108 protein-coding genes and 6 pseudogenes (1 of these 114 running past the window's edge) are annotated in these 115343 nt (G+C 37.2%); 30 read left to right on the forward strand and 84 right to left on the reverse strand.

Features of this window, described 5'->3' with window-relative positions; all coding sequences use genetic code 11:
- The 8 genes and pseudogenes from GZ996_RS01355 to GZ996_RS01390 all read right to left on the reverse strand — a co-directional run.
- Positions 1 to 1019: pseudogene (locus GZ996_RS01355) on the reverse strand (phosphoketolase); the annotation flags it as partial.
- Between the two features lie 111 nt (positions 1020 to 1130).
- The gene (gene araA / locus GZ996_RS01360; protein ID WP_202913589.1) at positions 1131 to 2555 is read right to left on the reverse strand and encodes an L-arabinose isomerase; all 1425 of its coding nucleotides are present in this window, start codon (positions 2553 to 2555) and stop codon (positions 1131 to 1133) included.
- A 30-nt stretch (positions 2556 to 2585) separates the two neighbouring features.
- A complete protein-coding gene (locus tag GZ996_RS01365) occupies positions 2586 to 3281 on the reverse strand; it encodes an L-ribulose-5-phosphate 4-epimerase (RefSeq protein WP_162011164.1) in 696 nt (231 codons plus the stop codon).
- 8 nt (positions 3282 to 3289) lie between these two features.
- Positions 3290 to 4876, reverse strand: coding sequence for a xylulokinase (locus tag GZ996_RS01370; RefSeq protein WP_162011165.1), 1587 nt, complete (start codon positions 4874 to 4876; stop codon positions 3290 to 3292).
- A gap of 308 nt (positions 4877 to 5184) precedes the next feature.
- Complete coding sequence (locus GZ996_RS01375; RefSeq protein ID WP_156805860.1) at positions 5185 to 6252, reverse strand: GntR family transcriptional regulator; 1068 nt, start codon at positions 6250 to 6252, stop codon at positions 5185 to 5187.
- 129 nt (positions 6253 to 6381) lie between these two features.
- On the reverse strand, positions 6382 to 6873 hold the full coding sequence (locus GZ996_RS01380; RefSeq protein WP_162011166.1) for a phosphatase PAP2 family protein: 492 nt from the start codon (positions 6871 to 6873) through the stop codon (positions 6382 to 6384).
- 48 nt (positions 6874 to 6921) lie between these two features.
- Entirely contained in the window at positions 6922 to 7146 is a 225-nt protein-coding gene (locus GZ996_RS01385; RefSeq protein WP_156805858.1) for a DUF4649 family protein, read from the reverse strand.
- A gap of 13 nt (positions 7147 to 7159) precedes the next feature.
- The gene (locus tag GZ996_RS01390) at positions 7160 to 7513 is read right to left on the reverse strand and encodes a DUF2200 domain-containing protein (protein ID WP_156805857.1); all 354 of its coding nucleotides are present in this window, start codon (positions 7511 to 7513) and stop codon (positions 7160 to 7162) included.
- A 61-nt stretch (positions 7514 to 7574) separates the two neighbouring features.
- On the opposite strand from GZ996_RS01390, the gene GZ996_RS01395 reads away from it, so the two are divergent.
- Positions 7575 to 7913, forward strand: a complete 339-nt coding sequence (locus GZ996_RS01395) for an iron chaperone (protein ID WP_156805856.1) — start codon at positions 7575 to 7577, stop codon at positions 7911 to 7913.
- A 41-nt stretch (positions 7914 to 7954) separates the two neighbouring features.
- On the opposite strand, the gene GZ996_RS01400 is transcribed toward GZ996_RS01395, so the two are convergent.
- From GZ996_RS01400 to GZ996_RS01415, 4 genes are all read right to left on the reverse strand, one after another.
- Entirely contained in the window at positions 7955 to 8293 is a 339-nt protein-coding gene (locus tag GZ996_RS01400) for a thioredoxin family protein (protein WP_161980765.1), read from the reverse strand.
- A gap of 137 nt (positions 8294 to 8430) precedes the next feature.
- Positions 8431 to 10767, reverse strand: a complete 2337-nt coding sequence (locus GZ996_RS01405) for an endonuclease MutS2 (protein ID WP_162011167.1) — start codon at positions 10765 to 10767, stop codon at positions 8431 to 8433.
- A gap of 93 nt (positions 10768 to 10860) precedes the next feature.
- Entirely contained in the window at positions 10861 to 11403 is a 543-nt protein-coding gene (locus GZ996_RS01410; protein WP_156805853.1) for a CvpA family protein, read from the reverse strand.
- Positions 11400 to 11714, reverse strand: a complete 315-nt coding sequence (locus GZ996_RS01415) for a hypothetical protein (RefSeq protein ID WP_156805852.1) — start codon at positions 11712 to 11714, stop codon at positions 11400 to 11402. The genes GZ996_RS01410 and GZ996_RS01415 overlap by 4 nt, the downstream gene beginning before the upstream one ends.
- Positions 11715 to 11890: 176 nt before the next feature.
- On the opposite strand from GZ996_RS01415, the gene rnhC reads away from it, so the two are divergent.
- The 3 genes and pseudogenes from rnhC to recD2 form a co-directional block, all read left to right on the forward strand.
- Positions 11891 to 12787 carry a ribonuclease HIII gene (gene rnhC / locus GZ996_RS01420; RefSeq protein WP_162011168.1) on the forward strand — a complete coding sequence of 299 codons (897 nt, stop codon included), beginning with the start codon at positions 11891 to 11893 and terminating at the stop codon, positions 12785 to 12787.
- Positions 12788 to 12845: 58 nt separating this feature from the next.
- Positions 12846 to 13442, forward strand: coding sequence for a signal peptidase I (lepB, locus tag GZ996_RS01425; RefSeq protein ID WP_156805842.1), 597 nt, complete (start codon positions 12846 to 12848; stop codon positions 13440 to 13442).
- A gap of 86 nt (positions 13443 to 13528) precedes the next feature.
- Positions 13529 to 15740 (forward strand): annotated as a pseudogene (recD2, locus tag GZ996_RS01430) (SF1B family DNA helicase RecD2); the annotation flags it as partial.
- A gap of 846 nt (positions 15741 to 16586) precedes the next feature.
- Here recD2 and nrdG read toward each other — a convergent pair.
- The 6 genes from nrdG to GZ996_RS01455 all read right to left on the reverse strand — a co-directional run bounded on the left by nrdG (position 16587) and on the right by GZ996_RS01455 (position 22929).
- A complete protein-coding gene (gene nrdG, locus GZ996_RS01435) occupies positions 16587 to 17186 on the reverse strand; it encodes an anaerobic ribonucleoside-triphosphate reductase activating protein (RefSeq protein WP_156805865.1) in 600 nt (199 codons plus the stop codon).
- A gap of 154 nt (positions 17187 to 17340) precedes the next feature.
- Positions 17341 to 17838 carry a GNAT family N-acetyltransferase gene (locus tag GZ996_RS01440; protein ID WP_162011170.1) on the reverse strand — a complete coding sequence of 166 codons (498 nt, stop codon included), beginning with the start codon at positions 17836 to 17838 and terminating at the stop codon, positions 17341 to 17343.
- Positions 17810 to 18766 carry a Gfo/Idh/MocA family protein gene (locus tag GZ996_RS01445; protein ID WP_156805839.1) on the reverse strand — a complete coding sequence of 319 codons (957 nt, stop codon included), beginning with the start codon at positions 18764 to 18766 and terminating at the stop codon, positions 17810 to 17812. Before GZ996_RS01445 ends, GZ996_RS01440 begins: the two co-directional genes overlap by 29 nt.
- Before the next feature lie 62 nt (positions 18767 to 18828).
- Positions 18829 to 18960 (reverse strand): hypothetical protein, encoded by a 132-nt coding sequence (locus GZ996_RS12050; RefSeq protein WP_018377538.1) that lies wholly within the window; start codon positions 18958 to 18960, stop codon positions 18829 to 18831.
- Positions 18961 to 19028: 68 nt separating this feature from the next.
- A complete protein-coding gene (nrdD, locus tag GZ996_RS01450) occupies positions 19029 to 21200 on the reverse strand; it encodes an anaerobic ribonucleoside-triphosphate reductase (RefSeq protein ID WP_161980770.1) in 2172 nt (723 codons plus the stop codon).
- 118 nt (positions 21201 to 21318) lie between these two features.
- Positions 21319 to 22929, reverse strand: a complete 1611-nt coding sequence (locus tag GZ996_RS01455; protein WP_162011171.1) for a hypothetical protein — start codon at positions 22927 to 22929, stop codon at positions 21319 to 21321.
- A gap of 388 nt (positions 22930 to 23317) precedes the next feature.
- On the opposite strand from GZ996_RS01455, the pseudogene GZ996_RS12170 reads away from it, so the two are divergent.
- Positions 23318 to 24229: pseudogene (locus GZ996_RS12170) on the forward strand (IS982 family transposase).
- 383 nt (positions 24230 to 24612) lie between these two features.
- On the opposite strand, the gene GZ996_RS01465 reads toward GZ996_RS12170, so the two are convergent.
- The 10 genes from GZ996_RS01465 to GZ996_RS01510 form a co-directional block, all read right to left on the reverse strand.
- Positions 24613 to 24918, reverse strand: a complete 306-nt coding sequence (locus GZ996_RS01465) for a DUF1292 domain-containing protein (protein WP_156805836.1) — start codon at positions 24916 to 24918, stop codon at positions 24613 to 24615.
- Between the two features lie 74 nt (positions 24919 to 24992).
- Complete coding sequence (gene ruvX / locus GZ996_RS01470) at positions 24993 to 25412, reverse strand: Holliday junction resolvase RuvX (protein ID WP_156805835.1); 420 nt, start codon at positions 25410 to 25412, stop codon at positions 24993 to 24995.
- Entirely contained in the window at positions 25409 to 25678 is a 270-nt protein-coding gene (locus GZ996_RS01475) for an IreB family regulatory phosphoprotein (protein WP_156805834.1), read from the reverse strand. The genes ruvX and GZ996_RS01475 overlap by 4 nt, the downstream gene beginning before the upstream one ends.
- 57 nt (positions 25679 to 25735) lie before the next feature.
- Positions 25736 to 26893, reverse strand: coding sequence for a glycerate kinase family protein (locus GZ996_RS01480; RefSeq protein WP_156805833.1), 1158 nt, complete (start codon positions 26891 to 26893; stop codon positions 25736 to 25738).
- 77 nt (positions 26894 to 26970) lie between these two features.
- Complete coding sequence (spx, locus tag GZ996_RS01485) at positions 26971 to 27369, reverse strand: transcriptional regulator Spx (RefSeq protein ID WP_156805832.1); 399 nt, start codon at positions 27367 to 27369, stop codon at positions 26971 to 26973.
- 206 nt (positions 27370 to 27575) lie between these two features.
- A complete protein-coding gene (gene recA, locus GZ996_RS01490) occupies positions 27576 to 28730 on the reverse strand; it encodes a recombinase RecA (protein WP_156805831.1) in 1155 nt (384 codons plus the stop codon).
- A 31-nt stretch (positions 28731 to 28761) separates the two neighbouring features.
- Positions 28762 to 30033 (reverse strand): competence/damage-inducible protein A, encoded by a 1272-nt coding sequence (locus GZ996_RS01495; RefSeq protein ID WP_162011172.1) that lies wholly within the window; start codon positions 30031 to 30033, stop codon positions 28762 to 28764.
- Between the two features lie 101 nt (positions 30034 to 30134).
- Positions 30135 to 30740 carry an ATP-binding cassette domain-containing protein gene (locus tag GZ996_RS01500; protein WP_161980326.1) on the reverse strand — a complete coding sequence of 202 codons (606 nt, stop codon included), beginning with the start codon at positions 30738 to 30740 and terminating at the stop codon, positions 30135 to 30137.
- Complete coding sequence (locus GZ996_RS01505; protein WP_161980327.1) at positions 30737 to 31873, reverse strand: ABC transporter permease; 1137 nt, start codon at positions 31871 to 31873, stop codon at positions 30737 to 30739. Before GZ996_RS01505 ends, GZ996_RS01500 begins: the two co-directional genes overlap by 4 nt.
- Before the next feature lie 40 nt (positions 31874 to 31913).
- On the reverse strand, positions 31914 to 32189 hold the full coding sequence (locus GZ996_RS01510) for a hypothetical protein (protein ID WP_156805827.1): 276 nt from the start codon (positions 32187 to 32189) through the stop codon (positions 31914 to 31916).
- Positions 32190 to 32486: 297 nt separating this feature from the next.
- On the opposite strand from GZ996_RS01510, the gene GZ996_RS01515 reads away from it, so the two are divergent.
- Positions 32487 to 33341, forward strand: coding sequence for a helix-turn-helix domain-containing protein (locus GZ996_RS01515; RefSeq protein WP_162011173.1), 855 nt, complete (start codon positions 32487 to 32489; stop codon positions 33339 to 33341).
- Between the two features lie 28 nt (positions 33342 to 33369).
- Here GZ996_RS01515 and GZ996_RS01520 read toward each other — a convergent pair whose 3' ends face one another.
- From GZ996_RS01520 to argR, 10 genes are all read right to left on the reverse strand, one after another.
- Positions 33370 to 33924: a DNA-3-methyladenine glycosylase I gene (locus GZ996_RS01520; RefSeq protein WP_162011174.1), complete on the reverse strand. Its 555-nt coding sequence runs from the start codon at positions 33922 to 33924 to the stop codon at positions 33370 to 33372.
- Positions 33925 to 34081: 157 nt separating this feature from the next.
- Positions 34082 to 34672 carry a Holliday junction branch migration protein RuvA gene (gene ruvA, locus GZ996_RS01525; RefSeq protein WP_162011175.1) on the reverse strand — a complete coding sequence of 197 codons (591 nt, stop codon included), beginning with the start codon at positions 34670 to 34672 and terminating at the stop codon, positions 34082 to 34084.
- Between the two features lie 49 nt (positions 34673 to 34721).
- Positions 34722 to 35468, reverse strand: coding sequence for an elongation factor Tu (locus GZ996_RS01530; RefSeq protein WP_162011176.1), 747 nt, complete (start codon positions 35466 to 35468; stop codon positions 34722 to 34724).
- Positions 35465 to 36697 (reverse strand): MFS transporter, encoded by a 1233-nt coding sequence (locus tag GZ996_RS01535; protein ID WP_162011177.1) that lies wholly within the window; start codon positions 36695 to 36697, stop codon positions 35465 to 35467. The genes GZ996_RS01530 and GZ996_RS01535 overlap by 4 nt, the downstream gene beginning before the upstream one ends.
- 22 nt (positions 36698 to 36719) lie before the next feature.
- Positions 36720 to 36902, reverse strand: coding sequence for a hypothetical protein (locus GZ996_RS01540; RefSeq protein ID WP_156805821.1), 183 nt, complete (start codon positions 36900 to 36902; stop codon positions 36720 to 36722).
- Between the two features lie 54 nt (positions 36903 to 36956).
- The gene (locus tag GZ996_RS01545) at positions 36957 to 37619 is read right to left on the reverse strand and encodes a CPBP family intramembrane glutamic endopeptidase (protein WP_162011178.1); all 663 of its coding nucleotides are present in this window, start codon (positions 37617 to 37619) and stop codon (positions 36957 to 36959) included.
- A 277-nt stretch (positions 37620 to 37896) separates the two neighbouring features.
- On the reverse strand, positions 37897 to 38010 hold the full coding sequence (locus GZ996_RS01550; RefSeq protein WP_162011179.1) for a helix-turn-helix domain-containing protein: 114 nt from the start codon (positions 38008 to 38010) through the stop codon (positions 37897 to 37899).
- Positions 38011 to 38083: 73 nt separating this feature from the next.
- Positions 38084 to 40030 carry a DNA mismatch repair endonuclease MutL gene (gene mutL / locus GZ996_RS01555; protein ID WP_162011180.1) on the reverse strand — a complete coding sequence of 649 codons (1947 nt, stop codon included), beginning with the start codon at positions 40028 to 40030 and terminating at the stop codon, positions 38084 to 38086.
- A gap of 247 nt (positions 40031 to 40277) precedes the next feature.
- A complete protein-coding gene (mutS, locus tag GZ996_RS01560) occupies positions 40278 to 42827 on the reverse strand; it encodes a DNA mismatch repair protein MutS (protein ID WP_162011181.1) in 2550 nt (849 codons plus the stop codon).
- A 182-nt stretch (positions 42828 to 43009) separates the two neighbouring features.
- On the reverse strand, positions 43010 to 43447 hold the full coding sequence (argR, locus tag GZ996_RS01565; RefSeq protein WP_156805863.1) for an arginine repressor: 438 nt from the start codon (positions 43445 to 43447) through the stop codon (positions 43010 to 43012).
- Between the two features lie 413 nt (positions 43448 to 43860).
- Between argR and argS the strand changes: the two genes are divergently transcribed.
- Positions 43861 to 45552, forward strand: a complete 1692-nt coding sequence (gene argS / locus GZ996_RS01570) for an arginine--tRNA ligase (RefSeq protein WP_161978730.1) — start codon at positions 43861 to 43863, stop codon at positions 45550 to 45552.
- 42 nt (positions 45553 to 45594) lie between these two features.
- Here the strand turns inward: argS and GZ996_RS01575 are convergent, their stop codons facing one another.
- The 3 genes from GZ996_RS01575 to GZ996_RS01585 form a co-directional block, all read right to left on the reverse strand.
- Positions 45595 to 46182, reverse strand: coding sequence for a helix-turn-helix domain-containing protein (locus GZ996_RS01575; RefSeq protein ID WP_161978729.1), 588 nt, complete (start codon positions 46180 to 46182; stop codon positions 45595 to 45597).
- Positions 46183 to 46325: 143 nt separating this feature from the next.
- Positions 46326 to 49673 carry an FtsX-like permease family protein gene (locus GZ996_RS01580; protein ID WP_162011182.1) on the reverse strand — a complete coding sequence of 1116 codons (3348 nt, stop codon included), beginning with the start codon at positions 49671 to 49673 and terminating at the stop codon, positions 46326 to 46328.
- Positions 49674 to 49685: 12 nt separating this feature from the next.
- Positions 49686 to 50387 carry an ABC transporter ATP-binding protein gene (locus tag GZ996_RS01585; RefSeq protein ID WP_161978727.1) on the reverse strand — a complete coding sequence of 234 codons (702 nt, stop codon included), beginning with the start codon at positions 50385 to 50387 and terminating at the stop codon, positions 49686 to 49688.
- A gap of 169 nt (positions 50388 to 50556) precedes the next feature.
- Here GZ996_RS01585 and GZ996_RS01590 point away from each other — a divergent pair, with 169 nt between their 5' ends.
- Positions 50557 to 51090: a TetR/AcrR family transcriptional regulator gene (locus GZ996_RS01590; RefSeq protein WP_162011183.1), complete on the forward strand. Its 534-nt coding sequence runs from the start codon at positions 50557 to 50559 to the stop codon at positions 51088 to 51090.
- A gap of 589 nt (positions 51091 to 51679) precedes the next feature.
- Here GZ996_RS01590 and GZ996_RS01595 read toward each other — a convergent pair.
- The 11 genes from GZ996_RS01595 to hisS all read right to left on the reverse strand — a co-directional run bounded on the left by GZ996_RS01595 (position 51680) and on the right by hisS (position 65172).
- A complete protein-coding gene (locus GZ996_RS01595) occupies positions 51680 to 53275 on the reverse strand; it encodes a PASTA domain-containing protein (protein ID WP_162011184.1) in 1596 nt (531 codons plus the stop codon).
- A complete protein-coding gene (locus tag GZ996_RS01600; RefSeq protein ID WP_156805810.1) occupies positions 53268 to 53942 on the reverse strand; it encodes an ABC transporter ATP-binding protein in 675 nt (224 codons plus the stop codon). Before GZ996_RS01600 ends, GZ996_RS01595 begins: the two co-directional genes overlap by 8 nt.
- 189 nt (positions 53943 to 54131) lie before the next feature.
- A complete protein-coding gene (locus tag GZ996_RS01605) occupies positions 54132 to 55604 on the reverse strand; it encodes an ABC transporter permease (RefSeq protein ID WP_161980336.1) in 1473 nt (490 codons plus the stop codon).
- Between the two features lie 581 nt (positions 55605 to 56185).
- Complete coding sequence (locus GZ996_RS01610) at positions 56186 to 57064, reverse strand: YitT family protein (protein ID WP_156805808.1); 879 nt, start codon at positions 57062 to 57064, stop codon at positions 56186 to 56188.
- 11 nt (positions 57065 to 57075) lie between these two features.
- Entirely contained in the window at positions 57076 to 57954 is an 879-nt protein-coding gene (locus GZ996_RS01615; protein WP_156805807.1) for a YitT family protein, read from the reverse strand.
- A 264-nt stretch (positions 57955 to 58218) separates the two neighbouring features.
- On the reverse strand, positions 58219 to 59160 hold the full coding sequence (locus GZ996_RS01620) for a YitT family protein (RefSeq protein WP_161980337.1): 942 nt from the start codon (positions 59158 to 59160) through the stop codon (positions 58219 to 58221).
- Positions 59153 to 60901 (reverse strand): aspartate--tRNA ligase, encoded by a 1749-nt coding sequence (gene aspS / locus GZ996_RS01625; protein WP_161980341.1) that lies wholly within the window; start codon positions 60899 to 60901, stop codon positions 59153 to 59155. The genes GZ996_RS01620 and aspS overlap by 8 nt, the downstream gene beginning before the upstream one ends.
- A 310-nt stretch (positions 60902 to 61211) precedes the next feature.
- Positions 61212 to 62990 (reverse strand): acyltransferase family protein, encoded by a 1779-nt coding sequence (locus GZ996_RS01630; RefSeq protein ID WP_156805804.1) that lies wholly within the window; start codon positions 62988 to 62990, stop codon positions 61212 to 61214.
- On the reverse strand, positions 62987 to 63388 hold the full coding sequence (locus GZ996_RS01635; RefSeq protein ID WP_161980338.1) for a hypothetical protein: 402 nt from the start codon (positions 63386 to 63388) through the stop codon (positions 62987 to 62989). Before GZ996_RS01635 ends, GZ996_RS01630 begins: the two co-directional genes overlap by 4 nt.
- Before the next feature lie 4 nt (positions 63389 to 63392).
- Positions 63393 to 63821, reverse strand: coding sequence for a low molecular weight protein-tyrosine-phosphatase (locus GZ996_RS01640; RefSeq protein WP_156805802.1), 429 nt, complete (start codon positions 63819 to 63821; stop codon positions 63393 to 63395).
- A 76-nt stretch (positions 63822 to 63897) separates the two neighbouring features.
- Positions 63898 to 65172 (reverse strand): histidine--tRNA ligase, encoded by a 1275-nt coding sequence (hisS, locus tag GZ996_RS01645; protein ID WP_162011185.1) that lies wholly within the window; start codon positions 65170 to 65172, stop codon positions 63898 to 63900.
- 345 nt (positions 65173 to 65517) lie between these two features.
- Between hisS and GZ996_RS01650 the strand changes: the two genes are divergently transcribed.
- The 3 genes from GZ996_RS01650 (at position 65518) to rpmG (ending at position 68626) form a co-directional block, all read left to right on the forward strand.
- The gene (locus GZ996_RS01650) at positions 65518 to 68082 is read left to right on the forward strand and encodes a pneumococcal-type histidine triad protein (protein ID WP_162011186.1); all 2565 of its coding nucleotides are present in this window, start codon (positions 65518 to 65520) and stop codon (positions 68080 to 68082) included.
- A 196-nt stretch (positions 68083 to 68278) separates the two neighbouring features.
- Positions 68279 to 68461: a 50S ribosomal protein L32 gene (gene rpmF / locus GZ996_RS01655; RefSeq protein ID WP_000290414.1), complete on the forward strand. Its 183-nt coding sequence runs from the start codon at positions 68279 to 68281 to the stop codon at positions 68459 to 68461.
- A gap of 15 nt (positions 68462 to 68476) precedes the next feature.
- Positions 68477 to 68626 (forward strand): 50S ribosomal protein L33, encoded by a 150-nt coding sequence (gene rpmG, locus GZ996_RS01660; protein ID WP_002262412.1) that lies wholly within the window; start codon positions 68477 to 68479, stop codon positions 68624 to 68626.
- 87 nt (positions 68627 to 68713) lie between these two features.
- Here the strand turns inward: rpmG and GZ996_RS01665 are convergent, their stop codons facing one another.
- The 11 genes from GZ996_RS01665 to GZ996_RS11795 all read right to left on the reverse strand — a co-directional run bounded on the left by GZ996_RS01665 (position 68714) and on the right by GZ996_RS11795 (position 76772).
- A complete protein-coding gene (locus GZ996_RS01665) occupies positions 68714 to 69997 on the reverse strand; it encodes a hypothetical protein (RefSeq protein ID WP_162011187.1) in 1284 nt (427 codons plus the stop codon).
- A 78-nt stretch (positions 69998 to 70075) separates the two neighbouring features.
- The gene (locus GZ996_RS01670) at positions 70076 to 71572 is read right to left on the reverse strand and encodes a tyrosine-type recombinase/integrase (protein ID WP_162011188.1); all 1497 of its coding nucleotides are present in this window, start codon (positions 71570 to 71572) and stop codon (positions 70076 to 70078) included.
- Positions 71573 to 71587: 15 nt separating this feature from the next.
- Positions 71588 to 71836, reverse strand: a complete 249-nt coding sequence (locus GZ996_RS01675; protein ID WP_017647554.1) for a hypothetical protein — start codon at positions 71834 to 71836, stop codon at positions 71588 to 71590.
- A 61-nt stretch (positions 71837 to 71897) separates the two neighbouring features.
- A complete protein-coding gene (locus GZ996_RS01680) occupies positions 71898 to 72914 on the reverse strand; it encodes a replication initiation factor domain-containing protein (RefSeq protein ID WP_156009927.1) in 1017 nt (338 codons plus the stop codon).
- A 4-nt stretch (positions 72915 to 72918) separates the two neighbouring features.
- Positions 72919 to 73338, reverse strand: a complete 420-nt coding sequence (locus GZ996_RS01685; RefSeq protein ID WP_105155347.1) for a hypothetical protein — start codon at positions 73336 to 73338, stop codon at positions 72919 to 72921.
- 36 nt (positions 73339 to 73374) lie between these two features.
- Positions 73375 to 73515 carry a hypothetical protein gene (locus tag GZ996_RS01690; RefSeq protein WP_162011163.1) on the reverse strand — a complete coding sequence of 47 codons (141 nt, stop codon included), beginning with the start codon at positions 73513 to 73515 and terminating at the stop codon, positions 73375 to 73377.
- Between the two features lie 119 nt (positions 73516 to 73634).
- A complete protein-coding gene (locus GZ996_RS01695) occupies positions 73635 to 74999 on the reverse strand; it encodes an FtsK/SpoIIIE domain-containing protein (RefSeq protein ID WP_162011189.1) in 1365 nt (454 codons plus the stop codon).
- Positions 74956 to 75108 carry a hypothetical protein gene (locus GZ996_RS11790; protein ID WP_226986910.1) on the reverse strand — a complete coding sequence of 51 codons (153 nt, stop codon included), beginning with the start codon at positions 75106 to 75108 and terminating at the stop codon, positions 74956 to 74958. Before GZ996_RS11790 ends, GZ996_RS01695 begins: the two co-directional genes overlap by 44 nt.
- Before the next feature lie 143 nt (positions 75109 to 75251).
- Positions 75252 to 75572, reverse strand: coding sequence for a hypothetical protein (locus GZ996_RS01705; protein WP_029989009.1), 321 nt, complete (start codon positions 75570 to 75572; stop codon positions 75252 to 75254).
- A gap of 194 nt (positions 75573 to 75766) precedes the next feature.
- A complete protein-coding gene (locus tag GZ996_RS01710; RefSeq protein WP_162011190.1) occupies positions 75767 to 76273 on the reverse strand; it encodes a hypothetical protein in 507 nt (168 codons plus the stop codon).
- A 313-nt stretch (positions 76274 to 76586) separates the two neighbouring features.
- A complete protein-coding gene (locus GZ996_RS11795) occupies positions 76587 to 76772 on the reverse strand; it encodes a hypothetical protein (RefSeq protein ID WP_002892741.1) in 186 nt (61 codons plus the stop codon).
- 28 nt (positions 76773 to 76800) lie between these two features.
- Here GZ996_RS11795 and GZ996_RS01720 point away from each other — a divergent pair, with 28 nt between their 5' ends.
- From GZ996_RS01720 to GZ996_RS01765, 10 genes are all read left to right on the forward strand, one after another.
- Positions 76801 to 77415 carry a CadD family cadmium resistance transporter gene (locus GZ996_RS01720; RefSeq protein ID WP_070587531.1) on the forward strand — a complete coding sequence of 205 codons (615 nt, stop codon included), beginning with the start codon at positions 76801 to 76803 and terminating at the stop codon, positions 77413 to 77415.
- A gap of 11 nt (positions 77416 to 77426) precedes the next feature.
- Positions 77427 to 77765 (forward strand): Cd(II)/Zn(II)-sensing metalloregulatory transcriptional regulator CadX, encoded by a 339-nt coding sequence (gene cadX / locus GZ996_RS01725; RefSeq protein WP_000711078.1) that lies wholly within the window; start codon positions 77427 to 77429, stop codon positions 77763 to 77765.
- Positions 77766 to 77808: 43 nt separating this feature from the next.
- On the forward strand, positions 77809 to 79224 hold the full coding sequence (locus GZ996_RS01730; RefSeq protein ID WP_162011191.1) for a helix-turn-helix domain-containing protein: 1416 nt from the start codon (positions 77809 to 77811) through the stop codon (positions 79222 to 79224).
- Between the two features lie 330 nt (positions 79225 to 79554).
- Positions 79555 to 79983 carry a sigma-70 family RNA polymerase sigma factor gene (locus tag GZ996_RS01735; RefSeq protein WP_162011192.1) on the forward strand — a complete coding sequence of 143 codons (429 nt, stop codon included), beginning with the start codon at positions 79555 to 79557 and terminating at the stop codon, positions 79981 to 79983.
- A 179-nt stretch (positions 79984 to 80162) separates the two neighbouring features.
- Positions 80163 to 80483 carry a hypothetical protein gene (locus tag GZ996_RS01740; RefSeq protein ID WP_162011193.1) on the forward strand — a complete coding sequence of 107 codons (321 nt, stop codon included), beginning with the start codon at positions 80163 to 80165 and terminating at the stop codon, positions 80481 to 80483.
- Positions 80483 to 81583, forward strand: coding sequence for a type IV secretion system DNA-binding domain-containing protein (locus GZ996_RS01745; RefSeq protein WP_162011194.1), 1101 nt, complete (start codon positions 80483 to 80485; stop codon positions 81581 to 81583). Before GZ996_RS01740 ends, GZ996_RS01745 begins: the two co-directional genes overlap by 1 nt.
- Positions 81580 to 82185 (forward strand): hypothetical protein, encoded by a 606-nt coding sequence (locus GZ996_RS01750; RefSeq protein WP_162011195.1) that lies wholly within the window; start codon positions 81580 to 81582, stop codon positions 82183 to 82185. The genes GZ996_RS01745 and GZ996_RS01750 overlap by 4 nt, the downstream gene beginning before the upstream one ends.
- Positions 82186 to 82390: 205 nt before the next feature.
- Entirely contained in the window at positions 82391 to 82996 is a 606-nt protein-coding gene (locus GZ996_RS01755) for a replication protein (RefSeq protein ID WP_162011196.1), read from the forward strand.
- Positions 82989 to 83237, forward strand: coding sequence for a MerR family transcriptional regulator (locus GZ996_RS01760; protein ID WP_002941172.1), 249 nt, complete (start codon positions 82989 to 82991; stop codon positions 83235 to 83237). Before GZ996_RS01755 ends, GZ996_RS01760 begins: the two co-directional genes overlap by 8 nt.
- Positions 83238 to 83326: 89 nt before the next feature.
- Complete coding sequence (locus tag GZ996_RS01765) at positions 83327 to 84592, forward strand: tyrosine-type recombinase/integrase (protein ID WP_162011197.1); 1266 nt, start codon at positions 83327 to 83329, stop codon at positions 84590 to 84592.
- Between the two features lie 446 nt (positions 84593 to 85038).
- On the opposite strand, the gene GZ996_RS01770 is transcribed toward GZ996_RS01765, so the two are convergent.
- The 5 genes and pseudogenes from GZ996_RS01770 to GZ996_RS01790 all read right to left on the reverse strand — a co-directional run bounded on the left by GZ996_RS01770 (position 85039) and on the right by GZ996_RS01790 (position 88183).
- Positions 85039 to 85143, reverse strand: coding sequence for a putative holin-like toxin (locus GZ996_RS01770; protein ID WP_000123551.1), 105 nt, complete (start codon positions 85141 to 85143; stop codon positions 85039 to 85041).
- Positions 85144 to 85297: 154 nt separating this feature from the next.
- On the reverse strand, positions 85298 to 85570 hold the full coding sequence (locus GZ996_RS01775; RefSeq protein WP_162011198.1) for a hypothetical protein: 273 nt from the start codon (positions 85568 to 85570) through the stop codon (positions 85298 to 85300).
- A 22-nt stretch (positions 85571 to 85592) separates the two neighbouring features.
- A pseudogene (locus GZ996_RS01780) lies at positions 85593 to 85973 on the reverse strand (IS110 family transposase).
- 270 nt (positions 85974 to 86243) lie between these two features.
- Positions 86244 to 87392 carry a LysM peptidoglycan-binding domain-containing protein gene (locus tag GZ996_RS01785; RefSeq protein ID WP_162011199.1) on the reverse strand — a complete coding sequence of 383 codons (1149 nt, stop codon included), beginning with the start codon at positions 87390 to 87392 and terminating at the stop codon, positions 86244 to 86246.
- Between the two features lie 188 nt (positions 87393 to 87580).
- Positions 87581 to 88183 (reverse strand): NUDIX hydrolase, encoded by a 603-nt coding sequence (locus GZ996_RS01790; RefSeq protein ID WP_443255846.1) that lies wholly within the window; start codon positions 88181 to 88183, stop codon positions 87581 to 87583.
- A 153-nt stretch (positions 88184 to 88336) separates the two neighbouring features.
- On the opposite strand from GZ996_RS01790, the gene GZ996_RS01795 reads away from it, so the two are divergent.
- From GZ996_RS01795 to GZ996_RS01805, 3 genes are read left to right on the forward strand one after another with little or no spacing between them, the layout of a single operon-like run.
- Positions 88337 to 88663 (forward strand): PadR family transcriptional regulator, encoded by a 327-nt coding sequence (locus GZ996_RS01795; RefSeq protein WP_121835285.1) that lies wholly within the window; start codon positions 88337 to 88339, stop codon positions 88661 to 88663.
- Positions 88650 to 89321: a DUF1700 domain-containing protein gene (locus GZ996_RS01800; protein WP_161980366.1), complete on the forward strand. Its 672-nt coding sequence runs from the start codon at positions 88650 to 88652 to the stop codon at positions 89319 to 89321. Before GZ996_RS01795 ends, GZ996_RS01800 begins: the two co-directional genes overlap by 14 nt.
- Positions 89311 to 90441, forward strand: coding sequence for a DUF4097 family beta strand repeat-containing protein (locus tag GZ996_RS01805; RefSeq protein WP_162011201.1), 1131 nt, complete (start codon positions 89311 to 89313; stop codon positions 90439 to 90441). Before GZ996_RS01800 ends, GZ996_RS01805 begins: the two co-directional genes overlap by 11 nt.
- 880 nt (positions 90442 to 91321) lie before the next feature.
- On the opposite strand, the gene GZ996_RS01810 is transcribed toward GZ996_RS01805, so the two are convergent.
- From GZ996_RS01810 to GZ996_RS01830, 5 genes and pseudogenes are all read right to left on the reverse strand, one after another.
- Positions 91322 to 92335: a glycosyltransferase family 2 protein gene (locus GZ996_RS01810; RefSeq protein WP_156805794.1), complete on the reverse strand. Its 1014-nt coding sequence runs from the start codon at positions 92333 to 92335 to the stop codon at positions 91322 to 91324.
- Positions 92336 to 92491: 156 nt separating this feature from the next.
- Positions 92492 to 94900: a glycoside hydrolase family 3 C-terminal domain-containing protein gene (locus GZ996_RS01815; protein ID WP_162011202.1), complete on the reverse strand. Its 2409-nt coding sequence runs from the start codon at positions 94898 to 94900 to the stop codon at positions 92492 to 92494.
- A gap of 73 nt (positions 94901 to 94973) precedes the next feature.
- Positions 94974 to 95666: pseudogene (locus GZ996_RS01820) on the reverse strand (glycoside hydrolase family 3 N-terminal domain-containing protein); the annotation flags it as partial.
- Positions 95618 to 97795, reverse strand: a complete 2178-nt coding sequence (locus GZ996_RS01825; protein WP_162011203.1) for a glycoside hydrolase family 3 C-terminal domain-containing protein — start codon at positions 97793 to 97795, stop codon at positions 95618 to 95620. The pseudogene GZ996_RS01820 and the gene GZ996_RS01825, both read right to left, overlap by 49 nt.
- Positions 97796 to 97897: 102 nt before the next feature.
- Entirely contained in the window at positions 97898 to 98377 is a 480-nt protein-coding gene (locus GZ996_RS01830; RefSeq protein ID WP_156805791.1) for a GtrA family protein, read from the reverse strand.
- A gap of 198 nt (positions 98378 to 98575) precedes the next feature.
- Here GZ996_RS01830 and GZ996_RS01835 point away from each other — a divergent pair, with 198 nt between their 5' ends.
- Together GZ996_RS01835 and GZ996_RS01840 are read left to right on the forward strand one after the other, a co-directional pair.
- Positions 98576 to 99283 (forward strand): LytR/AlgR family response regulator transcription factor, encoded by a 708-nt coding sequence (locus GZ996_RS01835; RefSeq protein ID WP_162011204.1) that lies wholly within the window; start codon positions 98576 to 98578, stop codon positions 99281 to 99283.
- Positions 99280 to 100599 carry an ATP-binding protein gene (locus GZ996_RS01840; protein ID WP_162011205.1) on the forward strand — a complete coding sequence of 440 codons (1320 nt, stop codon included), beginning with the start codon at positions 99280 to 99282 and terminating at the stop codon, positions 100597 to 100599. Before GZ996_RS01835 ends, GZ996_RS01840 begins: the two co-directional genes overlap by 4 nt.
- A 203-nt stretch (positions 100600 to 100802) precedes the next feature.
- Here the strand turns inward: GZ996_RS01840 and rpsD are convergent, their stop codons facing one another.
- The 8 genes and pseudogenes from rpsD to mnmA form a co-directional block, all read right to left on the reverse strand.
- Positions 100803 to 101414: a 30S ribosomal protein S4 gene (gene rpsD, locus GZ996_RS01845; RefSeq protein WP_162011206.1), complete on the reverse strand. Its 612-nt coding sequence runs from the start codon at positions 101412 to 101414 to the stop codon at positions 100803 to 100805.
- A gap of 198 nt (positions 101415 to 101612) precedes the next feature.
- Positions 101613 to 101915 (reverse strand): Veg family protein, encoded by a 303-nt coding sequence (locus tag GZ996_RS01850; protein WP_156805788.1) that lies wholly within the window; start codon positions 101913 to 101915, stop codon positions 101613 to 101615.
- Between the two features lie 38 nt (positions 101916 to 101953).
- On the reverse strand, positions 101954 to 103312 hold the full coding sequence (dnaB, locus tag GZ996_RS01855; RefSeq protein ID WP_162011207.1) for a replicative DNA helicase: 1359 nt from the start codon (positions 103310 to 103312) through the stop codon (positions 101954 to 101956).
- A 45-nt stretch (positions 103313 to 103357) separates the two neighbouring features.
- On the reverse strand, positions 103358 to 103810 hold the full coding sequence (gene rplI, locus GZ996_RS01860; RefSeq protein WP_162011208.1) for a 50S ribosomal protein L9: 453 nt from the start codon (positions 103808 to 103810) through the stop codon (positions 103358 to 103360).
- A gap of 1 nt (position 103811) precedes the next feature.
- Positions 103812 to 105770 carry a DHH family phosphoesterase gene (locus GZ996_RS01865; protein ID WP_162011209.1) on the reverse strand — a complete coding sequence of 653 codons (1959 nt, stop codon included), beginning with the start codon at positions 105768 to 105770 and terminating at the stop codon, positions 103812 to 103814.
- Between the two features lie 63 nt (positions 105771 to 105833).
- The gene (gene mnmG / locus GZ996_RS01870) at positions 105834 to 107735 is read right to left on the reverse strand and encodes a tRNA uridine-5-carboxymethylaminomethyl(34) synthesis enzyme MnmG (RefSeq protein WP_162011210.1); all 1902 of its coding nucleotides are present in this window, start codon (positions 107733 to 107735) and stop codon (positions 105834 to 105836) included.
- Between the two features lie 364 nt (positions 107736 to 108099).
- Positions 108100 to 108740: pseudogene (locus tag GZ996_RS01875) on the reverse strand (RpiB/LacA/LacB family sugar-phosphate isomerase).
- An 18-nt stretch (positions 108741 to 108758) separates the two neighbouring features.
- Positions 108759 to 109880, reverse strand: coding sequence for a tRNA 2-thiouridine(34) synthase MnmA (mnmA, locus tag GZ996_RS01880; RefSeq protein ID WP_161980374.1), 1122 nt, complete (start codon positions 109878 to 109880; stop codon positions 108759 to 108761).
- Between the two features lie 213 nt (positions 109881 to 110093).
- On the opposite strand from mnmA, the gene sdaAB reads away from it, so the two are divergent.
- The 4 genes from sdaAB to GZ996_RS11800 all read left to right on the forward strand — a co-directional run bounded on the left by sdaAB (position 110094) and on the right by GZ996_RS11800 (position 112756).
- Positions 110094 to 110765, forward strand: a complete 672-nt coding sequence (gene sdaAB, locus GZ996_RS01885; RefSeq protein WP_156805781.1) for an L-serine ammonia-lyase, iron-sulfur-dependent subunit beta — start codon at positions 110094 to 110096, stop codon at positions 110763 to 110765.
- Between the two features lie 11 nt (positions 110766 to 110776).
- A complete protein-coding gene (gene sdaAA, locus GZ996_RS01890) occupies positions 110777 to 111652 on the forward strand; it encodes an L-serine ammonia-lyase, iron-sulfur-dependent, subunit alpha (RefSeq protein WP_162011211.1) in 876 nt (291 codons plus the stop codon).
- Complete coding sequence (locus GZ996_RS01895) at positions 111652 to 112248, forward strand: histidine phosphatase family protein (RefSeq protein WP_156805779.1); 597 nt, start codon at positions 111652 to 111654, stop codon at positions 112246 to 112248. The genes sdaAA and GZ996_RS01895 overlap by 1 nt, the downstream gene beginning before the upstream one ends.
- A 79-nt stretch (positions 112249 to 112327) precedes the next feature.
- A complete protein-coding gene (locus GZ996_RS11800) occupies positions 112328 to 112756 on the forward strand; it encodes an HAD hydrolase-like protein (RefSeq protein WP_238385648.1) in 429 nt (142 codons plus the stop codon).
- Positions 112757 to 113115: 359 nt separating this feature from the next.
- On the opposite strand, the gene GZ996_RS12055 is transcribed toward GZ996_RS11800, so the two are convergent.
- From GZ996_RS12055 to GZ996_RS01915, 3 genes are all read right to left on the reverse strand, one after another.
- Positions 113116 to 113793, reverse strand: coding sequence for a transglycosylase SLT domain-containing protein (locus GZ996_RS12055; protein ID WP_156805778.1), 678 nt, complete (start codon positions 113791 to 113793; stop codon positions 113116 to 113118).
- Between the two features lie 416 nt (positions 113794 to 114209).
- Positions 114210 to 115007 carry an energy-coupling factor transporter transmembrane component T family protein gene (locus tag GZ996_RS01910; RefSeq protein WP_156805777.1) on the reverse strand — a complete coding sequence of 266 codons (798 nt, stop codon included), beginning with the start codon at positions 115005 to 115007 and terminating at the stop codon, positions 114210 to 114212.
- Positions 115000 to 115343, reverse strand: the 3' end of a protein-coding gene (locus GZ996_RS01915; protein ID WP_156805776.1) for an energy-coupling factor transporter ATPase. 499 nt of this gene lie beyond the right edge of the window; only the last 344 of its 843 coding nucleotides appear in the window; its start codon lies off the right edge, out of view — the gene reads right to left on this strand; the stop codon is at positions 115000 to 115002. The genes GZ996_RS01910 and GZ996_RS01915 overlap by 8 nt, the downstream gene beginning before the upstream one ends.

Here is a 115343-nt window from a genome sequence, read left to right on the forward strand (position 1 = left end):
TTTTCATCAAATAATTCTTCTGGGCGGTAAGACTTCAACCAGTTTATTAAATGATCAATGTGTTCCATATGACCTGCTTCGACTGGAATTGGTACTTGGTGGGCACGGAAACCACCTTCAATTGGTTCACCATTCCATTCCTTTGGTCCTGTCCATCCTTTTGGAATACGAACAATCAATACTGGCCAAGCTGGTTGGGTGGCTTCTTCTGCTGGATGCTTGCGAGCCTCTGTTTGAATGGCTTTGATTTTTTCAATCACCTTGTCAAGGGTCTCTGCCATTTGAGCGTGGACAAGATCTGGATCTGTCCCTTCGACAAAGTAAGGGGTCCAACCGAAACCATTGAAGAGCTGTGTTAATTCTTCATCTGTCTTACGAGCCATGATAGTTGGGTTGTGAATTTTACCACCATTGAGGTAAAGAATTGGGAGAACAGCCCCATCATTTACTGGGTTGATAAAGGTATTTGAGAACCAGCCAGCCGTTAAAGGGCCCGTTTCAGCTTCCCCGTCACCAATAACTGTTGCCGCAATGACATCAGGGTTATCTAAGATTGCACCTGTGGCATGAGAGAGGGCATAACCCAACTCACCACCTTCGTGGATAGAGCCTGGTGTTTCAGGGGCAGCGTGCGAAGCGATCCCCCCTGGGAAAGAGAAGATTTTACAAAGTTGTTTCAAGCCTTCTTCATCCTGAGTAATCTGTGGATAACGCTCGGTGTAAGAACCATCAATGTATGAGTTTGACACCATAACTTGCCCACCATGTCCTGGGCCTTCGATATAGAACATATCAAGGTCATATTTATTGATGACACGATTAAGATGGGCATAGATGAAGTTTTGTCCTGAGATTGTTCCCCAGTGTCCAATTGGGTGTACCTTAACATCCTCTGTTGTGACTTCACGGCGAAGTAAGGGATTGTCTTTCAAGTACATCTGGGCTACTGAGATGTAGTTGGCTGCACGCCACCAGGCATCTACTTTTGAAAGGTATTCTGTTGCATTAAAATCTGTCATGTTTGTCTTCCTTTTTATTTTTTGTGAGTTTTATCACGTGTCTTTCTAAAGAAATTGGCTGATTTTGCTCAGCCAGTTCTCCATTTGTCTATAAATAGACTAATATAATCACTACTTAATCAACACATATTCTAGGCCAACTAATTTAGCCCAAGCAATGATTTGATCTGATGTCAAATTAAGTGAAACAACGGTATGGTGGCCTCCACCAGCTTCAATCCATGCTTTGACACCCTCTTGGAAGTTTGGCATCACTTCCCATAGGACGCGTGCTACTGGTAAGTTTGGAGCAGGTTCAGTTGGTTCAAATGCTTTTACTTCATTAATCAATAATTTATAATGCGTTCCAAAATCTGCCATTGACACAACGACACCGTCACCAGCTTTACCATCAAAAACGAGACGTGCTGGGTCTGCTTTACCACCAATTCCTAGTGGAGATACGACAATTTTAGGTTTATTAACAGCTAAGGATGGATCAACTTCAAGCATATGTGATTGAAGCGCAGCCTCTTTGCCAAGAGCTAATTCATAAGTGTAATCTTCCATAAATCCTGTATTTTGATTATGAGACATGACTTTCATAAAACGATCAAGAGCAGCTGTTTTCCAGTCACCTTCACCAGCAAAGCCATACCCTTGCGCCATCAAACGTTGAGTCGCTAAACCAGGTAATTGTTCCATACCGTGTAAATCTTCAAAGTTATCAGAGAATGCCGTGTAACCTCCGGCATCCAAGAAGCGTTTTAGAGCAATTTCATAGCGAGCTTGAACTTTCACATGATGTTCCCAAGTGTCAACATCATAGTTACCATAATCGAAGTCATAAAGTTCCTTGTACTCAGCAAAGAGGGTATCTACTTCTTCATCAGTCACTTGATTAATCACTTCAACTAAATCACCAATGCCAAAGTAATCTACAGTCCAACCAAACTGAATTTGTGCCTCTACCTTATCCCCTTCAGTCACACCGACATTACGCATGTTATCTCCAAAGCGGGCAACTTTGATTTCAAAGCCAGCATTATAAGCCACTGCGACATCCATCCATTGACCAATTTGTTTTTGGATAGATTCATTTTTCCAGTAGCCGACAACAACCTTGTTATTTTTCTTAAGACGAGCATTGATGAAGCCGTATTCACGGTCTCCATGAGCTGCTTGGTTCAAATTCATAAAATCCATATCAATGGTTGCCCATGGAATAGATTCATTATATTGCGTTGCTAAATGCAAGAGTGGTTTTTGGAGCAATTTTGTCCCACGAATCCACATTTTTGCAGGTGAGAAAGTGTGCATCCAGGTCACAACACCTGCCACTTCATCACGATAATTAATTTCTTTCATCAATTTTGTGATAGTATCAGCTGATACTGCTAATTCTTCTTGGAAAACAAGTGGGTATGGCAAATGACCGCTAGCATTTAACGTGTCAACCATTTCACGCGCATGCTTTTTAACTTCTTCAAGAGCCTCTTCACCATACAAATGTTGTGACCCTACAACAAACCAAAATTCTTTTTTTGCTTCTAGCATAATAAACTCCTTTTTTCTTTTTAGATAATATTATTTTTGTCCATAGTAAGCATTTTTCCCATGCTTTCTGAGATAGTGTTTATCTAACACATATTGTGGTAACTCAGGCGCAAATGGGTTCAAAAAGCGAGTGATGGCATTCATACGACAAACTTCTTCTAAAACAACAGCATGCATGACCGCATCATCAGCATCTTTCCCCCAAGTAAACGGACCATGTCCTTGCAATAAAATTCCTGGTATAGCCACTGGATCCAAGCCACGTTTAGTAAATGTTTCAACAATGACATTACCTGTCTCATGCTCATAACCAGCATCTAATTCTTCCTTGCTTAGGAAACGCGCACAAGGTACTGTCCCATAGAAAGTATCTGCGTGAGTTGTTCCCATCGCTGGAACATCCAAACCTGACTGCGCCCAGCTGGCTGCCCAAGGCGAATGGGTATGTACAATACCACCAATCTCAGGATATGTTTTATAGAGTACAGCATGAGTTGGCATATCAGATGATGGGCGCAAGTTTCCTTCCACAACGTTACCATCAAAGTCACAAACAACCATATCATCTGCTGTCATGACATCATAATCAACTCCGGATGGTTTAATCACAAAAAGACCCGATTCACGATCAACTTGGCTGACATTTCCCCAAGTGTATTTGATGAGATCTCGTTTAGGTAGTTCTAAGTTTGCTTGAAATACCTTTTCTTTTAATTCTTCTAGCATATAGCCTCCTATATTTTTTCAACTGCTAAGTTTTCCACTGGCAAGCCATTTTTATAAGTCTCAAGATACGCTTTAAATCCTTCAACATCAGTTACTTCTGGTTGAACCGTTTGAACAGCAGCATTGGCAAATACGACATCATCAAGATAATCTTCTAATGACGTTTCAGCCGCAGTTAGGTAATCTGCTAAGAGTGCAATTCCCCAAGCACCACCTTCTCCTGCTGTCTCCATCACAGAAACTGGGCTTGACATCGCTCCTGCCAACAATTGTTGGGCAACCTGAGGGGTTTTGAAAATACCACCGTGACCTAACAGTTTATCAATTGCAACTGCCTCTTTGTCCACTAGAATCTCCATGCCAATTGCTAAGGTTGTGAAAGCAGACAGGATATGGCTTCTCATAAGATTAGGCACTGTAAAACGACTTTCTGGAGTTCTCACAAGAAGCGGACGTCCTTCAGTCAATCCAGTAATACTTTCACCTGAATAATAACCATAACTTAATAGACCACCACAATCTTTTTCACCTGTTAAGGCTGCATTAAAGAGTAGTGGATACAGTTCAGCATCTGAAATCTTTTGTCCTGATAGGGCTGAAAACTCTTTAAATAATTTAACCCAAGCATTGATATCTGAACTACAGTTATTCGCATGTACCATCGCTACGGCGTCACCAACTGGTGTCGTTACAATATCAATTTCTGAATAACGGTTTTGCAATTCTTTTTCAAGGACAATCATAGCAAAAATAGACGTTCCAGCAGACACATTTCCTGTCCGCTGTCTGACACTATTTGTCGCTACCATTCCTGTCCCAGCATCTCCCTCTGGAGGACACAACTGACTTCCTGCTTGGAGTTGACCTGTTGGGTCTAATAATTTGGCACCTTGGTCTGTCAAGGTTCCTGCTACGGTACCAGCGGATAACACTTTCGGTAAAATAGCATTCAAATTCCAAGGAAGTTGATATTGTTGCGTTAATTCAGCAAATTGGTCGAGAAAAACACCATTATAATCACCAGTGGTTGAATCAATAGGAAACATTCCAGAAGCATCTCCGACTCCCAAAACTTTTTCACCTGTTAATTGCCAATGAATGTAACCTGCTAAAGTAGTGACATATGCTATTTTAGAAACATGTTCCTCTTTATTTAAAATAGCTTGATATAGGTGAGCGATACTCCAACGCTCAGGAATGTTAAAGTCAAACAATTGACTGAGTTCGTGTGCTGCTTGACCAGTAATCGTATTTCTCCAAGTCCTAAATGGAACTAATAGATCATCTTCTTTATCGAACGCTAGATAACCGTGCATCATGGCACTAAAACCAATTTGCCCAATCTTTGTTAAATCAACGTGATACGCCATTTTGACATCTTGAACAAGTTCACGGTAAGCAGATTGCAAACCTTGCCAAATACTGTCCAAAGAATAAGTCCAAATCCCATCGACTAGTTGATTTTCCCAATCATGACTACCAGAGGCAATCGGTTGTTTCTGACTATCAATCAAAACTGCTTTGATACGAGTTGAACCAAACTCAACTCCTAACGAGGTCCGACCGTTCGTCAAATCGTCAATGATATGTCTCATAGAATCCTCCTTTTGATGAATTCGCTTTCATTTTCCGGATTCATTATACCACTTATGTTCGTACATGTAAATATTTTTATAAAAATTTGTTCGAACATTTATAAGACGTAAGTTTTAAACTAGGGATGATTTTGTTAAGTCGTATGTTTAGTATTCATCAGTACTATCAAAACACTAAAATAGGCTTATCTTAGTAAGTTATATGATGTTTACTGGTAATATTTACCACAAAAAAACAGAGGATATTTTCAAAAAAGAAATATCCTCTGTTTAATCTTTGCGACTCAATTGATATGATCACATTAATCCTATTTAACTGAACTTCTTTCAATGACTTCTGCCGGGTAATGAATAGTCTTCATGCGTTTTTTTCTCTCAATAGCACCAAGTAATTGTTTAGCCGCATCCCTTCCTAAAACTTGTTTAGGATGGCTGATACTAGTCAATTGATACGCCTCTGCTAGATAGGAATTATCATGACTAATAATAGAGTAATCTTGGGACATTTCCCGTCCTTTTTCCTTCATCAGTTGAATAAACTGACTCGATACTTGGTCATTATAACAAACAAAAGCGGTTGGCGCATCATCTGTTTTCAAAATGTATTCAACATAGTCTCTAATAGCTGCCTGCTGAGTTTTTGTTGTAAAAGTAGCAATATCTGCAGCGCGAAAAGAAAGCTTAGCTGCCTCATGCATATTTACAAAGCCTTTCATCCGCAATTTCCCCTGCATATCATCTAATTTGGTAATCAACCCAATTTTGCGATGGCCTCGATCAATGAGATATTTGGTAGCCTCATAGCCAGCTGAAAAATCATCTAAACTCGCATAGGGGATATCCAAAATATCATAATAAGCATTTAAAAAATAAACAGGAATCCCAGCTTCTTTTAATTCTGCGTAATAAGCTATATTTGGATTGTATTCATTACTAGAGGTTGGTTCAATTAGAAAGCCTTCTACTCCCTGTGCCATCATCTTTTTAAGACTGTCTTCTTCTAATGCAGGATTATTATTGGTGGCACTCAACATTAATGAATAACCACTCTCCCTAAGAACTTCCTCGATTCCTTCAATGATATTCGGGAAAATATAATCTGATAAATAAGTCGTAATGACACCAATTGTTTTCGTTGCTACAGTTCGTGCATTCTGGTTATCCTTATAATCCAAAACAAAAGTACCAGAGCCTTTTTCCGCTTTCAAATAACCTTGTTGAATTAATAAACTTAGCGCCTGTCTTACCGTATGACGACTCACTTGGTAAATATCACATAACTGATGTTCCGTTGGTATCACCTGACCAATAGCATAGCTACCATCTAGAATTTTTCTTAATAAATCATCTGCCACTTTCTGATATTTTGTTTTCATTTCTTATCTCTTTTTCTTTTTTGTACGTACAACTATTATATCACAAACAAGATAAGAAAGTACATGTTGTTACAGTATTAGTAGTTGGGCTGAGAAAAAGTATTCCCACCACTTAAAGTTAAAGTAAGGCTAAATAAGCCAAAATAATAAACTCCCCAAAGCTATTCCAACAACGTAGCCTACAATCACATCTTTGGGATAATGCACTCCTCCGATGACTCGACAACAGGCTAATAGAGCTGATAAAATCAGCAACAAAATCCCTAGCCACAGATTGACGCTTAGCACTCCCATACTGATGATACTGGCTGAAAAAACGTGACGGCTGGGCATGGATTGACCAGAGCTATCTTTTTCAATTAGGGGTTCGATTGTCCACGTTTCATAAGGTCGAGGTTGATTAATCACTTTTCTGACCCAAGATAATACAATAAATCCCATGCCAGGTATGACGATATAAGGAAGAACAGCTCTGCCATTTTTCCAAAACACAAAAGCCAAAAGTAAAGGATAGACTGCATACATGACCTTTGTAATCGTATGATTGATGAAACGGAGTTTTTTAACGTAAGGATGAAAAGGACGGGAGATACGTTCATAAAAATCATCATAGTTTTCCATAAGGTTATTATAACGAAAAAGCTAGGTCTTGCCCAGCTTTTCCATTTTTTATGAGTCATACTGGCTTAAGTCTTGCTTCATCATGTAGAAGAAGATATCGCCATAAGTTCCTGAATAATCAAGTTCATGCCCATTGTAGACTAATTTAACAACCTTGTAGTAATCAGCAACACCGATAAGACAAGCTTGTTGTGAACGCTCGAATTCTGCGTAACTATCAAATGTGATTGTTGTTTCCTGTTTACTCGCGTTAAGGTAGGTAATTTCTAACATCTTTTTCTCCTTCTTACTCATATTTATCTTTGATTTGCTTAAACGTCTTGCCTTTTGCCACCCAATCAACTAATTTATCTAGCCTACGAATTTCCTGCATCAAAGGATCTTCCAAAGTTTCAATCTGTACACCACAAATTTTACCTGTGATATTGATACGATTTGGATTATAATTTGGCGCTTGTCGAAAAAAATCTCCATAGGTTAAGTCTGATTCGAAAAGCGTAGCAATTGCCTCAGTAGAATAACCCGTCAACCAAGAAGTGACCTCATGAACGTCTTGGGCAGTCCTGCCCTTTCGCTCTGCCTTTGCTACCAAAGCCCGATAAACGCTAGCAAATGTCATGTTATAAATACGATGTGTCATGGCCTTATTATAACACTTATGCTATACTTGGGGTAACAATCTGCTTGAAAGGAGACATCTCTTGATTTCAACCTATATTTTAGAGCAAAAAGCTGAGCTACGCCCCTTGTTAACTACTGTTTATCAAACATTGAAAGCACAATTACCAGATGCCCAAGAAAAAATCTCCTATGGTATGCCAACCTTCTGGCAAGGACGAAATATCATTCATTTTGCAGCACATAAAAAACACTTGGGGATCTACCCTGGACCATTGGTCATTGAACACTTTTCAAACCAATTAACCTCAGCTGGATATCACTACACCAAAGGTGCCATTCAATTCCCTTATAACAAAGAACTTCCTCTTGAACTCATCAAAGAAATCACAAGAGAAGCACTCAAAGAAAATGGAAATTAACTGAAATAAAAAAGGTTCTGGCGAAAAATCGCAGGCACTTTTTACTCACTATATTTTTCAATAAAAGCCTTAATCTCATCAACAGTTGATTCGCTACCTTTTAACAGACTATCTACCATCTGTTTATCAGAAAAATAGCTAAAATGTGGAACGGTCTTAATACCAAAATAAGCAATGAATTCATCCCAAGCTTTAGCGTCAGCCTCATCCGAATCTAGGTAATAAATCTTAACAGATTTATCCTGATAGGCTTCAGCTAATTTAGGAACGAAAGCCTGACAATACTCACATGTTGGACGACCTAAGTAGATTAAAAACTCCTCTGAATTAGCAATCTTCTCATTGAGCTCTTGCAAGGTAATTTCTTCTAGATTTGCCACCGACTCTTGATAAGTCCCTGTCTTTTTTCTTGGAGTTCAGAACTCGATTGACGACCACAGCTCATTAGAAGAATACTTATCATAAAAAACGAAACCGTCACTAATATTTTCTTTAACATGTCTTACTCTCCGAACTCTTACCCTAGTGTCGCAATGGTACAGCCACTTCCTCCAGCCGTTTGTGGGGCATATTCAAAGTGTTTAACATGTTTGTTACGACGAAGATATTTAGTTACTGCCTCACGAATGACGCCTGTACCAATACCATGGATAATGTCCACTTGTCCCATATTATTCAAAAGTGCTTGATCAATAAAAGCATCCAGCTCCTGCATAGCTTCCTCGTAGCGTTTACCCCGAAGATCCAAACGAGCCCTTGGACCAGACCCCGTTGCCACTTTCTTGACCACATTGATTTGGCGTTTCTTAGTTTTCTGAGCCTCTTCCCGAACCTTAACTAAACTAAACTCATCTTCGCTCAAAGTCATCTTAATGATACCAACCTGAGCCTCCCAAGTCTTATCCTTAATTTTCTTAACAAGGGTACCTCGCTGTCCGTAAACCGTCACAATAATATCATCACCCACTTCTGGATTCTTTAGCTTTTTCGCTTTTTTCAAGACTTTATTGTGGGAAAGCTGAGCTTCTGGAGCAAGTTTTTTCAGTTGACCTTTAGCTTCAATCACTTCATGTGGTTTCAGAGCTGCGCGATCGTGGAGATCTTTAAGGATTTTATCAGATTCAGCAATCGCCAATTCAACCACCTCACGCGCCTCTGCTGCTGCTTTTTCAACTTCCTTGTCCTTAGCATGAGCAAATTCATTGTACAATTTTTTAACTGCACGATTAAATTTAAGATTCTCTTGTTCGACTTCACGAATATGATCCAGTCTCTTACGACTTTCCACAGTTTGAGCCTCCAATTGCTCGATAATGCGGTTGACATCGCTGTCCCTGTCAGTCATCTGCTCTGCTTTTTCCACAATGGCTTCAGAAAGTCCTAAACGGCGAGCAATTTCAAAGGCATTGGAGCGGCCAGGGACACCTTGCATGAAGCGGTAAGTTGGACTTAAAGTTGCGACATCAAACTCCATACTGGCATTTTCAACATGCGCTGTCTCAATACCATAAGCCTTGAGTTCTGGATAGTGAGTTGTCGCCATCGTCTTAATGCCATTAAGGCGAAGATAATCAAGAATAGCCATCGCAAGACTAGCTCCCTCTTGCGGGTCCGTACCTGCTCCCAACTCATCAAAAAGAATAAGGCTATCCTCATCAGCAGCTTGTAAGGTCGTAACAACTTGTGTCATGTGGCTTGAGAATGTAGACAAGCTCTGCTCAATAGACTGCTCATCACCTATATCTGCAAAAATGTCTTTAAAGACAGCAACCTTTGAACCCACATCCGCCAAAACAGGAAGACCAGATTGAGCCATCAACTGCGTCAAGCCAAGCGTCTTTAGCATGATGGTCTTACCACCCGTATTGGGACCTGTAATGACAATCCCTGTCAGCTCATTTGGAAAATAAAGATCATTTGGAACGGGATTAGTCAGTAGAGGGTGTCTAACATTAAAGAGCTGAATGGTCTTATCCTTTGATAAGGTTGGAACAACAGCTTTTTTCTCCCTCATAAAAAGATACTTAGCACGCACCAAATCAATATGCCCTAAAATCCAAGCATTATTTCTGATAATGTGGGCATGTGGACGAAGCATATTTGACAGCTCGTGGAGCACCCTTACCATCTCATGACGCTCATCTGCGCGCAATTGTGTGACTTCTTCATTGAGTTGTACAACCGCACGCGGCTCAATATAGACCGTATTTCCAGAAGCAGAGATGTCATGAACCACACCGGCAATTTTATTACGGTACGAATTCCGCACAGGAAGCACTGAGCGGCCATTACGAGAAGCAATCAGATTTTCTGATAAATAGTCTGCATTTTTCTTTAAAATTCCCTGTAAAGTCTCACGCACCTGGCCTTCACTAATGGCAATTTGACGGCGAATTTTTTCCAATTCTGGACTGGCAAAATTTTCAATAAAGCCACCATCGTTAATGGCTTGAAGGCTTCCTGATAAGCTTGGAAACACCTCAAGCGTCTCAAAAAGACGGCCCAAAGCTTTTAGCTCTGCATTTTCCAAAAGACTATAAAAACGACTCATTTCAGCCGACACTTGAAGAACTTTTTTTAGCTCAATCAATTCAGCAACATTCAAATCTGCATCCAACTCAAGGCGACGAAGAGGCTCTGAAACATCACGAAGACTTACCATGGCAAAACCGTGGTGCTCGATAAAAATAGCCTCCATATCTGAAATTTCGGTAAATGCTTGCCCAATCTTATCAGGCTTTACCATTGGCTCAAGGTCACGTAATTCTACTAGCCCTTGCTGGGTTTGTAAATAAGGTTCAAAAAGACTTCTAACCTTGTTAAATTCTAATTGTTCAATAATCTTGTTATTCATGGTTATATTATATCACAGTAATAGATAAGAGGAGGAAAAAGAACAAGTCTCACCTTAAATATAACAAAAAATCCAGGACACCTGTCCCAGATTTTAAAAAATCTTTGTTACCCAAAAATAATTCCAAAGTTGAGCAAAAATAGGAAAGCCAATCAATAATTTTGTCACACTATGGCCGGATAAAAAATTTTGAATAACATTAACCGGTACCGTCGCTAACAGTGTCACTCCCATACTGAAAAAAAGAAGCGTTACAAAAATAGCAAGTCCCCCACTAATGCAGTTCATCAAAACACTATCAAATTGGTCTAAATTGATTAAATGTAAAAAGATACCAATCACTCTAAAAACAAAATAACTCAAGGTGTAAACACCTGCAAAAGCAACACCAGCATAGAACACCATGTCTAATTCAAAGAGATTAACATCCTTAAAAAATTGAACCACCGTATCTTGACTAGGATTTACAGAAGGTACCCAAAGGGTTATTTGCGCTGCTAATTTTTGATAAAAATGATTGGCAATAAAAAGCGAAACAATACTAGCCAATGTATAGTAGCCTTGCAATATGATACTTCGCATATAGCCAATATAAAATTGCCATGCCAAGATAAGAATAAAAAGTATACCTATCATTTCTGTTCCTCATTCAATTCCAACTCAAGCTGATTATTTTTTTCTTTTAAAGCCATAATTTTTTCTGTGCGCAAACGCTCAAGTTCACGCTCTGTTTCTTCAAAAATAATCTCTCGACTAAGTTGCATTGACAAGGTGTTAATAGCCATCAAAATAGCAATCGTTTCATTATCTGCTTCTGGAAGATTACGTTTAATGGCATCATACTTCTCGCGCGCTACGCGTTCCACTTCCTCCATAAAAAGATTATCCTTATCCGTTGTTAAAGTCAGCGGTTTATTTCCAAAGACAAATTTATATCTATTTTTCATAATTCCCATATAAAAGAACCAAGTGGCTGCAACTGATTATGCCAAGAGTTCCACGTCTAGTCGCACATCTCAACTAAACATCCCTTTCCGTTATTAGTCTAACTCTTAATATTATAACGCAAAATTAGAAAATGGTAAAATATGACCTTTTTTCAGCTTTATGATACAATATTGTTATGAACACTATCGTCATGAAGATGGGAGAAGGACGAACTAAGTCCCTAGCTCAAGAACTCGCTAACTACCAAATTGCCAATAACAATCCTTATGTTACCTTTGCTGCGAAAGTTTCTGGCACAACCGTACTTGTTTATACATCTGGTAAAATTGTCTTCCAAGGTAGTGGTGCTCAAAATCTAGCCGAATCTTTCGGTTATCATTTGGAAAATAGCAGAGCAGGAACACCTGCTGGACAGAATCTTTCCTTAATTGGTTCTGACGAGGTGGGAAACGGTTCTTATTTTGGAGGCATAGCTGTCGTTGCTAGTTTAGTGACTCCTGCCGACCACGCCTTTCTCAAATCCCTCGGTGTCGACGATTCCAAAAATCTGACTGACCTCAAAATCCGTCAAATTGCTCCAATCTTAGAAGATAAAATCCCTCACAAAGCTCTGCTATTATCTCCTAAAAAGTATAACGAAGTCGTGGGGGAAGGCAAAAAGCATAATGCTGTCTCTGTCAAGGTTGCTCTACATAATCAAGCGATTTATCTGCTCTTACTGGAAGTCGCAAAACCTGATAAAATCGTTATTGACGCCTTTACCAATCAGATAAATTATGAAAAGTATCTTAAAAATGAACCCAATCATTTTGATAATCCTCTAACCTTTGAAGAAAAAGCCGAAGGGAAATACTTAGCTGTAGCTGTTAGCTCCATCATTGCCAGAAATCTCTTTCTTGAAAATCTGGAAAAGTTGGGTAATGATCTTGGTTACAAACTCCCAAGTGGAGCAGGAGCAAAATCAGACAAGGTTGCTAGCCAAATCCTAGCTACTTATGGAATGCAAGGGCTAAATTACTCAGCTAAACAACACTTTGCCAATACACAAAAGGCACAAAAATTGCTCAAATAATCTCTACAACAACTCGAAAGGAATAACAGCGTTCAAAACTCTTAAACGCATCACACTTATGAAACATTTTATTAAAGAATGGGGACTTTTTATCCTCTTAATGGCCACTATCCTTCTTTCTTATCTTTTTGTTTGGTTCACTGTAAAAGTTGATGGACATTCTATGGATCCAACATTAGCTGATGGCGAGAATCTCTTTGTTGTCAAAATATCTCAAATTGATCGATTTGACATTGTTGTCGCTGACGAAGTTGATGAATCTGGAGAATCAAAAAAAATTGTAAAACGAGTCATCGGAATTCCTGGAGATACCATTACTTATGACAACGATACCCTGTACATCAATGGTAAAGAGACGGATGAAGCTTATTTAAAAGAGTATCGTAACCTTTTTGCCAAAGATAAATTACAAAGCACATACTCCTATAATAAATTTTTCCAACAATTAGCTGAACAATCGCCAGCATTTACTTCTGATCGCACTGGTTCAAGTTCCTTCACTGTTCAAGTTCCAGAAGGTCATTATTACCTTTTAGGAGATGACCGTATTGTATCAAAAGATAGTCGAGCAGTTGGAACCTTTGATAAAGAAGCCATTGTCGGTGAGATTAAATTCCGCTACTGGCCTCTAAATAAAATTGGAACGATCGATTAAAAATTGACTAAAGTTTGCTATCACTATTTAGTGAAAAACTCACATTTCAAAGTTGGGCCAAGCTCAGCTTTTTTACTAGAAAGACTATGAACGAAGTTTATTTTTCAGGGGAAATTAACCGCATTATTTTTGAAAATGCTAGCAATTTTTTTAAAATTATTTTATTAGATATCGACGATACCGATAGTGATTTTGATGATTTTGAAATTATCGTTACTGGTACAATAGCAGAGGTCATTGAAGGGGAAAATTATACTTTCTGGGGTGAATTAACCCAGCACCCTAGATATGGTGAGCAACTAAAAGTGACCCGATACGAGCGGGCCAAACCCACTTCTTCTGGTTTGGTTAAATACTTCTCCAGCGATCACTTTAAAGGAATCGGAAAAAAGACAGCTGAAAAAATTGTCCAACTCTATGGTGAAAATACGATTGATAAGATTTTGGAAGATCCGTCAAAACTGGCTACCATTTCAGGATTATCAAAAGTGAATCGTGAGGCTTTTCTCACCAAGCTCAAACTCAATTACGGGACTGAACAAGTCTTAGCCAAGCTGGCTGAATATGGATTAACCAACCGTGTTGCTTTTGAGATTTTCAATCAATATAAGAACACGACCCTGGACATCATTCAAGAAAATCCCTACCAGTTAGTAGAGGATATTCAGGGAGTTGGGTTTAAAATTGCTGACCTTTTGGCAGAAAAGCTGGGCATCGAAGCTGATGCACCCCAGCGTTTCCGCGCAGCCCTTGTTCATAGCCTCCTAGAAGTCTCTCTCGAAAAAGGGGACACCTATGTCGAAGCTAAGGAATTATTGGAAAGGGCACTTTACATCCTAGAAGAAGCTCGCCAAATTGAGCTAGATCCTACGCAAGTCGCTCAGGAACTCCAAAACTTAATCGCTGAAGATAAAATTCAAAATGTTGAGACGCGTATCTTTGATAATACCCTCTATTATGCAGAAGAAGGGATAAAAAAACACCTATCTCGCATCATGGAAACCCCATTAGAAAAAAATCTTGACGATGATAAAATTTCCGAAGAAATTACTTGTATCGAAGCCAATTTCAAGTTGACCTATGATGACATACAGAAAAAGGCCATTCACGATGCCTTAAAAAGTAAAGTTTTTATCCTGACAGGAGGGCCTGGTACTGGAAAAACAACTGTTATCAACGGCATCATCGAAGCATACAGTAAACTCCACGGCATTAACACTCATAAAAACGAGGTTCCTATCACTCTAGCTGCCCCAACTGGGCGGGCTGCCAGACGCATGAATGAGCTGACGGGATTGCCAGCTGCGACGATTCATCGCCATTTGGGACTAAACGGGGACAACACCAATGATTACCAAGCCATTGATGATTATCTTGATTGTGAGCTTATCATCATTGATGAGTTCTCCATGGTCGATACCTGGCTTGCCAACCAACTTTTTGCCTCAATTGCTAGCCATACACAAGTTATTATTGTCGGCGATAGTGACCAGTTACCGTCAGTTGGCCCTGGTCAAGTTTTAGCTGATTTATTAAAAATAGCAGAGCTCCCACAGGTTGCCTTATCAAAAATCTTTCGACAGTCTGAAGATTCGACAATTGTCACCCTTGCCAGTCAAATGCGTTTGGGACAACTTCCAGCTGATTTTACCCAGAAAAAAGCTGATCGCTCCTATTTTGAAGCACAAGTGCAATACATCCCAGACATGGTAGAAAAAATTGTTCGCTCTGCCTTGAAATCTGGTATCAAAGCCCAAGATATTCAAATTTTAGCACCTATGTACCGAGGACAGGCAGGTATCACAAATCTCAATACCCTCATGCAAAATCTCCTTAATCCTAAGCAAGAAAAACTCGAATTTCTATTCAACGATCAAATCTTTAGGACCTCTGATAAGGTTTTGCACCTGGTGAATGATGCTGAGCTCAACGTCTTTAATGGAGATATTGGCTACATTACCGAATTGATGCCCGCCAAATACACAGACAGCAAACAAGATGAAATCACCATTCAATTTGATGGGAACGAAGTCACCTATCCTCGTAATGAATGGCACAAGATTACCCTTGCCTACGCCATGTCTATCCATAAATCTCAGGGCAGTGAATTTCAAGTAGTTATTCTACCTATCACGCGCCAAAGCAGTCGTATGCTACAGCGTAACCTCATTTATACAGCCATTACTCGTTCAAAAAGCAAATTAGTCATGCTAGGCGAACTTTCCGCCTTTGACTACGCGGTCAAAAACGAAGGTGCTAGCCGTAAAACTTATTTAGTAGAACGCTTCGGACATAAGGAGATTCTTAGTCAGACAGGTCCTTCCCTTGAGGAAACCCATACAACGATAGAAAAATCAAATACAGAAACGTCTACCACAGACAGCCCTGCTTTATCTCCACAAAATCTTGAAAGCTATCGCCTAACCGAAGAAAATCTTCTAACGATTAATCCTATGATTGGTATAACAGAAGAAGATATCGCAGTCTATTTTTAGACATAATAGCCAGTTAGCGAGTCATCTTTATGAAACTTTTGTCTTTTCTTAATGGTAAGGTTATCAAGACATGGTATGGTGAAAACAACAAATAGATAATGTAGATAGTGATAAGGAATAGAACAATGCCTTACAAAAATTTCTATCCTCAAATAAATTCGATGATGTTATGATACTCACTACAGTACATCAGTAGATAAATTCACGACAACTAATCGGCAACGTAAATAACTCGTAAAATTAAACATTCTTTCCGTGAGCTTCTTAATCAGTATACAGGTTATGCTTAGAACTGTTTCCAATAACCCGCAACTATCAGATACATCCAAACTTCTAATCAAGAGATTACTGAAAACTGTATATCATTGAGTTTCTCATACTAAAATGTGACATATGGATTCTTTAATCCTCAAGTTGATTAGCTCCCTCCCTTTAGAAATGATAGGGAGCTTGCATATTTACCTCCCTAAATGGCTTATACTCAATCCAAGTTTAACACATAAAAATTCCCTACCATCAACGTTTTTAATGGTAGGGAATTTTATTATTGGGTTTATTATAGATATCCGTGATTGACAATAAAATCGGGCGGAGCAGATAGTCACGACTAGGACCAGCATTTATTGAAATGATTTAACTGCCATATGTTTTATATCAACTCATCTCGACTGACTTGCTCATAATTTTGCTGACCATCATTGAGTTTCTCCCAAATGACGACTTCACCAGTCGCCAAGGACTTTTGCACATCAATAATCCGCTGATTTGATGACCCCCTGAATTGCAACATGAGGTTCTTTTTCGTACGGTCAAACCGCCCATCAACTAAGATATCAATAAGATGAAGGAGTTCCAACTTATCATCCGTTTCCAGCATCATCTCTTCCCAAGTGTATCCCGTCCAAGACCAAATGTCCTTCTCTGGCAGTTCTCGACGAATCCGTTTAACAAGAGGGAGTAAAATACCTGTATTCAAGAAAGGCTCGCCACCAAGAAGCGTCAATCCCTGCACATATGGCTGAGCTAGGTCGGCCATAATTTGGTCTTCCAATTCCTTGGTATAAGGAATACCTGCTCGAAAATTCCAGGTTGCCACATTATAACATCCTTCACAATGAAACATACACCCCGCTACGTATAGGCTACACCTAACCCCTTCGCCATCCACAAAATTAAAAGCCTTATAGTCTATAATCCGTCCTTGACTAAGTTCTTCACTCTTCCATTCTTGCGGTTTAGGATTGTTCATTATTAAGATACCAAGAGCGTTAAAAAAGCGAGAGAAAAATAGGAAACCGATGACGTATGCCTGCATACTATCTTTTTTCCGAAGCTTTTAGCTCGGGTTCAATTCTGTAAAATCATCTTAACAGCCCGAAACACTCTTCCTTTCTATGAAATTTTTAGGTAACATCTATCCAGTAGCGCTCGGTCCCCTCACGAACATCTTCTAGCACACCACCATTAGCCACAATAACAGCACGACTAGCAGGATTTGCCTCACTACACGTGACAAGCACTTTTTGGATGTTTTTGGACATGGCAGAGCTAAGCCCCTGCTTGAGCATCTCTTTAGCGTAACCTCTACCACGCTCACTAGGCCGGACAGAGTAACCAATATGCCCACCTTTTTCAAGAAGGTAGTCATTTAAGCAAAGCCTTAAACTAAGAAATCCAACTGCCTTATCGCCTTCAAAACCAACAAACTGAATACTGGGAACCCAACCTTCTGAAATATTCAATCCCATCTCTGCGTCCGCATTGCCAGCAATCCATTCTTCATAATCAAAGTTTTCAGCATTCCAAAAACCACCATCGTGAGCTGAACTAGTCTCCTCAAACTCACGCATCATGTCTAAAACGGCTTCTTTATCAGCTATGGTCGGCCGGCGCAATTCCATAAAATGCCTCCAAATCTAGTGTCCCATAAGGGGTCTCTGAACGATTGATCTGGTCACAAATCCAGTGACTTAAAAGACTCGACTCTGGTGAAACTGGATTTTTTCCTGTTTCAATGGCTTCCAGAAAGGCTTGAATGATACTCTCAAAGCCACGCTTATAAAGAGTGGTGTCCCAAGAACCAAAGCCTTGCTTGGTTTCTACGTCTCCTTCAACGACCGTTAACTCATCCAAATTTTTCAAATGATAGGTTGCTCGCGGTGTTTGAACTTCCATGATTTCACGGCGACTACCTGCCTGCAAATTCATGCTAACAGCAATCGTCTCTTTTTCTGTATAAAGATTAACAGAGACCTGACTGAGCAAACCTTCTTCCAAATGGTAATGGAAATCTCCACGAACCAGCTGGCCTTCTGCTAGATAAAGAGCTGTATCCAACGGATGAATAAAGAAATCAAAGAGTTTGTATTGAAGTGGTCCAGTCCCTTTCAGAGCATTTTTTTCCACAAAAATCCGACGTTTGTCAGATGCAGTCAATAAGTCTTGGACCTTCGGTGCAAATCGACGATTAAATCCTGCCATTAGAAAGGTGCCACGCTCCTCAGCAAGCTCATAAAGCTGCCGTGTCGTCTCGTAAGACTCTGTCAAGGGCTTATCCATATAGACAGGAATCCCTTTTTCTAGAAAAAGCTGCGCAAGGCTCACATGAGCCACTGTCGCTGCATGGATAAAGATCCCATCCAAACCAGCTTCTAGCAAGGCATCTAAACTATTGTAAGACACCGATTGACCAAACAAGGAGATTACCACATCACGCACCTCTTGTTTTCGTGTGAAAACGTGCCATTCAATCCCAGATAATTGCCGCAGATAAGGCAGATAAGCCTTCTGAGAAATCCCACCGATTCCTACAATTCCGATTTTCTTCATATGTATCCTTTCTAGACAAAACAGGTGACGCTTTACACGCCACCCGTCTCTTTCGTGCTAGTTTATTTCTTCTTACCAGCTTTTTTCAAGAGCGCCTGCACGCGCGCCTTTTTATCATCTTTCACATTGGAATGCTTTTCGTGAAATTTCTCCACCAGTTGCATTCCTTTATAGTCTAATTGATATTTTCCCATGGTTACTCCTTCATACCTGTTAACTGACGGTAGAATACCATCTCCTATCGAGATTCTAGTATACCATACTATTTCCCTGATGTCTTGATCGTTGAGCCATTCATATGTTTCACACGGGCAGAAATCTCCTTGTGACGGCCATTCACCATTGGACGTGCTTGCGGATTTCCAAGATAACCACAGGTGCGTTTGACCACATCCACTGTCTTCGGATCGGTATTGCCACAATTTGGGCACTTGAAACCACGCTCTGTTGGCTCAAAGTCTCCCTCAAACTCACAGGCATAGCACTTATCAATCGGCGTGTTGGTTCCCAAATAACCCACTCGATCATAGGCGTAATCCCACACAGCCTCAAGTGCTTTCGGATTTTGCTGAAGAACTGGGTATTCACAATAATGGATAAATCCTCCACTAGCACCAACCTCTGGATAGATTTTTTCAAAGTCCAATTTTTCAAATGGTGTTGGGTTCTTACGAACATCGTAGTGGAATGAATTGGTGTAATACTCTTTATCCGTAATGTTTTCCACAATACCGAATTTCTCCGTATCCAAACGACAGAAACGATCTGTCAAACTTTCTGATGGTGTCGAATAAACTGAGAAATGATAGCCGTACTCGTTTGACCAACTTTCACAAAACTCTTTCATCTGACGGACAATATCTACCGTAAAGTCCTTGGCTGCTTCGTTTTTCTCCCAATCACCGCCGTAGAATACCGTTGCCACCTCATAAAGTCCAATGTAACCAAGAGAGACAGTTGCACGACGATTTTTAAAGAGTTCGTCAACCTTATCTGTTTTTTCTAAACGCTTTCCAAAAGCACCATATTGATAAAGAATCGGTGCGTTAGCAGGCGTTGCTTCCTTCACGCGCTCCACACGGTAAACCAAAGCATCCTTGGCAATCGTCATACGCTCTAAGAAAAGGTCCCAGAACTTATCCATATCACCATCAGCTTCCAAAGCAATGCGTGGCAGATTAACCGTAACAACCCCTAAATTCATACGTCCAGAAGTCACATCCTGACCATTTTCATCCTTCCATCCTTGCAAGAAAGAACGACATCCCATAGGTGCCTTGAAAGAACCTGTTAACTCAATAATCTTATCATACGATAACATATCAGGGTACATTCGCTTAGTGGCACACTCCAAAGCCAATTGCTTAATATCATAGTTCGGCGAATCTGGCTCCAAATTAAGCCCACGTTTTACCGTAAAGATTAATTTTGGAAAAATCGCAGTGCGACCTTCACGTCCCAAACCTTTAATACGGATATTAAGAATGGCTTTTTGAATCTCACGCTCAAACCAAGACGTTCCCAAACCAAAACCTAAGGATGTGAATGGCGTTTGTCCATTGGAAGTAAATAACGTATTAATCTCATACTCCAAAGACTGCATGGCATCATAGATATCTTTTTGAGTCTTTTGACGAGCATAATCTTCACGTTTCTCTTCGACGACCCATTCCGCAGCATCTTTCAAATGCTTTTGATAATTCAATTCAGCATAAGGGGCTAAAAATTCATCAATGCGATCTGCCGTACAACCACCATATTGACTAGAAGCGACATTAGCAATGATTTGAGAAATCTGAGCAGTCGCTGTTTGAATGGACTTAGGACTTTCAACCTCAGCATTCCCAATCTTAAAACCATTTTTTAGCATGCCTTCAAAGTCAATGAGACAGCAATTGGTCATAGGCGTATAGGGACTATAATCCAAGTCGTGGTAGTGAATATCACCTTTTTGATGGGCATTAGCCACATGCGGTGGCAACATTTTTAGACCAATGGATTTCCCTACAATACCAGCAGTCAAATCACGTTGTGTGTTAAAAACATCACTGTCTTTATTGGCGTTTTCATTGACCACCGTTTGATCTTTATTGAGCAACTTATCAATGGAAAAATTAATATCCGTTGCCTTTGCACGATCAAAATCACGTTGCGTACGATAGTTGATATACTGTTGAGCTAGCGCATACTCCCCAGCTTGTAACAGTTCATGCTCTACAATATTTTGAATTTCATAAATCTTAATATTTTCATGAAAACGATCGTAGATTTCAGCCACAATACTAGCAGCTATCCCCTCAAGTTTGTTTTCAATTAGAGGCGTCAATGGAGTAATTTCATTACTAGCTCGCACTAGCGCCTGATAAATTTTATCCGTATCAAAAGGCACCTGTCTACCATCACGCTTAATTACTGTAATCGATTTAATCACCATTACTGACACACTCACTTTTCATTTAAATATTAACAAGATCTATTATAACATTACCACAAAAAAAATCAATATCTTGTGTTATAAAAACATTCAAAACACAATATATTGATTTTTTCATTTATTTCAACTGATAAACTGTAAAATGTTCTACTCCATCTAAAGATAATTGAGTATAGTATTTTGTCAAGTTGTCCTGTACCGATTCACTCAATACTGACCCATTATTCACAATGACCAATTGTGATTGACTACTTAGAAAATCATCTTCAAAATCTTTAATACGATCATCTGATGCTTGATAAAGGCTCGAAACAGGATAATGCGTCGCTGTCCGGCGCTCACTTAATAGATAAATATCTATTTGATGATCAACTACCACCACAGACTCCTCATCAGCGATATTATCCTTAAGATAGTTAGCAATGGCTATACGCTCACTATCCTGTTTTGTTTCCTGCATATTTCGGTAAAATGGCAGAGCAGCAGCAATAACAATCAAAGCAAGAGGGCCACAGAGGTGACTAAAGATAAAAGTCCCCCACAAGCTACGCTCAGCTTCTTGACGACGATGAGAATGGCGACGACTCGCTCTTTGCTTAGCAAAGCCAGCCAAACTAATTATAGTCAAGATAATTCCAAACGGTAAGGCTGGCAAAAGCTGATAAAACGCCCAGCTTTTTGACAAAGCCGCTAAAATAATATAAACCAAAAGGCTAAGAAAAATTAGAACACTAGACAAGCGATCTGTCTTGACTTTTCTCATATACTCAAAGAATACTATTGCCCCTAATAATAAACCAGAAAAGAAAGCTAAGCCAATTTGCAAAAGTGCAGCTTGCCAAAGAGAATTTATCCCCCATGATAAATGTGTAAAGTTATAAAAGAGAACCTGTCGCAAATAGGGAACTATAAGTTCAAATGTAAACACAAAATAACCAACAGTGTAAAATACTACCATCAAACCAAAGGTGATCGCAAGATTCTGATAAAATCCACGCGCTAATCGTTTGTGCACAATATTATAACCAGATAACAGCACAAAAGCAATCACCCAAAAAATCAAGGTTCTTGGTTCAAAAAAGAGAGCTAGCGCAGCATTGACACCATAGAGAATAAAACCCTCATCTTTGGTCATTTCTGCAAAATAACGAATCAGATACCACAGCCCCATCAAGACAAAAGGCGATGCCCATTGCATCGGATAAAAGCCACCAAAACCTAGAGTAAGATTAGCCAAATAAAAAGCTAGTCCCCCGGCCATGCTGGCACTCGCATTATCCGTATAAAAAAGAATAATTTTAGAAAGATAAATCCCTGACACATAGAGAGCTAAAAATTGCACCCCTAAAAGATAAAGTTGACTACCTAGTACTTGACTCAAGCCAATGATACCATAAAAAAGAAAACCACCTGTTGTAAAAACATCGCTATACGGTAATTGATTCCTAGCCATCATCATTCCTGTATAAAGATTAAATTGATGGTACTCCGTCATAAAAGAAGCCATATAAGGCAAGACAACTGTCAATGCTGTCACCAAAATACTTAAAAGTAGTATTTTAAAATGATGAGATGCACCCAGATGAAACTGTCTCAAACGTCTAGATTCTTCTTGTTTTTGTTCCTGCAAATTAAGGTCTTCCTCAAGAGACATTGTCTCTCTACTCTCGCGACTTCGTCGGCTATAAGTGCTTGGCTGAGCTATTTGCAATTCTTTAGTATCGTTCACGGTAAGTCTCCTTGCTAGTTACCTTTCTAGTATATCCAAAAACTAGCTTATCGTCAATTTTTCCAAGAGCTTTGCATAGCGTAGCATTTCCTTAAAAGTATGTAAGTACTTCGCTTCATATCGTTCCATAAACTCTTCCTCTTCCTTTGTTAATCTCATAAGGTTACCTCCCTTCGTAAGATTATTCGAGAAAAAGTTATAAAAGTATCGTTATTCTAACAATATAATCTGCGCCTCATCACTCTGTCCATTCTTGAGAAAGGAACCAAGCTAACTCTTTTATAGACATTTAGATTTTATTTAGTACCCGTTGTGCTAGTTAATTCTAACCAAATTAAAAATCTTTGCGTATCATAAACTCAAAACAACCACGAAATGAGGGAATGATATGCAAAGCCAACATTATTATCTCGCCAATCCCAATCAAACACAAGTTATTCTTTCAAAAATCTTACCCAAGTTCTCGCTTTATATGAGCGATTTGTTCCCTATGAGGTTCGAAATCGGCGAAACATCCACCTACAAAAACAATCTGATGTCGTTACTATCTCTAGTTATCTCTGAGCAATTCAAGAGGGTTGCCGGACGGCAAGTGCTATTTACCGTCCGATTCGTCATAATCTCTTCCCCTACACCTTCCCAGAACGCTCTCGATTTTGCCGTATCTGTCAAAATCTTGCTCAAAGTATTCAGCGTATGCGCTATTTTATGCTTTTAGACCTTTGTCAAACCTGCTCACTCGGCTTGATTGACAGCTTTCCTTGTGTCCTATGCCAGCCTATTCGCAACATGAGAGGTACATTGTTATCAGAGGTGACAGATATTGGCTATCATGCGACTAAGAAAATCCATTATTATGATGGCTTGAAATTTTCAGTTCTTATCAGCGATTGTCGGTTTCCTATTGATTATGTTGTCACACCCGCATCTATCTATGATGCGATGTTGCTTTGGAGCTAATTGAAAATAGCCATTCCCAATCGTTTATGGAGATAAAGGACATGTGGATAGACAAACAAAGGCAAAGTTAGCAGACTGTGGTACCCAGTTAATTTCGCAACTCAGAAAAAACATGATGGATTATTCATGGCTAGAAAATTATAAAATCAGTCGATTGAGGAAACCATCAGAGACCGTATTTTCTAGTTTAGAGCAGTTTGGAATTGAATCTTTACGTTGCCGAAACATTAAGGCGCTCAAATTTAAGACAGAGGCAATATTACGTATCTATTCTCTTTTGCTCAAAAGCAGTCATACTGATTTTGGGATCAGTTTAAAATATTCCCTTGCTTACGATTGATTAACTAGCACAACGGGTTATTTAGTATTTTTTATTAGCACTCGTACCAATGCGATGTAGGGCACTCAAAACACCTCGGAGAGTTCTGGGCGGAGTGCAACTGTCTTATCTCTTTCTCAAACCATTAATTTTGGCCTCAAGTAACTAGAGCACGGAAAATTGACCATCCTATAAATTGGTTTAAAATCTCAAAAGAGTCTGGGACAAAAAGATTTTTAGTTTAGAAAATTTATATCAAATAAATCTAATTTTCTAATAAACTGTATATAAAAACGAACAAAGATACTCTTTAAATATATAAGAGATAATTTTTGTTCGTTTTTTGTTTTATTGTCCAGAGTTTTGTCTCAAACTCTTAAGTACAGACCTATAAAGAGCTTTTGTTATTCATTCTCATCAAGGAAGCTATTAAAGACTTCCTCAATCATATCCCACTCAGCATCTGAGTCTTCTGGGATTGGTTGCAAATCACCTTCTGTACCATCTTCGTTTTCAGTAAATGAGTAGGCTTGAATTTCCACTTCTCCATCAGTATCTGCTTCATCCCCATGTGGCACAAGAAGAACATAATTCTTCCCAAATTCTTCACGACCATCAATGGTCATTAAAATTTCAAAAAGCGTTTCATTTCCTGCTTCATCAACAAGTGTGATTAACTCTACTTCATCGTGATTGTGTTCGTGTGACATATTGTTTCCTCTTCTAAAAGTGACGGGATAAGTGAAAATAACCCTTTTCACACTCATCCTAAGTTCTTATAATATTAAAAATGCCTATCTAAGTAATTTTGTAAAATAAGCTGAGCTGCCAACTTATCAATAACCTTTTTACGCTTACCACGGCTTACATCTGCTTGCTCAACTAACATACGCTCTGCTTGAACGGTTGTTAAACGCTCATCCTGATAATCTACTGGCAAATGAAAGAGCTCTGCTATTTTTTCACCGTAAGAACGGCTTGCCTCAACACGAGGCCCCTCTGTATTATTCATATTCTTAGGGAGTCCAACAACAAATTTATCCACGCGGTATTCCTTGACCAATTCTCCGAGGCGTTCAAAGCCAAGTTCTCCAGCTTCTTCATCAATTTTAATGATTTCAACGCCTTGAGCCGTAAATCCAAGAGGATCACTAATGGCTACACCAACTGTTTTTGAGCCCACATCTAATCCTATGATTCTCATTTTAGGTCAATCCCATTTCCCTTCAAGTAATAACGAACAAGCTCCTCAACAATTTCATCACGTTCATACTTACGAATCTGATTACGAGCGTCATTATAGCGTGGCACATAAGCAGGGTCACCACTCAATACATAACCAACAATTTGGTTAATTGGATTATATCCCTTTTCATCCAAAGAACGATAAACGCTTGTCAATGTTTCGCCGATTTCTTTACGATTAAGATCGTTCAAATTAAAGCGGACAGTTTCTTCTGTAAATCCCATAAAAACACCCTCTTTCTACTATGGTTATAGGTCTATTATAGCTTATTCTAGTAGATTTCACAAGCTTTCTAGCGTCTTTTCACTGACACTATGGAAAAAAGTTGCAATTCCTTGTGCTGTTTTATAAATTAGTTCTGGAGTTCGCTCCATCGCTTGATTCAAAGACATAGGACTATCTAAAATCGGGAAAACTCCAGAAATTCCTTCTTTATAGACAGAAGCCATATCACCAGCTGTTGATCCTACAATTGCAACAGCTGGTACACCGTATACTCTAGCTCTATTAGCAATACCTACTGGTGTCTTACCTTGCAAGCTTTGGTTATCCATGCGCCCCTCGCCAGTAATTACTAAATCAGCTTCTTGAAGTGCCTTGTCAAAACCAACTAGATCCAAAATAGTATCTATCCCAGATGTCATTCTTGCATCAAAAAAGGTCATTAGAGCAAATCCTAAACCTCCTGCAGCTCCAGCCCCCTTCCAATCCTTTCGAAATTTTCCCGTTGCTTGCTCACACTGGTGGGCAAAATACTCTAAGCCTTTATCTAATTTTTTGATTTCGTCTAGAGTTGCTCCTTTTTGAGGACCGAAAATGGCTGACGCTCCACACGGACCACAGAGTGGGTTTGTCACGTCTGATAAAATAATAACCTCTAAATCAGCTGGTAACGTTAAAAAATGACTTAAATCCAGCTCTGCTATTTTCAAAAAAGACGACGGAAGCGGAGGGAGCTCCTTCCCATGTGTATCTAGAAAACGAATACCGAACGCTGCTAGAAGCCCTATGCCTGCGTCATTAGTAGCAGAACCGCCAAGTCCTATATAAAGTCTCTCCGGCCGGTGAGACAAAGCCTGCAATATCAGCTCACCAGTACCGTAAGTTGAGGACGCCATAATATTTCGTTCGTTTTCAGGCACCGTTGTTAAACCAGACGCTTCTGCTATTTCTATTACAACTGACTTGCCCCTATCAAGAAGACCATAACGTGCTTGCTGAGGTTTTCCTAGAGGATTACGGACTTCCACCGTTTTCCAAGTCCCTAAAACCTTAGACATAATAGCCTCAATGGTTCCTTCACCTCCATCTGCTACTGCAAAAACATCAACGTCATCATCTGGAAAAAGCGAGTGAATCCCTTGAGTCACATAGGAACCAATTACTAAAGAACTTGCACTTCCTTTAAAAGAATCCGAAGCGACAACGATTTTAGCCATGTGACATCCTCCTTCTTTTACATTATAAGCCAGGTAACACAAAAACGCCAGAATAAATTTCTGGCGTCCCTTTTTATCTAAAGTACTGCACGCATACGAGCTTGGGCATTTTCCACATTACGAATGGAACGTGGTAAGAAGGTACGAATATCATCTTCTTTATAGCCAACCTGTAAGCGTTTATCATCAACTAAAATAGGGCTTTTTAAAATACGAGGATTTTCTTGAATCAAATTAATCACTTCGCTAACACTTAATTCATCCAAATCAAAATTAAGAGCTTTCGCATAGCGATTTTTTGAAGAAATAATGCTCTCCACACCTTCTTCAGTCTTTGTCAGAATATCAAGAATTTCTTCTCGTGTTAAGGGTTCTTTACCAATATTTTGTTCTTTATAAGGGAGTTTGTGAGCATTCAGCCAACTTTTGGCTTTTTTACAGCTAGTACAACTTGAAACTGTATAAATAGTAATCATGTTCCGTCTCCTTTCACATGATAGTACGATTATACCACAAATATCCTATGAATAACATAGGTCTTTGGACCTATTTACTATTAAAAATACAATTTTCTATCCTTTAACCCCAAAATTAAGGTAAATATACAAGATTCTCACTCCATAACGTGATGGGTAGGTTAGGACAATCTAATGAACACATTGACTACCTACTAGCATTGCTTCTAATCATCCAACTCAAGCTCAATAGCAATATCTTCAGTATCAATTTCCGGTGCTGAAGTAACTTCTTCGACAACTAGAGTTGCTTTAGCAGCTTTTTCTTCGTCGCTTTCTTCAAGCAATCCATAGTGCAAACGAACCTTACGATCAATTTCTTCAAACACTTCTGGGTGTTCTTTTAGATACTCTTTAGCTTTTTCTGAACCTTGACCAATTTTCTCATCATTGTATGAGAACCAAGCGCCAGCTTTTTTGATAATATCCAACTCTGTTGCAATCTTAAGGAGCTCACCAGTTTGTGAAATTCCTTCACCATACATGATTTCAACTTCTGCCACTTGGAATGGCGGAGCAACTTTGTTTTTAACGACCTTAATCTTAGTTTCTTTACCAATACTTTGATCTTTTTGGTCACCAGTCCCCTTAATTTGAGTGCTACCACGTACGTCCAAACGCACAGAAGCGTAGAATTTCAACGCACGGCCACCAGGAGTGGTCTCTGGATTACCAAACATCACGCCCACTTTTTCACGCAATTGGTTGATAAAGATAGCAATCGTCTTTGTTTTATTGATTGAGGCACCAAGTTTACGCATGGCTTGACTCATCATACGAGCTTGAAGACCAACATGGCTGTCACCGATGTCTCCATCAATCTCAGCACGTGGCACAAGAGCCGCAACCGAGTCAATAACGACCAAATCAACTGCACCTGAATCAATCAATTTACCAGCAATTTCTAGCCCTTGCTCACCCGAGTCAGGCTGAGAGAGAAGCAACTCATCAATATTAACCCCAAGAGCTGCTGCATAGGCTGGATCAAGGGCATGTTCCGCGTCAATAAAGGCAGCAATACCACCCTCTTTTTGTGCTTGAGCAACCGCATGAAGGGCAACTGTTGTTTTACCTGAACTTTCAGGACCATAGATTTCAATAATACGTCCTTTAGGGTAGCCACCAGCACCAAGAGCGATGTCTAGCGCCAATGAACCAGAGCTCATCACTTGAACTTTCTGCTCTGCACGTTCACCCAATTTCATCACAGCGCCTTTACCAAAGTCTTTTTCAATGCCTTTTAAGGCTTCTTCCAAAGCTTTCTGACGCTCGTCACCAAATTTTTTGGTAATTTCTTCTGTCTTTTTGGTTTTCTTAGCCAATATTTTTACCTCTTCTTAGATATTCTCTCTATTATACTAAAATTTCATCAGATAATAAAGCCTGACGCACAAGATTGAAAGCATGAAGAGTGGCGATATAGCGGACATCAGCACGACTACGCCCACCAATTACCACCTTAATACTTGTCACACTCTTTTCACTAGCAAGTCCTATGAAAACTGTTCCTACCGGTTGTCCCTCTAGTTCATCTGGCCCAGCGACACCTGTAAGAGAGATTCCAAAATCACTACCAACTAATAATCGTGCCTGTTCTGCCATTTTTTCAGCCGTAAAAGCCGAAACCACACCATGACCTTCCAAGTCTTCCTTAGCAATACCAAGCATTTTAGCCTTTTCTGACAAACTATAAGTCACAAAACCACCTGCAAAAACTTGAGATGCCCCTGAGATATCAGCAAGACTTGATTGGAAAAGCCCAGCTGTTAAACTCTCAGCTGCTGTCAAGGTCTTCCCCTTTTCTTTCAGTAGATTGACCACAGTTTGGGCTAGACTATTGTCATCGCCGTAACCATAGCAGAGCTCCTTGAGAGCTTTTCCTTCTAAGGTTTTAACTGCCAAGATTTGACTTTCGAACCCCTCTAAACGAGCAATTGCTTCCGCCTCTGAAGTCGCCTTGGTCGAGAGACGCAGAGTCACCTCGCCCGTTTTAGCGTATGGTGCAATCGTCGGGTCAGTTTGTTTGTCAATGATATCAGATAACACTGTTACCAACTGACTTTCTCCTATACCAAAGAAGCGTAACACGCGCGAGTAGAGTCTCTGATGATCCTGACTTAATAGCGGAACTAGATTTTCGTTGACCATCGGTTTTAATTCACTCGGTGGCCCAGGGAGAACAACATAAGTCACTCCATCAACCTCAAGCAAGGAGCCAACAGCAAGTCCTGTCACATTTTGGATGGGAATTGAGCCAGCTACTAGCTGAGCCTGACGCTCATTATTTGACGTCCTGGCATATTGTGGCCTGGTCGCAAAAAAGTCGTCTAACTTGAGACTTGCTTCTGGGTCAAATACCAATTCTATTCCCAAAAATTTTGCCAGGGTCTGTTTGGTTAAGTCGTCCTCTGTAGGACCTAGACCACCGCAGAGGATCACCAGATTGCTCCGCCTTTTAGCAATCTCAAGAACCGACAAGAGACGCTCTTCATTATCTCCTACCGCTGTCTGGAAGAAAACATCAATTCCTAGCTCTGCCATTTTCTCCGATAAAAATTGGGCGTTAGTGTTGACAATCTGCCCTGTTAAAATTTCGGTCCCAACCGCAATAAGTTCAGCCTTCATATGACCTCCTATATGATTATTCGTTATTTATGAGGATATTTTACCATAAAAATAGACTTCTTTTTAAAATAAAGAAGCCCTTTAATTGTATTATGTTTTTATTATTTTTCTAGTAAAAATTCACGTGCGACGTCTGGTTGTTTAATTTCTTTTAATCCGTTCATTTCTAGTAAAAAAACCGTGTCGCAGACCGAAAAAACTTCTGATAGATTATGAGAGGTGAACAAAATAATCTTCTCCCTACTGTGTTCTTTAAGTATCTGGTAAGCTCTAAAACGCCTAGTTTCATCTAACCCATCTAATAATTCATCTAATATTAAGACGTCACTATTGATAGACAAACTATAAACAAAAGTAAATAATTCTTTCATTCCTAGTGAATATTTCCCGATTTTTTTCTTTAAATAATCAGCTCCACCCATTTGTTTGAGATAGAAATTAAATCTTTTCTTTTCATCTGATGATAATAGATTGACGTAATCTTGTGCTGCCAAATGTTTATCAAAAATATCTAAATTCGGAATATAAGAGATTCTGCCACATTGTAAACCGCCACTCTTTATTAGTACCTCCTTATTGATAATACTAAATAAAGTACTCTTACCTACACCATTTCGTCCAATTATACCAAAAATTCCCTGATTAGAAATGGTAAAGTTAAGATTATGAAAGATATCTGTATTTAAGTTTTTAACTTGTAAACTCATGCTTTCCCCACTTTTCTAATAAAATAATTTTTATATAAATAGTTTGAAATAATAAAGAAAATGATACTCAAAGTTAACAAGTAAGTCATACCGATTAAAAATACATTATCAGGTAAAACGGCTGAATCATTAAGAATCTGACCATATCCCATATACTCAAATGGGAAAAATTTTTTCATAGACTGAAACCATTCTTCTTGTGCAATTGTCGCAAAGCCAGTCAAACTTACAACAATCATTCCAATGGTTACTAAACTCTTCTTGAAAACTAGTGACAGAAGTTGTCCTAAGCTTGTTATAAAGAATAAAGAGCTTAGAAACAATAAAACTGATTTTAAAGTTATACTCCAGATTGGAACAATCGTTTTGTCTTCTGTCAAATAAGGGTATTGCCACGTTCCAAAGCCATCCATAACCCCTTTTACTAAATAAAGAACACCAAAACTCATTATGGTAGCTAAAAATGTCCAAAACACTGGTACAATGAGCTTGGTTATCAAATGACTAACTTTCCCTCGACCTAAAAAATGGTAAAGTCGAATTTGAGAGCTTTCAATTTCACTGCTAAGATTATCTGCTAACAAAATTGTGAAGAGAACCAAAAACGTTGTTGAGGACAGCCAAGATACGATTGTACGCCCTATAACAAAAGATGTATCTGTTGTATCATTGATGATAATGCTAGGAATTCCGTTTACTGACTTTATTGACTGATGGTAATCTATACGCTTCATAACTTCCTTATACTCTTTAGAATCTTTATCCTCAATTTGGGAAAGCTGAAACTTATTTAGATTATTTTCTAAGTCAGAGTACAACGAAAAATCTCCTTTGTCTAAGGCAGATTTTTGTTCTAACCTAATATTGTAAATCTCTTTTGCGTAACCTAGCTGAGTATTAACTTCCTCATCATTTGGAGAAATCTGAGCCATTCTCTCTAATTCTTCTACTGACCGCTGAGATTCTTGTAAATTCAGATTTACCATCTCTGTTTCATGAATAGCTAATTTCGGTTTTAAGACTATCTGATTGAACCCAAAAAGACCAAAAATGATAAACACGAGTAATGATAAACAAATAATATTCTTCGGATTAGCAAGATATTTTTTAGATTCAAATACCCAAAATCTCATTTTTTGCTCCCTTCACTTATTCCTTATTCATAAACAAACACTAGTATGTCGTATAACTGTAGGTATATAGATACGCTGGATTAATTCCCCAGTCCCGTCGTTCAACCGTGTAAGACCGTCTAAACCCATTCTGATAACGTAAAGTCATCCAGGTATATCTATTTTCTGTATGATTCCCTCCTACAAAATGGATTTCATATCTAGTACTTGGAACCTCTGCCACCTGAATAGCTGAAACATCATTTTTTAAACCAAGACCTAAGAAAGCCATTAAAATTAGTGTTAACGAAACATTATTTTTTATTTTATTAAACATGATATACCCCTTTTTATTATATAAAATAAAACAACAAATATAAATTTCACCTAATCCATCGGACTCACCTTCTTTCTGTAATTCCTCTAACAGCTATCCCCATGACCATAAATCCAACCACGGATCATTAAGTATTAGACCGGCAACTAGCGGAACAATAATCAAAAATAATTTGCTAATTTTTCTTACCATTACAATACCTCTCTTGTTTTTGATATAATAAGCATAATATATAAATTTTAACAAAGTTAAAAATGTTGCAAAAATTCACATTATAAGTTTATCAGGAGGATATTTATGAGATGGGATTACGGTAAAGTTTATAAAGAAATACGACAGGCTAAAGGTCTAACTCAAGAGGAGGTTTGTGGCTCTTTTCTCAATCGTTCAACACTTACTCGTATTGAAAAAGGAGAAATCATTCCTCGTTTTGATAACATGGTTTTTCTGTTAAAACAAATAGACATGACTTTATCTGAATTTAAGTACATTTGTAATGAATATTACCCTAGTGAACGCAGACAGATTATCACCAAGATGCAAAACAATATCTCTTATTCAAATACAGAAGAATTAGAAAAATTACTTATTGATTGTCAAAATTACCTCAAAAATCATGATGATATCCCTATACGCAATATCTATCATAGAGGACTTGTCATATTAGAAATTAGAAAAAACGGTATTAAAAATAATCAAGCACTTCAAATACTTGCTGAAAATATATGGAAAGAATTAGAAGTTAAAGACCAATGGTACGGTTCAGAATTAGCTTTACTAGCTAACATTATTTTTTATTTTAATGATGAAGCGTTCCCGCTGATCACTGAGAAAATTTTAGTTAGTTTAGATAGATTTAAAAACTACCGAGATATTAAACCTTTCCAGTTATCATTACTCTCTAATCTGTCAACTATATATTTACAAAAAGGACTTATTAAAGATTGTGAGCAACTTACTCAAAAAATCCTGACACTCTCAAAAGAGCTAAAAGTTTATAACAGCCTTGGCTTTGCCCAAGTCCGTCTTGGTATCTGTCAAAGGGATGAATCTCTGATTGACAAAGGATTGACACTGTTGAAACTCACTGAAGAAGATGACTTAGTAGCTATGCTGGAAAAAGAAGTTGAGCAGTTCTATAAACAAAAATAAGCCTGCCGATGTCGATAGGCTTTTTCGGTTATCTAAACTCGCAGGTTTTCTCATGATCATTAATCAGTCCTGCTGCTTGAAGATAGGAATAGACGCATACTGGTCCAACAAACTTAAAACCTCGTTTTTTAAAATCTTTAGAGAGGTTTTCAGAAAGTTCTGTCTTTACAGGAACTGCTTGATGATTGTCAACGTTATTGTCAATGGGTGTAAAACCCACCCAAGACCAGAGGTACTTATCAAAGGTTCCAAATGCTTTTTGAACGTTAAGAAAAGCTTGCGCATTAGCCCTTGTAGCGTAGAGCTTTGCCTTATGGCGAATGATGTCAGTATTGTCAAGCAGACTGTCCAGGTCACTATCAGTCATCTGTGCAACTTTTTCTATCTCATAATCATGGAATACTTTGCGAAAAGCTGCGCGTTTGTTTAGGATGGTCTCCCAGGACAAGCCAGCCTGATAGGTTTCCATACAAAGGAGTTCAAACAACTTTTGCTCATCATGAAGGGGACGCCCCCACTCCTCATCATGGTAGGCAATATAAAGAGGATTGGTCATCTTGACCCAAGAACAACGTTTGGACATTACTTTTCTCCTTTGTATTTGGTATTTTTAACAGCTCTGTATCTTGCTAATTGAACTGAATTCGAGCTACAAACTGGGTGAAACAGATAAATTCTCCTAGACGCAAGCGTCTTCGTCGTATTTCCTATTTTCACTGGGTTTGTGACGCTCTCATATCTTATTTCATCAACATCTTCAGTGCTGATTTGATATAATTCTCTGCCGTGTCGGTTGTTCCTTCAAAGAAGGCTTTGATTTTCTTAAGCTCTGCTGCTTTGTATCCAAGGGCTAAGAGGGCTTCCATAGCCTCATCCAAGGCTGGGTTTCCTGCCTGAACAGCCTTAGTAGCTTTGCTATTGTCAACAGGCGCTTCGACAAATTTACCTGCCAAGTCCAGCACCATTTGTTGGGCTGTTTTTTTCCCAATCTTAGGAAATTTCATCAGGTATTTGATGTCGCTATTGTCAATCGCAGCAACCAGTCCTGCATTATCATCGACGGCAACAATAGCTAGCGCAGTCGTCGGACCAATGCCTGACACCGAAATCAGCTTGAGGAAAACCTCTTTTTCATCTTCACTGTGAAAGCCAAAAAGCAGATGGGTGTCCTCACGGATAACTTGGTGGAGGTAAATCTGAACCTCGGTACCAACCTTATCTGAAAAACTGTAAGGATTGGCAACGTTGATGACGTAACCAAGACCTGCAGTTTCCACCACAATATATTTAGCTGTAATTTTCGTTAATATTCCTTTGATGTAATCGTACATCTCTAACTCCTTTTTCTATTCTGATTTGATTGCCAGTCAAATCCTAGTTTTAGCTCTCTACGCCAAACCATTCCAAAAGCGATTGCTTCGCTTTGCTTTCTGACCAGTCATGATAACTAGCAAAAACAGCTTGAACAGAACCTAATCTTTCAACTAACTGGTCTATGGCTAAAAAGCTGCGCCAATATTCATAAAAAATAGCAGCATAGCTTCCCTCATAGGTTTTCTGTCCAAACTCTGACAGAGAGTGCCACCCATATTTTTCTTGAAATAAGTCTACCAATTCTTGATTTACCGATTTTTCAGCCTCAAACTCTGTTTCCGTCAAAAAATAACGACGGCTGATGTACTCAACCATGCCCTCTTCAAACCAGATATCCTGCTCTAGATCATCATCAAAATCATCTAAGAAGAGTTCACTCCAGTGTGCTAATTCATGACCTACGATTTGCAGCAGATAGTTCTCAGAAATATTTTGATAATGCTGACGTAACGTGGTTATTTGCTCAGTAGCTTCATAATCATCCAGTTGCTTTTCGTAAAGTTCTTGCCAGACAGATAGCTCTGGTGTCATAACCATACGGACCTCATTCGTATAGGCAGGAACAGCAATATCACGAATATATCTAGTCGCTACCTTTTTATCAGACCATAGAATCACTTCGGGTAATTCTTTAACTTGAAAATTATTACTTAAATAAGCGACATAGTCTTTTAAAAGACTATCATGTTGTTTCACAAACTGTTGATAAATTTCTAATTGCTCTTTCGTTTCAACGGCATATAAATGGTTCATTTTGATACCTCCTTCTCATGCATCTGCGCTGCTTTTACAATGAGAAACACCCCTGTAGTTGCAGCAATAATGAATATGATTTGGACACCTAAAACACCTGTCAGACCACTCAAAGATACCATACCTCCTGCAAGGACAATCCCCAGCGGTTGGGCGATGGAAATAAAACCTGAATAGGACCCAATTTTATTGTCGTCCATCATCTGAGCACGTAAGACCTGGCTGGCAGGGACGTTAATCATTTCACCGATGGTATAAACAACAGCTGATAGAAGGATTGGTACCAAAGTCTTAAAGGTAAAGGCTGCAAAGAGCCCACTGGCAAAAATGGCAGAGCCTAAAACGAGTTGCGGTATCAATGTCATTTGTCGCGTCAGCCGGTTGGCAGTCGTCATAAAGAGGACAATCATGATGGTATTGATTAAGACAGTGATGCTCAGCAATTTTGCCCCAGTCACCTCAAAACCAAATAAGGTGCTTGGCTGATAGATAGTCTTGTAATGAACGGCAATGTAATTGTCAATCTGAGCCCAAACACTAGCAAAGAGAATTGTTCCCGCTGAGTAAATCATGAAAGTCTTGTCCTTGACAACGTCTCCGTAATTAGCAAAGGTTGATAGAATCCCCTTACCGTGGTTAAAATCCAGATTAACCGGTCTAGTTTCGGCAAATTTAAAGTACATCGCCATAAAGGTAAATAAGGCAATTCCTGTCATAGCAATGAGTAATTCGAAGAAATGATGGTCATAAAAAGCACCAGCAATTCCTGATCCCAACATCACCGCAACATTAATTAACCAATAATTGATGGTGTAAACGTAACGACGGTTTTTCTCATCTGTTAGGTCAATAATCATAGCATCATAGGCAGGATGGTTGAAATTCGACATAATCTCAACAATGAAAATCCCAACAAAGGTCAAAAGTGGCATCACTCGTCCAGGAATATTGGCAAGCATGGTTAAAATATAGCCAATCACAACACCCATATTGCCAGTATCTGCCACTTTTTTACGCCCTATCGAATCAGACAAATGCCCCCCATAGAGGATTGCAACAAAGCTGAAAACCTGTGTAATGATGACCAACATTCCAGTGATAAAAGCACCAAAATACTCCACATAGTACATAGACATAAAAGGGAAAATGGCAGATCCTAAAACCACAGATAGAAAGCTCAACTCCAAACGCCACTGCAACTGCTTGGGCAAGCTAAAAAATTCCTTCACTTCATAATCTCCTTAATCTCTACTAAGAGCGTTTCTTTCTCTCCAACACACTCACTAAAACCCAATAGAAAAAGGTAGCTAAAGCAGATATTCCAATCCCATCGTACCAGTCATAGGTACCTCCCATAACAAGATTACGAATCACAATATAAACTCCTGTCGAAATCAGCAGTAACACAAAGACAAATGCTATTCTTTTTAACATGTTCAATCCTCCACTAAATCCTTTCTAGTATAGCATAAAACCACCCGAAGGTGGTTAAATTGATAATAAGCCAATGAGGTTATTCAAAGTATGAGGAAAAATGGTAAACCAAATATTTTTGTACTTATATTTAACAATTCCAAATACAAATCCTATGCCTATATGAGGAAATATCAGTAAGATTTGTGACAAGGTTACTGTATGTAAATGAAGAAGTCCAAATAGTACTGCTTGGACAATAATAGCAATCCAAATAGATATTTTCTCATTCAAATTTTCCTGAATAATACCACGGAAAATAAGTTCTTCAACCCTTGGTCCAAAGAAAGTCATCACAGGTATGGTTGCCCACAGTGGCATCTGAATCATAACTGCACTAACTCTAAGATCATTTGCTAAGAATTCTTCTTGTAAATGTAAAACAGTCATGATACTATCACTTAGCCAATTAAAAATAATAGCACTAGCTAATTGCAAAATAAAAATACCTAAAATAAGATAAACTAATTTCCATTTGTGACTTAAAAAGGATTTTAACTGGTTTAATAAGTCGTTTTTGAAAAGAACGATACCCCACAGCCAAAATAAAACATACAAGACTAATTTCCATTGCAATGATAGTCCAATTATCTCTTCAAATATGATTTGAGCACCATTAAAGAAAAATAGAAAAGCATAGGCTAAAAAGTAGAGTACTACTGACAATCGAGCCTTCATACGTAACCTCCAAAAATTGATTTTAGGTTACAATGTTTTCTTGGATTTCCTTTATCATTAGAACAAACACAATAAGTAGATAAACAAGCGTTAAGAAAAGAGCTGTTTTTAAATCAACAAAAGTGAGACCTACTAGGTAAATAAAGATCATCCCATAAGTTTTAAGATTATCGAACTGTCTCAATTTTTTGATTTTTGGTAACGATAACTCCAACCAGTCATCTAAAGAAAGTTGATAACACTTAGCTAGACCATCTTGAATGGTTCTCCCTTTTTCCTAATTAATGACTGTCTGTCTAGAAACACCTATTTTTTCTGCTAATTTTTCTTGACTGTCATTCTCTGCCAATCTAGCTAATCTAGCTAATCTAATTTTGTCCCCAAGAAACATCCTAACCTCCTTCCGTTTATAGCAAGCCTACTATTTATCCTAGACAAAATCCTTTTACATTAGTGTAGAAATCCTAATACTTCCCTAATTCTCTCAAACTGGTGTGATTCTCCTGAATACGGCGGAACATTTTTTCCATATCAGCTTTTGTAAAGTTGACAAGAACTGGTCTGCCGTGTGGACAGTTATAGGGATTTTTCGTTTGTGATAACTGTACTAGCAAATTACGAGCCGAATAATCATCTAAGGTATGATTAGCCTTGATACTACGTTTACAGCTCATCATGATAGCAAGCTCTGCGCGGTATTTCTTAATTGACACCTCATTTGTTAGAAGCAGCATATCACACATCTCATAGATGCCACTTTCAATCTCTTCTTCTTTCATCCAAATCGGATGCTCACGCAAGATAAAGGTATTTTCACCATAGGATTCTAAGTTAATCCCTACTTCATTTAACATGGGCATTTTTTCTTGTAAACTTAAAAAGTCAGAAGTTGAAAATTCAAACAAATAAGGGACTAGTAGCTGTTGTAAAGAATTGTCAACGTCACCAATTTTGTCACGGTAGTATTCATATTTCACACGCTCCTGAGCCGCATGCTGGTCAATAATATAGAGCCCGCCTTTTCCTTGAGCAAACAAATAAGTGCCGTGCATCTGCCCAAAGTAATCTAACTCAGGGAAAGTTGACTGTTCTTCGTTTTCTAAATTTTCTAGGAGGCGATTCAGCTTTGCCTTATTTTTAAAATCAAGATTATCATGCTCATCATCTTCTGGAAAACAGCTACGCTCTGCCACTTTGACACTTGATGGTTTGTTTACAACATTGTCAACTTCTGACGGCTCCGCTATTTTCTCAGAGGTTAAAACATCTTCAACAATTGTTGTTTCAGGTTTTACAAAGAAATCTTGTTTTTCTGTATCGTAATAAAGATTTGTTGATTTTAGCGGGAGACTAGTTTGTACTGGCTTCTCGACTTTTCGGACACTTGATTTGGCTAGATTTTCTAAAGCATCTGGAATCAACTCTTGAGCTCGCAAGCTATCAGCAATCGCAGAGCTAATCAGCTGCATCAGCTCTTTCTCTTTAGAAATTCGTACCTCCTGCTTAGTTGGATGGACATTGACATCAGCAAGGTAGGGATCAATTTGGATATCAATCACAGCCAATGGAAAACGTCCTACCATGAGCTTAGAACCATAGCCATCTAAAATCGCTCGATTAAGCAAAAAGTTTTTAATGTAACGGCCATTAATTAAAAGAGTAATATAATTACGATTAGCCCTTGTCAACTCTGGTAAAGAGACATAACCTGATACTTCAAAATCAAGGTCTGAAGCTGAAATCTCAACCATCTTTTTAGCAGTATTTAACCCGTAGATACCAGCAATAGCTTGTCGTAAATCTCCTGTCCCGGAGGTTTTAGTCAGCTCACGTCCATCTGCAATAAGGGTAAAAGCAACTTCTGGATGAGCCAGGCTCAAGCGATTGACCACATCAACGATATGGGCCAATTCCGACTGCAGGGTTTTCATGTATTTGAGACGAGCTGGGGTATTGAAAAAGAGATTTTCCACCGTAATTTTAGTACCAATAGGGGTGGCAATCGGCTCAATACTTTCAATTTTACCGCCATTTGAAACTAAGATTGTCCCGTGCTCTTCACCCTCCGTAGCGGTAACAATAGTCATATGACTGATTGAAGCAATAGATGGCATGGCCTCACCACGAAATCCAAGCGTTCTGATACGAAAAAGATCTGCCTGTGTCTTTATCTTACTAGTGGCATGGCGGCGTAGAGCAAGTTCGACATCACTAGAACTCATTCCTTCACCATTATCGGTTATTTGAATCTTTTTGAGCCCTGCTTCTTCAATCTCAATGGTTACTTGCTTACTGCCTGCATCAATAGCATTTTCAAGCAATTCTTTGACCACGCTTGCAGGACGTTCAACAACCTCTCCAGCAGCAATTTGGTTAGCTAAAACCTCAGGTAATTCAATAATTTTTGTCATAATTTTCCTCGCTTTATTTGAGTTCTATTATATCATAAGATAAAAAAATAGACCTAGTTACAACAGACACATCAAAAAACGACTTCTTCAACACTTGAACAAAGCCGTTTTTTATAATGATTTTTCATTTATATTATTCCCAATAAATGATTGCTGCCCTCATTGCACTATTGAAATAGTAATAAACCATAAAACTCTTAGTTGTTTTATCTGTTTATCGTGTAAATCCGATAAATCTCATCTCTCACTACACTAACTTCTTCAACTCGTAGAGGGCATTCATCGCCTCCATTGGAGTTAGATTCATCACATCAATCGCTTGTAATTTTTCAATTAGTACTGAGTTTTCATTTTCTGGGAAAAGGCTGAGCTGTTCTCCAATATGAGACTGCTCTAAGTCTCTCAACTGCTCTTCTACTGTATTGAGTTGAACTGCTCCAGTTTCCAATTTCGTCAAAATACTGTCCGCACGGCTCAGTAAGGGTCTTGGAAGCCCAGCAATTTTCGCCACATGAATACCATATGATTTATCCGCAGGACCATCCGCAATTTTGTGGAGGAAAGTGACTTCTCCATCTTTTTCTAAGGTCGATACATGAACATTTACAAGACTTGTCAACGACATTGACAGCTCTGTCAACTCATGATAATGAGTTGCAAACATAGTCTTAGCTCCAACTTTATCATGAATGTATTCAATGATTGACTGGGCCAAAGCCATTCCGTCATAGGTAGCCGTTCCTCGTCCAAGTTCATCAAAAAGAATTAAAGATTTTTGAGTAGCTCGTTGAATTGCATGGTTAGCTTCCATCATTTCCACCATGAAAGTTGATTGACCTGAAATCAAATCATCTGCCGCCCCAATACGTGTAAAGATGGCGTCAAATACCGGTAAAGAAACCGAATCCGCCGCTACATAAGATCCCATCTGTGCCATAATGACTGTCAAAGCTAACTGTCTCATGTAGGTTGATTTACCAGACATATTTGGCCCTGTAATCAGCTGCATGGTTGTCTGACTATCAAAATGGATACTATTGGGAATGTAAGCTTGAACTCCCATAACTTTTTCGACAACCGCATGGCGACCTTTTTCAATAGCAATCGTTTGATTATCATTAAATGCTGGGCGCACATAATGATTAATCTCTGCTACCACTGCCAAGCTCTGTAGAACATCAACTGTTGCGATTGCTTTAGCTAACCCCTGTAAACGATCAATGTAGCGTTCAACCTGTGCACGAATACGCATGAAAATATCGTATTCAAGCGTTGCAGATTGCTCACGCGCTTCAAGCATTTCACCCTCAATTTTTGCTAATTCTGCTGTTCCAAAACGCTCTGAATTTTTGAGGGTAGCCTTACGAAAAAAATAATCTGGTACTAAGGAGAGGTTAGAATTGGTCACATGGAAATAGTAACCGTCTTTTCTATTGTAATCAATTTTGAGGTTATTGATCCCTGTCGCAGCACGTTCTCGTGCCTCAATATCAGCAATCCAAGTTGTTCCTTCTTTCATCACTTTACGGTACTTGTCTAAGGTCTCGTCAAAGCCTGTTCGGATGATATTCCCCTCAGAAACCGTGGCTGGAGCATCTGGGTCAATGGCTGAACGAATGAGATTTTCTAGTTCAGGCAAGGTGTCAATTTGATTGACAAGTGTGTCAACTGCCTGATGTCCGAATGATTCTAAAATTGCTTTGATATAGGGCACTTGAGCTAAGGTTTGGCCTAATTGTAATAAATCTTTAGGATTGGCCTTACCAAATGACACACGGCTTGCTAAACGTTCAATATCATAAACACCTTTAAGACCATCTGATAGATCACTACGTTCAATAAATTGCTCTAAAAAGACTGCTATGATTTCTTGACGCTCTAAAATTCGCTCTAAGGAGACTAAGGGTCTGTCAATCCAGTTGCGCAATAAACGCATGCCCATTGCTGTTTTGGTTTCATCTAACAACCAGTAAAGGCTGCCATGCTTTTTGGTCGTCCTTGCATTTTCAAGCAAGTCTAAACTTGACTTCGTTGCATAACTCATTTGAAGGTAATCTTTAACTTCATAGTGAACTACCTTTTGCAAGTGAGACAGCTCTCTCATTTGAGTGCGATGAATGTATTGCAATAATTTTCCAGCGGCAGCTTTTTCCAAATCTGTCAACGCACTGTCAATCAAATGAACATCACTGTAAACGTCTAACTCCTGAGACAATAAAATATTCATCTGCTTGGTTAAAATATGCTCATCTTCTTCTGACAACTGATAACCGATAACCACTTCACGTGCCTTAAGGTTCTGCACTTCACTGCAAACACTAGAAAAATCAGATAAGTTAGTCACAAAAAATTCACCCGTTGAGACATCCATATAAGACAGAGCAAAATCCTGTCCTTTACGGTCAACAGCAACTAGGAAGTTATTGCCATTATCTGGTTTTGTAGAATCAACAGCTGTTCCTGGGGTAATCACCTGAACAACTTCTCGCTTAACCACACCAACTGCAGTCTTAGGATCTTCCATCTGTTCAGCAATAGCCACCTTATGCCCCAACTCAACGAGTACATCTATATATTGTTGCGCAGAATGATGAGGTACTCCCGCCATTGGAATAGGATTTTCAGCATTTTTATTACGACTTGTCAAGCCAATCTCTAAAATCTGCGCAGCTTTGACCGCATCCTCATAAAAAAGTTCGTAGAAATCGCCCATGCGAAAAAGCAAAAAAGCATCTGGATACTGTGCTTTAATATCCAAATACTGTTGCATGCCTGGCGAAATTTTTTCATTTGCCATAACTTATTGATTAATGGAGCTTAAACCCGTGACATTCACTGGTTAAAAATCATTTTAAATAGAGGCATCAATCCGAGCAAAAATCAATTTAACAATATCTGCCCCTATCTGATTTTCACTAAGTCCAAGTTTAGTCAATTAAAAACTAACTAAACACTCCTTTCCCAAATTTATTACTGTTTTTAAATACTAGCAAGCAAATCTTTTTCATAATCGCTTGCAATAGTCTCGTCTTTACAAACAACAAGAAGTGTATCTGCGCCAGCAATTGTTCCTAAAATATTTTCATTAGCATCTTTATCTATGATATTTGCTAAAACATCTGCTTCACCTAACTCTGTATGAAAAACAAGCATAAATCCTGCACGCGCCACTCGACGAATATATGACCTAGCTGCTTGACTAAAGTGTGAACTAGCGGCCTCCGATAAACTATAGTAAAGTTTTCCCTCATCGTCACGAAGTTTCAAAAGACTAAGTTCTCTTAAATCCCGAGAAAGTGTTGCCTGCGTGACAGAGACTCCGTAATCTTCAAGGAGCACTTTAATTTCTTCTTGAGTTCCAACATGATTTTCTGAAATAATCATTTTAATCAGTTCATGTCTATTTTTTTTATTGATCATACAATACCAACTAAGCAGCAATCAGAAAATAGGTGCACCATTCTATGCGTCATTTGATTTTCTAACCCTGTAGTTCATTCAGTTTTTGCGCTAACTGAACAGTCCTTTCTATAATATTTATCCCTATAATTTCATTTTTCGTTTAAGATTATAACAGATACACTGAAAATATACAAATTTAAAGGGAGAATTAATCCATTTTATTTCATCTTTTATCAATATTTTTTTATTATCGTCGTTCAAATCATTAAAATTATAAGCTGAAAACAGTAAAACAACTTATAAAACTATGATAATAGCTTATATATTCATTTTCCTATAGATTTCTGCTCAATTCTAGTGTATTTTTTCTAACCTCGCTCCTTTTATGGTAAAATATAGAGGATAATTATTTTCACATTGGAGAGACTATGGACACAAAATTAATGATTGCAACTGAAATTGCAAAGGCTGTTCCCGAACTTGAGTTGGAGACTATCTTAAATCTCCTTGAAAAACCTAAAAATGCAACGATGGGAGATCTCGCTTTCCCTGCCTTTTCTTTGGCAAAGAGCTGGCGCAAAGCTCCTAACGTCATTGCTAGTGAAATTATTGAAAAAATTGATGGGACGAACTTTGAAAAAGTTGAAGCTGTTGGCCCTTACATCAATTTCTTCTTAGATAAAGAACAAATCTCTGCTCAAGTACTAGCACAAGTCATTTCGGCAGGTTCTCACTATGCTGACCAAAATATTGGTGAGGGACGCAATGTAGCTTTCGACATGTCTAGTCCAAATATCGCCAAACCCTTCTCAATTGGTCACTTACGTTCTACAGTTATTGCTGATGCTTTAGCTAATATTATGGCAAAGCAAGGCTACAAGCCTGTTCGTATCAACCACTTGGGGGATTGGGGTAAACAGTTTGGAATGCTTATTGTTGCCTACAAAAAATGGGGGGACAAAGCAGCTGTCGAAGCGAATCCTATTAACGAGCTTCTCAAGCTCTATGTCCGTATCAACGCAGAAGCTGAAGAAAATCCAAGCCTAGATGAAGAAGCACGTGAATGGTTCCTTAAATTAGAAGCTGGTGATGAAGAAGCCACTTCTCTATGGCAGTGGTTCCGTGATGAGAGCTTGGTAGAGTTTAACCGTCTTTATACTGAGTTGAATGTTTCATTTGATAGTTATAACGGTGAAGCTTTCTACAATGACAAGATGGATGAGATTGTTGACCTTCTAACTGAAAAGGGACTTCTTGAAGAATCTCAAGGTGCTCAAGTCGTAAATCTTGAAAAATATGGCATTGAACACCCAGCTTTAATCAAAAAATCTGATGGTGCAACACTATACATCACCCGTGATTTGGCAGCAGCCCTTTACCGTAAACGTACTTACGATTTCGCTAAATCTATCTACGTTGTTGGTAACGAACAGGCGGCTCACTTCAAACAATTAAAAGCTGTTCTTAAAGAAATGGGATACGACTGGTCTGACGACATGACTCACGTGCCATTTGGTTTAGTTACTAAAGAAGGTAAAAAACTATCAACACGTAAAGGAAATGTCATCCTACTTGAGCCAACTGTTGCCGAAGCAGTCAGCCGTGCTAAAGCTCAAATCGAAGCTAAAAATCCAAACTTGGCTAATAAAGAAGCCGTTGCACATGCTGTCGGTGTCGGAGCGATTAAGTTCTATGACCTTAAAACAGACCGCATGAATGGTTACGATTTTGACCTTGAGGCTATGGTTTCCTTCGAAGGGGAGACAGGACCTTATGTACAATACGCGCACGCTCGTATCCAGTCAATCTTACGCAAAGCTGATTTTGTGGCAAAAGCTGACGCAACCTATAGCTTAAATGATACTGAAAGTTGGGAGATTATTAAACTTATTCAATCGTTCCCACAAGTTATCAACCGTGCCTCAGATAATTTTGAACCGTCAATTGTTGCAAAATTTGCCATCAATTTAGCGCAAGCCTTTAACAAATATTATGCACACACACGCATTCTTGACGAAAGCCCAGAACGTGACAGCCGCTTAGCCCTCAGCTACGCAACTGCAACTGTCCTCAAAGAAGCACTTCGTCTCCTCGGTGTTGAAGCCCCAGATGAAATGTAATATTATAAAAAACACGCCCTCGCTTGAAGGCGCGTTTTTTAGTTATGGTAAAAGCCAGACATAAATCAGTGATACAAGTATTGCCAAAATAGTGAAAATGACTGTAAAAACTAAAACAATCAGAGGCTTCTGATAAGGGTATTTGGCATTTTCAGCAATAGTTTCTGTCTCACTCAGAATTTCACCTTGACTAAAAGCCACAATCTGTCGATAAGTTTGAATCTTATTATCCTTCTTGATTTTTTCAATACGATTAGCAAAATGAACTCCTAACCCCCAAAGAGGCAAATAAATCAACAATCCCCACCAGCCTAGGTAGTAAAAAGCGGGAAATACTAATAATAACATAGCAATCATACACCCTATCATATAGCGTGTCGCCTTATTCATCTCCTTAATATCATCTTGTTTGATAACCTGTTTCATTTCTTCAAGGTCTCCTTTTATCAATTGATCCAAGGTAAGGTTAAAACACTGACTCAGCAATATCAGAGATTGTAAATCTGGATAAGATTTTTCAGTTTCCCAATTGGAAATGGTTTGTCTACTAACATAAATTTTTTCTGCCAATTCTTCCTGAGATAGTTGCAATTGCTGTCGCTGTTTTTTAATCTGTTGACAAACTTCCATAAATTCTCCTTTCTATCTTTTTCTTACACAGACTAACCTCCTTGGTCATCTGTATTATCTATCATTTCTCTTTCTTATTCTATCAAATTTTCTTGACTAAGTAAGAAAAACCCTTGTCAAAAATTTTTGACAAGAGGATTTCACTAATCTACACTCTTTAGGGCTTCTAACATATCTACTTTTCTCAATTTGTGATTGACAAACCAGCCTAGCATGCTCAAAATCCCAATGATAGCAATAATCGGTACCAAATAAATATAATAGGCGACCTTAGGTTGAAACATAATTTGATTCGAGCCAATCATATTAAGAATAATCTGATGAAGCCACTTCCCACCAAGGAGCCCTGTGACAATTCCAATCCCAGAGAGAACAATCGTCTCACGATAGATATACAACGTGACCTCTCGATTATGGAAACCAAGTACCTTAATTGTTGATAATTCTCTGATGCGCTCTGCCACATTGATATTGGTCAAATTGTAAAGAATCACCACACCTAGCATCACAGATAATATGATTAAGATAATCATGACTGACTGTAAAGAATTCGCAACTGTATGCAGTGTCTTTTCCAATGCTGTGTTTTGTGCCACTGCTGCAACTTCTTCCATGGCAAGGAAATCAGCTGCCTTATTTTGAACAATCTTCGGTACACGATTTTTTAAGGTTACCAAGTAACTGTTCGACTTAAACTCCTGATCTGTAATCTCTTCATAGTAATCAGCAGTCATATAGACGTATTGTCCCACATACATTTCCGTGATACCAGATACAGTCACAGTCACCTCTTGGTCAGCTAATGTCAGCTTAATCTTATCTCCTTGAGAAACACCGTATAATTTGGCTAACTTTTCAGTAATAATAGCTCCGCTTTGTCCCAAAGAAAGAGAAATTCCCGAGTCTCGCTCACGTAAGTTAATATAGTCTGAAAAATCGGAGCTATCTGTCACTAATAGGTTAACAGACACTTCATCATCATTCCCTTTTATCTTCTCCGTTAAGGCCTCAAAATAAACAGATTGAGATTGTTTTATCTGTGAATGATGCAAAGCTTTCTCAATAGCAAGCCTATCTTTTGACCTTTTTGAAGCCACAATCATATCATAGCGGACAATCTCACCAAACTGGGTGTCTGCAACACCTGAAATAGAAGATTGAATACCAAGCCCTGCAAAGAGCAAAGCTACTGACCCAGCAACACCAAAAACGGTCATGAGCATCCGTTGCTTATAACGGAAAATGTTTCTAGCCGTTACTTTATGCGTAAAACTGAGACGCTTCCAAATAAAAGTAACCTTCTCTAATAAAATTTTTGAACCTGCAACAGGAGGTTTAGCTTGTAACAAGTAGGCTGTTTTTTCGCTTAATTCACGCTTAGCCACCCAGTAAGTCGGTAAGACTGCTGAAAGCAACGCCAGTCCAATAGCAACTAGAGTCCAACTTGGATAAAAATAAGTCCGACTACTTCCAATAATTGTTCCTTCTGTTAAAATATTTCCAATCACTGGCGACAAAAGAAAATGCCCACCTAAAACACCGGCTATCGTACCAAGTAAACTAGCAACTAATCCATAGATGACAAACTTAGCAATAATTTGTCTATTGGTATACCCAAGTGCCTTGAAAATACCCGCTTTCTGACGTTCCTCATCAACAAAACGAGTCATTGTTGTCAACGTTACCATAGCAGCTACCCCGTAAAGCACCACAGGGAAAACATCCCCAACCGCTAAGATAGAGTCAGCTCCCATAGAATAGGTCGCATATCCCTCTCCTCCTGGAAGAGTCTTACGGGTATAGACAGAATATTTAGGTTCTTTCAAATCAGCAAGATCTGATTTAGCCTCTTCCAAATCTTCTCTAGCCCTTGCTATTTTTAGCTCTGCTTCTGACTTTTGCTGATTATAAACTTTCTCAGACTGGGTCAATGCTGAACTTCCTTTATCTAAATCTTCCTGATTAGTTGAGAGGTCACTTCTGGCTTCTTCGATCTGCTCCACCTTGATTTGATAGTCAGCATAGCCTGATTCATATTCTGATAAACCAGATTGATAATCTTTTAATCCTGACTCATACTCTGCCATTCCTTGATTATAGGCATCTAAGCCCGATTCATACTGAATCATTCCTTCTTGATAAGTAGCAAGATTGTTCTCATAAGTAGATTTCCCCTCTTCATACTGCGCCAAACTTTCTTTGAAGGTTGATTCGATTTTAGTCAACTCGACTTCTTTTCGAGCTAATTCCTCTTGAGCTAAGCCAAGTTCACCTACCGTCATGGGATCAATACCAGCAGCAACCAGCTCATCTGTTTTAGCATAAATTTCTTCCTGTCTTCTTTGAAGCTCCTCCTTACCACTAGCAATCTCCTGTTGGCTTGCATCCAATCGAGATTCCATTTCATCTAAAAAAACTTTGGCTTGATCTAGTTCTTCTTTCGCCCTGTCTAATTGTAACTTAGTATCTTCTAACTTTTTCTTAGTATCCGAAAGTTCTTTTTTTGACTGCTCTAATTTAGCAGCATTAGCATCTAATGCCTTCTTAGCCTCCGAAAGTGTATCAGTAGCTTGATTAAGTTTTTCTTGACCTAGGTGGACTTCTTCACTTGCCGTATCAATTTTATTTTGCCCATCTGCTAGTTCTCTTTTCCCGTCAGAAATAACTTGCGCAGCGTCAGCTAATTTTTGCTCAGAATCATAAACCGAATCGTAACCTTCAACGATTTCGGCTTGTGCGGACGCTCTAAGCGTCGTTAGACGCTTTTTACCATTATCCGCCAATAGCTCTTCCAAATCTTTGCGATGCTTGGTTAAATGTTCTTCATAACTATTGTGATAGTAAGCTACTTTGTCCAACTGATTATAAGAAATACGCGCTATCATGTATACGTCAGAATCAAAATGATCCTCGGAAACAACTGCGTATCCTTTTAACTCACCTGTCCCAGAGTTCGTTTGTCCCATCACCTCATTGTCCCAAATTTCAGGTGACTGAACAAAACCAACAACTGTAAATGTTGTCTTTGTTAAATGGCCTTGTTCGGATTGTTTAAAATAAATTGTCTCACCAAGACGATAATCCTCAGCCATCTTCTCAGCAAGAGCAATTTCCCCCTTTTTATGAGGTAGGTGGCCTGAGACTAACTGGTATTGAGAAATCTTATCTGTCTTTGAAAATACTCTAATAGCATCATGACTATTCGCAATGGTGACATCTGTTAAGTAACCAAATTCGATAGTCGCTCCAGGTAGGGCTGATAATTCTTTTACATCTTCTTCATCTAACCCATAATCTGCCATAACCGCTAAATCCATAAGATGAGCTGTATCAATAAATTCTTGAGCAGTTCTTCTCATATTAGGAGTTGTTACCTTAAGAGCTATCAAGGCTAGAGATCCAATTCCCATCAAAGCAAAAATCGAAAAAAACCTTCCTTTGGATTTTGTAAAGGACTGACGAATATCCTTCCAATAAATCGTCTTTTTCAATGTTAATACCCCCTAATACTCTAAGGTCGCAATATCCTGTGGGTTAGGATTTAAAGTTACAGATTTGACTGTTGCATCACGCATATGAATCACCCTATCTGCAATTGGAGCCAGTGCTGAGTTATGCGTCACAATAATGACAGTTGCCCCTTGATTTCTAGATCTGTCTTGTAAAATTTTTAAGACTTGTTTACCCGTCTCATAATCTAAGGCCCCCGTCGGCTCATCACAGAGTAATAATTTTGGATTTTTAGCCACTGCACGCGCAATGGATACCCGCTGTTGCTCTCCACCAGAAAGCTGCGCTGGAAAGTTATCTAGACGATGCGACAAACCAACTTCAGTTAATATTTCCACTGGATCCATGGCATCCCGAACAATCTCAGAAGCCAGTTCAACATTCTCTTTTGCTGTTAAATTAGCTACTAAATTATAAAATTGAAAGACAAAACCGACATCATCTCTCCGATAATTTGTTCTTTGGTGCGAATTAAATTCAGAAATATCAACACCATCAATAATGACATGGCCATCATCATTGGTATCCATGCCTCCCAAAATATTAAGAAGAGTTGATTTCCCAGCACCGGATGAGCCTAAAATAATGACTAACTCTCCTTTCTCAATCTCAAAGGTCACATCTTCATTTGCAGATATTATTGTATCTCCCATTTGATAACGTTTAGAAACTGCTTTAACTTCAATATAAGACATTTTTACCATCTTTCTAAGTTACTATTCTTGACATAATTTCCATCATCTTATATACTAATTTTATCACAAAAATAGACAAAGCGTTGATTTTAATTACTGTTTCTTAGTTCGAAATGATAAGTTCTCAATAAAATCAATAATATCTCTTGAAAAGGAAAAGTGATTAGTAATGACTAAACAAATCCGTCACACAGAAACTAAAAATAACATCAAAAAAGCTTTTGCACAGCTTTTATCTCAAAAAAGTTTCGAAAAAATCTCAGTTACTATCATCTGTCAAACGGCTAACATTAATCGTGGTACTTTCTATCTACATTATAAAGATAAGTACGATATGATGGAAAAGCTAAAAGAAGATACACTAGCTAAAGTTTATGCGATTGTTACTCAAGAAGATCAGGCTTTTAGTAAAGATATCGTTTGCGAAACTCTTCACTACCTTTATCAAGATATTGATTTTTTAAATGTACTTGCCAATACACCATATATTAAGCTCCCTCAAATTATTCGAGAATTCATCTCTTATATTTTAGATAATATCCCTGATTTTGATAGCTATCTTAACGAAAAAATAGCTATACCACTCAATTATGCTAAAGTTTCCTATATAGCTTCTATTGAATCTATTATGACTGAATGGATTCTGTCTGGGGGGAAAGAAAGTCCAGAAGAATTAACAGATATTATATTCCAAATTTCTTAAGCCAAATAAGCTGGTCAAGGAATCAAATCCACCCAGCTAATAATTTAAAGGCATAGAATCATTCGTATTCAAAACGAACGATTCTATGCCTTTACTGTGTTCTAGAATTCTTTCCTGCTCTTTGATGGTAAGCTAGATACCGATTTGAAAAGTGGTCTTCTGCTACAATATTTTCTTAGAGGCAGGCTTATTTAATAAAAAAACAATAAGCATTCCTAAGAGAAGTTGTCTCAGTGGCATCTCACTTCCCATTGACATATATGTATTATTTCTGGTATTTTATGCAGTCTTTACAGTAACGAAGATGCCACAACTAGCACTTTCTGGAGTAGTAAAAATACTAAAACGATTAAATTTTAGTGTGAGATGAGGAGCAAAATTGTACAATGAACAGTTTCACTCTCATATCCGTATAGGATGGCGCTAACGATTGCGTCGTACTAAAATAGTCTAGTATGTTTTAGGTTCAAACTTGAAAATGAAAAAGTGTCCAGTTGCAGACTTCCAATCAACCACTGCGTTAAATTATCTCTACACTAAAATTTAAGAGGCCGGGATATTTTTGTCCCAACTTCACAATCCTTTTCACCTATTCCTTGGCTCCTGTTCCCTCAGGTGAAGCTGTAGAGCCCTCTGGAGTAGTGTTCGCCGGCGGAACAATGGTCCCTGAGAAATATGCACCATTACTGATGCCAACTTCAACAGTATAAGCTAGAGGTAACCATGTTTCTTTAGCATTCTGTGCAACAACAGTTCCCTTAGGTTGATCTGAATTGACATAGTAACTCGTAAAATAAATTTCTGCTCCTTTCGAACGAAACTCATCATAGAAATATTGTTGGAGTTCTCCTTCATTTTTTCCAGATAAATCACGAATATAAGGAGCCCCTGCTGAATAAACAACCTCTACATTTTTATCATCTTTTTCAGTTAGTTCTGTTCCCGCTTCTTTGGACTGAGAAATCAAAGCACCATACGGTGAATTTCCATAAACTTGACGTACAATAACAGTCAAACCTGCTACTGAAGCTGCTTGTGTCATAGTTAATGTTGAAAAATCTGGAACCATGATACCTTTACCTGCTGAAACTTGCATGATTATTTTTGATTTTTTTGCCACCTTTTGTGTAGCAGCAACAGATTGTCCCATAATCGTTCCCGCAGCTAGGTTGGAGCTCGCTTTTTCTTCATAAGTGACTTCAATGCTATTTGTTTTTGCCCAAGAATCAACATCCGTCTTAGTTTTACCAACAAAATCTGGGACTTCGATATTAGCTTCAAGAACCTCTTTACCACGAGAATAAGTCAAAGTTGCCTTATCACCTCGAGTATAGTCACTAGATGGGATTGAGTTAGCAATTTCTAATTTGATGAACCGACCTTTTGCAGTTGTATCACTATAAATTTGTGTCAAATTAAGATTTTTAGCCTTATTTTCCTCAATCCACTTTTGAGCGTCCACATAAGTCATTTTAGAAAAATCTGGTAAAGATAATATTTCTTTAGGATTCGCGCCTAAAGAACCTACAACAGATAACTTACTACCTTTGGCCACCTTTTGTCCTTCTTTGACTTTTTGCGACACAATAATATTTTCATCGTATTTAATACTATGCTCTTGCGTTAATTCAATTTCAACACCATATTCATTCCCCCACTCACGCGCCTCTGTAACCGTTTTACCAATAAAATTTGGGACAGCAACATGAGTGAATTGATAAAAGAGAAATAAGCCTAAAGCTAGACAAGAAATAATACTTACTCCAATTAGAATGAATTTCCGTCTTTTTGTTTTCTGATAATCTGGATCAACTTCTGTTTCTTCATGAGACTCATCGCGTCGTCTCGTTATGATTTCTTCTCGTCCTTGTCTTCTAAGGCTCGGCCGTTCTCTTTCTCCTTCCTCTTGATGAGCAAAGAAATGGTCTATCTGTTTTTGTTTTACTTCAGAAACCTTTGAAAAAACTTCTGTGCCACCTCTTGATTTCTCACTAGAACGAGCGACACTTTGAAAAACATCGCCATCAATCTGTTTTTGTTCAGACAAGGGTAATTTTTCAAAAACGTTTCCAGTTTCGTGTGTTACAGATTCGGGGTTCTCTTTCTGGAGAACTTTTCGTTTTTTATCTTCCTCCAAAAGATCTTCATAATGATTACCAGAAAACTTTGACAAAAAATCACTCATAAGCTTTTAGCTTTCCTTTCCTTAAATAGTAAATTTCATCTGACAGGGTCGCAATTTCTTGAGAATGGGTTACCACAACGACGCATTTCCCGTGTTCATGTGCCAACTTTTTGAAAATTTCAACAATCTCTTGCTCCATTTCCTCATCTAAATTTCCCGTTGGCTCATCTGCTAAAATAACATCAACATTTGTCGCTAAGGAACGAGCAATCGCCACGCGTTGCTGTTCCCCACCCGAAAGACGATTAACTGGGCGATCTGCCTTACTTTTAACAATACCAATATAATCTAGTAAATTATAGGCTACATCAGTTTTATTGGCCGGTAATTCATTTTCCGTTATCGCCATTGGAACCATGACATTTTCAACAGCTGTCATATACGGGATAAGATTATAGTGCTGAAAGACGATTCCTATATTATTACGACGGAAAGTCTCGTAACCAATTTCCTTAATGTCTTTACCATTATAAAAAACGTTACCCTCTTTGGGACTCTCTAAAGCACTAAGAAGTGATAAAAGTGTTGTCTTTCCTGAACCTGACTGTCCTAAAATGGTGTAAAATTTCCCTTTTTCAAATGCGATATCCGTCTCTCTTAAAATATAACGACGATTCTCACCATCTTGGTAAAAGTAGGACAGATTTTTTGCTTCTAAAATTGCCATAGCATACTCCTTATGTAAAATACAAGAGGCAAAACAGACGATACATTTCCAAATAACAACAGAACCTGTCAACTAAAACTCAAAAATACTTTCAGTATAAAAAACACTTCAGTACCTTAAAATTAATATTGTTTTAGTTAGATTAGTGAATCATTATCTTATATTGCCTCTAGACCATATTCAATAGCACTACATCATGATGCGTTTAGGATTAAGTCGTGTCACATAAGCCATCGGTACAATGGTTGCTAATAGAACCGTACCTAGCCCTAATCCATACATTAAGAACACATAACCCGCAGATAGAGTTACTTTATACTGACTAACCACATCATCAAGAGTTGTATGGGTGTTCAGCTCACTCAAACTACCATACATCACACCTCCAAATTGATCCATTTGATTAATTTGATGTTGCAAGAGACTATCTGATAAACCTTGTGCAATGACATTTCCTGTAAAGACAGCCAAAGTTATGGCAACGAAGGCAATCATAAACACTTCCACAAGTGTCTGCAAGACAACCTTACCACGACTTTCACCTAATGAAAGATAGATCCCTAATTCATGTTTACGATCACGTAAGAAAAGAAGAACCACTGAGGTAGTAATTAAAACCGTTGCACCAATAGCTACTACAAGGACGTAACCTGCCAATTTAGACATTGACTTAACAGGACCTGCAATACTATCATAATTATCTGAGTTTGCACGAACAATATAAAATTGTGGTAAATAAGCTTTAGCTTCCTGCTTAAATTTTTCAAGATCGTCAGGATTTTTAAGCACATAGACAGGCTGACCAATATTCTCTGCACTAACTGGAGCCTCCTCACCTGATTGCTCTGCAAACATTGCCATGCTTTCAGAAACAACTGCTTCTGCAATTTGATTTGGGAGATAAATAGTATTGGCAGCAGTCTGTTCCTCATAAGCTTTTTGATGGTCATCTTGAACAAAACCACTACTATCGCTCTTACCTTTATTTGCCTGCAACTGATTGATTCGGAAAATACCAACAATCTCTAAAGGATAATCTGTTTCTTTAGCCGTTTCATTGGTCTCATAGTTGATAACATAATGCTTAAAGGTTGCAGTATCCCCAATTTTTAAGTTATTCAATTCTGCTAATTGTTCTGAAATTAAGGCAACTGGTTTACCAGAGCTGACTTCTTCCTTTGTAAATTGACGTCCTGATGTCAGGCTAATTATCCTTTCTTCTAAAGGAATCAATTGAGGGGTTTGAGTTCCACGTAGGGTAAAGGCATAAGTTTTAGGATCTGGGAAACCTCCACTACCCATTTCTTGATTAGCAAGGAACTCAGGAATATACTGTTGCAAGCTATCTGTTGCACCCAAAGACCCCCCCACAGAATAATCAAAATATTTAACATAAGGAAGTTCAGACACTTTAATAACAATATCCTTTGTTAGCGGTTCAACCTTTTCCCAATCTGAATCTTTCATGTTCTCATAATCTGTCTGAATCGTTGCTGTCGCACCCATTTGAGATTTGATCTTCCGCTCTACATTCTGAGTAGCCTGCTGAATGGAAACAGCGCCAGCAATAACATTTCCCAAAATGAAAATAATAATGAAAAGCAATAGTGATTTCCCTTTACGACGGGTCACACTTAGCCAGGCACGTTTTAGATAATTCATAAGAACCTCCTTCTATTATGAAATAAGTGAAATAATAAGTTATATATAAAATATATACTTATATCTAAAAAATGTCAATTCATTTTATGAAGCGCTTCCAAAGATAGCTTTAAGGCTATTTTGCAGAAAACCAAATAAATCCATCCCAATTGTCAGTTTATTAAATTTTACTATTTTTTAAAGATGTTGCTGTAACCCCTTTCACATTTGATTAATACATTCCTAATACTAATTCAAAATCAAAAATTACTTTTAGTTTCTTTCTAAAAAGTACCGATGTTCCAAAGAACTAGAGGGCTTTGAGGAGGAAAACTGCCACCCAATAAATAGTTTAGAAACGAGATAGCGAAGGGACGTCAAGACTTCAAAACCATAATTTCTTTTTCAACTCTCACTAAGCAAGAAGACAACTCTGATGCAAGAAATGTTTTAACTTCACTACGTTTGTTAGTCCATCAATCATATTAGAGAATCTAAAATTCTAATTGTGATTTCCAATGAGTATAAAATCAAATACTCAATAATCCTAAACGAAAAAACATGCCATTACCATCAAGAGACTGTCTTAACTTTGTTATAGACTACACTTTATCATAATTTTTACGTATGATTTTAAAATCAGAACTAACAACTTCATCAACGTTGATAATGGAGACAAAAGCATCTTTATCAATATCTGCAATAATACGTTTCACATCCATTACCTCGCTTGGATTTAAAACAACATAAAGAATATTGTGTCTACGTCTCGAATAGGCTCCCTCTCCCTTGAGATAAGTCACTCCACGGTTAATCTCTCTGAGAATCGTCTGAGAAACTCGTTCTGATTCCTTAGTTACGATAATCATACCACGCACTGTATATCCACCATTTTGCACCATGGTTAAAACTTGACTATAAACAAAACTTGCAATCAAGGTATACATCATATGGCGAATATCAATATAAACCAGAGAGGCTAGCAATACTAGAGCATCAATAATCAAAAGACTTTGGCCCAATTGTCGTCCTGTTTTTGCTTCTATCACACGGCCAACAATATCTGTACCGCCCGTTGTGGCGCCATATCGAAACACTAAACCACTACCTAGACCTGCAAAAATACCTGCTAAGAGAGCTGCAATTAAAAAATCCCCTCCTAAGTCTAAACGAACAGGGATTTTCATCCATAGGTCAATAAAAATTGACATCAAGACTGTCCCATATATTGTTAAAAACAGAGCTTTCTTACCAAAAACCTTAGCTCCTAAAATAAAAAGAGGAATATTAATCAAGAGAGTTGTATAGGCAGGGCTAATACCAGTTAAAGCATGAATAATAAGCGTAATCCCAGCTACACCACCTTCTGCCAAATGATTAGCCATGTTAAAATTTACAAAACCAAAAGTGTAAGTCGCTACTCCAAGAGCAATTAAAATAAGTCCCCGTAAAGTTATTTTGATATCGTGATGATTGGTCATACATCCTCCCCTTATTTTCCATGATTGCGGTATTTACTCTTACTTGCAACAAATTCTGGACTAACAATTTCGTCTACACTAGAAATAGCCACAAAAGCCTGCGGATCTATCGTTGCAAGGTATGCCTTAAGTTCACGCGTTTCTGTCGGATTCAGCGTAACATAAATGACTTCTTTGTCTGCTTTAGTATAGGCTCCTCCAGCCTTGAAATAGGTTACACCTCTTCCTAATTCTTTCATAATATAATTTGAGATTGTCTCATGTCTATCACTAATGATAAACAGTCCTCTAAGAGCGTATCCTCCATTTTCAACCAACTTAACCACTTGGCTATACATAAAGCTGGCAATGAGAGCATACATCATTTGGTTGAGGTTGATATAAGTCAACGAGATAGTCATCACAAAAATATCAATTGCTAAAAGAACCTGATTGAGGTGGATGCCTGTTTTATCTTCAACAATACGAGCAATAATATCGGATCCACCAATTGTTCCACCGTTTCGAAAAACTAGACCACCACCTAGCCCAGCAATTATCCCAGCAAAAAGAGAGATTACCAAAGCATCCTGATGAAGATTAATAATCATCGGTAATCTTTGAAACAACCAAACGAAGCCGTACATCGAAAAAATACCCCAAAGTGTATAAATCATGCTCCTGCGACCAAAAAGATATGCTCCTAATAAGATTAATGGTAAATTTATCAGGTAGCCAGTAAAGGTCGGATTAACCCCTAGAAGAGCATGAAAAACCATTGTTAAACCAGCTAATCCACCTGCTGCTATATGATTTGGTAAATTAAAATAAACAAAACCAAAGGCATAGACAGCTGCACCTAGGGCAATAAAAAATAGATTTTTGGGATGAAACTGGGGTAGATTTGTCATTAATGTTATCCTCGATTTGCCATTTTATCTAATCCTGTAAACTATTATGATAAGTGTTACATTTTTTATTAAAAAAGTAGAACAAGCAGAAAAGAGACAAAAGTAACACTCCAAAGAAATGAGTTTACTCTCATTTTCTCATTTCCAAGCTTCTTTTATCGTAAACTGAGAAAGGAATAGGACAAGGTAAGTCACTGTAAAATAGAGATGGAGTTACTCTAATAGACTTAACAATGTCCTAATCGTTATTCAATTGACCATAGCTTAGTCTGAATCATTAAATCTTCCTATAATCTGAACATTTTCAGAGATAGAAACAAATGCTTTCGGATCAGCTTTTTGCATATAGAATTTAAATTCGTAGAATTCTGCTTGAGTGATTACAGCGAGAAGCACCGCTTTTTTTTCATGGTTATAGGTTCCTTCAGCATCATTAATACAAGTTACTCCGCGGTTCAGACGCTTGTGAACCATTTTTATGACGCGATCTGGATGACTGGTAATAATCATAGCTTGCATCTTCTTTTGTTTAGTGTAGATAGCATTAGTAACTCGACTGGAGACAAAGATTGTTACCATAGAATAAAGGGCATATTGCCATCCAAAAAGGAAACCTGCACAGATCATGATAGCCCCATTAACAGCAAGCGAAATATTTCCTACATCTCGTCCTATTTTCTTCCTAATAGTCAGACTAACAATATCCGTCCCCCCGCTAGAAATCTTAGATTTCAAGCTATAACCAATCCCTATCCCCATCACTAAACCACCAAAAATAGCATTAATAAGAGGATCAGTCGTTAACGTTAACTCTGGTACCAGCTGAATAAAGACAGAACTCATGGTAACCGTAATAAAGGTAAAAATAGTAAACTTATGTCCAATTTTGCGCCAAGCCAGAAGTAATAAGGGGATATTAATAGCATAGAAAGCAAAGGCAACTGGAATCTTAACTCCGACACTACGTAAACTAATAGCTGAAACCACCTGAGCTAAACCCGTTGCTCCGCTAGAGTAGACATGGCCTGGTTGGAAAAACCAATTGACCGCAATAGCTGATAATAAACCATATAGCAAAGAGGCTGAAATTTTCTCATCGTACTTTTCTTTTGAGATGCTTTTCAAAGCCCGCCAAATACCGAATTTCTTTGCCCAGAGACGGATAAAGAACTTCATTTTTTTCCAAAAAGTCGTTTTCTTAATCATGTTCCTTTACAAGAAGAGCCAATTCTTCCAGTTGTTTATCAGCAACCACACTCGGGGCCTGAGTCATTGGATCAACAGCCTTATTATTTTTAGGGAAAGCAATCACTTCACGAATGTTATCTTTGCCTGCCAAAATCATCACAAAACGATCAAGACCAATAGCTAATCCGCCATGAGGTGGGAAACCATAATCCATTGCTTCAAGCAAGAAACCAAATTGGTTATTTGCTTCTTCCGATGAAAAACCTAGAGCTTTAAACATACGTTCCTGCATTGCTTTCTGGTTAATACGAAGGCTTCCGCCACCAAGTTCATAACCGTTAAGCACAATGTCATAGGCTATTGCACGAACATTTTTCAGGTCTCCCTCAAGCTCATGCACGGATTCTGCCGTTGGTAAAGTGAACGGATGGTGAGCAGACATGTAACGCCCTTCCTCCTCAGACCATTCAAACATCGGCCAATCTACAACCCAAAGGAAGTTGAATTTAGAAGTATCAATCATATCAAGCTCTTTTGCAATACGATTACGAAGAGCACCAAGCGTATTATTGGTAACTTCAAGAGTATCAGCTACAAATAGTACCAAATCGTTTTCTGCAAGTTGTAAAGCATATGTCAATTTTTCTTCAATAGCTGTCAAAAATTTAGCAACCGGACCGGCAAGACTACCGTCAGTCACCTTAACCCAAGCAAGTCCTTTAGCTCCAAACTGTTTTGCAAACTCTGTCAACTTATCAATATCTTTACGCGAATATTTATCAGCGTTCGCTTTAATAACAATAGCTTTAACACTGTCTGCTTCGGAGAATACTTTAAAGTCAACATCATTAACAATTTCTGTCAAGTCTTGTAAAAGCATCTCAAAGCGAGTATCCGGTTTGTCAGAACCATAGCTATTCATAGCAACATCATAGCTCATACGTGGAAACGGCAATGTCACTTCAATTCCTTTCGTATCCTTCATGACTTTAGCAATCATGCCCTCAACAATGTCCTGAATTTCTTGTTCAGATAAGAATGAAGTCTCCAAGTCAACTTGTGTAAATTCAGGTTGACGATCTCCACGTAAATCTTCATCACGGAAGCATTTTACAATTTGATAATAACGGTCAAAGCCGGCATTCATCAAAAGTTGTTTTGTAATTTGTGGACTTTGAGGTAGAGCATAAAAATGTCCTTGATTAACTCGAGATGGAACAAGGTAATCACGCGCTCCTTCTGGAGTTGATTTTGTTAACATCGGCGTTTCAACATCAATAAATTCCAAACCATCTAAGTAGTTTCGAATAGAATGTGTTACTTTAGCACGAAGTTTAAAATTTTCAAGCATCTCAGGACGACGAAGATCCAGATAGCGATAACGAAGACGGTTGTCATCTGAGACCTCTACACCATCTTTTACTTCAAACGGTGTTGTTTTAGCTTCATTTAGAATAGTCAATTCACTTACTTTCAGCTCAACTGCACCTGTTGGCAAATTATCATTAACCTGCTCACGAGCCTCAACTGTACCAGCAACTTCAATAACGTATTCGCTCCGTAACTTTTCTGCAGTCGCTACAACTTCTGCACTAGCTTGCTCAGGGTTAATGACTAACTGCATAATACCTTCACGATCACGCAAATCAATAAAGATAAGTCCACCAAGGTCACGACGACGAGATACCCAACCCTTCAAGGTCATTTCAGAACCAATGTGCTCAGCACGAACACGACCTGCATACATAGAACGTTGCACCATAAGATACCAAGAGCATTCAATTCGCCTAATTGACTAATTGAGATGGGGAAATCTAGGAATGCTAATGTCATCCCCTTGGCTAAAAGTTTGTTACGCAGAATCAATATCTTTTCTAACGGTTTTAGCCCAACTTTCAGTAAACAGAAGCCGAATAAGATACTCCCTATGCCCTTTCCTTTCTCTTTCTTAATTCATAATATTCATTCCCATCTATTATAGCAAAAAGCACACAAAAACCCCACCCCATAGGTAGAGTTTTTTTATTTTTAAGAAAAGCAAAGCAGTCATTTTCGAAACAAACTCCACTCTATTTCTTAGCAGGTTTTTTAGAAGCCTCTTCAACAGCTTTTTCGATTGTTTTAGCGTATAGCTCCGCCCCTTTAGTTGTTGTATCTGAGAAATGAACACCATCTGTTCCTCCCCAGATATCCTGATTAGCAATACCTGTTTGATACCAGTCAGCAATTGTGACATAATCGTACTTATGTGTTAAATCTAATTCATAATTACGTACCTCTGATACTCGACCATCCGTCGAATTATAAGGAGTAACAATAATAAGACGATGCCCTTTTGGCAGAGCTACCATAAATTGTTCCAAATCTTCTTGATAATTATAAAGTGAATTAACACCAACAGCTAAAATCACAGTTAACGGTAAAGAATCATTTGAAATGTAATTTTGAAAAGTTTCATATGCAGAATCAAATCCTCTACTTACTGCGGCATCAAGTTGTGCTTCTGGTAATACTGTTTTAATAGCCTCTGAAGCCCTTAAAGTTACACTATCACCAATAATCATCAAACTACTCATCGCCGTTGCATCACCAGCTACAAGAGTATGAGTACGACTCATGTTACTATTGGCTTGCTCAAGTGCACTAGATCGTAAGTCCGTTTCAAATTGTCCAACTTTAGGTGCAAAAATAGAGATCACCAATGTTATAAGCGTCAACACAGCTAAGACACCGAAACCATACTTTTTATAGGGTTGCCATTCCAAATCCAAACCTAGAATGCTAGGCGTTTTTCCTAATAAAACCGGCTCAATAACATAATACGAAAGACTAGCTAAGATGACCGAAAAGAGCGTCGTGAAGAAAATTGAAAAAGGAAGTGGCATAAATTGATTAAAAATAACCAAGAAAGGCCAATGGAAAAGATAAATACCGTAGCTCGTATCAGATAGAAACGTTAGCACTTTCGGTTCATCAACTTCTGAAGATTTTTCATGAAGAATACGAGTGCAACATATCATAACGCCACCTAAGATACTTGATAACAAAAAACCAAATAAATAAGTGAATATATGATTGAAATCTAGAAAAAGACCCAGCAGAACTAAGCCCACAAAAGCTCCAACTCCTGCCAAGAAAACTTGCCTTGTTTGCCATTTCGTAACTTGTTTACGAAACTTCTTAGTCGTATCTTTAATACCAGTTACAGTTGCTAAGAAACTTCCTACAAAAAAAGGAAAGGCGTGAGCAATGCTTGAGAAATAAAGAGTGGAAAAATTATCCACAAGGAAAGCACCAATAAACATCGTCAGAAAACTAAGGGCAAAAAAGGTTCCTGAGGTCAGAAAAATAACGCCACGCAATTGAGTTGTTCGACTAACATGTTTAGAGGCCAACCAGATAATAATGCCCCACAGTAAATAGAAATGAACCTCAATCGCCAAACTCCACGTGTGAAGAAACAGGTGGGGAATGAACTGATTTTCATAATTGGCACCAATAAAAAGTTCATAGAGATTTGTCGTAAATCCAAGTGTTGTCGCAATTTGTCGACCGATATCAGCAACAAAATCCCTTCTCACTAACAAAGTAAAGGGCATGACAACTAATACCATCAATACCAAAGGTGGGACAATGCGATAAAAGCGACGACGTAAAAAAGATACATAATCAATCTTGTTCGTCGTGGTAAATTCATCCAGCAGTAGAGCAGTGATCAAATATCCCGAAAACGTAAAAAAGATATCCACGCCGACAAATCCACCTGGGAAAATCGTTTTAAAATAATGGTAAAGAAGAACCAAGAGAAGTCCTGTTACCCTGACAGCTGAAAACCATTTTATTCTCATTTTTGATAAATCCCCTGTTTAAATGTTCCTTTATACGTTTTTTTACTTTTAGTTTTTAAAACACCTTTACCATCAGCTAAACCATTTTTAAAAGTACCTTCATAAATCCAACCTTGATGTGACGTAAATTTTCCTTGTCCCTCAAAAACACCATTATCAAAGCTACCGACATAGGTGTCCCCATTTTCATAGACTAATTTACCTTGTCCATTCATTCGATAATTAACAATAGTTCCTGTGTAAGTTATTTTACCTTCCTTATAAGTTAAAACACCTTTACTCTTACTAGGCACAGTAAATACTGTTAATCCTAAGAGCACTATCGCCACTAGCGCAAGCTTTTCAATTAAACTCCGCGTAAATTCTATCTTTTTTAAACCTTGTATTAGTTTTTCCATTTTACTACCCATTTATTCGGCTCAGCCATTGTTTGCATCCTTTTTTTACTAAGGCATAGGTTTCATCAAAATCACCCGTATACCAAGGATCTGGGACACCTCCCTCACAAAAAAGAACTATCTTATCGTCATACTGACCAGCGGACAAAGACTTCAAGTCTCGGACATTTTGCTCATCCATCCCAATTACCAAATCATACTGCTTAAAATCTGCCATTTTAAATTGCTGCGATGTCTTCGTTTTGTCAAAAGGCAGAGCATGTTTTTTCAAAATATTCTGTGTCCCTATATGAATCGGATTACCATGTTCCCAATTTGAAGTGGCTCTGCTGTCAATGACAAGGCCTGTCATTTTCGCCACATCTTTCATGACAAATTCTGCCATGGGACTTCGACAAATATTTCCTAAACAAACAAAACAAATTTTCTTCATTGGCTACTCCTTGGCTATACTAAGTCTATTATATCAAATTTTTTGATAGCTATAGAAAAAAGAGCCTAAGCCCTTTTTAAATTTTGGCAAATATCGAATTAAAGTCAGTCATCAGCTCATCTAATGTCGTTGTGAGCTCTTCACGCGTTGTGTTATTTTTAAGCGTTACTTGACCGCTTTCTACTTCACTTTCTCCTAAAGTCACAATTGTTCTTGCTTTTAAAATATCTGCTGATTTAAACTGTGCTTTGAGCTTGCGATTGAGGTAATCACGTTCAGCCGAAAATCCTTGATTACGGATAGCTTGAACCAATTGCAGAGCTTTGCGATTAACTCCCTCTCCTAATACGGCAATGTAAACATCTAAGTTAGTTTCTACTGGCAAGGCGATGCCCTGCTTTTCCAAAATTAAAAGTAAACGTTCAAGTCCAAGTCCAAAGCCAAAACCTGGTGTCTCAGGCCCACCAAAATAATCAACCAATCCATCATAACGACCGCCCGCACAGATGGTCAACTCAGACTTGTCTACTTTTGTGATAAATTCAAAAATCGTGTGGTTATAATAATCCAGACCGCGCACCATATTGGTATCAATCACATATGGAATGTTTAAGTCTTCTAACATTTCACGAACAGCATCAAAATAAGTCTGACTTTCTTCATCAAGGTAATCAAGAATTGATGGAGCGTTTGCTACGGCTATCTTATCCTCTTTTTCCTTACTATCCAACACCCGTAAAGGATTTTCATCCAGCCGACGCTGACTGTCTTTTGAAAGTGTCTCACGAAGTGGGGTCAGATAGTCAATCAAGGCCTGACGATAGTTTTTACGACTTTTTGGATTTCCCAAAGTATTGAGGTGCAACACAATATCCTTGATTCCAAGCTCGTTAAACAGTTGGTAAGCCATCGCAATAGTTTCCACATCAGTCGCAGGATTTTTTGAACCAAAAGCTTCTACCCCAATTTGATGAAACTCACGTAAACGACCTGCCTGTGGACGCTCATAGCGGAACATTGAGCCGATATAATACATCTTAACCGGTTTTTGCACTTCTGGCGCAAAGAGTTTATTTTCCACATAAGAACGCACCACCGGAGCAGTTCCCTCTGGACGAAGAGTAATGTGACGCTCTCCCTTGTCGTAGAAGTCATACATTTCCTTGGTTACGATATCAGTCGTATCACCGACAGAACGAGAAATCACTTCATAGTGCTCAAACATCGGTGTACGGATTTCACCATAATTGTATTTTTTAAATGTTTCACGTGCAACATTTTCCACATACTGCCATTTAGCAGCTTCTACAGGCAAGATATCCTGCGTTCCTTTAGGTTTTTGAAGTTTCATTTCTAAGATACAAAAAGCGTCAAAAAACGAGAAGAAAATAGGAGACCAACGCCGTGTCACCAGACACAAGGAGGTCTATCTTTTTCTCGACGTTTTTAGCTCGTGTTCAGTTTAGAACACAAACTCACTCTATTCCTTCCTCTATTAGTGTATATTTCCTTCTATTTTACCATGTTTTTAAGGATTTTTGGGAAATGTCAAAGCAAAATTTTATAGATCTTTATCAAATCTTTCAATATCTGTTGATTTTATTGGAAGTTCATTATATAATAAACCAGTTAATCACTTTATTAACCGGTTTATTTTTTTTGCCGGAATATTCCTTTTTAGTCAGGAGAAAATAACATGAAACATAAAAAATGGATGACTCTTGTAGGACTGACACTTATCAGTCATTTGACATTAGTAGCTTGCCAACAAGAACAAACAACTAGCCATTATAAGCCTAACATTCAGCAAACTCAAAAAGACGAGAACATCTACGTTGTTGCTGAAATTACAGAAGGTGGCTACATTTCTATCCACGGAGATCACAATCATCTCGAAAAAGGTTTTATACCTTATCATGCTAAATTTTTAGCTGAGACCCTTGTTCCTAAAGATTATGCGTTTAAAGAAAAAGATTTACAATATAAGGTTGCCAATGGCGCTATTGTCAAAGTTAATGGCAAATATTATTTTTACCCCAAAACAAAAAATCAAGGCATTGTAACACTGGACGAAGCTCGTCAATTAACGAAAAATAACAAAGAAGACCATCACCATGGACACAATCATGAGCACGACCACAAGAAAACTAATAAAAAAGAGGTTGCAGGCATTGACCGCCCAACCAGTGACGGATTCCTCTTTACCTCTGAGAGTCAAATCAAGACTAAAACAGAGCTAGGACTCATTGTCTCCCATGGTGACCATGAGCATTTCATCTTCTATAATGACTTGAAGGGGAGCAAGTGGGAATACCTTATCCCAAACAATGCTAATCTAACAGCACCAGTCACTTCCAACGCCGCACCAACAAATCACTCCCTTCACGACAATTATGTCTTTAACATTAACGACGTTGTTGCAGAAGATGCTAATGGCTATACCGTTCGTCATGGTGATCATTACCATTACATTCTTAAAAGTAGCCTGCCAACACAGCCTAGTCAACCAAGACAATATGTCCCAATGCCCCTCCCATCAAATCCTTCATCAAAAAATCATATTCCTGGTATAACACATCCAACAAGTGACGGATTCCTTTTTGATGGTTCTGGAGTTGTCGGACATAGTGAACTTGGTCTTTTAGTTCAGCATGGCGATCATACCCATATTCTACGTTACGACGATTTATCAAAAACAAAATGGGCACACCTCATTCCAAACAAAACACCAAAACCTCAATCACAAACAACTCCTTCTGACAAACAAGAAGGTCCATCTGTTGATGACGTTGCTGCCAAACGTTCCCATCTTGCTCATTCATTAGGGCTTCCAGAAGAAACAATCACTCTATTCTATTCTGATAATGGTCCTGCTTTTCGTTACCCTCACGGTGACCACGATCACATTATTTATCTAACCGATATCGATCTTAATAAGCCAATCGAAGATCCTCATGCTCACGCTCATGATTCCGATAAAGTTGGTATGCAGACTCTCAAAGAGATGGGCTTTGACGAAGATATCATCCATGATATTCTTCATGCTAACGCTGATGAGCCATTTCCATCAAACGAAACCAACCCAGAAAAAATGAAAGAATGGTTGAAAACCGTTCGCTACCTCAACATCGGTGAGCGCCCAAATCCACTTAAACGGTTCGGTCTAAACTTAATGCCAAATGTTGAAGTTTTAGGACTTGGCTTTACAACAATTGATGATATTAGTCCAGTCTTTCAATTTAAGCAACTAAAACAACTGTGGTTGACAAAAACCGGGATTAAAAACTATGCTTTCTTAAAAAATATACCTCAACTAGAAGGTATTGATTTCTCACAAAACGGCATTTCTGATTTAACCTTTTTAAAAGATTATCCAAACCTAAAAGTCGTATCAGCAGCTGGTAATGATATCACAGATATTAGTATCTTGGCCAACTTAAACAACTTAGAGTCCCTCAATCTTGATTTGAATAATATTGCTGATCTATCTGCCTTAAGCCACCTCCAGCATCTCAAAGCTGTCAGCTTAGATAGTAATCAGATTACTAACCTATCAGCATTATCAAATAAACCTTTATTAGAACGATTGTTCATCTCTCATAATAAAGGACTCAATTTAAAAACACTCAAAGCATCTGCTTTGAAAGAATTAACCGCTACAGATAATGACACCCACCAACTTGATTTCTTGGACAACCTTCCAAGTTTAGAAACACTCAATCTAGACAACAACTCCTTAACATCTCTAGAAGGTCTAGAAGAAGCTAGAGCACTTAAAAACCTCTCAGTATCAAATAACAACATTACTACCCTATCATTGTCTCACCCACAAGGAACTCTTAAAGAACTCACGATTAATAAAAACAAACTCAACGACTTAGAAGGAATCAATAACTTGACCGTACTTGACAGTATCTATGCTTCACAAAATAAAATCAAAACACTCGCATTAGCAGAAAAAAATAATACCTTAACTTATATCGACGTTAGCAATAACCATATTCCAGCAGAGGAATTACAATTACAAGATGATATTCCCAAAGCCATTCGTGAACATTTCCCAGCAGTCACAGGTGGAAAAATTGAAGAGAATAAACCTGAAGTTCCTAGTAAAACCCAATCAGTATCCGAAGAATCACCCACAAATACAGTTGAGAAAGATACGAAGAAGCCTGATCAAGTTGATCAAACAGAAAGCACTACGCAAGAAATTACAAAATATCAAGAGAATGCTACAGATGCAACAGTAGAAAGCCAATAATGAGGTTGAAAAACTTCAACCCCCAAAAGAAATATCTTTGTAAATGACTAAAAAACTAATTTTTTACAAAAAATTGGCAAAAAATCACAAATTTATCATGAAAAACTGTCAAGTAACTTTACTTTACAAAAATCTTTTGATATACTGTTAAAGTTGGCGAAAGCTGAAACACATACTTGAAAGGAAAATAAAGAAAATGGCAGTACCTGCACGTCACACTTCAAAAGCGAAGAAAAACAAACGTCGTACACACTACAAATTGACTGCTCCATCAGTACAATTTGATGAAACAACTGGAGATTACTCACGTTCACACCGTGTATCACTTAAAGGATACTACAAAGGACGTAAAATCGCTAAAGCTAACGAAGCTAAATAATAGAAGGGAGATACCATGCGCGTAAACATTACACTTGAACACAAAGAATCTGGTGAACGCTTGTACCTTACTTCAAAAAACAAACGTAACACTCCAGACCGTCTTCAATTGAAAAAATACTCGCCAAAATTGCGTAAACACGTGATCTTTACTGAGGTTAAATAATTGAATTCAGAAAAGCCCTTGAAATCAACGTTTCAAAGGCTTTTTTCTTTTGATTTTATCAAAATAACTGAATTTTAACTGATTATATCACCCTAAGAGTGCAAGAACAGATAAAATGGTAGCAATGATTGAGACTATGGTGGCAACGATAGAACTTATAGTATTTGTTTTTGTATAATTTATCTCTGTGAGCATGTTCAAATAAGAATAATTTTCTTTAATTACATTTCTATAATATGACAAATCTTTATGAAATAATTTTTCTAGTTGAACTTCGTCATTTGATACAAATATAGTCCAAGAATTTTCAAAATCTTTTTTAAAATTAGAAATACCTGCTCTATTTTCTGATTCCGATAAGCTTTGTATTTTTTTCAAAAGGTTTAAAAAATTCCTATTAAACATTATACTCTTTCTTCCTGATATATATTTAGAAAAATCTCTTTCAAAAATATGAAGTTCTCGCTCTCCAAACAACAAGTAATAGAGTTCGTTTCCATATTGTGATATAGACCCTAAAATACTGAATCTAGGAATAATATTACTTCCTGAGTATAGAACATAGTCACTATCATGAAAACTATTTGAAATATAGTAATTACCCTTTTTATTATATAGACTATAGCTAATATCTCCAAAGTATATTTTATCTATATCAACTTTTTCCTTTCGAAAAGCAACTGTTAGATTAATTAATTTATTTGTCTTCCCTTTTTCACTGTATAAATATGTTGTTATGTAATGTTGACAAATTATTGAAGGAAATTCATCACTCATCTGTTTTATAGACAAATAATTAAGACTATCATGCTCATTATCAATGCTATACCAGTTAATATAATCTTTCTTGCTTAATTTTTTGATATTATCAGAAATAAATACTTGAAGATTAGAGTCCGTCAATACTTGTTTGAAATGAAATCTATATTGAAAAATGGCATAATAATTATTTACCATTGACCAACTTATTTCAATGCTACTGAAGAATCTATCTTCAAGAATCTCAATTTCAGCAAAAATTCCGACCCCATGCCTTAAATATTGTAAATGGACATAGTCATATTTTTTAAATATAGTAGGTTTTTTATAATAATTTTTTACCTTAAATTTCGACTTCGGCAACGAATATAAACGCTTCGTTAATTTATTAACTCCTTCATTTGAAAGTGTATCTAAAATAAGAAACTCACCAATCGAGAATTCATCAAAATAATCTGTTCGTTTTACCCATTCCGGATGTTTTTCTTCAATATACTTTCTATGAAACTCTAATCCTTCCTGCTCTTGTCTTCGGCAATCAGATTGATATTCTTCTGTTTCTACTATTTTTAAATAATAATCAAAAAACTTCTTAGCTTCTCTATTTATCATGCTTACACCTAATTGATATTCTATATCACTATCATATCATTTTTTGAATGAAACTGAATCAATAACAGCAACTAGTTCTCATTTTATTATTTCTGCTAAATCTATCATAGCCTGTTCAATCTTATGTTTTCCTTTTTGCATTACATGAAGATAGATTTTCTCTATCTCTTTACTATCCTCGGAATGTCCTACAAATTCTCGGATAACGTTCAAACTAACTTTTTTATCTGCCATAACCGAAACAAAACTATGTCGGAACATATGAGGTACTATATGAATAGGTCTCCCAAAATCTACTAAATCATCAATATCTGCATACGGTTTACCACTTTTCTTATTGTATTTTGCGGACTGACTAGAACCACCTCGCAGAAACATTGAGATTTCTGACTGATACAATGGACTGCCTTGTTGATTCTTACCCTTGACATAAATTCGAGTAAAAATGTACCCCATATCCCTATAAGTAGGGTTGAACTTCGCTTGAAATCTATTTCTCTCAATGTATTTCAATAAAATCTTTTCCACTTTAGGAGACATTGGAATCGTTCTAACACTCTCTTTGGTCTTTAGAATAGCCCTATATCGTTCCTTCTCATCGGTCAACCTTTGTTCTGCCATTTCTTTATCAGTCTTATTATGACTTGCTCGTTGCCAATGTACCTTGATAAGTTTATTCTTGAAATCTAAAATATCTTCATTCAATCCAAGGGCTTCGCTCGGTCTCATTCCTGTCAAATAGATTATTCTTAAAACATCAGCCACTAGTTCATTATTATGTCTCTTTGTCCACTTTTCAATAATATCAAATACTTGATTAGCTTCATCAACTTCAAGATATTTTTCAGCTATATCTTCCCTAAGTTTTGCCTGCTCCTCTGCACTTGTAAGGGTCTTACGCTTGACCTTCTTGTTTAAAATAGGGTGTTGAGAAATTGTCAATTCTCCATGCTCTACCGCCCAATCAAATATCATCTTAAGATAAATGTGAATATTTTTTGAAATTCCTTCAGTAGCATTATCAATAATACTTTGCATTTTTTCTTGCTCCATACAAAACTGCTTAAAACTCATGTTTTCATTGAAATTAGGAAAAATATGCTGATTATATACACTAACTCTACTATTCAAAGTATTCTTTGCAGGTTTAACCCTATTGACCCACCACTTAAATGCTAAACCGTATAATTCTTTATTTTCATCATACGGTCTAGCTATGTCTTTTAGAAGTACAGTCTTACTAGGCTCGATTTCTTTCGGTTTCTCTCCAGTCAACTCTAATACAGTTTCATCAATCATTGTATTCAATAACTTTGAAACTTTCGTAATCAGCTGACTATTCTTTATATCAGAGATAACTAGCTTATCTTGACCCTTGCTATCTTTTCCTGTCGGTGTTGCCTTAGTAGAATACCACCCTTTATTTTCCCCTCCTGTAAGATACTTATAGCGACTTTTTGTTATCAAGGGGTGAGTATACCTCATTGCAAATTTAACAAGTACATTACCTTTCTTAGAAGGGTCTGGTTTCCATTGATAGACCGTTAAAACTCGAGTAGTCTTACCTACTTTCATTTTCCCCTCCTTGTGCTAAGCAATAACTGCCTCGTTTTCATGGAAAATTTTATAATCAAACCAATCTTTGAAAACTTCTGCATGGATAAAAACATTACCATGAGTCCCACAAATTCCAAAAGAATAGGGACTATTCCTCATTTGACGAATATAGTGATCCAAAGTCGGTAATTTCATACCCTTCCAGAGTTCATCTAAAAACTCCTTTTTTCGATACCAATTTTTGGTTAAATCATAATCTGACCTCGTTTTAATCTCTATCATTGAAGACATTCCTTTCTTTTGTTATAATCTAATTAGTTAATTTTTAGAGGCGACTTGTTTTTCAAGTCGTCTTTTTTTGTCCCCATAAGGGAGAATTATTCTGCTCTCGAATATATTGCTCTATATCCTTTTCATCATTATCAGTTAGCCTTGACAAGCCTTCTTTTAGTAGACCCTGAATGTAGTCCTCTGCCTTTTGAACATCATAGGCTTGATATTTTGCTGTATAGACTTTTGCCAATGTCTTCGCAACTTGTTTCTCTGTCCAAGCCTCTGACTGCCGTAATGTAGGCTTAGTTCTCTCAACGCTCAAAACAGTCTGTTTTTCGGTCTTTAGATAATCTAGCCACCACTTGACCTTTTTTCTTCTCCAACGATTAGTATCTGTCGCATTTGGTTTCACAAAACGATAGTGACCATTGATAGCTTCAAAATAGATAGATGACAGAGGACGCTTTAGAAACAATTGCTCTGCAATAATATTCGCCTTATCCTGCCAACATCTAAGTTCTGCACGAATCCAAGAGGGATATTCTACAAGCTCTTGCTTGCTAAGTTGTTCCATACGTTTATTGTAGATACACCATTGTTGATTACCTCTGGAACCTATAACAACCGTCTCGCCAACTCGTTCTCCATTTTCTAAGACAGATTTTTCATGATACTCAAAATGCTTTGCTTTCGAGATACATAAACCTTTCTTGCAATAGTCATATACTCGCTGAACATCTAAACTACCGTCAAATATGTCGTGAGCAATATCTAAGCGAGTAAAATTAACCGAATACTGATACAACCGACCTATCAAAGCTATCCAATTATTTTCGTTACCGTCCAAAAATTCTTCGTATTGGCGACAGCCTTGCCCTTTTAATTCGATAAAAACCCCCATTGAAGGTCTATCCTCATTAAAGTACACTTTAATCTCAGAACAAGCATAATGTCGCTGGTACTTGTTTATTCCCCAATTATTTAATGTGAAATTTTCTAAAGGAATTAAAAGAATATCAGTTAAAACACTTTCTGGAGGAATATTTTTAACGGTTACTGCAAAATAATCAATTCTGACTGTATTCATAGGGTTATGCTCCTAGAATTTTAATGTCCTCACATACTAATTTAACACCTGCCCAGTTACTTCGTGCCATGTTCCAAGCTAAACGAATTTTCGGCTTAACCAACTCAATCGGAACATTCAAAAGTGATTCATTTTGAGCGAGCGTAGCAATCTTATCTACATTACCTACAATTTCTAGGTTGATAGCTTTCAAATCATCAGTAGAAATCCCCATTTCAGTTAGTACCTTCACTTTGTCGGCATCAAGTGCAGTACAAACGATTTTTGTAATCTCTTCAGTCTTTACTTTCTCACCGTTAATCTCATTATATTTGTTATTCAGTTTAGCAGATAGAATAACAATTTTTTTCGGCACTTCAAACTGTGTCATATCCAAATCAAGTTGCCCAATCTTAAGGGTAGTATCTGTCATATTGTAAGTCATAATAATTACTCCATTTTCTATTCAAAAAGTCGTATCCTACACAAAAAGTGACTCAATCCCTTCTCCCACAAGGGTTTCAATGACTTCGGCATAACCAACAAGCCGTAACCCCTTACGTATCAAGGGTTTAGAGTACATTTCATGTATGTGTGCACCCCCTATTAGTACTGGGGGCATTTTTCTGACCTCCTGCAAAGCAGTCGGTGGGCTCTTTCTCCCTAGCGAAAAGAGGAACGCTCCGCTCGATTTTGCCCTCTAGGCAATCGTCCCTATTTCTCTAGGGAAAAAGACCGCCATTAGTAGTTTGGCAGTATATTTCTAACTACCTGTAAAAATTGTTGTTTAGTTTTAACATCAACGAACGGAACGATTGTTATTACTGGTTCAACTGAACCTATACCGTCAGCATAAAAAAGCGCTTCTCCTTTTCTATCTGATATAGTAGGTACGCTTTCAAGTTCACACATACTAAAAGCCATTTTTAATCGGTCATTACCCGGATTTCCAAGGTATAAAATTGCCGAAATTTGATTTCTTAGCTCTACATTTATATTTTCGGAATTAGGGTCTTGAGTTGACAGAACTAAGTGGCACCCCGCCTGCCTCCCCTTACGAGCAATTAAGCCTAAGTTTTGGAGAATTTCATTCCACAGCTCTTTGCCCTGTTTACTAGAACCACAGCTATCACGAATGGAAGCAAGCTCATCAACAAATAAAAAATTGGGGGTCATTCCTAAATCATAAGCATCTGCATTTAGCGTGCTGTTTCGCTCAATAATTTCAAAACGTTCCCCCATAATCTGAACAAATTCTCTTGATAATTTTGCTAACATTTGAGGCGAAGAGCCTACTGCTATTTGCTCCCCTAATTCTTCTTGAAGAAGTTTACCAAGGGCAAATAAATCAGCTCCCTTACCATCAACAATTCCCAAATAAGTATTGTCAGTAGTGCCACAACCTTTAGCTAGTGCATTAAATAAGTACCATTGTAGAGCTATTGTCTTCCCTGTTCCAGTTCGACCGTAAATCCCGAGATTAGTATTTGATTTTAGACTAAATTGCTGAGTATTTGATAGCTTGATTATTGGACTAGGATTATCTTCAAAAAATTCTTTAGTCAATGTATGGCTATTGAAAATATACTGTTCAATTTCTTCTATGTGACCGAGTTTAAAAATAACATAATCAGGGAATTCTTGTTTTGATATTAGAGGCAGTCCTAATGTTGGTATAAGATACTCGTCTAGGTTTTTAAGAAGTTTTAGAAATTTATTACCAAAAAGTGGAACTGTAATAATTAGATTATTATCAGACGTAATATCAAAATGTAATGTAGCACTGCTAATAACTACATTGTTTTCTTCAACATACAAATTCAAGCTAACCAACATATCAAATAGAGATTCTCTAACATACAATATATTTTTAATTTTTGATATAAAAACAGACTTAAAAAATTTTTCAATAGAACAAATTATTCCAATAAATATCAAAGAAAGCACTGATTTAACAGGGATTGAGTATGGAGAAAACAAAGTATTTATCAATAAAATACCGAGAAAAAATTCCATTCCAACTCTGATACAAGAAATTCTTCGAGAAGTTATGATGTAAGGGTTAAACTTTACCCGTACCGTTTGATTCAGCTTGATTATCTTCATTATCCCCTCCCTTATCATTTTCAACTGATAGATAATCTAATAATATCAATAGGAGTGGTATGACTAAAAATCCTCCTGATAAAAATAAGGTATCGAACCATGGAGACATCTCGCCCTTCATCTGGAATATAATATACAAGCAAAGAATTAGAGCAGGATAAGTGATGTTGAACATAAACTTATAAATTTTCATAATAATAATTTCCTTTCATAAAACCAACGGGGGAGGAGTTAGCTCCCCTTATATCATCACTAAGCTTCAATTATTGAGGTGTAAAAAGAAGTTTCCCTGTAGCCTTGGTAAATCTCTTTGTTCATCAAGCTAATCCTAGATTCATCAGAAATACGGTGTTTTTGACGATTAAGAATAATGATGTTTTCTGCTAACTTCTTCATAGTTGGCTCATAGATTACCCCCTCAATTGGCAAATTTTTCTTTAGGAACTCTCGAGAGTCATTATCCAATATAAAAGATACTGAATTATCTGAATTAAAGCCTTGTACTCGTTTAATTCCATTGATATTTGGCATTTCCATTCCTTCGCTAAGGAAAATATCTTTAAATGTTTTCATCTATTTATTTCTCCATTTTTTAATTTGTTGTTATAATCAATATATTTAATAAGTAAAGGCGAAGCTCTTGCTTTCATTTTTTACCTCCTACTCGTTTCTTTGTGTAACACTCTATAGAACTTTTGTTCTAAAAAATATAGTGTATAACACCATGGAACTTAGTTAATAAATAATAAAGATGAAAACCATCCTTATTATTTATTAATTCGTTTTGCCTTAAACAATTCAATTTCTTCTATCTTCGAACGATAATAAAGATATATAAAAATCTTGATGACGTAATTCAAGTTGACCACCCTCTGCATAGAGTCTGGTTTTAATTTATACCTATAATCCTCTAAACCTTGTAACACATCACTAAACAGATAGAATCTCGGAGTAATCGTCCCGACTTCCTGCGAATAATCTACTTTCTGGCTTGCTATTTCTGCAAAGACTTGAGACCACTCAATCTCTTTTCTATCATCTTTCTCTTTTACAAAATAATATGCCGCCTCCAAGATACTTCCACTTGAAACCATGATAGATAAAGTTGGAGAATATCCCTGAGAAAAATCTTCATATTCTTTCAATATTGCCTCATACTTATCTATTAAAAAATTCTTTTCACTTTTTAGTTGCTCTTCCTTTAAGAAAATAAGTTCATTTAGCCAATATTTTGTTTCATGAGCAACTCGAACTGTTTTATACTCTCTACTCATTTTCTCTCCTTCTTGTTCTATTGTATCTTACACTATAATTCTATCACATGGAATATATAAATGCAAGAAAAAGTTAAAATTTTTTATAACTGATTTCTAACTGATTAAACTTCAAGTAATCTACAATTTACTATATATCACTCACTTTCTATCCGAAATAAAGCCTGTCAGATAAAGCTTTCTAAGTATCATAATACTTCATTAAAATAACATTTTCTTTACTGAGGTGAAGTAAGGGTTTCAGTACACGTCAATAGACGTCAAAATATTGATTTTAAGCGATTTTTGATTTTTTGAAACTCATTATATCGCACTACAAATCAATAAAAACTCTACCTTTTACTCTACCTTTTTTAGATAAATATATCATCTGGATATTGAAGTTAAGCCCTGCTATCATTTCGATGGCAGGGCTTTTTAATATTTGGTACACTAACTTCTTATCTATATTTTGGTGGATTTTAAGTTGACATCTACAAAGTTTAATGTTAGAATACATTCAAAAATATATTTGAATGAGGTGTTTTATGATTCAAAATATTGTTACTTCAATAATCCTGTATTCTGGGACAGCCGTAGACTTACTTATTATCCTAATGTTATTTTTTGCCAAAAGAAAAAGCAGAAAAGACATCATTAACATCTATTTAGGACAATTTCTAGGCTCTGTTAGTCTAATATTGCTAAGTTTGCTTTTTGCATTTGTCTTAAATTATATTCCTAGTAAAGAGATTTTAGGTTTACTCGGTTTGATTCCAATTTTCCTAGGCCTCAAAGTTTTGCTTTTAGGAGATTCTGATGGAGAAGCTATTGCAAAAGATGGTTTGCGAAAAGACAATAAAAACCTGATTTTTCTAGTCGCTATGATTACTTTTGCAAGTTGTGGCGCTGACAATATTGGTGTCTTTGTCCCATATTTTACCACCTTAAATTTAGCGAATTTGATAGTGACTTTACTTACTTTTCTAGTCATGATTTATCTCTTGGTTTTTTCTGCCCAAAAATTGGCACAAGTCCCTTCTGTTGGAGAAACTTTGGAAAAATATAGCAGATGGTTTATTGCCGTTGTCTATTTAGGATTGGGGATGTATATCCTGATTGAAAACAACAGCTTTGACATGCTATGGGCTGTGTTAGGCTAGGAGAAAAAATTATGAAAAAAGATAGTATCTGTCAAGTGGATGTTATTAATCAACAAAATGTTACAACCGCAACGAACTACCTTGAAAAGGAAAAAGTCCAAAAATCACTTCGCATTTTATCAAAATTTACCGATAATAAACAGATAAATATCATCTTTTATCTCCTTGCTGTTGAAGAACTCTGTGTCTGCGATATAGCCTGTTTACTAAATCTCAGTATGGCATCTGCCTCCCACCATCTTCGTAAACTAGCCAATCAAAACATCTTGGACACTAGAAGAGAGGGGAAAATTATATATTATTTTATAAAAGATGAGGAAATCAGAGATTTTTTTAATCAACTAGGATAACAACTATTTTTACTACTTTTCCATGTTTATAGAGGGCTTATCTATGAAATTTTTTGATGAAAATTACTCACAAGAAATACCTACTCGTATCAAATGTTTAAGAAAAAAGTATAATTTAAAGCAAAGTGACCTAGGTAATGCAGGTCAAGTTAGCCAAGTTGAAAAGGGAAAGCGACAAGTTACCGCTTCAATATTGCTTTATTTGAATACTCAAACCGACTCGGACTATAAAGAAATTATTTTTGGAGATATTGCCAAGTTTGTTGAAAATATGTTTTACCACTGCTTCAGCTCTATTTTATTTAGAGATTTGGAAACTGTAGATAAAAGAATGTATTCTTTTTCGGACGATGATTTAATTTCAATACAATCCAGCTGTCTTAGACTTTCCAAGACATTCGCAAATTTCAATATTCAAAGAAAAAATTTTTTGGCTTCTGATGAAACTGAAATGGATACTTTTCACAAGAAAGATGACATTGACATTACTGTTGGTGAAAAAAGTTATAACCTCGCTAGAAGTTTTAGAACCAGTACTATCAATGAATTAACTGTCATTGATTTTGAAGAAATGTTTGATATTCTTTGGTTGATGTTAGGGGATAATTTAATTAAATCATTTGAAGTTAATGTCTGTGGCATCCTATTTGAATTAGACGGAAATGGCATACCCTCAACATTTAGGCAAGAAAACATTGACCCACTTATCAATAAATGGTGGTATGATAATGTTTCGACAGAAATTATCCCTAACCTAATAAAAAAACTCAAAGAAAATCCACTATTTAATATCGGATTCCTGGTTGATGATATTCTAGAACGAATGTATAAAGAAAATATCCCAAAATCTTACCTTACGTCCGTTCCGTTAGTTATTTCCAAAAAAGCAAACACAAAATTTGCATACAGTATGACAGGCGGTCAACAAATAGATAAGGCAAAATTTGAACAGATATATAATGACTATATCCAACTGTTACGTCAAGGTAAAGATGTTGCAGAGTTAACCCAAAAGTACTCCAAAGAAGAGCTAGAAAGGAATGGCTTTAGTGTTCATAAATCTGAAGATATAAAACTAACAGAGGAAAGAACTTTTGATGAAATAATCAGTTGGGTCTCTAATCCTTATGCAACAAGACCAATTCAGGAAAGACCTGCTATTCAAATAGAGCCAACAAGATTTTCACTAGAGGATAAGAAAAGAATAGAAGAAACTGCATCTCAGGGAATAAATGACATCGAACTTATTGATTTAGTTGACCTCTATGACATTAATTTAGACAATACAAGTGTCTCTCGCCATATCGAGGGATTATTGACTAATAACACCCAAGTAACATACTATTTCCAAGAACAATTAAATAAGGAGTTGCTGTCAATGGCTCATACTTTAGATAAAGTACAACAGGCCTTTATTAAATTATTAAGTGAAGAGGAGATACGAAAATTTGCTCTTTAAAAACTAGGTAAATCGCCTAGTTTTTTTTTGCGCTTCGTTTTACAAATTAGTCTATTAATGTAAAAAAAGAAGTAAAAAATAGAAGAACATTATGCCTTATACTGAATATATCAAGAAATGCTCTTGATAAATAAATTATAATTACAGTCCTAACTGATGCGCATCAAACGGACGGATTGAAACTAATATGACGATATGATGATAAAGGTCATATCTTACATAAAATTGTTTCGCCGTCTATTTGGTGTGCCATTTTGCACCTATCGGCATTCAATTTTTGCTCATATTCGCTTCTTTCCGCTCCTAAAACGGGCTGGCATGAGGTGTAATATGATGACACATTATCCGACAAATATCGAACTCGTTTCTAGCTTAGAAACAGAAGAACAAACTTTTTGGCTAAAACTCTTAGATGACATGGATAGAGAAGAAGCAAACTATCAACGTAAAATTAGATACCATCAAGTATCCAGTTTAGACTTCATTGTATCCAATGATGGACGTGAAACGACACTTCAAGAACTTATTCAAAGTAATTCTTGTTCTGGTGAAGACAATGTAATCAAGCAAGTAGAAGAACAACTTTATCTTGAAGCATTAACTGAATTAGATGAAGAACACCGTATCGTTTTTAAAGCTATATTTGAAAATGGTCTAAATGCTACAAAAGCTAGTCAACTAATTGGTCGGTCTGATAAGACTGCTAAAAAGTACTACAAGGAATCCTGTAAGCAGGTTCTTAAAAAAATGCAATCATAATAGATTAACTAGTAGTCAACAAAAAGACTACTAGTTTTTTTCAAAAAAATTCCGAAAACCATATTCTGAATCTCCTATATATAGGAGGTGATGGATATGAACTAGATAAAATATCCAGCTCATGATTCAAACCGAGCATTCTCATTCACATTTTTTCTACTACATAGGAGGAACTGCCGATGGCATTCAAAATGAAAACTACAAAAGGTGGTTATACCACTTCATTGGCTGACAAAATCATCAGTCAAAAACAACCGATTTTCTCACTTAGTTCCGAGCTTGAACCACAACAACAATTTGAGGATGGCAAGCCGACAGGAGAAATCGTAGCCTACAAAGCTTGGTTTGTGCAGGAAGGACAAGACCCCTTTCAAGTAAAGTTTGTGGATAGAATTGAGCTACCAGCTTTTCAATCCATGATTCAATTTGACACTCTGCAAGCCTGCGAAGTGAAATATAATATATATTTCAAAGCTAACGGTATCAAGGAGGTACGATAATGAATTCAAAAAATCTTAATGTGATTAACCAATCCTTTCTGCAATCTTATCTGCTCCAGAGCCTAAACATGGCTCTGGGGGCTTTAATGCAGGGAGAAACCAGCTATACTAATTCCTTTAACATAATTATCCAAGAAGACGGCTTTGTCTTTGTCCCTCGCCTTCCGTGTGCCTACATCCTTGATGATGACTTGTACAAGAAAATCTTTCTGATTGCTAACGCTTCCCTATACCCTCAATATACCTTATTGAAGCAAAATGCGACCTATTTTATCCCCCTTAAAACAGATGATTTACACGTACAACGTGGTCTCTTTTTCCCATGGAAGGAGGGGATTTCAGAACGTCTTGTAATTCCTGAATTAGATAAGTTTTCAGCTAACTTACCGCAGGGAAAAATCCCAATCATGAAAAACTTTGAACTCAATTTAGATAAGGTAAATCACTGGGCTATTGCTGGAAATTCGGGTTCAGGAAAATCGTACGCTATCACTTACTTCTTGAGTGTCCTGAAGCATATGTCTGACTTGATAATTATTGACCCTAAATTCGACACCCCAAGCCGATGGGCTAGAGAAAATCACATTGCGGTTATACACCCTGCCGAAAATCGTTCAAAATCTGATTTTGTTTCACAGGTTAATGAACAATTAAGTCAGTGTGCAACTCTCATTCAGAAAAGGCAAGCTATCTTGTATGATAATCCTAACCATCAATTTACCCATCTAACCATTGTCATTGATGAAGTACTTGCTCTATCAGAGGGAGTCAATAAAAATATCAAAGAAGCCTTTTTCTCCTTGCTCTCGCAAATTGCCTTATTAGGGAGAGCAACTAAAATTCATCTCTTCTTAGTTAGCCAACGTTTTGACCACAATACCATTCCCATTTCAGTAAGGGAACAGCTAAACGTATTATTACAAATCGGAAATATCAATCAGAAAACCACCCAATTTTTATTTCCTGACTTAGACCCTGAAGGGATTGTTATTCCAACTGGACATGGTACAGGTCTCATTCAAGTTATTGATAATGAACACCCCTATCAGGTTCTTCCTCTGCTCTGCCCAACTTACTACACTAAACGAGGTATCCTATGACAACTAAAAACTATTTCATGAGAAGTTTCAATTTCATTCTGAATCTGCTTCTCATCGCTCCTATCTTGTATTTGTTCGGTTGGCTTTTCAATAGTCTATCTATTCAATTGAATACCAATACTCTGTTCAAGTTGGAGACTGTCACAACTATTACTGATAAAATCAGTTCTATTAGTTACGGACTAGCTCTTATTTGCTTGTCCTTATCCTTGGTATTGATTGGAATAGAAATTGTCAAACGGTGGAAAACAGACAGACTTGTGAACTATGTGAAATCTGTTTATCATACTTTTTCTCTTAGAAATTTCTTATTTCAACGTGAAAAAGTACAGAAAGTAACAAGTCCTGAACATCAGACTATACCAACATCAACCCCTGTAAACAACGGATTTAATCGAGCTGTCCGTAAATGTATGGTTGATATTCAGACTGATTCTGTCACTATCTTCATCAAAGTTCCAAGAGACCAACAGGGACAAAAAATTCTAAAGGATATGGAAGCACTATTAAAAGAGGAAATTGCTAGTCAGCATACTGATTACTATTTCTCATCTCCTATTCGAGTCCGCAATCAATTATGGTTCATTGGTAAAAAACGTTAATCTTTGGGGGGCTGTGGCTTGCATTAGCAAGAGCCAAACAGCCCCCTTTTTTTATTATGTTCTATTTCAACCATGAGCTATTGGGGTTACTACGACCCCCAGTAGCTCAATAATCAATAATCACAAATTTTGTCCAAAAAATTCCGAAAACTGCACTCACATTCTCCTATAGATAGAACGATAATAACAAGTGAGGTAAAGATATATGGCAAAAGAACAACGTTCAACCAAATGGACATTTCTCTTTTACAAGGAGAGTGTTCCAGAAGACTACTTGAATATCTTAGAGGAACTTCATATCCCCTTTATTCTTAGTCCTTGGCACGATAAAGACGTCAATAGACAAACAGGAGAGTTCAAAAAATCACACAAACACGGTGCATTCTTCTTTGATTCATTAAAAAGTTATTCCCAAGTATCAAATATCATCAGCGATAAGCTGAACGGTCCAGCACATGTCGAGGTTGTTATGTCTCCAACAGGTTTATTTGACTATTTTACACATGCTGAGAATCCAGAGAAGACCCCCTATAATATCGAAGATATTGAAGTTGGTTGTGGCTTTGATTTGGATAAATTCTTAATGGAAGTGAAAACCTCAGATTTTATTCATGAAGTGGTTGATATTATCGAAGAAAACGACTTTACCGAATTTGAAGAGTTAGTTTGGTATGCACGAGCAAACAATACAAATTTGTTAGGACTCATTATTGAACGCACCTATTTCTTCGCCAAATATCTAGATTCTCGACGGCATAATCCAAATCGGTTCCAAGCTACCAATACAGAGGAGAAAGACAACGATGAATAACGAAAAGTTAGAACAAATCGAACAATTATTGCAAACACTTATCAAGCTCATTCAAATCAAAGAGCAGAACAGACCGCTAGAGATAATTCAACAACGAGAATTACTGAAGCAGTTGAATATCTCTCCGAATACACTAAAAACTTGGGAACAAAAAGGATTAAAAAGATTAGAACCTCCAATTGAAGGAACACGAACTGTCTTCTATTTACTAGATGATGTTATTAACTTCTTACAATCCTAATATTGAAAATTTGTGCTAAAATAGTTCTATCTAAAAGAAAGAGTGGTAACTATTTTAGCCTACTTCAATATCCCTGAAGAAAGGCAAACATGGAAACTGAAACAATTATCCATAATGGCAAAAAGGTCATTAAAAAAATCAAAAAAGATAAATCCATTTCATACACGCTAAAAGGAGCATTTCTTGGTAAAGATGTTAAAACTGGCAAACAGGTCACAACAACTATTACTGCAAAAACACTTAAGCAACTTGATAGAGAAGTTATTCAAGCTCGCTTAGAATTTGAAAGAAATGGATTTACTCGAAAAGAGAATGTATCTATTAATACGCTGGAAGATTTAGCCGAAGCTTGGTTTCAATCTTATCAAACTTGGGTTAGCTCGCATAACACATTAAATAGAGTGAGGGGTTACCTAGATAATTATATTATCCCAAAGTTTGGAGAGTATAAACCAGATAAAATAGAATCTGCCGATATTCAACTATGGTTAAATGACCTAGCAAAAAAATCAAAAAAATCAGTTGAATCTGGTGTGAAGCGTGCAAATAAAGGATGTGCAAAAGATTTCGGTGCTGTCATCCATAAGTTGAAAGATATTTTTGACTATGGCATTACTAACTATGGTCTGACCTCTAATCCTGTCAACACTATCAAGATTCCACCCAAGCCCAAGTCTAGCAAGCAACGTATCATGGTTTTACATGATGATAGTCTCGCTAGATGGCTTAATTATCTTGAAAGTTTAGATAACAGTAGAGCCAATCGACGGTTTAAGTTGATTTGTAACACACTCTTAGCTTCAGCCTTGCGTATAAATGAGTTACTGGCATTAACAATTGATGATTTGAACTTCGAAGAATCCTCTATTAGTGTCAACAAAACATTACTTTGGAAAACCGCTAACAAAAAGACTGGAACAAAAGGGACAGTCGTCTGTAAAGCAACTCCAAAAACCGATGCAGGCAATCGCTCTATTCCAGTTCCTTTATCTATACTGGAAGAACTTCGAGATTTTCACAATGAAATGAACGAATATCTTAAATTACACAATAGACCTGAAACAAAATTGATTTTCCCAACAATATACGGAAACTATATGTGTGATAGAAACGAGCGAACAACTCTCAAGAATAGATTAGCAGGTCTAGGATTACCAGATTATGGTTTCCATTTATTCCGACACACTCATGCTTCAATGTTGCTCAATGCTGGCACAAACTGGAAAGAACTCCAAGTCAGAATGGGACATAAATCAATTTCAACCACAATGGATACTTACGCTGAATTAGCACCACAACGAAAGTTAGAAGCTGTGGGTATTTATCTTGATAAAATTGCTGAACTAACGCAATAACTACTCTACCATTCACTCTACCTTTTACTAAGGAACATTAAAAAAACGTTGATATATAAACGTTTCTAACAGCTAAAATAGAAAATATTTAACCTTTACGGAGGTTAAATAAGGTTTCATTACATTTCAGTGCAAGCTGAAAAAGCTTGATTTTATGCGATTTTTGAGATGTTGAATTTCACTACAAATCATTTAAAATCAGTTTTATGGCAACCTTTATAGCAACCTTTTTTGAAATTAAAAAAAGAAAGTCATCAATCGAAGAATAAAAACTCTTAGAATTTTTCTAGGAGTTTTTACTTTCTCTTGGAACTTTTTCTTGATAAGTGCTATAATAAAGAAAAAGGGAGTTGGTCTGCAAACCAACTCCAATGTAGAACCGTTAAAAAGACGGTGGCTCGTATAACAGATTTAATCCGTCCTACTCGCTCAAAAGTGGGGACGGATTATTTTTTGTCCTTATCTTTGAAGATTTTATAGCACAAGCTAATCAAAGTAATGGTAAAGCTACCAAAACCTAAGATAGTCTGCACGACTTCAAAAGCGGTCAATCAATGCTCCCTCCTTTCCGTCAGATTTTGATGAGTTGCCCATAGGCATCACCTCTCTTTCGGTTTCAGGAGCCACCGTCTTCACTTTTCTACGTTTATTATTATATCACAGTGTAAAAACTCTTCCTACAATTTAGTAAGAAGAGTTTTCTTTTTATCTAGTTTTTCTGCGTTTGTTTGTAACACTCAACCCAAGACCAGTTTTTGTGCCAATACCACCCACTGCTTGAGCTTTATTGTACTCGATAAGATTCTTAGCAGTCACACCATTATGAGTAGTCTGAGAAGTTAAAGTAGAATAAACATCTTTATCTGTTGCCAAACCTTTAGAGTAATCTTTAATAACTTTAACAAACTCATCAGTCATATAAGGCGCATAAGGAGAACTTGTAACATAGTAGACATCCTCAGATGTTGTTTCTGTCACTTCTTTCCCCTTTTTAGCTTCATCAAGGTTGACCCTGTACAGCCTTAACTTCCTCAGTTTTACTGTCAAGAGCAGACTTAGCAATCCAAAAAGCATCTTTTTTATCTGTTTTTTGACCAGGGATGGCTTTCATATGTGCTGGATTCGCTAAAATAAGCTCAAAGTCTTGACAGAGCGCATGCCAAACGGGTTTCCAATAGACTCCTGTACTTTCCATGCCAACAGCTTGTCCTTGAAAAGATGTGAGAAAATCATGACATTGTTGTAAACCTTCTGTCGTTGTATCAAAGCGAGCCTCTTCACGTTTGGGACGAGTACTAGTGAGCTAGCCGTGTAAGATACAGACAGCTATCATAGCTTGGCGAATATCTATGCCTGCACAAGATGTATAGATGATATCCATAGTCGTTTCCTCCTAACTAATGATGAGGACTTGTCTCTCTAATAGTAGTCGTATTTTTATACTCATGCTTCTTAGGCGATATTTTGGGGTTCTCGTAGATAGAGTGGATTAGTTTGTCCCTCGATAGATTTTATCATTAAGTTATCAACCACAAAGCCCTCACTAAGAGTATAGCACTTAGCGAGGGCTTTGCCTATTGGTTGTCATTGTTTTGTGGGTGTGGGATCTCCACCATCGTGATGGTTTGTCCCAGACTCTTTTTATTTATTTTTACTCATTAAACGATACGTGCACATGGTCGTAATGGTTAGCTGTGATACCACCGCGGTCAGGCATTGGGTTCCATGTATAAGCAGGTCCATAGATACTTGGCCATGGTGAATAGAATTTTTGCTCCCAAATAATGTATGAGATATTACGAGCTCCCATCGTATCAACAGCATATTGTGCAACTTTATCACCTAGGTCAGAACCAACTGGTACCATAAAGTCAACAGCAAGCCCTTTACCGTGATCTCCTGAATCTCCTGGACGGTATAAGCTAAATGACGTAATGCCATAAAGACCTGCAACTTCTTCTTTATAAGCAGCAACATGTGGTTTCAAACCAGCATTTTCTGGTTTGGATACGGCTGATGAAGATGGTGCTACCGCAACTGTTGTCGCTTCAGTTGTTGTTTCAACCGCTTCTGATACAACCGTGTAAACTTCTGGTGCTGGCGCTTGTGACGTTGTTGGAATTGAAGTCTCTTCTGCTGTAACAGCTTCTGTGACAGTCTCAACAACTGACGTAGCCGCAATTGTTGTCTCTTCGGTTGTTGTCTCCACTACAGCTACTTCTGTAGTTTCTTCTACTATTGGAGTAGTCGTTTCTCCTTCTGTTTCCTCTGAAACAGGTGCTTCAGAAATGGCTTGAGTGGTTTCTTCTGGTTTAACAGTAACTTCTTCAGTAATAAACGCTTCTGTTACTTCCTCTACAACTAGAGTTGCCTCAGATGTGTTAGGTGTTACTTCTGTCTCATTAATCACTGTCACTGGGATTTCATCAACCACTTCTGATACAGCCCCAGTAGATACTGGTGGTGTCACTTCAACGGCTGTTAATTGATTATTAGCATCATAGCTAAGTTTCAAGACAGTATCTGGGAAAATCAAATCCAAATTAGAAATCTGATTGATTTGAGCTAAGATATACATATCCACGTCCGTTGCTGCTGCAATTGTACTGAGCGTATCACCAAATTTAATTGTATAAGTTTTACTATTACTCGTTTTGGCGGCATCAGCTTGAATTTCAGCTATTGTACGCGGAGTCCAATTAAGCGATGAGTTTTCTTGAGCACTAACTTCCATACCAGATACTACAAAAAGAGTAGCTACTGTCGTCGAAGTAACCAACGTTTTTTTAGTTAATTTCATGTGAATATTTCCTTTTTCAATTAATAACTACACCCATCATATCATAAAAGGAGCATGAAAAGTTCAAAATAGTCTCCTATTTTTGACATTTAATCTTGCTGTCTCTAAATTGTAACAGTCTGACTTTTTTTGTAAAAATCAGCGCAATCATTCCAACCTACCTACCATAGCATAACCACCCCTAACGATTACTTACCTTGTAAAATTTCAACAAAGCGATTGGTAAACTGTGCTGTCATTCCCCAAAGGTTTTCTCCCACGTGTTCATAAAAGGGAATCTTTCGATTTTGATGACCAAAACGATAATTTTCCCCCTGATTGATTCGCTCAAAAGGAAAATCAGAATCCTTACGAAAATCTGCTTTCAATTTGTAATAAGTAGGGGCTGTTTCCAAAAGCTGGCGCAAAGGAATGGTAAACAGCCTTTCCACTTCATTATTAGGCGTAATAGCACGCCAATTTTCAATCATTAGATGTCCTATAAAACAATGAATCTCCCTGTCTTGATAAACAAAATAATCAATTTCTCCAACAAGCTCAATGACATCAGCAGACAAATTAAGTTCTTCAATCGTTTCACGAACCGCAGCTTGAGAAAAGGCTTCACCAGCCTCCACGCGCCCACCTGGAAAAGCTACCTCACCCGGCTGAGAAATAGTGTAACTCCTAATTTGGTACAATACCTGCCACTCGTCATTTTCCCAAATCAAAGGAAGTAGCACTGCATAGTGTTTAGTCACACCAAGAGGCTTTGCCGTATAGCCTTCTAACTTTTCTTTTATCTTATCCATCATGTCTTTTATTATAAAAGTTTTAGTCGCAAATGTCAGAAAAATAACTTGTTCAAAATTATATAAAATTTTTACACATAAATCATTGACTTTTTTTCTTTATAGGTATATATTTTATATATAAAGAAATCACATATCAGAAGGAGGGGCCTTATGTATTTTCCAACTTCAGCTATTCTGATTGAGTTTCTCATTTTGGCCATCGTCGAAAAGGAAGATTCCTATGGATACGAGATTAGCCAAACCGTCAAACTCATCGCAAACATAAAAGAGTCCACGCTCTATCCTATCCTCAAAAAACTAGAAAGTGCACACTTTGTCACGACCTATACCCAGGAGCACCAAGGACGTAAACGCAAATACTATGCCATTACAGATTTAGGGCGAGCTCAAGTGTCTTTTCTAAAAGGAGAATGGCTGAGCTACACCACAGCAGTCAATGATATTATCGAAGGGAGATTAAGACATGACAAGGACTGAGTACCTAGCGGAGCTAGAAAAAGAATTACGGCAGCTCCCCAAAAAAGATTTTCAAGAAGCCATGGATTACTTCACCGAATACTTTGACGAAGCTGGTCCAGAAAACGAAGCCGACCTTATGGCTGAATTAGGCACACCACAAGAAGCAGCCAGTGATATCCTAGTAAATGTTATCGGCAAAGAAGACTTCCAATCCAATAAATTCTTCAAACGCCCACGTAGTGGTAAAGAAATTGCTCTTTTGGTTGGTCTAATCCTGATGGCATCACCTGTATTATTTCTTGTAGCTGGTGTTCTTCTAGGTCTTCTCTTAGCAGCTATAGCCTTACTCATTGGACTAGCTGGATTTGTGATTGCCATGATTATCTTGATCGCCTGCCTCTTACTAACAGGTTTCCTTCTCTCTGTAGCAGCCATTATCATCGCCTTTGTGACACTCGGAGAAAGCCTAACTATCTTTAATAGTTCTTGGCCAGCCATGACCATGGGCTTCGGTGGATTCTTTGCAGCAATCGGTGGCGGCGTCCTCATTTTCCTACTCAGCCTCTATTTAACAAAACTCTACGGCAGAGGTCTTATGGCTTTTGGAAAATGGCTGAGCAACTCACTTAAAAACCTCTGGAACAAGCGCAAATGGAGGAAATCTCATGAATACTAAATCAAATACCAAATGGAAATATTTACTCTTCTTTGGCCTAGGAAGTGTCGTTGTCGGACTTTCCCTCCTAGCCTTCGGAGCAGCTACAGGCGGTATCGAAGGCATCAAAGATAATACCAAGGCAATCAAAGAAGTCAAAACGTTTGATAAGGTGAAAACTTTAGACATCAATAGTTTTTACAATCTGACGATTAAAGCAGGTGATGTTGATAACGTAACAGTGACCTACTATACACATAAGAAATTTAGACCTAGACCTCTACTAAGTCAATCTGGAGACACCCTTTCTCTAAGCCAAGAGGTACCTAATACATTTGTAACAGGTTTTATGGAAACTGGTGGTTACCTTCTCAATGAACGTACTGGAAATCAAGATTATACTGAAACAATTATCACCGTCCCAAAAAATTTAGTCATTGAAAACTTAAACGGTCAATTCAATTTTCATCATTCACAGTTAATCGATTTAAAAATTAAGAATATCAATGCACGTGGCATAAGCTATCTTGACAATGTGACAATTAACAATGGGACAATAAGTACTTACAGTTCTCAAATTGATAACAGTCATCTCAGCAATGTCACTTTTGATACTGATATTAATCATTTATCCTTTCATAACAGCACCGTTGAAAATAGTACATTTGACAACTTTCACGCCAGTCTATCTTTGGAAAACTCTCACTTCAAAAATGTTACCTTCAAGGCAACACAGATTGATGATTCAGAAATAGAAGATCAAGACGAAATTGAAACTGACTATTGGTATGATCAATACGATAATCCTCTCTATGGACATCTTAGTATCAATAGTGGAACGCTAGAAAATGTTACTTATACAGGGGCAGGTGAGTTAATAGGCCGCAATGTCAACTTAATTGGTAAAATCAATCTTTCTGGCACTTTTCTATCAACCGATTTCAAATTAACCTCAGAAATCCTAAAATCAACATCTTTGGAACTCTTTGCAAGCAATGGTACGATTAGTATTGACAATGAAATATCAAAAAATGCTAATGCCGTTACTAATACTACTGACAGTAGCTATCAGAAAAAAATAGACAAAGCTAAAGCAGACTTGATTATTAAGAGTAAAGGTGGCTATATTTCCATTCGATAACAAACAAAAATAGGGACTAAGCAAAAAGTCTTAAAAACAGAAAATAGCTTAGAATGATGTTGTTAAGAAGCGTCACTCTAAGCTGTTTTATATTATTTTAGTTTTTAAATATAGTTATTTGAATTAATAATAGGACATAGATGAATCATTTTGATAGGAGTTAATACTATTAGTTATTCCACGCTTTGTCCTAATCTATTTTCAATTTACTATAGTAGTCTTTTTTAGATAAATTGTCGCAGAGTTACAATTCACTTCCCTTCAATAAATGGTTGTTTCCTAACGCCCTATTACTGGTATTTTCTGCAATCATTACAGGCGGTGAAACCGTCACAACTAGCACTTTCTGAAGTGGTGAAAGAGCAGAAATTTTTAGCTGAGAAAAAGACTACTAGGGACGAGCTAGTAGCCTAAATACAAAAATTCTTTCGCTTTGATTATATCATAGGAAGGTAATTTTTGCACTCTTTTTAATTTTCGTATAAAACTCGATTTTTAACCTTTCCCATAAAAATTGAATAGTATAAAATAGCTTAGAATAGACGTTTCTTAATGATTTTATCTAGGCCATTTATTTTTTAAGACTTTTTGTCCAGCCTCAAGAGAGGTGAAATTGTCCAGTGGACAGTTTCAGACTGAGCTTATAAAATGGAACTCCACAGGAGGTCGCTTCCGCCCCACACTACATTAGGACAAGTGCTAATAAAAAATACTAAATACATATTGTTTAATTTTTAACAAGCATATTAGAAATTAAGCTGTGTCCAACCTCTTAAATTTTACAATAAAAACAATTTAATCTAGCCTAAGCTTAACATTTGAATAGCCAAGGGAAGTCAAGATTTCAAAATGGCGACTGCTTACCATTTCTTTTTATGTATCAATTGAAACCATAGATACGTCTGACAACACGGTAAACCCCATTAGCCACCTTACGACTTGGAAATACAGACGGTTTTACTAACTGTCCAAGAAGGCCATTACGGATTTCACGATAGAGTTTTGGATTCGTTTCTTTGATGTAATCCCAAAGTTCTTGCTTTTTAGCCAAATGTTGAGGTTTGCCTGCTCGATTAAGAAGAGCCGATGAAATCACCGTCGTAATTTCTAAATGATTGAGCAAATAAGTTCTTAGCTTTGGATGATCAAGCGTCTCCTCATCAAACTGATCAACCAACAGCTTGTTAACCTTCAGTTGTTGATCAATCCGTTTAATCATGACTTTCTCATTAACCGACTGATCTTCACGACCAATAAAGTAACGATAAAAATCTACAGGTAGATAATACATATTCTGAACAGCCTGTAAGGGTGTAAAGACAAACAGATTATCAACATAAAATGTGTGTTCTGGTAATTCAAAATGTACTTCACGCAAGAGCTCTGTTCGATAAATGAGAGAATGCATCATCATGTATTGACCTTTTGAAAAATCACCAACCTCATCCCATCCAAAAACACGCCCTTCTGGTAAGATACCATCATAGCGCATGCTTTTTTTACGAGAAAGGCCCTCTTTTTCATAAACAAAATTAGAAATAAAAGCGTCTACAGGTGCCTGTTCTTCATTCAAACGATTAAGGGTCTCTAAAATCTTGAGATAGGCCCTGCTATCAACCCAGTCGTCACTGTCAACAACTTTAAAATATTGACCTTTGGCCTCATGAATCCCTGTATTAACAGCACCACCGTGTCCTTTATTCTCTTGATTAACCAAACGAACATTCGTAAATTGTGCCTCAAGCTGAGCTCCAACTAACGCTGTCTCATCACTCGAACCATCGTTAATAATCAAAATTTCAACCTGATTGCCACCAATAACTAAGGAATTCACACAATAGTGTAAGTATTCACTCGCATTATAAGATGGAATAGCAATAGTTAACAACGTCATACGATACTCCTTTGTAACCCTTATCATACTCAATGAACATCAAGAGATACCTAGCAAGCCCAAAAACACACTTTCACAAAAGAGGCCCACTAGCATATCATTCTAATTTTCAAAAAGCCTTAAAAGGTTAAACATACGCCTTTTATAGTACCATAATTACACTTTTTTTGCTACTAGGCTCTTGTCCGTTTGACGTTTTTGTCGAAATGCTTTAACCGTTTGACCAAGACCTCGGAAAAAGTGGCCATTAACAATCGTTAAAATTCCTTCAACCATAGCCATATTAATGGTGCCACCAGTCATTTTTGCAAGTGCTCGGAAAGGCATATTGTAAAGAAAAAGGAGATTAAGATCAGGTTTACCTTTCTTTTCAGCTCTATTAAGAAGAATGCGTAAAATACTTGCTACAGCTCGTGCCAACCAACTCTTAGCATAAGCCATTTGAGATAGGGCATCATTAAGACGAAGTTCTTGTCCTTTCTGCCAATTTTCCTTTGGCACAGGACGTCCCAATAGACGAGCAAATTCGGCATCAGAAACGGTTAAAATATCCACTTCAGCATAGCTTGGTAAGTCAAGCTCAGGAAGATTAGCCGTTGTACCTTCTTTATAGAGTTGCCCTTGTAAAGTGATCTTAGAAACATTTGTACCAATCATAATACGATAAGTCCCTGCTTCCACTTCAAAACTACTAGTCAAGGTATTATAATAACGGAAAGTTTTATCATCAAAAGCAATGAAGACTTCTTTGCTCTCACCTGGTTCTAGATAAACTTTAGCAAATCCTTTAAGTTCTTTGCTCGCGCGGTAGAGTTTACTTGTATCAATACCTACATAAAGCTGAGCAACCTCACTTCCTGCAACACTTCCAGTATTTGTTAGAGTAAAACGGACGCCATTTTCCTCAACAATCAAATCATTGTAAGAAAAATCTGTATAGCTTAGACCAAAACCATAAGGGTACTTAACAAGGGATTTCGCTGTTTCAAAATATCGGTAACCAACATAAAGCCCTTCACGATAGATCGAGTAGTCACCTTCAGCAGGATAATCTGCTGATGAAGGAACATCAATAATGGCTAGAGGATAAGTCTCACTGAGTTTACCACTTGGATTATACTTACCTGTCAGCACATCTAGCATGGCACGCGCCCCCGCCTGTCCTGATAGATAGCCATGTACTAAACCTTTTACCCTGTCATCCCAATTCAAATCAATAACTGAGCCCGCAGATAATACTGCAATAACCTTATTTGTAACTTTAGAAATCTCATCAAGCAACCGTAATTGATTTTTAGGAAGAGAAATATGACGGCGATCAAGTCCTTCACTCTCACTGATTTCGTCAAGCCCTAAATAAAGGAGAACAACATCTGCTGTCTTAGCCACATCAATGGCCTCTGTTAAAAGAGCCTGATTATCCACATCCGTACGCTCATAACCTTTAGCAGTTCCTACTACGTCAAGATCATAGTCTTTGATAACATCAACAGTTTTATCAAGTTGTGTGGGATTGATAAAAGAAGACCCGGCTCCTTGATAGCGAGGTTCAAACGCAAATTCACCAATGAGAGCCACTTTTGTTTTAGAAGCCAAAGGTAAAATCCTATCCTCATTTTTCAATAGAACAATACTATTACGTGCTGCTTTTTGGGACAATTGATGTTGTCTCTCTGTATTAACGGACTTCTTGCTAGTTTTAGAAAGTTCTAAGACAACTGTTAGTAACTCATCCACGCGCTCATCTAAAATAACCTCATCAAGTTGACCAAAATTCACAGCATTAATAATTTCTTTTTGACCAACAGTGCCAGTACTAGGCATCTCTAAGTGACTACCATTTTGGACACCCAGAACGTGGTCATTTGATCCTCCCCAGTCTGAAACAACAAATCCATCAAAGCCCCACTCTTCACGAAGAATATCACGTAAGAGGTGACCGTCTTCATTAGCATAGGAGCCATTGATTTTATTGTAGGCCGTCATGATGGATTTTGCTTTTCCTTCTTTAACCGCAATTTCAAAACCAGTTGTGTAGATTTCACGGAAGGTTCTTTCATCAACGATTGAATCTGATGACATGCGTTTCCATTCTTGACTGTTAGCAGCAAAGTGTTTTGGACAGGCCGCCACGCCATTTGATTGGATACCTCGAATCATAGCAGCTGCCATTTTTCCTGCTTGATAAGGATCTTCACTATAATATTCAAAGTTTCGTCCACACATTGGGTTGCGTTTGATATTAAGTCCTGGACCAAGAACGACATGTACCCCTAATTGACTAGCTTCTGCTCCTAAAGCAGTACCAACTTCTTCTAATAATGCTTCATCCCAGCTATTGGCTAAAGTTGCAGCTGTTGGAAAACAAGTGGCAGGAACTGAGGCATTTAGTCCCAGATGGTCACCTGCTCCTTCTTGCTTACGGATACCATGAGGTCCGTCGGATAAAAAGATTGATGGAATTCCTTTCTCTGGATAATCCTTCGTTTCCCAAACTGATTTTCCAGACATCAAAGAAGCCTTTTCTTCTAAAGTCAATTGTGAAATAATTGTTTGATGTTTCATTAATTTCTCCTATACACCTATTTTACAAAGAGGTTGGAAGCACCCCTCCAACCTCTAAAAAATTCGTGTTAGATTATTTCTTTTTACGAAATAATTTGCTAATGAGACGACATACTGAACGAATTGGGAAATAAATAAGTACAATAGCTAAAAGTCCCAATATTGCAGTTGCTGCCATTAACCAATATCGCCATAGAGGTAAGACTTCTTTAACAGAATCTCCTTCACCAAGACCATTCATTGCATTGCTATTAACAATTGTATAAAGAATAGCATGACTAGATTCGCGGAGTTGTTTAACTACAGCAGGAGTGTATTCCGATTCTTCTAACTTCCAAAGATTTGCATTAGTATTAAGCCATAAGTTAGTACCAGCTGCTAAACCTTCTCGTAAGTCGGCATAGTCAAAATTATCAAATGATGCTTGGTCTGTCGAAACAATTCCCTTAAAGCCCCACTCATTTTTTAATGTAGTCGTCATCAATCCTTTATCCGCACCAGCCCAGGTTGTACCTAAACGATTCATCGCTGTCATAACTCCAGTTGCATCAGATTCACGAATAGCAATTTCAAAAGGTTTTAAATATAAATCACGAACCGTTTGCTCATTAGCAAACATACTACCACCAATGCGGTTAGTTTCTGTATCATTTAATGCATAATGTTTGATAGTTACAAACGTTCCCTTAGATTGGACTCCTTTAATCTCACTAGCGCTCATTGCTCCAGATAAGAAGCTATCTTCTGAGAAATACTCAAAGTTACGGCCTCCAAAAGCAACCCTATGTAAATTAGCACCTGGTGCATACCAGCCATTAACATCAACAGTAAGGTATCATTACCAACAGAAACCCCAACTTGCTCCATTAAGTCTGTGTTCCACGTTGAACCCATAACAACTTGTACTGGGTAGGCTGTACCTGATTTTCCTCCTACCAAGGTACTAGAAATACCCGCTGGTCCATCTTTAATAATAGTTGATGGTAAATTAATCGATTCTAATGGTATTGTTGCATAACCACCATTGCGTACTAATTTATCCATTTCCTCAACCGTCAACTGATCCAGTAGGGTACTCCATAATGGATCATTAAAGTCTAATCCTTTGAGGTCTAAAATATCTAACTTACCAATTTCTTTATCTACAGTCCCTGTAACTGGCATTTGAACGGATTTATCATCTTCTGCGACAATCAAATCCAATTCCTTAAGCATCTCATCATCAATTTGCCAAGCACCTTCACGATAAGTTGCTGGCCACGAACCAGTCCAATCACGACGAGAAAGGTATGTTGCTTTTTCATCGTATGCTCGAATATCAACATCATTAAAAGCATTAGTGATGGTTTCACCAGTTTCCTGAGAAACAGAGTATGTTTTAGCATCTAATTCCGTTTGTTGGTAAGTCGCAACCAAATTCTCCTGACCATTGTGGGTCATTCCATCAGTTATTGACTTACCTTTCTTAGCTAGAATATTATTAAGTGCATCGTGAGCATTTTTCCCTACTGTAAAATGATAGTTACCTGCATCTACAATATAGGTTTTATATCCTTGACTATCGTAAACTTTTAAGCTTTCTTTAGGAATTCGAACAGTAACTGTCTCTGATTCTCCAACAGCTAATTTTTTAGTTTTTTCAAAACCAACTAATTCTATTGCTGATTTTTCGATATTATTCTGTTGGTTATAATCTGTGTAAGGTGATTGTAAATAAACCTGAACAACCTCCTTACCTGCCACATCTCCACTATTGGTTACTTTAACTGAAAGTTCAAATTGATTATTCTTTTCAGTTAACTTAACATCTCCATAGGTAAAATCTGTGTAAGACAGACCGTATCCAAAAGGATATTGAACAGCTTCTTTATAGTCATACTGACCAGATTGATCACGCCCTAAGACAACATCTTCATAACGTGTTTCATAATAACGATAACCAACATAGATACCTTCACTATAAACCATGAATTTGTCACCGTTCTTAATCTTGCTATTAGTAAATGTATAGTCTCCTAAGTTAGCCATAGCAGGAGCAGAAAAGACATCATAGGCATAGGTATCAACGAGACGGCCAGATGGATTAACCTCTCCAGACAAAATATCTCCAATAGCTAGAATCCCTGACTGTCCAACAGCTCCAACCCAAAGCGCTGCATCAACACCTTCAGCATCTAGAAAATCAAGTTCCATCGCATTGACAGTATTGAGAATTACAACAACTTTGTCAAAACGTTCCTTCGCTAATTTTAAAAGATCTTTTTCATTGTTATCTAATTCCAAGTAATGAACCCCTGTTTTAAGAGGTTTGATAGGCAAATCTGCACTCTCACCACCCGAACGTCCAATAACAACAATACCTACATCTTGATAATCATCAAAAGACTTGAGAACTTCATCGGTATAGGCAGACTGTGGAACTTCATTAACCGCAAATTCTCCTTGTCCAGTCACAGAAGTAACTTCTTTACGATAATCTTTACCAGGGCCCTTAGTGTAAAAATCCCAAGCAGTTCCATTGACTTTAAAACCAGAGGACTCTAAACTATCTTTCAAAGTCGGTAAACCTTTGGCATTTACAGACCCTGAACCTCCTCCACCATAGATGAAATCAACCGAGTTTTGACCTAAAAGAGTAATCTTGATATCAGCAGGTAGAGGTAAACTTTTAGCATTATTTTTCAATAAAACGATTCCCTCTTGCTCTACCTCACGTACCAAGGCATCACCAGATTTTTTCCAATCATCATCGCTAGCAAAATCAGAAGTAAAATATTTTTTATCAGCTTCTTTCCCCCCATTGGAGACAATCTTACTACTAGTATGGCCTAAAAAGTTTGAAATGAGAGCTGAATAGCGAGAAGCAAAGTGATTAGCACCCAAATAAAGCTCCAACGATAGCCACTCCTAATACAAACGATAATAATTTAATAAAGCTTCCAAAAATTTTCTTTATCAATATAAATCCTTTTTTCATTTTAATTCCTTCCATAAACCTTATTTCATAATAACAAACTTCATCATTGGATAATTAATCAATACTTGAATGATAACATTAATAATGTTCGCACAAATTTGAGCAAAACTCAAACTTATTCCCAAAGTTTGAAAAATAGCTGTTGTATAAGGAGGCAACACAATTGATATAATGCCTGCTACTATAACAGTTAAAATATACCAATGAAGTGTCTTCGAAATATCATTTTGTACCCCAAATACAAATTTTCGCTGAATAATATAATTAACTATCTGAGCTATCACATAAGCTAATAAAAATGATAAAAATCCATTCAAACCACCATTAGAAATTGAATATTTAAAAATCAACCAACGAAAGGTTCTATTTGAGAAAGAAGTAAACAATAAGTTACTACCTATCCAAAGAACAATAAAATTAGTAATTGTAGCAATATTAGATAGAATATTGAATTTAATAAACTCCCAAACATCCGGATGCTGTTTAATCCATTTTTTCATCATCCATCACCTATAATACTTTCCAATATCACTTGTAAAATCTCCTAAATTTCAAATAAATGTAAGCCTTTTCTTAGAATAAGAATATCACATCATGAATAAGACAAAAACCCTTTCTTCATAAGTTGTATTTTTTATTTCATAATTTGTCATTTACTCATAAATTTTGATATACTAAACAATTGAACGGAGGCCGATATGAAATTTGCTATTGTTGAAGATCAAAAAAAAGAACAAGAAATTCTCGCTTCATATATCAAAAAAAGCTGCAGTACTCGTAATATTTCAGTTGAAGTAGATTTTTTTAATGATGGTATTCACATTATCAGTGATTACACCCCTAAATACGATGTCATTTATCTTGATGTTGAGATGGCAGTACTAGATGGCATGTCCACAGCTAGAAAAATTCGTGAATATGATAAAGATGTTTTAATTGTTTTTGTGACCAATCACTCAGGAGTAGCCATACATGGTTACTCCGTTGAAGCGATTGATTTCCTCTTAAAACCTTTAACTCAATTCGTTTTTGAAGAACATTTCAAAAAAATTCTTCGTAAATTGCCTAATCAAGAAGAAAAGGTTATTTTTGTTAAAAGTAAAGGACAGACTATCAAAATCAAACAAAATGATATTCTTTATGTTGAGAATGAAGGGCATTATATCTACATCCACACCAATAAAGAAATCATCACTACTCTCAATTCCATGAAAAATATGGAACAACTTTTAGATAAGAAACTTTTTTTCCGTTCTAATAACTGCTATATCGTTAATCTATCCCATATTGAAAAAGTAGACGGTAATCTCTCTTACATCCAAGGAGAAAGACTGCAAATCAGCAGACCACGCAAAAAAGCCTTTATGGAGGCTTTAACCAACTTTATTGGAGATGAGATTTTATGATTTTCCCAGATATTCCACGCATCTATACCGCACTAGCAGAAACCTTTGCAGTTATAATTGTTAGTCTCCCCATTCTCAAAAAACAAAGCTCCCTTCACTCCTTTATTATCAAAGGGGCAATCATTTTAATTGGTCAAGTTTTTTTACAATTCATAGCAGACAAGTTTCCATTGTATTTATGGATACTAGGAATGTTTTTAAATATTACTTGGATGTACCTCAGCCTCTATCTCTTAAAAAATAGCATCAAGATTAGTTTCTACTTAACTGCTAAAAGTTTTGTTGCAGCTGAACTGACAGCTGCACTCAGTTGGCATCTTTATTGTCTCTTAGCTTATAAGGTTAGAAAATTCTCATTGACTAGTGAAATCATTTTCATGGGAATTAGCTATGCCTTATGTTTTATCAGCCTTGCATTAGTTGAAAGAAATGCAGATAGTAATGATACCGAGAAAATGATTGGCAAAAAAGAAGTTTTGATTGCAGCCTTTACAGCTCTGTCAATTTTTCTGTTTAGTAATATTGGATTTCTACTAACAGAAGCATCTTTGGGATTTAATGATTCAAGTAATATTTTTATTCTGCGAAGTATGATGAATTTTTCTGGCCTACTCATTCTATTAACTCAAGAAGCCTTCAGACGAGATGAATACCTTCGTCAAGAACTTTTGGCTATGCAAAATGCTTTTCAACTCCAATACAATCAATACCAGGCTTACCGAGAAAACAGTGACATCATAAGTCGCAAGGTACATGACCTAAAACATCAAATTGGTATCATAAAAGATGAGGCCAATGATGAGAAGCGTGCATCTTACCTCCACGATATGGAAATTAGCATTCGCGAATTTGAATCAAAAGTTGATACAGGAAATCCTGTGTTAGATACTATCATTTCACAGAAAAGTCGATATTGCTTACAACATGACATTACTTTTACTTGTCTAGTCCAAGGTGAATTGCTTAACCATCTTGATGTAATGGACCTATCTTCTCTTTTTGGAAATGCCATTGATAATGCCATTGAAGCCGTGGAAAAAATTCCTAACAAGGACCAGCGTCTTATCACCTTAAAAATCAGTAAATATGCCCAATTTGCTATTATCAAACTTGATAATTATGACTTATCAGAACTTCATTTTACCACTGAGTCCCTCCCTCAGACGTCAAAATCAGATAAACAAAACCATGGTATTGGACTCAAAAGTATTCGGTACATTTGCGAAAAATATCAAGGGCATATGACTCTTACCAAGAAAGATAACTGGGTTAAATTAAAAATTATTCTACCGAGTCTGGGACAAAAAGATTTTTAGTTTAGAAAATCTATAGCAATAAATCTACTTTTCTAATAAAATATACATAAAAACGAACAAAGATACTCTTTAAATATATAAGAGATAACCTTTGTTCGTTTTTTGTTTTATTGTTCAGAGTTTTGTCCCAGCCTCTTTTTAGTTTCGTAATTCAAAAACAAAAAGCCCACTGTTGTAGGCTTTCTGTAAGATATATTTTAAAATTAAAGCATTTTGTTGTAGAACTCAACGACAAGTGCTTCGTTAATTTCTGGATTGATTTCATCACGCTCTGGAAGGCGAGTTAATGAACCTTCAAGTTTTTCAGCATCAAATGATACGAATGCTGGACGTCCAAGAGTAGCTTCAACTGCTTCAAGGATAGCTGGAACCTTAGCTGATTTTTCACGAACTGAAATCACTTGACCAACTTCAACGCAGTATGATGGGATATCAACACGCTTACCGTCAACAAGAATGTGACCGTGGTTTACGAATTGACGAGCTTGACGACGAGTAGTTGCAAGACCTAGACGATAAACAACATTGTCAAGACGACGCTCAAGAAGAACCATAAAGTTGAAACCAAGTGTCCCACCTTTAACTTTAGTAGCTTGTACAAACAAGTTACGGAATTGTTTCTCACCCATACCGTAAGAGAAACGAAGTTTTTGTTTTTCTGCCAATTGCAAACCGTACTCAGAAAGTTTAGAACGGTTGTTTGGACCGTGTTGACCTGGAACGTAGTTACGACGTGCCAACTCTTTACCAGTACCTGTAAGTGACAAACCAAGACGGCGTGCCTGTTTCCATGATGGACCTGTATAACGTGACATTTGCATGTCCTCCTATAATTTAAAAATTTTAGGAAATAACGTTTTAGACAAACCTAATTCGTGCAGATACCCTTCGCCTAAACAGCCAAGGTTACTTATCTTTCAAGATATCTGTTGACGAGCTTTATTTTGCCCTGCTGCTATTTCACACAAAATATATTATAGCATGAAAAAAAGGCTATGTAAAGCCCATTTTTCTCACTTATTCCCCAAGTCAGCTTGTTCGGCAACATCCAAATAACGGATAAGGGTCTTTTCTGTTAAAATATCAGAATAGGTATATGACTCCACCGTAGTGTTATTAATAGCACCAGGAACATTGCTATCATCTGTAAATTCAACGATGAACAATGATTGATAAACCTCAGTTAAACGACCAATACGGTTACGCTCACGCTTACGACCATTTTCCAACGTCAATTCAACCAACTGTCCTTCATGGTTTTTGATATCTTCTTTAATTTTTTTCATTTTTGCTACATCAGCAAATGCATCACTCATATATTCTCTCTTTCTTCTATATCAACTCTTACATCATCTTATGATTCACTAAAATGTGCAATTGTTGAAAATTTATTATATTCCTTTTGGAACAACAATTTAACAGTTCCACGGGCTCCAGCACGGTTTTTCTCAAGAATAACTTCAACAGTATTATCCTCAATTGCTTCTTCTTGGTCATCCCCCTCACGGCGATAATAATCATCGCGATACAGAAAAGCAACAATATCAGCATCCTGCTCAATAGAACCCGATTCCCGAATATCTGATAGAACTGGTCGCTTATCTTGACGCTGTTCAACACCACGAGATAACTGACTAAGAGCAATCACTGGAACCTTTAATTCTTTAGCTAAGATTTTTAATTGACGTGAAATATCCGATACTTCTTGTTGTCTATTTTCTGGACGAGTACCTGTGATTAGTTGTAAATAGTCAATTACTATAAGTCCTAAATCACCTGCTTCTTGGGCCAATTTACGAGAACGAGCCCTAATTTCTGTAATCTTAATCCCAGGTGTATCATCAATATAAATAGGTGCCTCTGCGAGAACTCCCTGAGCCATCGTCACATTTTGCCAATCTTGATCAGTTAATTGACCTGTTCGAAGAGAATGTGAATCAACCATTCCTTCTGCAGCTAACATACGATCTACCAAACTCTCTGCACCCATCTCAAGTGAGAACACTGCCACAGGCCTTTGTTGTTTTGTTCCAACATTTTGTGCAATATTCAATACAAATGCTGTCTTTCCGACCGCTGGACGAGCAGCTAAAATGATTAATTGATCGGGATGTAAACCTGTTGTCAATTTGTCTAAATCACGAAAACCAGTGGCCAATCCTGTAACATCGGATGTTTGATGAGAACGAACTTCCAAATTCTCGTAATTAACTTTTAAAACATCTGAGATTTTACGAAATCCATTGCTATTACTACGCTCATTAATATCAATCAGCGCACGCTCTGCTGCTGCAATAATATTTTCAGAAGGATTACTACCATCATATGCTTGATTGACAGTGTCTGTCAACTTATTGATGATATTTCTTAACAATGCTTTTTCAGCAACAATTTGAGCATAATATTCTGCATTAGCAGAAGTCGGCACACTATTAACCAACTCTACTAAATAAGAAATCCCACCAATATTTTGAAGATCACCTTGACTGTCTAAAATAGCTCTGACTGTTGTAGCGTCAATAGCATCGTTGCGATCATTTAAAGATATCATTGCTTTAAAAATGACCTTATGAGCATACTTATAAAAATCTTCAGGTTCAATATACTCACGAACTGAAATAAGCTTATCAGGTGTGATAAAAATTGCCCCCAAAACCGACTGCTCTGCCAGTAAATCTTGCGGCTGAACTCTCAATTCTTGGATTTCTGACAAAACCTGCCTCCTCTACAATTTATAAACTGTAAACTTATTATCAACTTAAGATTCTTTAATCTGTAATTTAATCTGTCCTTGAATCTCTTTATGAAGCTTTACTGGAACCTCAACCAATCCAATTGCACGGATCGGATGATCCAAATCAATGTGACGTTTATCAACTTTCAATCCAAATTGTTTTTGTAACCCTTCCGCTATTTTTTTAGCTGTAATTGAACCGAAAGTGCGCCCATCCGGACCTACCTTTTCTGTAAAAATCACGCGATGTTCTTCTTTATCTAGTTCATCCTTCAAGGCTTTAGCTTCTGACAAAATTTCAGCAGCATGTTTAGCTTCGGACTTTTGCTTGCCAACAAGTTCCCCAATTGCTTGATTGGTTGCCTCTTTCGCAAAATTTTTCTTAATTAAGAAATTTTGAGCATATCCTGTTGGTACTTCTTTGATTTCACCTTTTTTTCCTTTACCTTTAACATCCTGTAGAAAAATAACTTTCATCTCACTCTTCCTCTAATTCTTCTTTTATTTTTTCCTTAAGTAATAGCAGAGCTTCTGATACCGATTGATTTTCTAATTGACAAGCAGCCAAATTGAAATGCCCACCGCCACCCATCTCTTCCATAATGCGTTGCACATTAATTTTACTACGACTTCTTGCTGAGATAGCAATGTTTCCTTGACTATTTTTAGTAACAACAAACGCTGCCTCTATTCCTGACATGTCAAGTAAAGCATCTGCTGCTTTACTTGACACAACATTATTATAGGTTTTATCTTCAGTACCACTAGCAATAATGACCGACTTCCAAATCTTTTCCCCACGTAAAATCAATTCATTGATAACACGATACTCATCGAAATCAATTGCTGATATATTATGAATTTCAACACTGTCACTTCCCAAAGTTCTCAAGTAGGAGGCTACATCAAATGTCCGGCTCGTCACACGTGTTGAAAAGTTTTTAGTATCAAGCATTATTCCTGCCATAAGTACACTTGCTTGAAGTTTACTTAATTTGACAGAAGCATTTTGAAACTGAATTAATTCCGTTACAAGTTCACTTGCTGAGCTTGCTCCACTTTCAATAAAGTTTAGAACCGCATTATTAGGAAAATCATCATCACGTCTATGATGATCAACCACAACAACTTCTGTAAATTTACTGTAAAGTTCTTTTGATAAAGTCAAGGATGTTTTTGAATGATCAACCATAATCAATAAGGATTCATTAGTAACTTTTTTTAACGCTTCGTCAACAGTAATTAATTGGCTATTACCATCATTTTGGAGTCGCTCAACTGCACGCTCAATATCTGGTGCCATTTGCTTATCATCATAAATAGCATAAGTATTAGAAATAATATTTGAAGCAAAAAATTCCATACCGACAGCTGCCCCCAAGGCATCCATATCAAGATTACGATGTCCCATTACAAAAACTTGATCAACCAACTTGATTTTGTCAGAAATAGCCGTCATCATTGCTCGTGTTCTAGTACGAGAACGTTTGACCGTCGAAATGGTTCCACCACCAAAATAAATAAAATCCTTATGCTCATCATTTTCTTTAACAACAACTTGATCTCCACCCCTCACCAAAGCCATATTAAGATTTTTTTGAGCAATAGAACCAATTTCATCATGATTCCCATCACCGTAGGATATGCCCATACTCATCGTCAGAGGTAAATCAAAATCCTTTGCTTCTTGTCTAAATTCTTCTAAAACAGTAAATTTAGAGTCTATCAACTGACTAAGCACTCTATAATCTGTAAAAAAATAGAAACGATCCATGTCTACACGACGGTAAAAAATATTATATTTTTGAGTAAATTCTGCTACAAATTTTACGATAAGACTATTTAAGCGAGACACCTCTGCATCAGCCAAGCTTTCCGTTGCGTCATCGTAGTTGTCAATAGATATAATCCCAATTACAGGACTTGTAGCTGACACAGCCTCACCAGCCCTAACCTCAGATAAATTGTCATAAAAATATAATATACCACCTGGATAGTCAATTGTTAAACTATACTTTTTACCATTGATATCACAAATAGCCGCTGGAGCCTCTTTTTGACTGACCAGTATATCCATCACTAAAGAAGTGCTAAAGTCTCCCTCTTGATCTGCTAAAATCAACTCCGCATAAGGATTAAACCATTCCACTGACCACAAATCAGGAATAAACTTAATAACGCCGACAGGCATAGTGTCTAATAAGTGTTTTAAACTTAGCTCAGTTTTCTCATTTAGACGCTCGATGCGTTCTAAGTCAGACTCCTCATATCCCTTTTTTTGGAAAAAAAGCAGAGCATAGACTGAAATAGCTACAGCTAAAAAAACAACAAGTCTCCCTGTATTACTGGAAACTAAACGTAAACTGGCTACCAAAATACCAAAGCAAATTAAACCGACCAAGACCAAATGAATGGTGGCGAAACGAAATTTTTTCATCTTAGACCTCTTGATGCCCCATTATAACACAAACCAACTCTAAAATAAAGAATGTCCTATACCCTATTCAGTTTTTCTACGAGCTTTATTATTTCCTTCTAAGTAAACCATCAAAATAGAAATATCTGCTGGATTGACACCTGAAATACGGCTAGCTTGACCAATTGTTTCTGGATTGATTTTCTTAAATTTTTGACGCGCTTCCGTTGCAATAGAATCAATAGCATCCCAATCAATATTAGCAGGGATACGTTTTTCTTCCATGCGTTTCATCCTATCAACTTGGTCAAGTGCCTTGTTAATGTAACCTTCATATTTAATTTCAGTCTCTAAGAGTTCAATAATCTTACTATCCAAATTTTCTGAAGCTGGACCAACAAAATCAGTAACCACCTGATAATTGATTTCAGGACGGCGCATGAATTCTTTAGCTGTCAAGGCATCTGTCAATGGTTTGAACCCCAGTTCCGCTATTTTTTCATTTGTTTTCTTGACAGGTTTTATTTTGACACTTGACAACCTTGTCAACTCCTTATCAAATTGTTTTTTCTTAATTTCAAAATGGTTCCAACGATAGTCATCCACCAAACCAACTTCTCGACCAATTGGCGTCAATCGCATATCTGCATTGTCATGGCGTAAAATCAAACGGTACTCTGCACGACTTGTCAATAGACGATAAGGTTCCAAAGTTCCCTTAGTAACAAGGTCATCAATCATAACTCCAATATAAGCATCACTACGCTTCAAAATTAATTCTGGCTTACCTTGTACCTTGAGCGCTGCATTGATACCAGCAACAAGACCTTGACCTGCCGCTTCTTCATAACCAGATGTCCCATTGGTTTGACCTGCTGTAAAGAGTCCAGAAATCAATTTCGTTTCAAGAGTCGCACGCAACTGATGTGGCAAAACAATATCGTACTCAATCGCATACCCAGTACGCATCAATTCTGCTTTTTCCAAGCCTTTGATAGAATGCAAGAGCTCTTTTTGAACATCTTCTGGTAAACTTGTTGACAACCCTTGAACATAAACTTCCTCTGTGTCTCGTCCCTCAGGCTCTAGAAATAGTTGATGGCGCTCTTTATCCGCAAAACGCACAATCTTATCTTCAATTGACGGACAGTAACGGGGGCCAACTCCCTTAACAATACCAGAAAACATCGGTGCGCGGTGTAAATTTTTATTAATAATATCATGACTAGTCTTATTCGTATAGGTCAACCAGCAAGGAATTTGATCCTGTAAATAATCATCGTCTTTTGACATAAATGAAAAATGATTTGGTTTCTCATCCCCAGGTTGAATTTCTGTGACTGAGTAGTCGATTGACGATGCCTTGACACGAGGTGGAGTTCCTGTTTTGAAACGACCAATTTCCAAACCTAGTTTTTTCAAATTATCTGATAGGGTAACTGATGCTAAACTATTATTAGGTCCAGATGAATACTTGAGCTCTCCCAAGATAATCTCACCACGAAGCGCTGTCCCTGTTGTAACAACGACTGCCTTTGCACCATATTTTTGCCCAGTAGCTGTCAACACACCGACAACCTTACCATTTTCAACTAAAATATCATCAATCATACTCTGACGAAGAGTCAAATTCTCTTGACGTTCTACAGTGTTCTTCATTTCTTGAGCATAGAGTACCTTATCAGCCTGAGCCCTGAGAGCACGGACAGCAGGGCCCTTACCAGTATTGAGCATTTTCATCTGGATATAGGTTTTATCAATATTTTTCCCCATTTCTCCACCAAGAGCATCAATCTCTCGGACAACTATCCCCTTAGCTGACCCTCCAATTGAAGGATTACAAGGCATAAAAGCTAACATATCCAGGTTGATAGTTGCTAGTAAAGTCTTGCATCCCATTCGAGCTGCTGCAAGGCTAGCCTCCACTCCAGCATGACCTGCCCCAATGACGATAATATCATAATTTTCAATAAAACGATGTTCCATTTTATAATTTATTCCTTTCTTCACTGATAATAATATTGACAGTTCTTGTCAATTCTTCTCTTATATAACGATGAAAAGAAGCTACGAGAATTAGTCGAGTAAAACTTATCAATTCACACAGTCCTTCACTGACTTTTTACAGTGTTAGAAAACGTTGTTTGGCTAATTACACCACTGAGAACTAGTACTTATGCTAAATCCCCGAACCTCTATACTTAGCGACTTTACGACATCTTTACACAATTTAAATAACATAAAAATAGCCAAAACTCTCGAAAACTGTACGCCAAAAGACATACAATTCCCATGAGCTTTGACCATCATGTTATTGTCAAGACAAGTTTAACAGATTTCAGAAGTAATTTCAAGATTTTACTGACAGTAATTTACTAAACAATGTTTGATTTTTAGATTGAGCCTTTAAATATTGGTAAAATACTTCTCTTGATAAAATCTTATTAATCATAATTTTATCAAATTTATCAAATATTTCAATAAAAGATCGTTTCGTTAACCTATTTATATAAATTACATCCTCGGATTCCTGACGTTTTCTATCTGCAACTTCTAGGGGATACCCTGTTCCAAAGTCACCTTCAAATAGTTTATCCAAAGTATACTGTAAATTTAATTCTCCAGCCCAACCAAAATTCAATCCTAAAGCTAAGGATGCAACATTTCCATTATTAATACGCCCAAATAGAAAAGCATCTTGAGGTGTTTGAATAAAACCTGCACGTAAACCCGGTAAGCTGTTACAAGCCATCATCATTCCTTGACCTGAGGAGCAGCCAGTAATAACAAAGTCTATTGAGCCAGTCTCAATTAATAAACTAATCATGACTGCTAGACTGCTACTTCAACATATGAGTAAGATTCAGTTTCTTCTGGGAAAATACCTAGATTAATAATATCGTTATCTTTCCCCGCAGCTTTTTTTACAGCTTCAAAAAGAAGCTGATTAATATCTGTCCGTGTACTAGCTTGAATAACTGCAATTCTCATATGTTACTCCTTATTGTGTTAAATATACCGACAAGCTTCTCCATTTTTATAGGCCATGTCAATGATTCCACCACCAAGACATTCGTCACCGTCATAAAAAACAACTGCCTGACCTGGAGTAATAGCACGTTGTGGCTCGTCAAAAATGACTTCTGCCTTATCACCTTTCACCTTTACAACAACTTTACTATCTGGTTGACGGTAACGGAATTTAGCTGTGCATTCTAACGTGAATTCTTGAAGCATTTTACGTGTAAAGTGAACTGAAGAAGCATCAAGTGAAGTTGACATCAATGACTCATGATAGAAACCTTGACCAACGTATAAAATATTTTCTGACAAATCTTTACCGACAACAAACCAAGGTTCATTATCACCACCGATTTGACCACCGATACCAAGACCACCACGTTGACCGATAGTATAATACATTAGCCCTGCATGTTCGCCCATATCACGGCCATCTATGGTCATCATACGCCCTTTTTGAGCTGGAAGGTACTGACTTAGAAATTCTTTAAAATTTTTCTCACCGATGAAGCAAATGCCTGTAGAATCTTTTTTCTTAGCTGTTGCAAGACCTGCACGCTCTGCAATTTCACGGACCTGAGGCTTCTCAAGATGTCCCAAAGGGAACATAGTTTTTTGCAATTGTTCTTGAGATAATTGACTCAAGAAATAAGTCTGGTCTTTCCCGTTATCTACTCCACGTAGCATGTGGACTGTGCCATCTTCATCGCGCACAACCTGAGCGTAGTGACCAGTTGCCACATAATCTGCACCAAGTGTCATTGCATAATCAAGAAAAGCCTTAAATTTGATTTCTTTGTTACACATAACATCTGGATTTGGTGTACGTCCAGCACGATACTCTGCTAGGAAATACTCAAAAACGCGGTCCCAATATTCTTTTTCAAAATTAACAGAATAATAAGGAATTCCAATTTGATCCGCAACCGCAGCCACATCTTTGTAATCTTCCGTAGCAGTACAGAAACCATTTTCATCGGTGTCATCCCAATTTTTCATAAAAACACCAATAACGTCATACCCCTGCTCTTTCAATAGCAGAGCTGTTACAGAGGAGTCAACTCCTCCACTCATGCCAACTACGACACGAATTTTTGAATTATCATTCATGATAATCCTCCCATCAAATATATTATTTAACGTAGACTTGGAGGGTCTAGTTATTCAAAAAACGATTTGAAGGTCGATTTTGAAGCGCCAATTGCGCAATCTTTATTATACCAACAATTTGATTGTTTTCAAAATACTTATTATCACATTATCACTTTCAATTTATCTTCAATTTGTTATAATAGTCTAGCAAATTTAATTTTGGAGCAAGATATGAAAACACTCAAATTTCAGTCGGTTTTCGACATTATTGGACCAGTTATGATTGGACCATCATCAAGTCATACTGCAGGAGCGGTAAGAATTGGTAAAGTTATTCATTCAATCTTTGGTGAAATTCCAGAAAGTGTCACCTTTGCTTTGTATAATTCCTTTGCTAAAACCTATCAAGGTCACGGTACTGATAAGGCGCTTGTTGCAGGAATTATGGGCATGGATACAGATAATCCAGACATCAAAAATTCTCTTGAAATTGCTCATCAACATGGCATAAAAATCTATTGGGAAATTCTGAAAGATAGCAATGCTCCGCACCCAAATACAGCTAAAATTACTGTCAAAAAAGGTGATAAAAGTATGAGTATCACAGGTATTTCAATTGGCGGGGGCAATATCCAAGTGACAGAATTAAATGGCTTCTCAGTATCTCTATCGATGAATACACCTACTATCATTGTCGTTCATAAAGATATTCCAGGTATGATTGCCAAGGTTACTGATATTCTTTCAAAATATGATATCAATATTGCTCAAATGACTGTAACCCGTGAAAGTCAAGGACAAAAAGCTATTATGATTATTGAAGTTGATTCACGTAACTGTAAAGATTGTGTCAAAGAGATTGAAAAAATCCCTAATCTTTATAATGCTAATTTCTTTGATTAAAGGAGACAGTGATGTTTTATACTATAGAGGACCTTGTAGAACAAGCAGAGCAACAATATGATGGTAATGTTGCTGAATTAATGATTGCAACAGAAGTTGAAATGACTGGTCGTAATCGAGAAGAAATTATTGGCATCATGTCTCGTAATTTACAAGTCATGAAATCATCCGTAACAGAAGGGTTGACGCCTACTAAATCAATTTCTGGACTTACAGGCGGAGATGCACTCAAAATGGACACTTACATCCGTCTGGGAAAAACACTCTCAGACAACACAATCTTATCTACAGTTCGAAATGCAATGGCCGTCAATGAATTAAATGCTAAAATGGGATTAGTTTGTGCTACACCAACGGCAGGATCTGCCGGATGTTTGCCTGCTGTTCTGTCAACAGCAATTGACAAGTTAGGGTTAAACGAAAAAGAGCAACTTGACTTTCTCTTTACAGCCGGTGCCTTCGGTTTGGTTATTGGTAACAATGCATCCATTTCAGGGGCTGAAGGAGGATGCCAAGCCGAAGTAGGATCTGCTTCTGCTATGTCAGCAGCAGCTGTTGTAATGGCGGCAGGTGGTACAGCATACCAAGCTAGTCAAGCTATTGCATTTGTCATTAAAAATATGTTAGGTCTTATTTGTGATCCAGTTGCTGGACTTGTAGAAGTTCCCTGTGTTAAACGTAATGCCCTAGGTTCAAGTTTTGCCTTAATAGCAGCTGATATGGCACTTGCAGGCATTAATTCACAAATTCCAGTTGATGAAGTTATTGATGCTATGTATCAGGTCGGATCAGCTTTACCAACTGCCTTTCGTGAAACAGCTGAAGGTGGCCTAGCAACAACTCCTACAGGTCGTCAATATACTAAAGAAATTTTTGGAGAAATATGATGTCCACAACAGTTTATTTTGTTAGACATTGCGAGCCAAATTATAAAAATCATGATGATTCAAGTCGTGAATTGACTCAAAAAGGTTTACAAGATCGTCAATTTATTATCAAATTTTTTGAAAATAAATTAATCAATCATATTTTTTCAAGTCCTTATAAAAGGGCTTTTGATACTGTTTTACCTCTAGCAAAGCAACACAAACTTAACATCATAACGGTTGACGACTTCAAAGAACGTAAAATTGACAATGTTTGGATTGAAGATTTTAAATCATTTACACAAAAACAATGGTTCGACTTTTCCTATAAATTAACTGATGGGGAATGTTTACATGATGTTCAACAAAGAAACATGAGAGCTCTCAATCAATTACTCATTGATAAAGATGGGCAATCTCTTGTTATCGGATCTCACGGTACAGCTATTTCGACCATTATAAACTTTTTTTTCAAATCTTATGGCTACCAAGATTTTGAAAATATCAAATCATTAATGCCTTATATTGCCGAATTTCAATTTAATAAATTAGACTGCCAATCAATCTCCATTCATAATATCTTTACAGGAGCTTGTCATGAAATCTATTCTATTTGACCTTGATGGAACACTCGTTGATTCTAGTTCTGGAATCAAATAATCATTTGTTCATATTTTTGCAGCACTAGGGGTACCATTGCCTAGACCTAAAATGACGAGAACTTTTATAGGTCCACCTCTAGAAGATAGTTTTAGACAATATGTTGATGATGTTGACAAAGCCGTCACTATCTATCGAGATTATTACAAAAATATTGGAGTTTTTGAGGTTAAATTATATCCTTGCATTGAACAGCTGCTGAAAGAATTAGTAGCTAATCATTTTAACCTTTATATTACAAGTAGTAAAAATGAACCAATGATTCATGTCATGCTAAAACACTTAAATATTGACAGATTCTTTACAGGTATCTATGGTCATACTTGTGATAGAAATAACAAAATAAAGGTCATCGAAGCATGCCTCCTATCAGAAAATATTAATCAAAAGATGCTATTATTATTGGTGATACTAAATTTGATATTATTGGAGGTAAAAATAATAATATTAAAACACTCGGCATAACCTGGGGATTTGTCTAGAAGAAGAAGAACTTTTATTGGTAGGTTCTGATGCTATTTGCCATAAGCCTCAAGATATTTTAAAGAGTCTGGGACAAACCAAACCATCACGATGGCGGAGCCCACACCCACAAAACAATGACAACCAATAGGCAAAGCCCTCGCTAAGTGCTATACTCTTAGTGAGGGCTTTTTCAAGTTTTCGCATAAAAAGATTTTTAGTTTAGAAAATTTATACCAATAAATCTAAATTTCTAATAAACTGTATATAAAAACGAACAAAGATACTCTTTAAATATATAAGAGATAATTTTTGTTCGTTTTTTGTTTTATTGTCCAGAGTTTTTTGTCTCAAACTCTTTTTTATTGCATGCCCCAAGCAGCTAAACCCTGTGAGTTATAAGCATTTAGAGCTGAATTTATCTGATCTTGCACAGTGGCTGTTGATCCCCAACCAGGCATCGTTTGGAAAAGTCCAGACGCACCTGATGCATTCGCTACATTTGGATTCCCATTAGACTCACGTGCAATAATATACTCCCAAGTTGACTGGGGTACACCAGTTGCTTTCGCCATTTGAGCTGCAGCTTCTGTTCCGATCACGCCAGCTGTGTTACCATTTGCCAAAACACCTGAGTAAGATACTGAAGAAGTCGCAGTTAACTGAGAGTTGTAATGATTAGCTGTCTGATTGACTTGCGGGATAATTTCATTAACAAGATTTTCAGTTGGCACTGAAACCGTTGAAGCAAGTTCTTCATAATGAACTGATTTTAACAAATTTGTAGTTTCAAAAGCAATAGCGTTTGCTTCAGTTGAAACTGCTGTTGTTGCTTTAATAGTTAGTGGAACACTTGTTTCTAAACTAGAAATTTCAAAATTTTCAACTGTATTTTCTTTTTTAGTTGATGTTACATAAGATTCAGTATTAACAGATTGTGTTGTCAGAACAATTGACAAACTTGTAAATAATAATCCTAAAACAATTTGTTTAGATTTTTGTTTCTTTAGCGAACGTCGTGTGACTCTGCTATTTGACATGAATTTCTTCCCTTTTTTAATTTTAACCTCATCTAGTCTAACATACAATTGTTACAGTTACTTTACACCTATGTTTAAAAATAGCGTATATATACAACATCTTGTAATATAGAGAACTATATCTGCTTTTTTAATGCTTCATTTATAAAATTATAGCTAAAACTCTATAAAAGGTTGTCTATCATGTAAACTTTTTGTAAATATCATTGTGTTTTAGATTCTTGAACTATTAGTCTATAAAAAGATCAAAAGATTCTAGAAGATAGCATTTAAAAAATTCTATCGAAATGAATATAAGTTGTTTTTTCAAACTATGACCAATAACTCGCATAGTGAATAGCTTATTTATTTTGCACCTACAAAGTCAAGAGTGATCATCTAATAAAAAAACTTAGAACACCTAAAAATAAGGTATACTAAGGTTTTTTCAGTATAAATAGCAACATAGCTATTATTAATATCACTAAGATAGCAAAAGTGTCTATTGATTTCCATTTGAGCAAACGGTATTTCGTCCGACCATCTCCACCTTTGTAACCACGTGATTCCATTGCAATGGCAAGAGCATCAGCACGTTTAAAACTAGAAGCAAAAAGGGGAATTAAAATTGGAATAATTGACTTTATTTTTTTAATCAGATTACCTTCTCCAAAATCAACACCCCGTGCTTTCTGAGCATTCATAATCCGAATAGTATCATCCATCAGAGTAGGAACAAAACGCAAACTAAGTGACAACATTAATCCGATTTCATGTGCTGGAACCTTTAAAGGTTTCAACGGATTCAATAAAGATTCAACTGCATCTGCAAGACTTAAAGGGGTGGTTGTTAAAGTTAGTAGAGTTGAAAAGAAAATAATCAAGACAAATCGCATAAAAATGATTCCTGCTTGATTTAAACCAACACGTGTAATTTGCAGAAAACCAAAATGGAAAAACACTTCTCCTCCACCAGTAAAAAAAAGCTGGAAAATAGTAGTAAATAAGATAATCCCTATCATTGGTCTAACACCACGTAAAAAGAAACCCAACTTTATACCAGATAACCAAATAGAAAAAAGAGAAAAAAACAAAAGTAACGCATTTGTTATCATATTATTAGCCCAAAATATTACAACAATATAAATTAACATAGCTAATAATTTACTTCTTGGATCCAATCTATGAATAATCGAAGTACCTGGAATATAACGACCTAAAATCAATTTATCCATAAACAATTCCCTCCCTGAATTCAGCTAAAGTAACAGGAAGTTCTTCCATCAAAAAGCCTCGTTTTCTTAAATTATACGCCAATTTTGTAATTTTTGGTACACCAAGTTGTTTTTCTTCCAATAACTCCACTTTCTGAAAAACATCTTTTGGAGTTCCAGATAAAACAACTTTTCCTTTTTCTAAAACATGAACAAAATCTGCATAATTTGCTACATCATCCATTAAATGTGTTACCAATACAATAGTTAAACCAAATTGATGAAGATTTTTAAATAAAGTCATCAATTCCTTACGTCCTTTTGGATCCAGTCCAGCTGTCGGTTCATCTAAAACAA

Source organism: Streptococcus sp. S784/96/1 (genome assembly GCF_902729355.1).
Lineage (GTDB): Bacteria > Bacillota > Bacilli > Lactobacillales > Streptococcaceae > Streptococcus > Streptococcus caledonicus.

Coding starts and splice junctions, on each gene's coding strand:
- nrdD (WP_161980770.1), bottom strand. CDS start 21,200: ATGGTGATTAAATCGATTACAGTAATTAAGCGTGATGGTAGACAGGTG.
- GZ996_RS01805 (WP_162011201.1), top strand. CDS start 89,311: ATGAATACTAAATCAAATACCAAATGGAAATATTTACTCTTCTTTGGC.
- mutS (WP_162011181.1), bottom strand. CDS start 42,827: ATGGCAAATGAAAAAATTTCGCCAGGCATGCAACAGTATTTGGATATT.
- sdaAB (WP_156805781.1), top strand. CDS start 110,094: ATGAAAACACTCAAATTTCAGTCGGTTTTCGACATTATTGGACCAGTT.
- GZ996_RS01680 (WP_156009927.1), bottom strand. CDS start 72,914: ATGAATACAGTCAGAATTGATTATTTTGCAGTAACCGTTAAAAATATT.
- GZ996_RS01365 (WP_162011164.1), bottom strand. CDS start 3,281: ATGCTAGAAGAATTAAAAGAAAAGGTATTTCAAGCAAACTTAGAACTA.
- GZ996_RS01475 (WP_156805834.1), bottom strand. CDS start 25,678: ATGGGATTTACAGAAGAAACTGTCCGCTTTAATTTGAACGATCTTAAT.
- GZ996_RS01410 (WP_156805853.1), bottom strand. CDS start 11,403: ATGATAGGTATACTTTTTATTCTTATCTTGGCATGGCAATTTTATATT.
- GZ996_RS01385 (WP_156805858.1), bottom strand. CDS start 7,146: ATGTTAGAAATTACCTACCTTAACGCGAGTAAACAGGAAACAACAATC.
- hisS (WP_162011185.1), bottom strand. CDS start 65,172: ATGAAACTTCAAAAACCTAAAGGAACGCAGGATATCTTGCCTGTAGAA.
- GZ996_RS01740 (WP_162011193.1), top strand. CDS start 80,163: ATGGCATTCAAAATGAAAACTACAAAAGGTGGTTATACCACTTCATTG.
- GZ996_RS01380 (WP_162011166.1), bottom strand. CDS start 6,873: ATGGAAAACTATGATGATTTTTATGAACGTATCTCCCGTCCTTTTCAT.
- GZ996_RS01790 (WP_443255846.1), bottom strand. CDS start 88,183: ATGGATAAGATAAAAGAAAAGTTAGAAGGCTATACGGCAAAGCCTCTT.
- GZ996_RS01480 (WP_156805833.1), bottom strand. CDS start 26,893: ATGGCTAAAATCGTTGTCGCTTCGGATTCTTTTAAAGGAAGTGCAAGT.
- GZ996_RS01670 (WP_162011188.1), bottom strand. CDS start 71,572: ATGAAAGTAGGTAAGACTACTCGAGTTTTAACGGTCTATCAATGGAAA.
- GZ996_RS01550 (WP_162011179.1), bottom strand. CDS start 38,010: ATGTTTCTTGGGGACAAAATTAGATTAGCTAGATTAGCTAGATTGGCA.
- GZ996_RS01745 (WP_162011194.1), top strand. CDS start 80,483: ATGAATTCAAAAAATCTTAATGTGATTAACCAATCCTTTCTGCAATCT.
- rplI (WP_162011208.1), bottom strand. CDS start 103,810: ATGAAAGTTATTTTTCTACAGGATGTTAAAGGTAAAGGAAAAAAAGGT.
- GZ996_RS01390 (WP_156805857.1), bottom strand. CDS start 7,513: ATGACACATCGTATTTATAACATGACATTTGCTAGCGTTTATCGGGCT.
- rpmG (WP_002262412.1), top strand. CDS start 68,477: ATGCGCGTAAACATTACACTTGAACACAAAGAATCTGGTGAACGCTTG.
- GZ996_RS01540 (WP_156805821.1), bottom strand. CDS start 36,902: ATGTTAAAAAGAATAGCATTTGTCTTTGTGTTACTGCTGATTTCGACA.
- sdaAA (WP_162011211.1), top strand. CDS start 110,777: ATGTTTTATACTATAGAGGACCTTGTAGAACAAGCAGAGCAACAATAT.
- GZ996_RS01685 (WP_105155347.1), bottom strand. CDS start 73,338: ATGACTTACAATATGACAGATACTACCCTTAAGATTGGGCAACTTGAT.
- GZ996_RS01585 (WP_161978727.1), bottom strand. CDS start 50,387: ATGTCTTATATTGAAGTTAAAGCAGTTTCTAAACGTTATCAAATGGGA.
- GZ996_RS01710 (WP_162011190.1), bottom strand. CDS start 76,273: ATGAGTAGAGAGTATAAAACAGTTCGAGTTGCTCATGAAACAAAATAT.
- GZ996_RS01760 (WP_002941172.1), top strand. CDS start 82,989: ATGAATAACGAAAAGTTAGAACAAATCGAACAATTATTGCAAACACTT.
- GZ996_RS12050 (WP_018377538.1), bottom strand. CDS start 18,960: ATGGGAAAATATCAATTAGACTATAAAGGAATGCAACTGGTGGAGAAA.
- GZ996_RS01865 (WP_162011209.1), bottom strand. CDS start 105,770: ATGAAAAAATTTCGTTTCGCCACCATTCATTTGGTCTTGGTCGGTTTA.
- ruvA (WP_162011175.1), bottom strand. CDS start 34,672: ATGTACGATTACATCAAAGGAATATTAACGAAAATTACAGCTAAATAT.
- GZ996_RS01520 (WP_162011174.1), bottom strand. CDS start 33,924: ATGTCCAAACGTTGTTCTTGGGTCAAGATGACCAATCCTCTTTATATT.
- GZ996_RS01850 (WP_156805788.1), bottom strand. CDS start 101,915: ATGAGTGATGCATTTGCTGATGTAGCAAAAATGAAAAAAATTAAAGAA.
- GZ996_RS01840 (WP_162011205.1), top strand. CDS start 99,280: ATGATTTTCCCAGATATTCCACGCATCTATACCGCACTAGCAGAAACC.
- GZ996_RS12055 (WP_156805778.1), bottom strand. CDS start 113,793: ATGTCAAATAGCAGAGTCACACGACGTTCGCTAAAGAAACAAAAATCT.
- mnmA (WP_161980374.1), bottom strand. CDS start 109,880: ATGAATGATAATTCAAAAATTCGTGTCGTAGTTGGCATGAGTGGAGGA.
- GZ996_RS01595 (WP_162011184.1), bottom strand. CDS start 53,275: ATGAGTGATTTTTTGTCAAAGTTTTCTGGTAATCATTATGAAGATCTT.
- GZ996_RS01695 (WP_162011189.1), bottom strand. CDS start 74,999: ATGAAGATAATCAAGCTGAATCAAACGGTACGGGTAAAGTTTAACCCT.
- GZ996_RS01735 (WP_162011192.1), top strand. CDS start 79,555: ATGATGACACATTATCCGACAAATATCGAACTCGTTTCTAGCTTAGAA.
- GZ996_RS01795 (WP_121835285.1), top strand. CDS start 88,337: ATGTATTTTCCAACTTCAGCTATTCTGATTGAGTTTCTCATTTTGGCC.
- spx (WP_156805832.1), bottom strand. CDS start 27,369: ATGATTACTATTTATACAGTTTCAAGTTGTACTAGCTGTAAAAAAGCC.
- rnhC (WP_162011168.1), top strand. CDS start 11,891: ATGAACACTATCGTCATGAAGATGGGAGAAGGACGAACTAAGTCCCTA.
- GZ996_RS01500 (WP_161980326.1), bottom strand. CDS start 30,740: ATGAGTTTACAAGTTAAAAACTTAAATACAGATATCTTTCATAATCTT.
- GZ996_RS01370 (WP_162011165.1), bottom strand. CDS start 4,876: ATGAGACATATCATTGACGATTTGACGAACGGTCGGACCTCGTTAGGA.
- GZ996_RS01405 (WP_162011167.1), bottom strand. CDS start 10,767: ATGAATAACAAGATTATTGAACAATTAGAATTTAACAAGGTTAGAAGT.
- GZ996_RS01785 (WP_162011199.1), bottom strand. CDS start 87,392: ATGAAATTAACTAAAAAAACGTTGGTTACTTCGACGACAGTAGCTACT.
- mutL (WP_162011180.1), bottom strand. CDS start 40,030: ATGACAAAAATTATTGAATTACCTGAGGTTTTAGCTAACCAAATTGCT.
- argS (WP_161978730.1), top strand. CDS start 43,861: ATGGACACAAAATTAATGATTGCAACTGAAATTGCAAAGGCTGTTCCC.
- rpmF (WP_000290414.1), top strand. CDS start 68,279: ATGGCAGTACCTGCACGTCACACTTCAAAAGCGAAGAAAAACAAACGT.
- GZ996_RS01730 (WP_162011191.1), top strand. CDS start 77,809: ATGAAATTTTTTGATGAAAATTACTCACAAGAAATACCTACTCGTATC.
- rpsD (WP_162011206.1), bottom strand. CDS start 101,414: ATGTCACGTTATACAGGTCCATCATGGAAACAGGCACGCCGTCTTGGT.
- GZ996_RS01750 (WP_162011195.1), top strand. CDS start 81,580: ATGACAACTAAAAACTATTTCATGAGAAGTTTCAATTTCATTCTGAAT.
- GZ996_RS01605 (WP_161980336.1), bottom strand. CDS start 55,604: ATGAATTATCTAAAACGTGCCTGGCTAAGTGTGACCCGTCGTAAAGGG.
- GZ996_RS01440 (WP_162011170.1), bottom strand. CDS start 17,838: ATGGAATTGCGCCGGCCGACCATAGCTGATAAAGAAGCCGTTTTAGAC.
- GZ996_RS11790 (WP_226986910.1), bottom strand. CDS start 75,108: ATGTCTCCATGGTTCGATACCTTATTTTTATCAGGAGGATTTTTAGTC.
- GZ996_RS01690 (WP_162011163.1), bottom strand. CDS start 73,515: ATGCCCCCAGTACTAATAGGGGGTGCACACATACATGAAATGTACTCT.
- araA (WP_202913589.1), bottom strand. CDS start 2,555: ATGCTAGAAGCAAAAAAAGAATTTTGGTTTGTTGTAGGGTCACAACAT.
- GZ996_RS01600 (WP_156805810.1), bottom strand. CDS start 53,942: ATGGCAATTTTAGAAGCAAAAAATCTGTCCTACTTTTACCAAGATGGT.
- GZ996_RS01755 (WP_162011196.1), top strand. CDS start 82,391: ATGGCAAAAGAACAACGTTCAACCAAATGGACATTTCTCTTTTACAAG.
- GZ996_RS01505 (WP_161980327.1), bottom strand. CDS start 31,873: ATGAGATTTTGGGTATTTGAATCTAAAAAATATCTTGCTAATCCGAAG.
- GZ996_RS01895 (WP_156805779.1), top strand. CDS start 111,652: ATGTCCACAACAGTTTATTTTGTTAGACATTGCGAGCCAAATTATAAA.
- GZ996_RS01590 (WP_162011183.1), top strand. CDS start 50,557: ATGACTAAACAAATCCGTCACACAGAAACTAAAAATAACATCAAAAAA.
- GZ996_RS01650 (WP_162011186.1), top strand. CDS start 65,518: ATGAAACATAAAAAATGGATGACTCTTGTAGGACTGACACTTATCAGT.
- nrdG (WP_156805865.1), bottom strand. CDS start 17,186: ATGAACAATCCTAAACCGCAAGAATGGAAGAGTGAAGAACTTAGTCAA.
- GZ996_RS01705 (WP_029989009.1), bottom strand. CDS start 75,572: ATGAAAACATTTAAAGATATTTTCCTTAGCGAAGGAATGGAAATGCCA.
- GZ996_RS01635 (WP_161980338.1), bottom strand. CDS start 63,388: ATGGAAAAACTAATACAAGGTTTAAAAAAGATAGAATTTACGCGGAGT.
- GZ996_RS01640 (WP_156805802.1), bottom strand. CDS start 63,821: ATGAAGAAAATTTGTTTTGTTTGTTTAGGAAATATTTGTCGAAGTCCC.
- GZ996_RS01615 (WP_156805807.1), bottom strand. CDS start 57,954: ATGACAAATCTACCCCAGTTTCATCCCAAAAATCTATTTTTTATTGCC.
- GZ996_RS01720 (WP_070587531.1), top strand. CDS start 76,801: ATGATTCAAAATATTGTTACTTCAATAATCCTGTATTCTGGGACAGCC.
- GZ996_RS01465 (WP_156805836.1), bottom strand. CDS start 24,918: ATGTCACACGAACACAATCACGATGAAGTAGAGTTAATCACACTTGTT.
- GZ996_RS01575 (WP_161978729.1), bottom strand. CDS start 46,182: ATGGAAGTTTGTCAACAGATTAAAAAACAGCGACAGCAATTGCAACTA.
- GZ996_RS01445 (WP_156805839.1), bottom strand. CDS start 18,766: ATGAAGAAAATCGGAATTGTAGGAATCGGTGGGATTTCTCAGAAGGCT.
- GZ996_RS01510 (WP_156805827.1), bottom strand. CDS start 32,189: ATGTTTAATAAAATAAAAAATAATGTTTCGTTAACACTAATTTTAATG.
- GZ996_RS01765 (WP_162011197.1), top strand. CDS start 83,327: ATGGAAACTGAAACAATTATCCATAATGGCAAAAAGGTCATTAAAAAA.
- GZ996_RS01910 (WP_156805777.1), bottom strand. CDS start 115,007: ATGGATAAATTGATTTTAGGTCGTTATATTCCAGGTACTTCGATTATT.
- lepB (WP_156805842.1), top strand. CDS start 12,846: ATGAAACATTTTATTAAAGAATGGGGACTTTTTATCCTCTTAATGGCC.
- GZ996_RS01415 (WP_156805852.1), bottom strand. CDS start 11,714: ATGAAAAATAGATATAAATTTGTCTTTGGAAATAAACCGCTGACTTTA.
- GZ996_RS01665 (WP_162011187.1), bottom strand. CDS start 69,997: ATGATAAATAGAGAAGCTAAGAAGTTTTTTGATTATTATTTAAAAATA.
- GZ996_RS01495 (WP_162011172.1), bottom strand. CDS start 30,033: ATGAAGGCTGAACTTATTGCGGTTGGGACCGAAATTTTAACAGGGCAG.
- GZ996_RS01800 (WP_161980366.1), top strand. CDS start 88,650: ATGACAAGGACTGAGTACCTAGCGGAGCTAGAAAAAGAATTACGGCAG.
- GZ996_RS01375 (WP_156805860.1), bottom strand. CDS start 6,252: ATGAAAACAAAATATCAGAAAGTGGCAGATGATTTATTAAGAAAAATT.
- GZ996_RS01620 (WP_161980337.1), bottom strand. CDS start 59,160: ATGATTAAGAAAACGACTTTTTGGAAAAAAATGAAGTTCTTTATCCGT.
- GZ996_RS01830 (WP_156805791.1), bottom strand. CDS start 98,377: ATGAAAAAATGGATTAAACAGCATCCGGATGTTTGGGAGTTTATTAAA.
- ruvX (WP_156805835.1), bottom strand. CDS start 25,412: ATGAGAATCATAGGATTAGATGTGGGCTCAAAAACAGTTGGTGTAGCC.
- GZ996_RS01610 (WP_156805808.1), bottom strand. CDS start 57,064: ATGACCAATCATCACGATATCAAAATAACTTTACGGGGACTTATTTTA.
- mnmG (WP_162011210.1), bottom strand. CDS start 107,735: ATGGAACATCGTTTTATTGAAAATTATGATATTATCGTCATTGGGGCA.
- GZ996_RS01810 (WP_156805794.1), bottom strand. CDS start 92,335: ATGACGTTGTTAACTATTGCTATTCCATCTTATAATGCGAGTGAATAC.
- GZ996_RS01675 (WP_017647554.1), bottom strand. CDS start 71,836: ATGATAGAGATTAAAACGAGGTCAGATTATGATTTAACCAAAAATTGG.
- GZ996_RS01835 (WP_162011204.1), top strand. CDS start 98,576: ATGAAATTTGCTATTGTTGAAGATCAAAAAAAAGAACAAGAAATTCTC.
- GZ996_RS11795 (WP_002892741.1), bottom strand. CDS start 76,772: ATGTATTCTAACATTAAACTTTGTAGATGTCAACTTAAAATCCACCAA.
- cadX (WP_000711078.1), top strand. CDS start 77,427: ATGAAAAAAGATAGTATCTGTCAAGTGGATGTTATTAATCAACAAAAT.
- GZ996_RS01530 (WP_162011176.1), bottom strand. CDS start 35,468: ATGAACCATTTATATGCCGTTGAAACGAAAGAGCAATTAGAAATTTAT.
- GZ996_RS01515 (WP_162011173.1), top strand. CDS start 32,487: ATGAGATGGGATTACGGTAAAGTTTATAAAGAAATACGACAGGCTAAA.
- GZ996_RS01630 (WP_156805804.1), bottom strand. CDS start 62,990: ATGAGAATAAAATGGTTTTCAGCTGTCAGGGTAACAGGACTTCTCTTG.
- GZ996_RS01545 (WP_162011178.1), bottom strand. CDS start 37,619: ATGAAGGCTCGATTGTCAGTAGTACTCTACTTTTTAGCCTATGCTTTT.
- GZ996_RS01815 (WP_162011202.1), bottom strand. CDS start 94,900: ATGAAACATCAAACAATTATTTCACAATTGACTTTAGAAGAAAAGGCT.